At 69.5% G+C, this 115,343-nt stretch carries 96 protein-coding genes and 2 pseudogenes (2 of these 98 only partly in view); 54 read left to right on the forward strand and 44 right to left on the reverse strand.

The genetic code is table 11. The features are described from left to right. A protein-coding gene (locus tag H4W30_RS22385) for a bifunctional sugar phosphate isomerase/epimerase/4-hydroxyphenylpyruvate dioxygenase family protein (RefSeq protein WP_192744646.1) crosses the window boundary here: on the reverse strand, nt 1-581 show its 5' portion. It extends 1,183 nt beyond the left edge of the window; only the first 581 of its 1,764 coding nucleotides appear in the window; it begins with the start codon at nt 579-581; its stop codon lies beyond the left edge, outside the window. Continuing rightward, complete coding sequence (locus H4W30_RS22390; RefSeq protein WP_192744647.1) at nt 571-1,419, reverse strand: shikimate dehydrogenase; 849 nt, start codon at nt 1,417-1,419, stop codon at nt 571-573. Before H4W30_RS22390 ends, H4W30_RS22385 begins: the two co-directional genes overlap by 11 nt. A 111-nt stretch (nt 1,420-1,530) precedes the next feature. Here H4W30_RS22390 and H4W30_RS22395 point away from each other — a divergent pair, with 111 nt between their 5' ends. From H4W30_RS22395 to H4W30_RS22405, 3 genes are all read left to right on the forward strand, one after another. Continuing rightward, nucleotides 1,531-2,172 carry a TetR/AcrR family transcriptional regulator gene (locus H4W30_RS22395; protein WP_126732242.1) on the forward strand — a complete coding sequence of 214 codons (642 nt, stop codon included), beginning with the start codon at nt 1,531-1,533 and terminating at the stop codon, nt 2,170-2,172. A 121-nt stretch (nt 2,173-2,293) separates the two neighbouring features. Continuing rightward, entirely contained in the window at nt 2,294-3,601 is a 1,308-nt protein-coding gene (locus H4W30_RS22400; protein ID WP_192746761.1) for an MFS transporter, read from the forward strand. Nucleotides 3,602-3,664: 63 nt separating this feature from the next. Next, a complete protein-coding gene (locus H4W30_RS22405) occupies nt 3,665-4,606 on the forward strand; it encodes an alpha/beta hydrolase (protein WP_192744648.1) in 942 nt (313 codons plus the stop codon). 96 nt (nt 4,607-4,702) lie between these two features. On the opposite strand, the gene H4W30_RS22410 is transcribed toward H4W30_RS22405, so the two are convergent. Next, nucleotides 4,703-5,821: a PucR family transcriptional regulator gene (locus H4W30_RS22410; protein WP_192744649.1), complete on the reverse strand. Its 1,119-nt coding sequence runs from the start codon at nt 5,819-5,821 to the stop codon at nt 4,703-4,705. 9 nt (nt 5,822-5,830) lie between these two features. Further along, entirely contained in the window at nt 5,831-6,406 is a 576-nt protein-coding gene (locus H4W30_RS22415; RefSeq protein ID WP_192744650.1) for a TetR/AcrR family transcriptional regulator, read from the reverse strand. A gap of 79 nt (nt 6,407-6,485) precedes the next feature. Between H4W30_RS22415 and H4W30_RS22420 the strand changes: the two genes are divergently transcribed. After that, nucleotides 6,486-7,382, forward strand: coding sequence for an SDR family NAD(P)-dependent oxidoreductase (locus H4W30_RS22420; protein ID WP_192744651.1), 897 nt, complete (start codon nt 6,486-6,488; stop codon nt 7,380-7,382). Here H4W30_RS22420 and H4W30_RS22425 read toward each other — a convergent pair. Continuing rightward, complete coding sequence (locus H4W30_RS22425; protein WP_192744652.1) at nt 7,372-8,754, reverse strand: PepSY-associated TM helix domain-containing protein; 1,383 nt, start codon at nt 8,752-8,754, stop codon at nt 7,372-7,374. The two genes, H4W30_RS22420 and H4W30_RS22425, sit on opposite strands and share 11 nt — an antisense overlap. Before the next feature lie 113 nt (nt 8,755-8,867). After that, nucleotides 8,868-9,413, reverse strand: coding sequence for a hypothetical protein (locus H4W30_RS22430; protein WP_318780644.1), 546 nt, complete (start codon nt 9,411-9,413; stop codon nt 8,868-8,870). Between H4W30_RS22430 and H4W30_RS22435 the strand changes: the two genes are divergently transcribed. The 9 genes from H4W30_RS22435 to H4W30_RS22475 all read left to right on the forward strand — a co-directional run bounded on the left by H4W30_RS22435 (nt 9,321) and on the right by H4W30_RS22475 (nt 20,039). Beyond that, entirely contained in the window at nt 9,321-10,667 is a 1,347-nt protein-coding gene (locus H4W30_RS22435; RefSeq protein ID WP_378233396.1) for an MFS transporter, read from the forward strand. The two genes, H4W30_RS22430 and H4W30_RS22435, sit on opposite strands and share 93 nt — an antisense overlap. Nucleotides 10,668-10,699: 32 nt before the next feature. After that, nucleotides 10,700-11,704 (forward strand): LacI family DNA-binding transcriptional regulator, encoded by a 1,005-nt coding sequence (locus H4W30_RS22440; RefSeq protein ID WP_192744654.1) that lies wholly within the window; start codon nt 10,700-10,702, stop codon nt 11,702-11,704. Nucleotides 11,705-11,910: 206 nt separating this feature from the next. Then, complete coding sequence (locus H4W30_RS22445; protein WP_192744655.1) at nt 11,911-13,284, forward strand: ABC transporter substrate-binding protein; 1,374 nt, start codon at nt 11,911-11,913, stop codon at nt 13,282-13,284. Continuing rightward, entirely contained in the window at nt 13,262-14,236 is a 975-nt protein-coding gene (locus H4W30_RS22450; RefSeq protein WP_192744656.1) for a carbohydrate ABC transporter permease, read from the forward strand. The genes H4W30_RS22445 and H4W30_RS22450 overlap by 23 nt, the downstream gene beginning before the upstream one ends. After that, entirely contained in the window at nt 14,233-15,102 is an 870-nt protein-coding gene (locus tag H4W30_RS22455; RefSeq protein WP_126732249.1) for a carbohydrate ABC transporter permease, read from the forward strand. Before H4W30_RS22450 ends, H4W30_RS22455 begins: the two co-directional genes overlap by 4 nt. Nucleotides 15,103-15,153: 51 nt before the next feature. Beyond that, the gene (locus H4W30_RS22460) at nt 15,154-16,752 is read left to right on the forward strand and encodes a glycoside hydrolase family 13 protein (protein ID WP_192744657.1); all 1,599 of its coding nucleotides are present in this window, start codon (nt 15,154-15,156) and stop codon (nt 16,750-16,752) included. A 331-nt stretch (nt 16,753-17,083) separates the two neighbouring features. Beyond that, nucleotides 17,084-18,430, forward strand: a complete 1,347-nt coding sequence (locus H4W30_RS22465) for an alpha-lytic protease prodomain-containing protein (RefSeq protein ID WP_192744658.1) — start codon at nt 17,084-17,086, stop codon at nt 18,428-18,430. After that, nucleotides 18,415-19,041 (forward strand): sigma-70 family RNA polymerase sigma factor, encoded by a 627-nt coding sequence (locus tag H4W30_RS22470; protein ID WP_225949822.1) that lies wholly within the window; start codon nt 18,415-18,417, stop codon nt 19,039-19,041. The genes H4W30_RS22465 and H4W30_RS22470 overlap by 16 nt, the downstream gene beginning before the upstream one ends. Beyond that, nucleotides 19,038-20,039, forward strand: coding sequence for a LysR family transcriptional regulator (locus H4W30_RS22475; RefSeq protein WP_192744659.1), 1,002 nt, complete (start codon nt 19,038-19,040; stop codon nt 20,037-20,039). Before H4W30_RS22470 ends, H4W30_RS22475 begins: the two co-directional genes overlap by 4 nt. A 6-nt stretch (nt 20,040-20,045) precedes the next feature. On the opposite strand, the gene H4W30_RS22480 is transcribed toward H4W30_RS22475, so the two are convergent. After that, nucleotides 20,046-20,282: a hypothetical protein gene (locus tag H4W30_RS22480; RefSeq protein ID WP_192746764.1), complete on the reverse strand. Its 237-nt coding sequence runs from the start codon at nt 20,280-20,282 to the stop codon at nt 20,046-20,048. A 247-nt stretch (nt 20,283-20,529) separates the two neighbouring features. Here H4W30_RS22480 and H4W30_RS22485 point away from each other — a divergent pair, with 247 nt between their 5' ends. Then, nucleotides 20,530-21,075 carry an aldo/keto reductase gene (locus H4W30_RS22485; protein ID WP_318780645.1) on the forward strand — a complete coding sequence of 182 codons (546 nt, stop codon included), beginning with the start codon at nt 20,530-20,532 and terminating at the stop codon, nt 21,073-21,075. Between the two features lie 461 nt (nt 21,076-21,536). On the opposite strand, the gene H4W30_RS22490 is transcribed toward H4W30_RS22485, so the two are convergent. After that, entirely contained in the window at nt 21,537-22,445 is a 909-nt protein-coding gene (locus tag H4W30_RS22490; protein ID WP_225949824.1) for a hypothetical protein, read from the reverse strand. A gap of 523 nt (nt 22,446-22,968) precedes the next feature. Continuing rightward, on the reverse strand, nt 22,969-23,976 hold the full coding sequence (locus tag H4W30_RS22495; protein WP_192744661.1) for a hydroxyacid dehydrogenase: 1,008 nt from the start codon (nt 23,974-23,976) through the stop codon (nt 22,969-22,971). A gap of 182 nt (nt 23,977-24,158) precedes the next feature. Here H4W30_RS22495 and H4W30_RS22500 point away from each other — a divergent pair, with 182 nt between their 5' ends. From H4W30_RS22500 to H4W30_RS22540, 9 genes are all read left to right on the forward strand, one after another. Next, nucleotides 24,159-25,487, forward strand: coding sequence for a sugar ABC transporter substrate-binding protein (locus H4W30_RS22500; RefSeq protein WP_192744662.1), 1,329 nt, complete (start codon nt 24,159-24,161; stop codon nt 25,485-25,487). Then, nucleotides 25,484-26,440 carry a carbohydrate ABC transporter permease gene (locus H4W30_RS22505; RefSeq protein ID WP_192744663.1) on the forward strand — a complete coding sequence of 319 codons (957 nt, stop codon included), beginning with the start codon at nt 25,484-25,486 and terminating at the stop codon, nt 26,438-26,440. Before H4W30_RS22500 ends, H4W30_RS22505 begins: the two co-directional genes overlap by 4 nt. After that, a complete protein-coding gene (locus tag H4W30_RS22510; protein ID WP_192744664.1) occupies nt 26,437-27,303 on the forward strand; it encodes a carbohydrate ABC transporter permease in 867 nt (288 codons plus the stop codon). Before H4W30_RS22505 ends, H4W30_RS22510 begins: the two co-directional genes overlap by 4 nt. Nucleotides 27,304-27,330: 27 nt before the next feature. Further along, complete coding sequence (locus H4W30_RS22515) at nt 27,331-28,632, forward strand: alpha-L-fucosidase (protein WP_192744665.1); 1,302 nt, start codon at nt 27,331-27,333, stop codon at nt 28,630-28,632. Between the two features lie 13 nt (nt 28,633-28,645). Continuing rightward, on the forward strand, nt 28,646-30,088 hold the full coding sequence (locus H4W30_RS22520) for a polysaccharide lyase 6 family protein (RefSeq protein ID WP_192744666.1): 1,443 nt from the start codon (nt 28,646-28,648) through the stop codon (nt 30,086-30,088). 68 nt (nt 30,089-30,156) lie between these two features. Further along, nucleotides 30,157-31,194 carry a LacI family DNA-binding transcriptional regulator gene (locus H4W30_RS22525; protein ID WP_192744667.1) on the forward strand — a complete coding sequence of 346 codons (1,038 nt, stop codon included), beginning with the start codon at nt 30,157-30,159 and terminating at the stop codon, nt 31,192-31,194. Beyond that, nucleotides 31,191-31,952, forward strand: coding sequence for a sugar phosphate isomerase/epimerase family protein (locus H4W30_RS22530; protein WP_192744668.1), 762 nt, complete (start codon nt 31,191-31,193; stop codon nt 31,950-31,952). Before H4W30_RS22525 ends, H4W30_RS22530 begins: the two co-directional genes overlap by 4 nt. Then, nucleotides 31,949-32,581, forward strand: coding sequence for an SGNH/GDSL hydrolase family protein (locus H4W30_RS22535; RefSeq protein ID WP_192744669.1), 633 nt, complete (start codon nt 31,949-31,951; stop codon nt 32,579-32,581). Before H4W30_RS22530 ends, H4W30_RS22535 begins: the two co-directional genes overlap by 4 nt. Before the next feature lie 16 nt (nt 32,582-32,597). Next, entirely contained in the window at nt 32,598-33,899 is a 1,302-nt protein-coding gene (locus H4W30_RS22540) for a serine/threonine-protein kinase (protein ID WP_192744670.1), read from the forward strand. On the opposite strand, the gene H4W30_RS22545 is transcribed toward H4W30_RS22540, so the two are convergent. The 3 genes from H4W30_RS22545 to H4W30_RS22555 all read right to left on the reverse strand — a co-directional run bounded on the left by H4W30_RS22545 (nt 33,896) and on the right by H4W30_RS22555 (nt 36,322). After that, nucleotides 33,896-34,915, reverse strand: coding sequence for a LacI family DNA-binding transcriptional regulator (locus H4W30_RS22545; protein ID WP_192744671.1), 1,020 nt, complete (start codon nt 34,913-34,915; stop codon nt 33,896-33,898). The genes H4W30_RS22540 and H4W30_RS22545 overlap by 4 nt on opposite strands. Then, nucleotides 34,916-35,560, reverse strand: a complete 645-nt coding sequence (locus H4W30_RS22550; RefSeq protein WP_192744672.1) for a flavodoxin family protein — start codon at nt 35,558-35,560, stop codon at nt 34,916-34,918. A 63-nt stretch (nt 35,561-35,623) separates the two neighbouring features. Continuing rightward, nucleotides 35,624-36,322, reverse strand: a complete 699-nt coding sequence (locus tag H4W30_RS22555) for an alpha/beta fold hydrolase (RefSeq protein ID WP_192744673.1) — start codon at nt 36,320-36,322, stop codon at nt 35,624-35,626. A gap of 126 nt (nt 36,323-36,448) precedes the next feature. Here H4W30_RS22555 and H4W30_RS22560 point away from each other — a divergent pair, with 126 nt between their 5' ends. The 3 genes and pseudogenes from H4W30_RS22560 to H4W30_RS22570 all read left to right on the forward strand — a co-directional run bounded on the left by H4W30_RS22560 (nt 36,449) and on the right by H4W30_RS22570 (nt 40,216). Further along, nucleotides 36,449-37,009 carry a TetR/AcrR family transcriptional regulator gene (locus H4W30_RS22560; RefSeq protein ID WP_192744674.1) on the forward strand — a complete coding sequence of 187 codons (561 nt, stop codon included), beginning with the start codon at nt 36,449-36,451 and terminating at the stop codon, nt 37,007-37,009. 80 nt (nt 37,010-37,089) lie between these two features. Further along, on the forward strand, nt 37,090-38,673 hold the full coding sequence (locus tag H4W30_RS22565; RefSeq protein ID WP_192744675.1) for an AMP-binding protein: 1,584 nt from the start codon (nt 37,090-37,092) through the stop codon (nt 38,671-38,673). Between the two features lie 297 nt (nt 38,674-38,970). Next, nucleotides 38,971-40,216: pseudogene (locus tag H4W30_RS22570) on the forward strand (DUF222 domain-containing protein). A 256-nt stretch (nt 40,217-40,472) separates the two neighbouring features. Here the strand turns inward: H4W30_RS22570 and H4W30_RS22575 are convergent. Then, on the reverse strand, nt 40,473-41,747 hold the full coding sequence (locus H4W30_RS22575; RefSeq protein ID WP_225949825.1) for an MFS transporter: 1,275 nt from the start codon (nt 41,745-41,747) through the stop codon (nt 40,473-40,475). Next, nucleotides 41,747-43,129, reverse strand: a complete 1,383-nt coding sequence (locus tag H4W30_RS22580; protein WP_192744677.1) for a M20 family metallopeptidase — start codon at nt 43,127-43,129, stop codon at nt 41,747-41,749. The genes H4W30_RS22575 and H4W30_RS22580 overlap by 1 nt, the downstream gene beginning before the upstream one ends. Before the next feature lie 119 nt (nt 43,130-43,248). Between H4W30_RS22580 and H4W30_RS22585 the strand changes: the two genes are divergently transcribed. Continuing rightward, nucleotides 43,249-44,172: a LysR family transcriptional regulator gene (locus tag H4W30_RS22585; protein WP_192744678.1), complete on the forward strand. Its 924-nt coding sequence runs from the start codon at nt 43,249-43,251 to the stop codon at nt 44,170-44,172. On the opposite strand, the gene H4W30_RS22590 is transcribed toward H4W30_RS22585, so the two are convergent. Then, nucleotides 44,147-45,730, reverse strand: coding sequence for an FAD-binding oxidoreductase (locus tag H4W30_RS22590; protein WP_192744679.1), 1,584 nt, complete (start codon nt 45,728-45,730; stop codon nt 44,147-44,149). The two genes, H4W30_RS22585 and H4W30_RS22590, sit on opposite strands and share 26 nt — an antisense overlap. 84 nt (nt 45,731-45,814) lie before the next feature. Here H4W30_RS22590 and H4W30_RS22595 point away from each other — a divergent pair, with 84 nt between their 5' ends. Both H4W30_RS22595 and H4W30_RS22600 read left to right on the forward strand, forming a co-directional pair. After that, the gene (locus H4W30_RS22595) at nt 45,815-46,324 is read left to right on the forward strand and encodes an HAD domain-containing protein (RefSeq protein ID WP_192744680.1); all 510 of its coding nucleotides are present in this window, start codon (nt 45,815-45,817) and stop codon (nt 46,322-46,324) included. A 277-nt stretch (nt 46,325-46,601) separates the two neighbouring features. Then, on the forward strand, nt 46,602-49,055 hold the full coding sequence (locus H4W30_RS22600) for a LamG-like jellyroll fold domain-containing protein (protein ID WP_192746765.1): 2,454 nt from the start codon (nt 46,602-46,604) through the stop codon (nt 49,053-49,055). Between the two features lie 22 nt (nt 49,056-49,077). Here H4W30_RS22600 and H4W30_RS22605 read toward each other — a convergent pair whose 3' ends face one another. Next, nucleotides 49,078-50,733, reverse strand: a complete 1,656-nt coding sequence (locus H4W30_RS22605) for a DUF885 domain-containing protein (protein WP_192744681.1) — start codon at nt 50,731-50,733, stop codon at nt 49,078-49,080. Between the two features lie 153 nt (nt 50,734-50,886). Here H4W30_RS22605 and H4W30_RS22610 point away from each other — a divergent pair, with 153 nt between their 5' ends. Continuing rightward, nucleotides 50,887-54,231, forward strand: coding sequence for a DUF3376 domain-containing protein (locus tag H4W30_RS22610; RefSeq protein ID WP_192744682.1), 3,345 nt, complete (start codon nt 50,887-50,889; stop codon nt 54,229-54,231). 53 nt (nt 54,232-54,284) lie between these two features. Beyond that, entirely contained in the window at nt 54,285-55,283 is a 999-nt protein-coding gene (locus H4W30_RS22615) for an enoyl-CoA hydratase/isomerase family protein (RefSeq protein WP_192744683.1), read from the forward strand. Here the strand turns inward: H4W30_RS22615 and H4W30_RS22620 are convergent. Beyond that, a complete protein-coding gene (locus H4W30_RS22620; protein ID WP_192744684.1) occupies nt 55,271-55,975 on the reverse strand; it encodes an SWIM zinc finger family protein in 705 nt (234 codons plus the stop codon). The two genes, H4W30_RS22615 and H4W30_RS22620, sit on opposite strands and share 13 nt — an antisense overlap. After that, entirely contained in the window at nt 55,968-58,964 is a 2,997-nt protein-coding gene (locus H4W30_RS22625; RefSeq protein WP_192744685.1) for a DEAD/DEAH box helicase, read from the reverse strand. Before H4W30_RS22625 ends, H4W30_RS22620 begins: the two co-directional genes overlap by 8 nt. Nucleotides 58,965-59,057: 93 nt before the next feature. On the opposite strand from H4W30_RS22625, the gene H4W30_RS22630 reads away from it, so the two are divergent. Further along, the gene (locus tag H4W30_RS22630) at nt 59,058-59,675 is read left to right on the forward strand and encodes a YaaA family protein (RefSeq protein ID WP_192744686.1); all 618 of its coding nucleotides are present in this window, start codon (nt 59,058-59,060) and stop codon (nt 59,673-59,675) included. Further along, nucleotides 59,672-60,337 carry a hypothetical protein gene (locus tag H4W30_RS22635; protein WP_225949826.1) on the forward strand — a complete coding sequence of 222 codons (666 nt, stop codon included), beginning with the start codon at nt 59,672-59,674 and terminating at the stop codon, nt 60,335-60,337. The genes H4W30_RS22630 and H4W30_RS22635 overlap by 4 nt, the downstream gene beginning before the upstream one ends. A 1-nt stretch (nt 60,338) precedes the next feature. On the opposite strand, the gene H4W30_RS22640 is transcribed toward H4W30_RS22635, so the two are convergent. Next, entirely contained in the window at nt 60,339-60,767 is a 429-nt protein-coding gene (locus H4W30_RS22640) for a MarR family winged helix-turn-helix transcriptional regulator (RefSeq protein WP_192744687.1), read from the reverse strand. A gap of 70 nt (nt 60,768-60,837) precedes the next feature. On the opposite strand from H4W30_RS22640, the gene H4W30_RS22645 reads away from it, so the two are divergent. Both H4W30_RS22645 and H4W30_RS22650 read left to right on the forward strand, forming a co-directional pair. After that, nucleotides 60,838-61,446: a TIGR03086 family metal-binding protein gene (locus H4W30_RS22645; protein WP_192744688.1), complete on the forward strand. Its 609-nt coding sequence runs from the start codon at nt 60,838-60,840 to the stop codon at nt 61,444-61,446. A gap of 248 nt (nt 61,447-61,694) precedes the next feature. Next, a complete protein-coding gene (locus H4W30_RS22650) occupies nt 61,695-62,843 on the forward strand; it encodes a hypothetical protein (protein ID WP_192744689.1) in 1,149 nt (382 codons plus the stop codon). Here the strand turns inward: H4W30_RS22650 and H4W30_RS22655 are convergent. Further along, nucleotides 62,794-63,669, reverse strand: coding sequence for an alpha/beta fold hydrolase (locus tag H4W30_RS22655; RefSeq protein ID WP_192744690.1), 876 nt, complete (start codon nt 63,667-63,669; stop codon nt 62,794-62,796). The genes H4W30_RS22650 and H4W30_RS22655 overlap by 50 nt on opposite strands. 89 nt (nt 63,670-63,758) lie before the next feature. Here H4W30_RS22655 and H4W30_RS22660 point away from each other — a divergent pair, with 89 nt between their 5' ends. Continuing rightward, on the forward strand, nt 63,759-64,364 hold the full coding sequence (locus H4W30_RS22660) for a TetR/AcrR family transcriptional regulator (protein WP_192744691.1): 606 nt from the start codon (nt 63,759-63,761) through the stop codon (nt 64,362-64,364). On the opposite strand, the gene H4W30_RS22665 is transcribed toward H4W30_RS22660, so the two are convergent. Beyond that, nucleotides 64,348-65,067 (reverse strand): TetR/AcrR family transcriptional regulator, encoded by a 720-nt coding sequence (locus tag H4W30_RS22665; protein WP_192744692.1) that lies wholly within the window; start codon nt 65,065-65,067, stop codon nt 64,348-64,350. The genes H4W30_RS22660 and H4W30_RS22665 overlap by 17 nt on opposite strands. An 83-nt stretch (nt 65,068-65,150) precedes the next feature. Here H4W30_RS22665 and H4W30_RS22670 point away from each other — a divergent pair, with 83 nt between their 5' ends. Next, nucleotides 65,151-66,608: a carotenoid oxygenase family protein gene (locus tag H4W30_RS22670; protein WP_192744693.1), complete on the forward strand. Its 1,458-nt coding sequence runs from the start codon at nt 65,151-65,153 to the stop codon at nt 66,606-66,608. 42 nt (nt 66,609-66,650) lie between these two features. On the opposite strand, the gene H4W30_RS22675 is transcribed toward H4W30_RS22670, so the two are convergent. The 6 genes from H4W30_RS22675 to H4W30_RS22700 all read right to left on the reverse strand — a co-directional run bounded on the left by H4W30_RS22675 (nt 66,651) and on the right by H4W30_RS22700 (nt 74,498). Beyond that, nucleotides 66,651-69,416: a DUF5682 family protein gene (locus H4W30_RS22675; RefSeq protein WP_192744694.1), complete on the reverse strand. Its 2,766-nt coding sequence runs from the start codon at nt 69,414-69,416 to the stop codon at nt 66,651-66,653. Continuing rightward, nucleotides 69,413-70,525, reverse strand: a complete 1,113-nt coding sequence (locus H4W30_RS22680) for an ATP-binding protein (protein ID WP_192744695.1) — start codon at nt 70,523-70,525, stop codon at nt 69,413-69,415. Before H4W30_RS22680 ends, H4W30_RS22675 begins: the two co-directional genes overlap by 4 nt. 19 nt (nt 70,526-70,544) lie before the next feature. After that, a complete protein-coding gene (locus H4W30_RS22685) occupies nt 70,545-71,915 on the reverse strand; it encodes a VWA domain-containing protein (protein ID WP_192744696.1) in 1,371 nt (456 codons plus the stop codon). After that, entirely contained in the window at nt 71,912-73,291 is a 1,380-nt protein-coding gene (locus tag H4W30_RS22690) for a hypothetical protein (RefSeq protein WP_225949828.1), read from the reverse strand. Before H4W30_RS22690 ends, H4W30_RS22685 begins: the two co-directional genes overlap by 4 nt. Then, complete coding sequence (locus tag H4W30_RS22695) at nt 73,291-73,788, reverse strand: hypothetical protein (protein ID WP_185927379.1); 498 nt, start codon at nt 73,786-73,788, stop codon at nt 73,291-73,293. Before H4W30_RS22695 ends, H4W30_RS22690 begins: the two co-directional genes overlap by 1 nt. Nucleotides 73,789-73,859: 71 nt before the next feature. After that, complete coding sequence (locus H4W30_RS22700) at nt 73,860-74,498, reverse strand: haloacid dehalogenase type II (protein WP_192744698.1); 639 nt, start codon at nt 74,496-74,498, stop codon at nt 73,860-73,862. 64 nt (nt 74,499-74,562) lie between these two features. Between H4W30_RS22700 and H4W30_RS22705 the strand changes: the two genes are divergently transcribed. Both H4W30_RS22705 and H4W30_RS22710 read left to right on the forward strand, forming a co-directional pair. Further along, a complete protein-coding gene (locus H4W30_RS22705) occupies nt 74,563-75,123 on the forward strand; it encodes a CGNR zinc finger domain-containing protein (RefSeq protein WP_192744699.1) in 561 nt (186 codons plus the stop codon). Between the two features lie 194 nt (nt 75,124-75,317). Next, on the forward strand, nt 75,318-76,085 hold the full coding sequence (locus H4W30_RS22710) for a dioxygenase family protein (protein ID WP_192744700.1): 768 nt from the start codon (nt 75,318-75,320) through the stop codon (nt 76,083-76,085). Between the two features lie 210 nt (nt 76,086-76,295). On the opposite strand, the gene H4W30_RS22715 is transcribed toward H4W30_RS22710, so the two are convergent. Beyond that, nucleotides 76,296-77,015 (reverse strand): S1 family peptidase, encoded by a 720-nt coding sequence (locus tag H4W30_RS22715; protein WP_126736969.1) that lies wholly within the window; start codon nt 77,013-77,015, stop codon nt 76,296-76,298. A 280-nt stretch (nt 77,016-77,295) separates the two neighbouring features. Here H4W30_RS22715 and H4W30_RS22720 point away from each other — a divergent pair, with 280 nt between their 5' ends. Beyond that, on the forward strand, nt 77,296-77,991 hold the full coding sequence (locus tag H4W30_RS22720) for a nitroreductase family protein (protein ID WP_192744701.1): 696 nt from the start codon (nt 77,296-77,298) through the stop codon (nt 77,989-77,991). A gap of 172 nt (nt 77,992-78,163) precedes the next feature. Beyond that, entirely contained in the window at nt 78,164-79,552 is a 1,389-nt protein-coding gene (locus H4W30_RS22725; protein WP_192744702.1) for a Gfo/Idh/MocA family protein, read from the forward strand. Here H4W30_RS22725 and H4W30_RS22730 read toward each other — a convergent pair. After that, complete coding sequence (locus H4W30_RS22730) at nt 79,549-80,334, reverse strand: adenylate/guanylate cyclase domain-containing protein (protein WP_192744703.1); 786 nt, start codon at nt 80,332-80,334, stop codon at nt 79,549-79,551. The two genes, H4W30_RS22725 and H4W30_RS22730, sit on opposite strands and share 4 nt — an antisense overlap. Before the next feature lie 227 nt (nt 80,335-80,561). Here H4W30_RS22730 and H4W30_RS22735 point away from each other — a divergent pair, with 227 nt between their 5' ends. Then, nucleotides 80,562-81,158 carry a DUF6801 domain-containing protein gene (locus tag H4W30_RS22735; RefSeq protein WP_192744704.1) on the forward strand — a complete coding sequence of 199 codons (597 nt, stop codon included), beginning with the start codon at nt 80,562-80,564 and terminating at the stop codon, nt 81,156-81,158. Nucleotides 81,159-81,242: 84 nt separating this feature from the next. After that, nucleotides 81,243-82,058 carry an MBL fold metallo-hydrolase gene (locus H4W30_RS22740; RefSeq protein ID WP_225949830.1) on the forward strand — a complete coding sequence of 272 codons (816 nt, stop codon included), beginning with the start codon at nt 81,243-81,245 and terminating at the stop codon, nt 82,056-82,058. Here the strand turns inward: H4W30_RS22740 and H4W30_RS22745 are convergent. From H4W30_RS22745 to H4W30_RS22770, 6 genes are read right to left on the reverse strand one after another with little or no spacing between them, the layout of a single operon-like run. Continuing rightward, on the reverse strand, nt 82,051-83,364 hold the full coding sequence (locus tag H4W30_RS22745; protein ID WP_192744705.1) for an MFS transporter: 1,314 nt from the start codon (nt 83,362-83,364) through the stop codon (nt 82,051-82,053). The genes H4W30_RS22740 and H4W30_RS22745 overlap by 8 nt on opposite strands. 21 nt (nt 83,365-83,385) lie before the next feature. Continuing rightward, entirely contained in the window at nt 83,386-84,231 is an 846-nt protein-coding gene (locus H4W30_RS22750; RefSeq protein WP_192744706.1) for a DUF3592 domain-containing protein, read from the reverse strand. 9 nt (nt 84,232-84,240) lie between these two features. Beyond that, nucleotides 84,241-84,768, reverse strand: a complete 528-nt coding sequence (locus H4W30_RS22755) for a DUF3592 domain-containing protein (protein ID WP_192744707.1) — start codon at nt 84,766-84,768, stop codon at nt 84,241-84,243. 58 nt (nt 84,769-84,826) lie between these two features. Then, nucleotides 84,827-87,844 carry a hypothetical protein gene (locus tag H4W30_RS22760; protein WP_192744708.1) on the reverse strand — a complete coding sequence of 1,006 codons (3,018 nt, stop codon included), beginning with the start codon at nt 87,842-87,844 and terminating at the stop codon, nt 84,827-84,829. 1 nt (nt 87,845) lies between these two features. Further along, entirely contained in the window at nt 87,846-88,901 is a 1,056-nt protein-coding gene (locus tag H4W30_RS22765; protein ID WP_192744709.1) for a hypothetical protein, read from the reverse strand. Further along, nucleotides 88,898-90,211 (reverse strand): hypothetical protein, encoded by a 1,314-nt coding sequence (locus H4W30_RS22770; RefSeq protein ID WP_192744710.1) that lies wholly within the window; start codon nt 90,209-90,211, stop codon nt 88,898-88,900. Before H4W30_RS22770 ends, H4W30_RS22765 begins: the two co-directional genes overlap by 4 nt. 155 nt (nt 90,212-90,366) lie before the next feature. Here H4W30_RS22770 and H4W30_RS22775 point away from each other — a divergent pair, with 155 nt between their 5' ends. Next, nucleotides 90,367-93,351, forward strand: a complete 2,985-nt coding sequence (locus H4W30_RS22775) for a family 16 glycoside hydrolase (RefSeq protein WP_192744711.1) — start codon at nt 90,367-90,369, stop codon at nt 93,349-93,351. A 54-nt stretch (nt 93,352-93,405) separates the two neighbouring features. On the opposite strand, the gene H4W30_RS22780 is transcribed toward H4W30_RS22775, so the two are convergent. Both H4W30_RS22780 and H4W30_RS22785 read right to left on the reverse strand, forming a co-directional pair. Next, the gene (locus H4W30_RS22780) at nt 93,406-94,152 is read right to left on the reverse strand and encodes an EI24 domain-containing protein (RefSeq protein WP_192744712.1); all 747 of its coding nucleotides are present in this window, start codon (nt 94,150-94,152) and stop codon (nt 93,406-93,408) included. A gap of 28 nt (nt 94,153-94,180) precedes the next feature. After that, the gene (locus H4W30_RS22785) at nt 94,181-95,524 is read right to left on the reverse strand and encodes an FAD-binding protein (protein ID WP_192744713.1); all 1,344 of its coding nucleotides are present in this window, start codon (nt 95,522-95,524) and stop codon (nt 94,181-94,183) included. An 82-nt stretch (nt 95,525-95,606) separates the two neighbouring features. Between H4W30_RS22785 and H4W30_RS22790 the strand changes: the two genes are divergently transcribed. Then, complete coding sequence (locus H4W30_RS22790) at nt 95,607-96,779, forward strand: MFS transporter (protein ID WP_318780646.1); 1,173 nt, start codon at nt 95,607-95,609, stop codon at nt 96,777-96,779. Then, the gene (locus H4W30_RS22795) at nt 96,776-97,213 is read left to right on the forward strand and encodes a Dabb family protein (protein WP_192744715.1); all 438 of its coding nucleotides are present in this window, start codon (nt 96,776-96,778) and stop codon (nt 97,211-97,213) included. The genes H4W30_RS22790 and H4W30_RS22795 overlap by 4 nt, the downstream gene beginning before the upstream one ends. Here H4W30_RS22795 and H4W30_RS22800 read toward each other — a convergent pair. Continuing rightward, nucleotides 97,193-98,188, reverse strand: a complete 996-nt coding sequence (locus H4W30_RS22800) for a DUF3592 domain-containing protein (protein ID WP_192744716.1) — start codon at nt 98,186-98,188, stop codon at nt 97,193-97,195. The genes H4W30_RS22795 and H4W30_RS22800 overlap by 21 nt on opposite strands. Before the next feature lie 14 nt (nt 98,189-98,202). Beyond that, on the reverse strand, nt 98,203-99,051 hold the full coding sequence (locus H4W30_RS22805) for a hypothetical protein (protein WP_192744717.1): 849 nt from the start codon (nt 99,049-99,051) through the stop codon (nt 98,203-98,205). Between the two features lie 120 nt (nt 99,052-99,171). On the opposite strand from H4W30_RS22805, the gene H4W30_RS22810 reads away from it, so the two are divergent. From H4W30_RS22810 to H4W30_RS22820, 3 genes are all read left to right on the forward strand, one after another. After that, nucleotides 99,172-99,744: a TetR/AcrR family transcriptional regulator gene (locus tag H4W30_RS22810; protein WP_192744718.1), complete on the forward strand. Its 573-nt coding sequence runs from the start codon at nt 99,172-99,174 to the stop codon at nt 99,742-99,744. A gap of 8 nt (nt 99,745-99,752) precedes the next feature. Next, nucleotides 99,753-100,901: a GDSL-type esterase/lipase family protein gene (locus H4W30_RS22815; RefSeq protein ID WP_192744719.1), complete on the forward strand. Its 1,149-nt coding sequence runs from the start codon at nt 99,753-99,755 to the stop codon at nt 100,899-100,901. Nucleotides 100,902-101,248: 347 nt separating this feature from the next. Continuing rightward, nucleotides 101,249-102,343 (forward strand): S1 family peptidase, encoded by a 1,095-nt coding sequence (locus H4W30_RS22820; RefSeq protein ID WP_192744720.1) that lies wholly within the window; start codon nt 101,249-101,251, stop codon nt 102,341-102,343. 21 nt (nt 102,344-102,364) lie between these two features. On the opposite strand, the gene H4W30_RS22825 is transcribed toward H4W30_RS22820, so the two are convergent. Further along, on the reverse strand, nt 102,365-103,261 hold the full coding sequence (locus H4W30_RS22825) for a LysR family transcriptional regulator (RefSeq protein ID WP_192744721.1): 897 nt from the start codon (nt 103,259-103,261) through the stop codon (nt 102,365-102,367). 80 nt (nt 103,262-103,341) lie between these two features. Between H4W30_RS22825 and H4W30_RS22830 the strand changes: the two genes are divergently transcribed. After that, nucleotides 103,342-103,749 (forward strand): hypothetical protein, encoded by a 408-nt coding sequence (locus H4W30_RS22830; RefSeq protein WP_192744722.1) that lies wholly within the window; start codon nt 103,342-103,344, stop codon nt 103,747-103,749. Next, a pseudogene (locus tag H4W30_RS22835) lies at nt 103,746-105,315 on the forward strand (multicopper oxidase family protein). The gene H4W30_RS22830 and the pseudogene H4W30_RS22835 overlap by 4 nt, the downstream one beginning before the upstream one ends. Before the next feature lie 56 nt (nt 105,316-105,371). Here the strand turns inward: H4W30_RS22835 and H4W30_RS22840 are convergent. Further along, a complete protein-coding gene (locus tag H4W30_RS22840) occupies nt 105,372-105,575 on the reverse strand; it encodes a hypothetical protein (protein WP_192744723.1) in 204 nt (67 codons plus the stop codon). 245 nt (nt 105,576-105,820) lie between these two features. On the opposite strand from H4W30_RS22840, the gene H4W30_RS22845 reads away from it, so the two are divergent. Genes H4W30_RS22845 through H4W30_RS22855 form a run of 3 tightly spaced genes read left to right on the forward strand, consistent with a single transcriptional unit; the run spans nt 105,821 to nt 107,767 of the window. Beyond that, complete coding sequence (locus H4W30_RS22845; RefSeq protein WP_192744724.1) at nt 105,821-106,174, forward strand: RidA family protein; 354 nt, start codon at nt 105,821-105,823, stop codon at nt 106,172-106,174. Further along, nucleotides 106,167-106,811: a helix-turn-helix transcriptional regulator gene (locus H4W30_RS22850; RefSeq protein WP_192744725.1), complete on the forward strand. Its 645-nt coding sequence runs from the start codon at nt 106,167-106,169 to the stop codon at nt 106,809-106,811. The genes H4W30_RS22845 and H4W30_RS22850 overlap by 8 nt, the downstream gene beginning before the upstream one ends. Next, nucleotides 106,808-107,767 carry a pyridoxal-phosphate dependent enzyme gene (locus H4W30_RS22855; protein ID WP_192744726.1) on the forward strand — a complete coding sequence of 320 codons (960 nt, stop codon included), beginning with the start codon at nt 106,808-106,810 and terminating at the stop codon, nt 107,765-107,767. Before H4W30_RS22850 ends, H4W30_RS22855 begins: the two co-directional genes overlap by 4 nt. Before the next feature lie 363 nt (nt 107,768-108,130). Here the strand turns inward: H4W30_RS22855 and H4W30_RS22860 are convergent, their stop codons facing one another. The 3 genes in view from H4W30_RS22860 to H4W30_RS22870 are tightly spaced (at most 13 nt apart) and all read right to left on the reverse strand, a layout consistent with a single transcriptional unit that may run on beyond the window. Next, complete coding sequence (locus tag H4W30_RS22860) at nt 108,131-109,108, reverse strand: alpha/beta hydrolase (protein ID WP_192744727.1); 978 nt, start codon at nt 109,106-109,108, stop codon at nt 108,131-108,133. A gap of 13 nt (nt 109,109-109,121) precedes the next feature. Beyond that, nucleotides 109,122-110,687, reverse strand: a complete 1,566-nt coding sequence (locus H4W30_RS22865; protein ID WP_192744728.1) for an acyl-CoA carboxylase subunit beta — start codon at nt 110,685-110,687, stop codon at nt 109,122-109,124. Further along, nucleotides 110,684-115,343, reverse strand: the 3' portion of a protein-coding gene (locus H4W30_RS22870) for a type I polyketide synthase (RefSeq protein ID WP_192744729.1). The gene runs 1,718 nt beyond the window's last position; 4,660 of the gene's 6,378 nt are visible here — the last part of the coding sequence; its start codon lies beyond the right edge, outside the window — the gene reads right to left on this strand; it ends in the stop codon at nt 110,684-110,686. Before H4W30_RS22870 ends, H4W30_RS22865 begins: the two co-directional genes overlap by 4 nt.

Genomic DNA, 115,343 nt, shown 5'->3' on the forward strand with positions numbered 1-115,343 from the left:
AGTTGCAGGAAGAAGATCTTCTCGCCGGGGATCGTCCGGATCGCGCGGGGATCGCTGCGGCGCGAAAGGATGTGGAAGCTGTCGAGGCAGACTCCCAGCGCCGGATGGCCGGCTCGCCGCACGATGCGCCACGCGTGCTCGTAGGTGTTCACGAACCGGCCCCACGCGAGTGCCTCGTAAGCGACGCGGATTCCGCGCGACGCGGCCAGCGAAGCCAGCTCGTGCAGCTGCTCGGCGGCGAGATCGTCGTCGTCGACGGCGTCGGGCGAGACCGACGAACACACCAGGACGGTGTCCGCCCCGAGTTCGGCCATGAGGTCGAACTTCCGCCGCGCCCGGCGGAGGTTCGCGCGGAGCACGTCCGGTGGCACCGCCTCGAAATCGCGGAACGGCTGGTAGAGATCTATCGTGAGGCCGAGGTCGGCGCACAGCCGCCGGATCTCCGACGGCGTCCGCCGAGACGCGATCAGGTCGTTCTCGAAGATCTCGACGCCGTGGAAGCCGGCCGCGGCGGCCGCGGCGAGCTTGTCCTCGAGCGTGCCGGAAAGGCAGACGGTCGCGATGGCGGTGTCACCGGGCATGGGCGGGTTTCCCTTCCAGCGCTTCGAAATGCCGGAGCATGCGGTCCGCGTCCGGCTCCGCTCCGGTGAACAGGCGGAACGAGTCCGCCGCCTGGAAGACCACCATCCCGCCGCCGTGTAGCGTCCGGCAGCCCCGCTCCCGCGCCTGCTTGAGCAACGCGGTCTCCAACGGGCGGTAGACGATGTCGGCCACCCACATCCCCGGGCGCAGCGACTCGGCGGGAACGGGCGATCCCGGATACGCGGCCATCCCGGTCGGCGTGGCGTGGACGAGGCCGTCGGCCACCCGGACGTCGTCGAGGGAACCCGTCAGGGCCCGGTCGGTGCCGAACCGCCGTCGCAGCGCGGCGACCAGGGTGCCGGCACGCGCGGCGTCGACGTCGTGGACGATCAGCCGCCCGGCTCCCAGGGAGAGCAAAGCATGGGCCACCGCCGCGCCCGCTCCGCCCGCGCCGAGGAGGACGACCGTGTCCATCTCGGCGTCCGGCAGGCCCCGGATGAGGTTGCGGGCGAAACCGGTCGCGTCCGTGTTGTGGCCGGTGGCGAGCCCTTCGCGGAACACCACCGTGTTCACCGCGCCGAGTGCCGCAGCGTCCGGCGCGACCTCGTCGAGGTACGGCAGCACCTGTTGTTTCACCGGATGGGTGATGTTGAGACCGTCGAAGCCCGCGATCCGCGCGGCGGCCAGCACCTCACCGATCGGCAGCCTCAGCACGTCGAGGTCGAGCCGCCGGTAGAGATAGCGCAGCCCGAGCTCGTCGGCCTCCCGTTCGTGCAGGGCCGGGCTCAGCGACGGCCCGATACCGGTACCGACCAGGCCGATGAGGTAGCTGGTCACCAAGATCCTCCGTTAATGTACGAACTAGTGAGTTCACTGTAGCGCGGACCGGCCGGCACGAGAAGGGCTGCGCTAGAGTGGGGCCTCCACCAGCGGTTCGGAGGGAGTCAGGTGGCCGCACCGTCGTCCGAGGTCGAGCGCCAGCGCGACAAGGAACGCACCCGCGCCGAAATCCTCGCGGTGGCCACCAGGGAATTCGCCGACAAGGGTTACGCCGGCGCCAGGGTGGACGAGATCGCCGCCCGCACGAGCACCACCAAGCGGATGATCTATTACTACTTCGGCGGCAAGGAACAGCTCTACGTCGCCGCCCTCGAACGGGCGTACGCGACCATCCGCGCCCTCGAACAGGACCTCGACGTCGACCATCTCGAACCCGAGGACGCGATCCGCCAGCTCGCCGAGCTCACCTTCGACCACCACGAGGCGAACCCGGACTTCATCCGCCTCGTGAGCATCGAGAACATCCACCACGGCGAGCACATCGCCCGCTCGGAAGCCCTGTCCGGCATGGCGAACCCGGCACTGGACGTGCTCACCCGCATCCTCGACCGCGGCCGCGAAGCCGGCCGATTCCGCGACGACGTCGACGCGCTCGACGTGCACATGGTGATCAGCTCGTTCTGCGTGTTCCGCCTCGCGAACCGGCACACCTTCTCCGCGATCTTCGGCCGCGACATGCTCGATCCCGCGCGCCGCGATCACTATCGCCTGATGCTGGGCGATCTGGTGATCGACTACCTGACGGCCTGAAATCCCGGCTCTTGACAACCCGGGCACCGTCTCGCAGGCTGTATTAACTAACTAGATCGTACATTGCTGGATCGCACCTTGGAGCGTCGACGTGGCCTCTCCCTCCCCTGTCACGCAAGGCATGCCCCGTAAGGCGGCGTTGGCCGCCTGGATCGGCAGCGCCTTGGAGTACTACGACTTCTTCATCTACGGAACCGCCGCCGCACTGGTGTTCAACAAGGTCTTCTTCCCCGCGTCCTCCCCCGCCACCGGAACACTGCTGGCGCTGGCGACCTTCGGCGTCGGCTACCTCGCCCGCCCGGTCGGCGCGTTCGTGCTCGGGCACGTCGGCGACCGGCTGGGCCGCAAGAAGGTCCTGGTATTCACGCTGGTGCTGATGGGCGTCACGACGTTCCTGGTCGGCTGCCTGCCGACGTACGCCTCAGTCGGGGTGCTCGCGCCGGTCCTGCTGGTGATACTTCGCCTCCTGCAAGGGCTTTCGGCCGCCGGGGAGCAGGCGGGCGCCAACTCGATGTCGCTGGAGCACGCGCCGTCACACCGGCGCGGCTACTACACGAGCTTCACCCTCAGCGGCACCCAGGCCGGCCAGATCCTCGCCACCGCGGTGTTCCTGCCGATCGCCGCGCTCCCCCAGGAGCAGCTGCTCACCTGGGGCTGGCGGATCCCGTTCTGGTGCAGCGCCGTCGTGGTGGTGGTCGGCTTCGTGATCCGCCGCAAGATCGACGAGACCCCGGTGTTCCAGCAGAACCGGTCCGACGTCGCCAAACTGCCCGTCGCCGTGCTGTTCCGGACGCACTGGAAGGACGTGCTCCGCGTCGTCGTCGCGGCCACCATCGCCTCGGTCAGCACGATCTTCACCGTCTACGCGCTGAGCTACGCGGTCAACACGGTCGGGCTGGAGCGCGGGCCGATCCTGTGGGTGGGTGTTCTGGCCAACGTCGCCGCGCTGCTCGCGATCCCTTTGCTGGCCGGGCTTTCCGACCGGATCGGCCGCAAACCGGTGTTCATCGCGGGCTGTCTCGCTTGCGCGGTGCTGATCTTCCCGTACCTGTGGTCCATTTCGGACGGTTCGTACCCGCTGATCTTCGCCCTCGGCATCCTGCTGTTCGGTGTCGCCTACAGTGCCGTCAACGGGGTGTGGCCGTCGTTCTACGGCGAGATGTTCAGCGCGAAGGTCCGCCTCTCGGGGATGGCGATCGGCACGCAGATCGGCTTCGCCATCGCCGGGTTCGCCCCGAGCGTGGTCGCCGCGATCGGTTCGGGGAAGGACGACTGGCTCGGCGTCGCCGTCTTCACCGCCGCCGTCTGCCTGCTCAGCGCCGCGGCCGCGCTCACCGCGCGCGAAACGCACCGCGTCCCGACCGAGGATCTCGGTGAGACGCACGTTCGGTGGACGAAAGAGCCCGCTTCCGCGACGCGTGGCGGGTGAATCCCCGCGGCCGAGGCGGCCAGAATCGGTCTTCATCCTCCCGCCGAGTCAGGAGTGCGACCGATGACCTATGCGTACGACCCGGAAATCGCCCCGGCCGTCCCGCTGTTGCCCAAGCTGGACCTCGCCGATCTGCCCGCCACCCGGGAACAGCTGAAGGCCGTGTTCGCGGAGCGGCAGGGCGTGGTGGACGAAACGGGCGTCACGATCCGTGAGGAACGCGTGCCCGGCCCCGAAGGCGCCCCGGATGTCCGGGTGCGGATCTACACACCAGACCGGATCAGCGCCCCGGCGGCGATCTTCGACGTCCACGGCGGCGGGTTCGTCATCGGCGACCTGGAGATCGACCACGCGGCCAACGTGCGGTTCGCGAGGGAGATCGGCGTCGTCGTGGTGTCGGTCGACTACCGGCTCGCACCGGAAGCGCCGTACCCGGCGGCTCTCGAAGACTGCTACGCGGCGCTCACCTGGGTCGCGAAGAACGCGGCCGAACTCGGTGTCGACCCCGGCCGGATCGCGATCCACGGGATCAGCGCGGGCGGCGGATTGTGTGCGGCGCTCGCCCTGCTAGCCCGGGACCGGGGCGGGCCGGCGATCGCGTTCCAGTATCTCGGGGTGCCGGAGGTGGACGACCGGCTGGAGACGCCGAGCATGCGGGCGTTCGTCGACACTCCACAGTGGAACAAGCCGAGGGCCGAGATCAGCTGGGACTGCTATCTCGGCAAGGGGGTTCGCGGCACAGCGGACGTCCCCGTCCACGCGGCGCCCGCCAGGGCGGTGGATCTGAGCGGCCTGCCGCCCGCCTACGTTTCCGTGATGGAGTTCGACCCGTTGCGTGACGAAGGCATCGCCTACGCCCAGGCTCTCCTCGCGTCCGGCGTCACCACCGAGCTGCATCTGTTCCCTGGCACGTTCCACGGTTCGTCCACAGTGGAACACGCCGCGGTGAGCAAACGCGAAGTCGCCGAAGCGATCACCGTGCTCGCGCGGGCGCTCGAGGTCTAGGTCGTGTTTCAGCGAGGTCGTGAGTGGCAATGACGGTTAGAACGATCATCGCCACTCACGAGGGCCCGCCTGCGCCGGGATCACGCACGACACGGTCTAGCCGCGCTGCGCCAGGCGGCGGGCGAGCAAGGCGAGACGGGCGCGGAAGCGGTCGCCCGGCTCGTCCAGCCGCCAGCCCAGCGCGTCCTCGACGTGGGCCAGCCGCGCCGCGACCGAACTGTGGTGGCGGTGCAGCGCGACCGCCGCCTGCCGCAGCGATCCCGTACGGCAGAACGCTTCCAGTGCCGCGACGTCGGCGGCCCCGGTCGGCGTCGCGGCGAGGGTGTCCAGCGCCAGGACGTCGTCCTGTCCCCGTAACCGGGCCACCGGCACCTCGGCGAGCAGGGTGAGCGAGCCCAGGTCGCCGTGCACCACGATCGGCTCGACGGCGGGGACGGCGAACCGCTCCGCCAGCTTGGCCTGCAACCACGAGCGGCGCGCCTCCAGCCCAGGCACGGCGTCACCGACACCGACTCGCACTCCGCCGGCCGCGTCGCGTTCCCTCGCCCGGTCGGCGAGCGCGGAGCGCAGCGCACCAACGATCGCATGGTCGTCGCGGGGTTGTAGCAGTACCGCGGCCACTTCCCCCACCGTCGCCACGTGCAACCGGGGCAGCGAACCACCGCGCGCCAGGAGCCCGACGGCGGCCGCACCGGGATCGCGGCCGTCCTCGGTACCGACGGCCAAGACGCGCACCGGTCGCCCGGCGGCCAGGCCGAGCAGCCGGAGCGCCCTGGCCCGGTCCTCCTCCCCCGCCTGCTCACCCAGCAGCAATTCGACGAGCGCGGGATCGGCCAGATGTGGCGCGTTTCCGGCGTGTTCGGCGCGGCCGAGGACGCGGGCAGCCATGGCGAACCGCTCCAGCACGAGATCGTCGAGCGGCCCCGGCGCACCGATGCGCTCCAGCCACACCTTCCCCGGCGGCGCACCGAGGTCGGCCGACGCGGGCTCGGTCACCGCGTCGGCGGCGGGCTCGCCGTCCGGCGCGAACCGCAGTGGCGCCGGAACGCCGTCCCGGCGCAGCCCGGCCACGCAACCCGCGAGCGCCGCGGTGGCGCGCACCAGATCGGAAAGGCGGGCCTGCTTGGCCACGAGCTCGTCGAAGTAGGCGATGACCCGGACCGCGGCCTCCGCGTCGGCGTCCACCTCGGACAGCCGCAAGAGCAGACCTTTCATCCCTCCAGGTTAGAGCCCCGGCCAGCCCCGCCGAAGAACGACGAAAGCCGCGTCCAGCGCCGCGGCCGGATCCGGCTCGACACCGGCCAGGTCCGGGACCTCCAGGACATAACGCGCCAGCAACCGCACGGAGAAGCCGGCCTGGCCCGATTCCTCGGCGATGACCTTCGTGAGCGCGTCCTCGCAGCCGGTCCACAGTGCCCTGGCGTAGGCGCGCAGCGCCGGGGTGGCGACCACCAGGTCCGCGACACGGCGCGCCAGCGGGTCCGGATCCGGATCGAACGGGCCGCGAGTCGCGAGGAAGTCCCGCAACGCCTCGAGGATCGAGGTGCCCTCGGCCCGGCCACGCACCGCGGCGGCCAAGGCCGCTTCGCGTTCGTCACCGTGGCCGAGGATCAGTGCCTCCTTGCCACCCGGGAAGTGCGCGAAGAGCGTCGACACGGCCGTGTCCGCCGCGTCCGCGATCTCGGCGACGGTGACGTTGTCGAAGCCCCGCTCCAGGAACAGCTCTCGCGCCGCACTCGACAGGGCTTGGCGTGTCGCCGCCTTTTTGCGCTCGCGTCTGCCGGGTTCGGTCCGTTCCATGCGACCAGCTTACATCGAAGTCACTACGAATTCGCAACGAGTGTATCTTCGGAATGACTTCGACTTTGAGGAGCATGTCATGAGCAACTGGGACGTCCACCACCTGCCCCGGGCCTCCGGCAAGACCTTCCTGGTCACCGGCGGCAACGCGGGGATCGGCTACTTCGTCGCGGAGCAGCTCGCCGGATCCGGCGCCACCGTGCTCCTCGGCAGCCGGAACGCCGCGAAGGCCGATGCCGCGATGTCCTCGATCCGCTCCCGGGTACCGGACGCGAGCCTCGGGCACCTGCCGCTCGACCTTTCCGATCTCCCGTCCATCAAGTCCTCAGTGGACACTCTGGGGATCGATCGGCTGGACGCCGTCGTCTGCAACGCGGGTGTACTCCTGGAGGGCCGGCCGAGGCAGGAGACCGCCGAGGGCCTCGAACTGACCTTCGCCACCAACCATCTCGGCCACTTCGTGCTGGTGCACCAGCTGATGCCCTTGCTCGAAACAGCGGAGGCCGGCCGCGTCGTCACGACGGGCAGTTTCGTGGGCAAGTCCGCGGAACTCGACCTCGACGACCTCCAGAGCGAGCGCGACTACCAGCCCAAACGCACTTACGCACGCTCGAAGCTGGCCCAGATGCTGTTCGCCTTCGAGCTCGACAGGAGGCTGCGCGCCGCCGGGAGCACGGTACTGAGCCTCGTCGATCATCCCGGTGGCGCGCTCGATTCCCTGACCCCGCCACGGCCGGTGCACGCGGCACCGTCCGGGCGGACGTTCCCGGCCCGGCTTCTCTTGCAAGGCAAGGAAGCCGGGGCTTGGCCCGCCGTTCGCGCGGTCCTCGATCCTTCCGTGCGCGGCGGCGAGATGTTCGGTCCCCGGGTGTTCGGTCTGCGCGGCGAACCCCGCCGGGAGCCGGTCCGCGGCAAGCTCGCCGACACCGCGCTCGCCGCCCGGTTGTGGGCGGCGAGCGCGGAGCTCACACCGTGACGTCGGTCGAGTCCGATGTGGACCTACCGCGGGACCGCAGGCCCAGCAGCAGGTCGATCACCAGGAACGCCAGCAGGCTGATCCCGAGCAGCGGCACGAACCAGCCGATCGCGGCGGCGGCGACGAGCAGCCCGACTACCAGGGCCGGCGGGGCTTTGCGCCACTGACCGCGCGGGATGGGCCGCCCGAAGGTCAGCCCGGTGGCCCGGGTCGGCCTGCGCCGCCACCACATGCGGTAGCCGAGCACGACCAGCGTGACCAGACCGGCGCCGAGCAGGAGCAGCACGATCTGGTTCGGCCAGCCGAACAGCACGCCCATATGCGCGTCGATCCCCCAGCGGGCGAGCTTGGCCATGAGCGGGTAGTCGTCGAACCGGACCTCGCCAAGGATCTGCCCGGTGGTCCCGTCGACCGCGACGGCGTCGACCTGTGTCGGCCAGCCGCGTTCGATTTCCGTGACCTGCCAAGGAGCGCCGGGTTTCGCGGGCAGCCCGATCTCCACCGAGGGCGCGTCGATCCCGGCGGCACGCGCCGAAGCGAGCATCGCGTCCACGCTCTCGGGTTTCGCGGCGGGCACCTCGCCGTGACCCGAGTGCCCGGTGTGTCCGGCGTGCTCGTCGGCGCCGGTCACCTTCAACGCCGGAGTGGCCCAGCCGAGGGATTCACGCAACGCCGAGACGTTCTCACCCGCGTACGCCGACCACGTCAACCCGGTCGCGGAAAGGAACAGCGCGCCGAGCAGCACCCACAGGCCGACGGATCCGTGACGACGCACGGACTTCCCCCGCTCGGACTCGGTCTTCTCGTTCCGCCGGGTGCGGCGGCTCACCCACAGCACCAGACCGCCCAGCGCGACCACCCACAACCAGGACGCGGCCAGTTCGCTGTAGAGCCGTCCCGGTTCGCCGAGCATCAGGTTCCGGTGCAGGTGGTCGAGCGTGGTCCGGAATGGCAAGGCGCCGCTCGAGCCGTACGCGACGAGATCCCCGCGCACCTGCGCGGTGGCGGGGTCGACGAAGATCGCGCGTCGTTCGGACTCGCCGAGGCCCTCCTCTGCGAAGAGCACACGCGTCGTGTCGCCCGGTTCGGGGGCGGGCCGGACGGCGACCAGGTCACCGCCGGGGTTGGCCGCTTGGGCCGCCTTGACCTGGTCGGCGAGGGAGACCTGTTTCAGCCCGACGGGTGCCCGGAGCTGATCGGCGTAGATCCAGGACTCCATCTGCGGCGTCGCCGCGTACAGAACGCCGGTGAGCGCGGCGATGAGGACGAAGGGGCCGACGAGGACGCCGGCGTAGAAGTGGAGACGGAGGAAGAGTCCGCGCCAGCCGGACGCGCGCGGCGGGCTGGTGGTCGATTCGATTCGCGTTGCCATGGGGAACTCCTGAGGCGTCGGTGGGGAGGCGTGCGCCTGCGCCGCGCGCCGGGGTGGTCACGGCACGCGTGCTGAGCCCTGCCGCGACATGGGTCTCGGCAGGGTTTCGGGGATCAGGCGAACGTCACCGGCGGGCCGCGCCGCGAAAGCACGTCTCGCAGGAGCGCCTCGGCCGCGGGGAACTCCACCACGAGCGGGACGTGGATCCGCAGCGGTGCCGTCGCCGGCCGCGGGGTCAGGCGGCGCGGAAGGACCGAAGCGATCAGAGCCGTGAGCGCGAACACGACGTGTTCGGCGCCCGCGAGCACCATCGCCACCACGAGGGTCGCGGCGGCGTGCCCGGCGGCCATGGACAGGCCGTTGCCCGGGGTCTCGGCGTGATGGGCGTGCGACTGCCAGGTCAGGAAGGTCAAGCAGGCGTGCATCGCGAGCTGCCCGCCCGCCACCAGGCCGAGGATGGCGAGCGGACCGCGACGGCGTCCGGCGAACGCGTACGCCACCCAGCTCAGCAGGGCGACGAGCAGTACGACCACGCCGAGGTCGGGGACGCGTCCGCTGGTCCCGGCGTGGGCACCGGTCGCCAAAGTGCCGGTCAGGACCCCCACGGCCCCGCCGCGGAGGCGCCTGACCGGGCCCCGGGACGAGGTCGGCGTGCGCACGGGAGGCAGAGTAGAGCGCGACGGGGCCCGTTGTCTCTCCTTGCTATCGTCACCCCGGTGTTCCGCAGCCCGTCCTTCCTCCGGCTCTGGACCGGGAACACCGCCTCCGGGCTGGCGACCTGGGCGCTGCCGTTCATCCTCGGGCTCGCGGTGCTGGAACGGTCGCTTTCGGCCGTGGACCTCGGCATCGTGCTCGCCGCCCGGACCGTGGGGTTCCTCGTGGCCGTCCCGGTGGCGGGTGTGCTGGCCGACCGGTATTCGCGGCGCGGGGTCGTGCTCTGGGCCGGTCTCGTCGCGGGTGCCGCGACTCCCCTGATCGCGGCCGGGATGGGCCGATCGGTCCTGGTGACGGCCGCCGCGGCCGCCGTCGTCGGCGTCGGGCAGGGTGCGTGCCGCCCTGCGTTCCAGGCTCTGACCGCGGAAGTGATCACCGAGGACCGGCGTCAGCGAGCCAACGCCGCGATGACGCTCGCCGTCCGGGTCACGACGCTCGTCGCGCCCGGGCTCACCGCCTTGCTCTCGCAGTTCGCTCCGACGCCGGCCCTGGTGATCGGGACCGGCGTGCTGTGGCTGGGGGCGGCGCTGATCCCGCCGCGAGGCACCTTCTCACCCGCCCCCGCCACGACCAGGGTCCGTTTCTTCGGCGAGTTCGCCGACGGTCTCCGGGAAGCCCGCCGTCACCCGTGGTTCCTGGCCGGGCTCGGCGCGCTGACCGCCGTGATCGCGACCGGCTATTCCGCCACCGGCGTCGTACTGCCGCTGGTCAGCCGCGACCGCTACGACACCGAAGCCGTCCTTGCCGCCGGGCTCACCGCGTACACGCTCGGCGCGCTCGCGGGCGCGGTCGTCATCGCACGCTGGCAGCCGGAACGGCAAGGTTGGGCGGCGCTGATCGGGCTCGGCTGCTACGGCTTCGCGCCGCTGAGCCTGCTGTTCCCGGTGCACCCGGCTTTCGTCGTCGCCGCCTACGCGGTCGCGGGACTGGGCATCGAACTGTTCAACGTCCCGTGGTTCACCGCGACCCAGCGGGAGGTCGAGCCGGGGAAGCTCGCACGGGTGTCCTCTTTGGACTTCCTGTTCTCCTACGGCCTGGCGCCCGCCGGGCTCGCGCTCATCGCTCCCGCGATCGACCGGTTCGGGGCGACGCCGGTGCTGGCGGCGTGCGCGGTCGTCTGCTTCGCCGCCCCCGCCGCGGCCGCCCTCGTTCCGTCTTCGCGGGATTTCCGGAGCGCCGCACCGATCAAGAGTGTCTAGTTCTTGCGCTCGCTTGCGGTAATGTTTCACCCATGACGCGTCGTCTTGCCGAAGTCGCCCGCAAGGTCGGGGTCAGTGAAGCCACGGTCAGCCGGGTGCTCAACGGCCGGTCCGGGGTCTCCGCCGGCACCCGGGCCGCCGTCCTCACCGCGCTGGACGTGATGGGCTACGAACGGCCGACCCAGCTGCGCGGGGATCGCGCCCGCCTGGTCGGACTGGTTCTCCCCGAACTCCAGAACCCCATCTTCCCCGCGCTGGCCGAGATCATGGGCAATGCACTGGCCCAACAGGGATTCACCCCGGTGCTGTGCACCCGCACGGCGGGCGGCGTCTCCGAGGCGGAGTACGTCGAGCTGCTGCTGCAACAGCAGGTCTCCGGTGTCGTGTTCGCCGGCGGGCTCTACGCGCAGGCCGACGCGGTGCACTCCCACTACCACCATCTCGCCGAGCGCCGCCTGCCGACGGTGCTGATCAACGCCGCCGTCGACCACCTCGGGCTGCCGCAGATCTCGTGCGACGACGCGGTCGCCGTCGAGCAGGTCGTCGGGCATCTGAGCTCGCTCGGCCACGAGAAGATCGGCCTCGTCCTCGGCCCGAACGACCACGTGCCGTCGCAGCGCAAGCTCGAGGCGTTCCGCGCCTACGCGACGAAACTCGGGCTCCCGGTCCTGGACGAACTCGTCGAACACGGCATGTTCTCCATCGAAGGCGGCCACGCGGCCGCGGCCAGGCTGTACCCGCGCGGCGCGACGGCCGTCCTGTGCGCGAGCGACCTTCTCGCCCTGGGCGCGATCCGCGCGGCCCGGCGGCAGGGGCTATCGGTACCCGAAGACATCTCGGTGGTCGGCTACGACGATTCGGCCCTGATGAACTGCACCGACCCGCCGCTCACCACGACCCGCCAGCCGATCGAGGCGATGGGCCGCGCCGTGGTCGAACTGCTGGTCAAGCGCATAAACGGCGGCGAGGTCGCGGCCGAGGAACTGCTGTTCGCCCCCGAACTCGTCGTCCGGGGCTCCACCGCCCGCCGCACTTAGCCCGCTAACCGCGGGATCCCCCAGCGCGTGAAGGCCCCCTTCCCTCGGCTGAGCCGAGGGAAGGGGGCCTTCACGCGCTTGGGCACCCCAGGGGCACTGTCGCAAAGTTGCAAGTTCTCATCCAGTTATTGCGTTGATCCGGGGCTTCACTTTAGAGTGACCGCAATCACGTGACAGCCGTCGCGATCCCGAGATGAGGCTTGAAGATGAGCAGCACTTGGTCCCCCACCGTGCGCCGCCGGATGTTCTGTCTGCTCCTCGCGGGCGGACTCACCCTGGGGGTGGCCGCCTGCGGTTCCGGTTCCGGTGAAAGCACCGGGGGCAAGGTCAAGATCACCGTGACCGGCCAGCCCCCCACCAGCCAGCCGTTCGAGCGCGGCGTGTTCGACGCCGACGTCAAGGAGTTCGAGGAGACCCACCCGGACATCGACATCGAGCCCCACGAGGGGTTCATGGATCCGAAGACGTTCTCCGCCAAGCTCGCCGGCGGGCAGCTCGAAGACGTCTACTACGTCTACTTCACCGACCCGGCGCAGACCATCGCGCGCCGCCAGGCCGCCGACATCACCGAAGCGGCCAAGGGCCTGAAGAACTTCGGCGACATCAAACCGGAATTACTGGACAACTTCCGGGACGCCGACGGCAAGCTCTACGGCCTGCCGACGATGAACTACAGCATGGGCCTGGTGTACAGCCGCCCGCTGTTCCAGAAGGCCGGGCTCGATCCGAACAAACCGCCGCAGACCTGGGACGAGGTCCGTGCGGCCGCGAAGAAGATCGCCGCGCTGGGCAACGGCACCGTCGGGTACGCCGACTACAGCAAGAACAACCAGGGCGGCTGGCATCTGACCGCCTGGCTCTACTCGATGGGCAGCGAGGTCGCCCGCAAGGACGGCGACAAATGGGTCGCCGCGTTCGACAACGACAAGGCCAAGGCCGCCCTGAACCAGCTGCGTGCCATGCGGTGGGAAGACGACACGATGGGCAGCAAGCAGCTGCTCGAAGCCCAGGACGTCCAGCGCATGATGGGCGCGGGCCAGCTCGGCATGTACATGGCCGCCCCGGACAACGTCCCGGTGCTGGTCAAGCAGTTCAACGGCAAGTACGAGGACTACGGCGTCGCCGGGATGCCGGGCGGGCAGGGCACGCTGCTCGGCGGCGAGGGCTACATGATCAACCCCAAGGCTTCACCGGAGAAGATCAAGGCCGGTCTGGAATGGGTCCGCTGGAAGTACCTCAACCCGGAGCGCTTCGAGAAGCACGTCCAGCAGTACGTCGACGGCAAGCAGCCGGTGGGGCTGCCCGCCGAGCCGACCCCGGACGTCTGGCAGGGCGCCGTCCGTGACCAGCAGCTCGCGATCAAGGCCAAGCACGCCAACGTTCCCGCCGAGAACTACCAGTCCTATGTGGACTCCAGCTCGCGGATCAAGGGCAGTATCGAACCGCCGAACGCGCAGCAGGTCTACGCCATCCTCGACAGTGTGATGCAGGCGGTGCTCACCGATCGGAACGCGAATATCGATCAGCAGCTGTCGTCGGCCGTGTCGAAGGTCAACAGTGTCCTCGCCCAGGTCAAGTAGCGTCCTCGACTGGCCCGCGACAGCGTCGTCGCGGGCCGGTCGCCCGGTCGCTTCGGCCGCCGAACGCCGCCGGAACCGGTTGCGCCGCAAGCTCAAGGAGAATCTCACCGCGTACGGCCTGTTGTGCGCCGCGCTCGTGGTGTTCGCGCTGTTCTCCTGGTACCCGATCGTGCGCGGGGTGCTGCTGAGCTTCCAGCAGGTCGACTTCGTCAACCCGCCGACGTGGGTCGGCTTCGACAATTTCACCCGGCTGTTCGAAGACCCGCTGTTCGGCGTCGCCTGGCGCAACACGCTGTTGTTCACCGTGCTCGCACTGGTCTTCGGGTTCGTGGTGCCGTTCGTGACCGCCGTGCTGCTCAACGAACTGCGGCACGCCAAGGCGTTCTTCCGGCTCGCGGTCTACCTGCCGGTGATGCTGCCGCCGGTGGTCACCGCCCTGATGTGGAAGTGGTTCTACGACCCGGGCGCCGGCCTGTTCAACTCAGCGCTCGGCGTCGTGGGCCTGCCCGGCGGCCAGTGGCTCGACTCGAGCGACACGTCGATGCTGTCGCTGGTGTTCGTGTCGACGTGGGCGAACATGGGCAGCACCACACTGATCTACCTCGCCGCGCTCGGCACCATCCCCGGTGAGCTCTACGAAGCCGCGGAGCTGGACGGCGCCGGACTGTGGAAACGCCTGATCCATGTCACGCTGCCGCAGACCCGGTTCGTGTTGCTGGTGCTGCTGTTGCTGCAGGTCGTCGCGACCATGCAGGTGTTCACCGAACCGTACGTGATGACCGGCGGCGGACCGGACGACTCGACCGTCACCGTCCTCCTGCTGCTGTACCGCTATGCCTTCGTCTACAACGACTTCGGCTCGGCCAGCGCGTTGAGCCTGCTGTTGTTCGTCGCGCTCGGGGTGTTCTCCGCGTTGTACGTGCGCCTGACCCGGAAGGCGGATCAGTCATGAGGACGCTCGTCTCCCCCAGCACACTCCGCAGCCCCGGGGGCAAGATCGGGTACGCCGTGATCTTCGGCTGCACCCTGCTCCTGTTCGTCATCGCGTTCCTGTTCCCGCTGTATTGGGCGGTGACTGGCGCGATGAAGTCGCCGCAGGAACTGGCGCAGACGCCGGCCACCTTCATCCCGAACGAATGGCATCCGGGGACCTTCGCCGACGCTTGGGACCAGCTGAGTCTCGGCAAGTACTTCCTCAACACCGTCGTCGTCGCGGGCGGCGCCTGGCTGGCCCAGCTGGCCATCGACGTCCCCGCGGCGTTCGCGTTGTCCAAACTGCGGCCGAAGTTCGGCAACGTCGTACTCGGGCTGATGCTCGTGACGTTGATGCTCCCGGCGGCGGCGCTGCTGGTCCCCACCTACGTGACGATCACCGATCTGCCACTGCTGAACGTCAACCTGATCAACTCTCCGGCGGCGGTCTGGCTGCCCGCCGCCGCGAACGCGTTCAACATCTACCTGCTGAAACGGTTCTTCGATCAGATCCCGGACGAGCTGATCGAGGCCGCGCGGCTCGACGGCGCGGGACCGGTGCGCACACTGTGGCGCATCATCCTGCCGATCTCCCGGCCGATCCTCGCCGTGGTCTCGATCCTCGCGGTGGTGGCCGCGTGGAAGGACTTCATCTGGCCGCTGCTGGTGTTCCCGGACACCGAAAAGCAGACGCTGTCGGTGATGCTGCAGCGGGTGGCCATCGACATGCCGCTGAACGTGCTCGTCGCCGGCATGGTGCTGGCCAGCCTGCCGATGGTGGCGCTGTTCCTGGCGTTCCAGCGGCACATCCTCGCCGGGCTCACCGCCGGCAGCCTCAAAGGCTGAATTCTTCGCCGCATTTCGGGGTATCCACGAACAACTGAGGAGGGCACTTCCGTGACCGCATTGGGGCAGTCCGCCGGATGGTGGCGGAGCGCGGCGATCTATCAGGTCTACATCCGCAGTTTCGCGGACGGGAACGGCGACGGCATCGGCGATCTCGCCGGGGTCCGCGCGCGGCTGGACTACCTGGCGGAACTGGGGATCGACGCGATCTGGTTCACGCCGTGGTATCCGTCGCCGATGGACGACGGCGGCTACGACGTCGCCGACTTCCGGGAGATCGACCCGCTCTTCGGCACGCTCGCCGAAGCGGAGGACCTGATCGCCGCGGCCCACGCCAAGGGGATCCGCGTGATCATCGACATCGTGCCGAACCACTGCTCCGACGAGCACCGCTGGTTCAAGGAGGCATTGGCCGCGGAGCCGGGATCTCCGGAGCGGCAGCGGTTCTGGTTCCGGCCGGGCCGCGGGCCGGACGGCTCCGAGCCGCCGAACAACTGGAAGTCGCGCTTCGGCGGATCCGCGTGGACGCGGGTCCCGGACGGCGAGTGGTACCTGCATCTGTACAGCTCGCGCCAGCCGGACTTCAACTGGGACAACCAGGACATCCGCGCCGATTTCGAGGACGTGCTGCGGTTCTGGTTCGACCGCGGGGTCGACGGTTTCCGCATCGACGTCGCGGACGGGCTGGTGAAGGACCCGCGCCTGCCCGACGTCGATCCCGGCGACGAGACGCCGTTCTCCGACCAGGAAGGGCTGCACGAGATCTACCGGTCGTGGCGGAAGATCGCCGACAGCTACCCGGGCGACCGGGTGATGGTCGGTGAGATGTGGCTGCCGGACATGTCGCGGGCCGCGCGGTACCTGCGCCGCGACGAACTGCACGCGGCGTTCAACTTCGATTTCCTGGTGTGCCCGTGGGATTCCGAGCGGTTCCGGGACGTCATCGAGCGGACGCTGGCCGCGCACGACGAGGTCGGCGCGCCCGCGGCCTGGGTGCTGTCGAACCACGACGTCACCCGGCACGTGACCCGGTACGGCCGCGAAGGCGACACCGGCTTCGCTTTCGCCGACCGGCTGCACGGCACCCCGGTGGACCGCGAACTCGGGACCCGGCGAGCGCGGGCGGCGGCGTTGCTGACCATGGCGCTCCCCGGTGGCCTGTACGTCTACCAAGGGGAAGAGCTCGGACTGTGGGAGATCGAGGACATCCCGGACGGGCTGCGCCAGGATCCGGTGTGGACCCGGACGAACGGCGCCGATCCCGGCCGGGACGGCTGCCGGGTCCCGCTCCCCTGGTCCGGTGACGCACCGCCGTTCGGTTTCGGCACCGGCGGGACGTGGCTGCCCCAGCCCGAAGAATGGCGCTCCAGCACGGCGGAGGCGCAGGCGGCCGATCCCGCGTCGATGCTCCGGCTCTACCGCGCCGGCCTGCGCCTGCGGAGCGAACTTCCCGCGCTCGGCCCCGGCGGTCTGGAATGGCTGACACAGGGCGACGGCGTGCTGGCGTTCACCCGGGAGCCGGATTTCACCTTCGTGCTGAACTTCTCGGACAAGCCGGTGGCGTTGCCGCCGCACCGCGAAGTACTCATGGCCAGCGGTCCCGTCGAGGGTGAACTCCCGACGGACACGGCGGTGTGGCTGCGCACCTGATCAGGTGCCCGTCGTGCCGTGGATACCCCCGGCACGACGGGCACTCCCCACACTGTGAGAAGTTCCGGCGTTCCCTTTGCCATACCCTTCAAAAGTACGGTATTGACGACATGGGACACCGGATCGCGAGCCGGTGCCACCTTTCTCCCGGCTGCTGCTGAACCGTTGCACCGCAACGAAAACGCCTGCCGGAACCGCACGGACCACCGCCATATCACCCCACGTTCCAGCCGGGCGATATGACCCAAATGGTATGTACCAGTTGCGTGATCCGCCTCGTACGGTCGGGGACGAATCCCCCTCCCCCGCCCGTTTCGAGGAAAGCGTCGAAATGAACAGAAAGATCTTAGCCGCCACAGCCGCGGCGATAACCGGGGCCGGCCTGGTCACCGCCATCGCCCTCACCCCCAACGCGAGCGCCGGTCAGCAGGCCACCGCCGGTGACCAGGCCCAGTCCGAAATGCTGGCCGCGATGGCCCGCGACCTGAAGCTCACCCCGGAGCAGGCCAAGCTCCGGATGGCGAGCGAACAGCGCGCCGCCGTCGCCGACAACACGCTGAAGAAGCAGCTCGGCACGTCGTACGCCGGGTCGTGGCTCGACGGCAGCGGGACCACGCTGACCGTGGCGGTCACCGACGCCGCCGTGGGCGACCTGGTGCGTGCCGCGGGCGCCACCCCGAAGACCGTCGCCCGCAGCGCCGCCGATCTCGACGCGGCGAAGCTGCGGCTCGACGCCAAGTCCGCCAAGGCGCCGAAGACCGTGCCGGGCTGGTTCACCGACGTCACCACCAACTCGATCGTCGTACTCGCCAACGCCGGTGGCGAAGGCGCCGCGAAGGCGTGGGCGGCCGAGTCCGGCGTGCCGTCCGACCTGGTCCGCGTCGAGGCCAGCACCGAACAGCCGCGTCCGCTGATCGACATCATCGGCGGCAACGCCTACACCTTCGGCTCGGGCCGCTGCTCCATCGGTTTCGCCGTCGACGGCGGCTTCGTGACCGCCGGCCACTGCGGCAGGACCGGCACCCGCACCTCGAACCCCAGCGGGTCCGTCGCCGGTTCCAGCTTCCCCGGCAACGACTACGCCTGGGTCCGCGCCGACGCGGGCAACACTCCGCGCCCGCTGGTGAACCGCTACCCCGGCACCGTGCCGGTCGCCGGTTCGACCGAGGCCCCGGTCAACTCGTCGGTCTGCCGCTCCGGCTCCACCACCGGCTGGCGTTGCGGCACGATCCTGCAGAAGAACACCTCGGTCACCTACCCCGAGGGCACCATCACCGGCCTGACCCGGACCAACGCCTGCGCCGAGCCCGGCGACTCCGGCGGTTCGTGGCTCACCGGCGACCAGGCGCAGGGCGTCACCTCCGGTGGCTCCGGCAACTGCACCTCTGGCGGCACCATCTACTTCCAGCCTGTCTCGGAGATCCTGAGCGTCTACAACCTGCGTCTGACGGTCAGCGGCAACCCGCCGTCCAGCACCACCACGACGCCGACCACGCCCACCACCCCGACCAGCCCGACGACGTCGAACCCGCCGGGCGGCACCTGGGCGCCGTACACGTACTACGGCTCCGGCGCGACCGCCAGCTACGGCGGCAGCAACTACCGGGTCATCCAGCCGCACACCTCCATGCCCGGCTGGGAACCGCCGAACGTGCCCGCGCTTTGGGAACTCGCCTGACCTGGACCGCCCCCGGCGACCTCACCTCGCCGGGGGCGGCTCCTCCCCCTGACGACGGCGCCCTGACGGCGGATCTCGAATCCCTCGTCCCGCGCGCCCGCCGCGGCGACCCCGCGGCGACGACCGAGTTGATGAACATCGTCCAGCCGGTGGTCGCGGACTACTGCCGGAGCCGGATGGACGCAACGGACGCGGACGACGTCGCGCAGGAGACCTGCCTCGCCGTGCTCACCGCACTGCCCGCCGCGCACACCACCGGCGGTTCCTTCATCACCGCTGTCCTGCGGATCGCCGCCCGGAAGGTCGCCGCTGCCTTCCGAAGGCGAGCCAGGGACCGATCGGAGCCCACGCCCGATCCGCCCGATCACGCGACGCCCGAGCCCAACGAACCCGAGTGGCAGGCTCTCGCGGCCGACGGTCACGACCGGTTGACGCGGCTGATGAGCAGCCTGCCCGATATCCAGCAGGAGATCCTGCGGCTGCGGATCACCGTCGGCATGACGGCGCCCGAGGCGGGCGCGGTCCTGCGGGTGAGCCCCGGCCTGGTCCGGGTCGCCCAGCATCGGGCGCTGCACAAACTCCGTACGCTCATCAGCGAGGACGACCTGTGATCAGCCCCCTGATCGGTCCCGGGGACGGCCACACCTGGCCGGCGGAAGTCGACGTCCGGCACCTGCGCCTGCTCGACGCGATCGCGTCGGCGGGCAGCATCGCGAACGCCGCGACCGCGCTCGGGCTCTCCCAGCCCGCGTTGAGCGCACAGCTCCACCGGGTCGAGCGGGCACTGGAACGGACGGTGTTCGTACGCGACCGGCACGGCGTGCGGCCCACCGAGCTGGGCGAGGTGCTGCTCGACCACGCGCGCCGCGTACTGGTCGCGGCGGACGACCTCGAACGCGCGATCCGCCGGTTTCGCGGCGCACCTTCCGAGGGACTGCTCCGGATCGGCGCGCTTCCGACCATCTTCGCCGAAACGCTGAGCGGCGTGGTCGCCGCCGCGGCCCCCGGCCGTCCGGTCGAACAAGTGGCGGTGACGAGCCGGGCGGCGTTGTTCTCGGCGCTGCTTGACGGCACGGTGGAATTGGCGCTGTACGTGGACCATCCGGGGCAGGAGATCGTCCCGCCCGAGGGCATCCACCTGCTTCCCGTCGGCACGGAGCCGGTCTTCGTCGTCGTGTCCCCGGACCATCTCGCCGCCGGACTCGGCGAGGTGTCCCTCGCCGAGCTCGACGGCTCGATCTGGCTGGTTCCGGCGGGCGAGGACGACGAGTTCCACGTTCACCTGACCGACCAGTGCGACCGCGCCGGCCTCGGCGCGATCACCGTACGGAAGCTGGACCCGATGGCGTTGCGCCAGACCGTCCGGCACGAACCCCGCGCGGTGGCACCCGCCCGCTCCCTCGATTCCGGTTCCACGATCCCGGGCACGCTGGTGGCACTGCGGGGTGTGCCGCTTCGGACGCGTCATCTCCTGTTGTGGCGCGACGGTTCGCCCGTCGACGTACCGACTGTCCGAAGTGGACTGACGGACTCGATCACCGAGTCGGCCGTGATCCGGCATCGGCTTCCCGTGTGGGCGGCGGCCAACCCCGGCTGGCTCGGCACGTGACCGGATTCAGCGCTGGATGCAGTCGAGGCCCAGCCCGAAGGCCGTGAGCACGTACTGACAGATGTGCGTCGCGTGCTCTTCGTCGGTCTCGAGGCATCCCACCGGTACACCCAGCAGATCGACCGCGCAGGACGCGTAGAACTGGTTCGGGCTGCCGGGCACCGGGTCCGCCATGGCGGGCGAGGCCGTGACGGCGCCCATGAACGTGACCGCGGCCGCCAATGCGGCGATTCTGGTCTTCATCATCGTGCTCTCCTATTCCGTCGATGCCCCCGGGTTCCCCGGATCCGGGCGGTTCACGGAGTGATCACCGGAAAGTGTCACGGTGACGTACATCCGTCCTAGCTGCTCACCGCCGCCCGCGGTGCCCCACGCCCGCTCCCGCGGTGCCGCTGTCGCTGGTCGTGGACGAGCCGCTGCCCGACCAGCTCGCGATGGGTCTGGTCGTGCTGCGGTACCGGGCGAAAACCTCTGGATCGGCCACATCCACGTGACCGTCGACGACGTTCGACGACCTGGTGCGCGCGGGAATGAGTACGCCGCACGGGCGCAGAGCTTCACCGAGGCGAACGCGCTCACGCCAGCCGCCAATCTCCAGCTGCCCTATTCGCTCGTGGAACGGACGATCGAGGCCGAACACGTGCCGATGGGACGGCATCTCGGGCTCGGCATCACCGCGTGGAGCCAGCTGGCAGGCGGGTTCCTCACCGGCAAGTACCGCCAGACCGGCGAGACGCCGTCCGGTGTGGGCAGGCTGACGTGGACCTACCGCGACTGGGCGCTGCTGAAGCCACTGGAGAAGGTCGCGACCGAACTCGGCGTCACGATGGCGCAGGTCGCGATCAACTGGGTCACGACCCAGCCGGGCGTCGCGGCGAGCAGCGCGGACCGGCAGGGCAAAAGCATGGCCGCGCTGGACTTCGAACTGCCGCCGGACCTGCGGGCGCTCCTCGACGAGGCCAGCGCCGTGCCGCCGGAGTCGGTGTACCGGATGTTCACGCCGGAATACCAGAACTGGGTGATCTCGCCGGGGTGAAGGTCGGGACAAGCCGGCGGGGTATGGGCCTGTGGTGCGGAACTGGTGACCTTTTGCTGGCGGTCGCCCTCTGTCGCCGTTTTGTGGCGACAGGCTTCGGGCCACCTCGCCGTCTCGCGGCAATGGCCGTGGGGGTTGCCGCGGAGGGCCTCATGCGGCCGCTCGGCGTCGCCGTTTCGCGGCAACTGGGCACCGGTGACCATGGCGCGTGGCCAACCGATCCGCCGCCATCCGCGGGCCGTCGCCGTTTCGCGGCAACGAGGTGGGGTCACTCAGATCGTCGCCGTTTCGCGGCAGCAGACTGGTCGCCTAGAGCATCGCTATCCGTCGCCGATTCACGGCAACAGACCGTGGCGTTACCGAAACCGTTCCTGGCACCCGAATCGTCGCCGGATAGTCGGCGCGCCCCACCGGCTTGTCGCCGAATACCGGTAAAGACCACCGGCACGCGGTATAGGTCGTTATACGGCCAGCTCCGCGAGACCGGCCCACGGGGCGGCGCTCACTCGGTCGTAGATCGCCCGCAACCACGGCTGCCGAACGGCCGGGAGCCGCGCCAAGGTATGCAGGAAGACGTCCGGCGCGGGGCGGAAAAGGTCGCGCGGGCGCTTCGGCAACGGATCGTCGCGCAGGACACCCGTCGGCATCACGCCGGAGACCGGGGCCGTCACCGGGTCGTGGCCGAAAGCCAGCCACGTCCACACCTCGGCGGCGACCGGCACCACGTCGGCCGCGCCGGAGTGCGGCCACGACCGGCCGGTCACCGGATCCCGCGGCACAAGCGCGATGTCGTCGGTTTCCGGCAATCCGGGGCCCGCGAGCGCCAAGTTCCGGTGCGGTGGTCCGGGCGGAAGCAAGGCGAGCGCGGGGCGGAACACCTCGGCGACAAGGCCGTCCTCGAGGGCGATCACCCTCCCGCCGGAAACCGCGAGCAGATGTGCCAGCGCCTCGGCGATCGCCGCCTCCCAATACAGACTCCACGCTCCCTCGGGCCCGACCGGCGGCACACCTTCGACAGGCTCGTCGAACGTCCCGGGAGTTTCCTCGCGCCGCACGGCATCCGGGAGGAGCCGCACTGCCTGCCAGAGCGAGCAGTCGTCGATCCGGGTCCCCACCTCCAGGCCACACCGGGCGCAGGCGAGATTGGAGCCGTCGCGACCGTCCACTCCGTAGCAGTCGCCGTCGCATCGCTCCGGGATCAGCACGGTTCCCCGGGTGTCACCCGGCGCGACCACGATCATTCCGGCGGGCCCGTACGAAAGCGAGGCGAGAGGAGCGAACAGTCCACGGGCTTCGCCCTCTGCCTCGTCCCACGGCCGCCAAGGCGGACCGAACGGCTCGGGATCGACGGCATGAGTTCCCGCCCGCATGAGCGACGGAAGCAGGACGTGTTCAGCACGGCTATGAGCATGCACAGGGAGAGCGACGCGGGAAACCGGCACGGTCAGGTCAGCGGCACACCCCGCACAGGTAAACACGGCCACCGGTCCTCCCCCAAGCCAGGGCACTCAGATTACGCCGGCCCGAGGAACTTCCCGCCCCCGCCGCGAACTCCTCCGGCCACACGATGCCCCCGCGTCCTCGATGGCCACCAAACGGCAGTCTGGGATCAGTCCGCACATCCGCTCCAGCGACTTTCGGGTGACATCGCTGGACGGCCCGCCGCCGACCAACAGGGGCGTCGCGGTGATCGTTACGAGCCGGCCCACCATCCGGGTCGGGCGTGCGCAGTTCGGCCATGATCGGCCGATCAGCCGCCGGCAAGCGCTGGGCGAGCAGCACGGTGACCCGGCCGCCCAGCGAATGGCCGACCAGATCCACCCGCTCCCCCCAGCAGATCACCCACGCCCCAATCACCCAAGGCGTGCAGCACCGCGGGCTCACTTGTGAGCATCAAGCCCTCAAGTGAGCCCGATCCGGCGCGACAGCGTGCTCCAGCGGCTGCCCGAGCACGAACCGCCGTAGCTCCGCCGCCACCAGCTCACCCATCCGAGCGCGTTCGGCGCCCAGCGCGCCCGCCAGGTGCGGGGTGAGCACCACGTTCGGCAACGTGTACAGCGGTGAGTCCGGCTCGGGCGGTTCGGGCCAGGTGACGTCGAGGATCGCCGTGAGATCAGGGCGCTCGCGCAGCACCGGGACGACCGACGGCTCGTCGACGACGGCACCGCGAGCGGTGTTGATCAAGGTCGCGCCGATGCCCATCCTGGCCACCAGCTTCCCGTCGACCAGCCCCTCGGTCTCCGGGAGCAGCGGCGCGTGCAGGCTGACCACGGGACACGTGGCGAACAGTTCGTCCAGCTCAACCAGCCGCACGCCGAGTCCGTCAGCCGTCGCCGGGTCGACGACGGGGTCACTCGCGAGCACCTCGACGTCGAAACCGAGCAAATGCGACGCGACGAGAGCACCGATCTCGCCGAGGCCGAGCAGCCCGACCCGGGACCGGTAGGCGCCGGCGACCCTCGGGTCCGGCGGATAGGCCCGCCGCTCCCGGATCTCCCGGGAAATCCGGTGCACCTGCTTCAGTCCTAAGAGGACCTGGGCGAGGGTGAACTCGGCGACGGGGACGGCGTTCGCGGCCGCGGCGGACACGATCGGCAGCTCGCGCGCCCAGAACTCGGGCGTGGTCAGCGGCCGCACCGAGCCGGCGGCGACGAGCACGGCCCGAAGGTCCCGCGCGTGTCCCAAGAGGACGGAGTCCAGCACCGGGGCACCCCAGCCGGACAGCAGGATCTCGACGCCTTCCAGTGCCGCCGGGTCCGCTGCCAGCCGCTCACGGGTGAGCGGCTCACGCAGGTCCACCAGCGTTTCGATCTCCTTGAGCACCGCCTCGGGATAAACGTCGTCGCGGCGGCGTTCCTCCATCACGAGAAGTGCCGTCGGCCGGTGTCGCAGCTCGGTCATTCCTACCTCCGGCGGCGACCATACATCGGATGCTTGACCCGGTCCACGCACGGCGAGTCCCGCACATGGGCAAACTGGCCCGATTGAAATTCGTAATCATCGGACCATTGACCGGACCCCGGGAAAGCGCTTACCGTCCCCTCCGAGGTAGACAGCGTGGTCCACAGTGAACAGGAGAAGCGATGCGGAAATCGCGGTGGATCGGCGTGGGACTCACTGTCTCAGCGCTGGTCCTTTCGGGCTGCTCGGCAGGCCCCGCCGGAACGAACGTCGCGCAGGACACCAAGGCGCCCTTGGAACTGTGGACCCGGACGACCCCCGGCGGCCCCGGCGAGCAGGCCACCAAGCGGCTCGCCGAAGCCTTCGAGAAGGCCACGGGGTTCAAGGTGCAGGTCACCGCGATCTTCGACGACTTCGAGACGAAGCTGGCCCAGCGCGCCGCCCAGCGCGACCTGCCCGACATCGTGATGAACGACGTCACGCAGCTGGGCACGCTGAAGAGCCAGGGGCTCGTCCGCGAGGTCGAGCCGGGCAAGATCAAGCACACCTCCGAGCTCACCGAGCAGGCGCTCAAGTCGAACCAGACCGCGGACGGCAAGCTGTACGGCCTGCCCTACAGCGCGCAGGCCTCGGCGCTGCTCATCCGCAAGGACTGGCGGGAGAAGCTCGGCAAGGGCGTCCCGCAGAGCTGGGCCGAGCTGGCCGACCTCGCCAAGGCCTTCACCACCGGCGACCCCGACGGCAACGGCAAGGCCGACACCGCAGGCCTGAACGCGACGCTGTCGACCAAGCGGGGCTACGCCTCCTGGTACTTCTCGAACTTCCTCTGGGCCGCGGGCGGCGACTTCATCTCCGAGACCGGTGGCGGCAAGTACAAGCCGGCGATGAGCACCCCCGAATCCGTGGCCGCGGTGCAGTGGTTCCGCGACCTCGGCTGCAAGGACAACGTCATCCAGCCCGGTTCGGTCACCATGCCCACCCCTGCGACCAACGAGACCTTCGAAGCGGGTAAGGCCGGGATGTACGTCGTCGGCCCGTACCTGCTGCCGCGGTTCGACAAGTCGCTCGGCAAGGACAAGTACGAGGTCGTCCCGATGCCGAAGGGCGCGAAGAACGCCGACGTCCTCGCCGAGGGCCTGTCGATCTACATGATGGCCGGTTCGCCGAATCAGGCCGGGCAGGACGCCTTCGGTGACTTCGCGATCTCGGTCGACGGCCAGAAGATCGGCATGGAGGGCGAATCGGCCTTCATCGTCCAGCTTCCGGTGAACAAGAACGTCGACATCACCCAGGTCCGTTCCGACCCGCGCTGGAAGACCTACGCCGAGATCTACACCAAGTCCGGCCACTACGCGCCGTCCATCCCGAACTGGACGCCCGTCCGGCAGGACACCGCCGACACGATCAGCGCGCTCGTCGCCGACTGCAAGCTCGACCTCAAGGCGGAACTGTCCAAACTCGACACCAAGCTCACCGCGACGTTGCAGCAACAGGGGATCAGCGCCTCATGACCGTAGATCACGCCAAGCCGGCGGCCGTCGGCGCGGAGCGGCCCGCCGTCAAGCGGCCGCCCGCGCCGAAGGCCCGCAGGCGCAGCGACCGCGACGGGAAGTGGTGGACGCCGTGGCTGTTCCTCGCCCCCGCCCTGATCCTGTTCGTGTACTTCAAGTTCATCCCGATGTTCACCGCGGTGACGATGTCCTTCCAGGACGTCCAGCCGTACCTGGGCAACCAGTGGGTCGGCGGGCAGAACTACAGCACCGTCCTCGGTGACGAGGCGTTCCACTCCGCGATCTGGCACACCGTCGTGATCGCGGTGGGGCAGACCGCGGGGTCGATGATCATCGGCCTCGCGCTCGCCCTGCTGATGGAGGGCCAGAGCAAACGGCTGAAGTTCCTGCGGTCGGCGGCGTTCCTGCCGGTGGTCGTGCCGATCGCGGTGGTCGCCGAACTCTGGCGGATCATGTACCACCCGACCGAGGACGGGATGCTGAACTCCATCCTCGGCCTGGTCGGGCTGGGCCCGTCGGGCTTCATCAACGATCCCGACAGCTCGATGATCTCGGTCATCGTCACCGGGATCTGGCGCGGTGCCCCGTACGACATGATGATCTTCCTCGCCGGTCTGGCGGGTATCGACCGCGGGCTCTACGAAGCGGCCACTGTGGACGGTGCGTCCCGCTGGCGCAAGATCCTCCACGTGACGCTGCCTGGCCTGCGGTCGGTGTTCTCGATCCTGTTCGTCCTCGCGGCGATCCGCGGCCTGCGGGTGTTCACCGAGGTGTTCCTGCTGACCAACGGCGGGCCGAACGGCTCGACGGAAGTGGCGATGACCTTGATCTACAAACTCGGCCTGGAACAGAACCGGCTGGGCGTGGGCGCGGCGGGCGCGGTCCTGCTGTTCCTCGCGACGCTCGTGCTGACCCTGTTCGTCCAGGTGCTCCGACGGAGGCGAGACGCATGACCGCGGCCAACGATTCCGCACTCGGCCTCGACGCCGTCAAGTCACCGGCGGGGCGGATCCTGAAATTCGTCCTGTACACCCTGCTGCTCCTGGTGTTCGCCGGGCCTCTGCTGGCGCTGCTGGTCAGCGCGTTCAACGACGTCTCCGATCCGACGGCGCTGAGCGTCGTGCCGTCCAGCCCCACCCTGGACAACTTCGGCATCGCCTTCGACCTGGGCGTGGGGATGTACCTCCTCAACTCGTTCCTGGTGGTCGGCTTCGGCCTGCTGCTGCAGGTCGTCGTCTCGGTGCTGGCCGGATACGCGCTGGCGCGCAAGAAGTTCCGGTTCATGACCTTCGTGCTGGTCGCGATCCTGGCGACGCTGATGCTCCCGGAGGAGATCCTCGCGATCCCGCTGTCGCTGATCCTGTCGGATCTGCCGGTGGTACATCTGAACCTGATCGGCAGCCTCGCCGGGATGATCGTGCCGCTGGGCGCATGGGCCTTCTCGATCCTGGTGATGACCGAGTTCATGAAGGACGTCCCCCGCGAACTCGAAGAGGCCGCGCGGATCGACGGGGCGGGCGACCTGCGGATCTTCGCGCAGATCATCCTCCCGATGTGCAAGCCGGCGCTCGGCGTGATCGGCGTCTTCGGCTTCACGATGATCTGGGACCAGTACCTGCTGCCGTTGCTGGTGTCGACCGACGCTTCGACCTACACCCTGCCGCTGGCCCTGCGGACCCTGCGCATCGACACGAACGTCACGCCCGGCGTGATCATGGCCGCGTCGCTGCTGGCGCTGCTCCCGTCGGTCGCCGCGTTCCTGTTCTTCCAGCGTTCGTTCGTCCGCGGCCTCGCCTCGGGCGCACTCAAGGGCTGACCCACCATCACAAGGAGCGATCCTGCAGTGAGTTCCACCGCCTGGTTCACCCACGACCGGTTCGGGATGTTCGTCCACTGGGGACTGTATTCCCTGGCCGCCCGGCACGAATGGGTGCAGAACCGCGAAAAGCTGACCGACGAGCAGTACCGGGTCTACTTCGACCACTTCGAGCCGGACAAGTACGACCCGCGTTCCTGGGCGCGCGCCGCGAAGACCGCGGGCATGACCTACGTCGTGCTGACCACCAAGCACCACGACGGTTTCTGCCTGTGGGACAGCGACCTCACCGATTTCAAGGTGACGAACACGCCGTACGGCAAGGATCTGCTCGGGCCGTTCGTCGACGCCTGCCGCGAAGAGGGCTTGAAGGTCGGCTTCTACCACTCACTGATCGACTGGCATCACCCCGCGTTCCCCGTCGACGGCACCCATCCCCGCCGTGACGACGCCGAGTACATCGCGGCCCACCAGTACGCCGACATCGCCGAGTACCAGCTCTATCTCCACGGTCAGGTGCGCGAACTGCTCACCCGCTTCGGCACGATCGACTACCTCTTCTTCGACTTCTCCTACAAGGGCCGCAAAGAATGGTGGGGCGGCAAGGGGCCGGACGACTGGGACTCCCCCGGCCTGCTCGCGCTGGTCCGCGAACTCCAGCCCGGCATCCTGGTCAACGACCGCACCGGGATCCCCGGCGACTTCATCACCCCGGAGCAGTACCAGCCGTCCGGCCCGATGACCCGCGACGGCGTCCCGGTGGTGTGGGAGGCGTGCCAGACGCTGAACGGCAGCTGGGGTTACGACCGCGACAACCTCGACTACAAGAGCCCCGAACTGCTGATCCGGATGCTGGTCGACGGCGTGTCCAAGGACGGCAACCTGCTGCTCAACGTCGGCCCGAACGGCCGGGGCGAGATCGACCCGCGGGCGCTCGAGGTGCTCGCCGAGATCGGCCGCTGGATGGACCGGCACGAACGCTCCATCCGTGGTTGCGGCCCCGCCGAGTTCACCGCGCCCGCCGACGGCCGCTACACCCAGCGCGGTGACCGGCTGTACTTGCATCTCTTCAGCTGGCCGATGAACCACGTCCACCTGCCCGGGCTCGCCGGGCGGGTGCGCTATGCCCAGTTGCTCGACGACGCGTCGGAAATCCGGCAGGTGCACACGGATCCCGGGCAGACCGCGCAGAACACCCAGATGGGCGGGCAGCCGGAAGGCACGCTCACCCTCAAGCTCCCCATCCGGAAACCGGGCACCCCGGTCCCGGTGATCGAACTGTTCCTCAGCACCGAAAGCCCCGCCGCCGCCACCCTCCCCACCGATTGAGCACGGAGGCATCATGGATCGCAGAAGGTTCCTCAGCGGCGCCACCCTCGGCGCCGCGCTGGTCACCGTCCCCTGGGTCACCGCGGGCACGGCGTCGGCCAAACCGAAGAGGCTGTGCGCCCTGAACGTCAGTTCGCTGACCGAACTGCAGAACGCGATCAACCAGGCCGGTCCCGGTGCCGTCATCACCGTGAACAACGGCACCTACACCGTGCCGACGGGCAAGCCGATCAGCATCAAGGGCAGGCGCGGCACGAAGGACCAGCCGATCACCATCGTCGCGCAGTCCCGTGGCGGCGTGACGCTGAACGGCGAGCAGAGCTTCGTCTTCGACGACTCCACCGGCGTCACGATCAGCGGGTTCAAGTTCCGCCAGAGCACCACGCTGGAGATCCCGGCGAACTGCTCGCGGATCCGGCTGACCCGCAACGATCTCCAGTTCGCCGACCTCCCCGACCTGCACTGGGTGATGGTGCGCGCCGACAACAGCAAGATCGACCGCAACCACTTCCACCACAAGACGACGCTCGGCGTCATGCTCTGCATCGAGGGTGCGGACGAGGACAAGATGGCGGCGGGCGTCGAGGTCTTCCGGAACTACTTCTCCGACCACACCTTCCCCGGCGACAACGGTGGCGAGCCGATCCGGCTCGGCGTCAGCCCGCGCGCGCTGACCACCGCCGGCGCCAAGATCGAGTTCAACCTCTTCGAACGCGCGAACGGTGACCCGGAGGCGATCTCGGTCAAGTCGTCGGGCAACTTCATCCGCAACAACACCATCCGGAACAGCCTCGGCGGCATCGTGCTGCGCCACGGGAACAAGTCCGTCGTCGAATCCAACTTCATCCTCGGCGGCAAGGAGGGCATCCGGATCTACGGCAACGACCACAAGATCGTCAACAACTACGTCGCCGGGGTGTCCGGCACCGCGCTGGTCGTCGGCAGCGGCTCCGTGCGGGACCACTTCCCCGGCGAATCGAAGGAATCGCGGCGCGGCAACGACGCGGCGGACCGCGTGCTCATCGCGCACAACACGCTGCTGAACAACGGCGGCACGCTCGCCGGCGAGGCCAAGCGGACGATCGAACCGCGCGACTGCACGATCTCGGACAACCTGTTCGTCGGCGGCAACGGCGACCTGGTCGCGATGAGCACCACGGGCAACTTCACCTGGTCCGGCAACATCCTGTGGGGTTCGGGCGGGAACGGCAACATCCCGGCGGGCACCTTCCGCCGGGTCGACCCGAAGCTCGTGCAGGGCTCCGATGGAGTGTCGCGGCTCGCTTCGGGCAGCCCGGCGATCGACGCGGCGACGCTGTCGACCGCGCCGGTCACGCTGGACATCGACGGCCAGGCTCGCGGCAGCCTGCGTGACGTCGGTGCCGACGAGTATTCGACGGCCGCCATCGCCAACCGGCCGCTCACCACCGCGGACGTCGGCCCCGGCGCTCCGTAGTGAAAGCCGGGCTCACGCCGGCGGCAGCCCCCGCCGGCGTGAGCCCACCGCACCACCGAGGAGGAACCATGGCGCAGCGCGCCGCGGGTTCGGCCACCCTGGCCGACGTCGCCCGCGAGGCCGGAGTGTCGCTCGCGACGGCGTCGAGGGCGCTCAACGGCGGGACCAGACAGGTCAGCGTGACGCTGCGCGAATCGGTGCTGCGGGCCGCGGAACGGCTCCAGTACACGGCGAACGTGCCCGCGCAGGCGATGGCCCGCGGCCGCGGCAACGTGGTCGGGCTGCTGGTGCACGACATCGTCGACCCGTACTTCTCCTCGATCGCGTCGGGCGTGATGCGCGTGGCGGCGCGGCACGGGCTCACGGTGACCATCGCGAGCACCGAGAACCATCCGGAGAAGGAACTCGAGTACGTGACGACGTTGCGCGGGCAACGGGCGCGAGCGGTCATCCTCGCCGGGTCGCGGAACGAAGACAATGCCCTGCAACGGAACCTGACCAAGGAACTCAAGGCCTTCGAGGCCGCACACGGTCAGGTCGTGGTGATCGGGCAGCGGAAACTCCCCTTCGACACCGTCATGCTGGAGAACCGGGCCGGAGCGGCGGATCTGGCGCAGAACCTCGCCGCGCTCGGGCATCGCGACTTCCTCGTCCTCGCCGGGCCGCCTGGCCTGCTGACGTCGAGGGATCGCGTCCTCGGCTTCCGTGACGGACTCGCCCGGCACGGGCTCCCGCTGCCCGAGAACCACGTGCTGCGCGCGGAATTCACCCGCGACGGCGGCTACGCGGCGATGGTGCGGGCGATCGAGAGCGGCTTCCGCGGCTGTGTTTTCGCGGTCAACGACGTGATGGCCGTCGGCGCGATGGCCGCCTGCCGCGACCACGGGCTGCAGGTCCCCGCGCAGATCGCGATCGCCGGGTTCGACGACATCATTACGTTGCGGGACATCAGGCCTTCGCTGTCGACTGTGCGCGTGCCGATCGAGCGCATGGGCGAACAGGCCCTCGACTTCATCCTCGACGCCCGCGCGGCCGCTCCCCGGGTCAAGCCGATCACCGGAGAGGTCGTGCTGCGCGAAAGTACCCGACCGTTGGAGGGAAAATGATCCGCCCGGGACTGTGTTCGGTGACGCTGCGGCGGCTGGACGCCGACGAAGTCGCCCGCCGCGCCGAGAAGGCGGGCCTGCAGGTGATCGAGTGGGGCGCCGACGTCCATGTGCGCCCTGGTGACGACTGGGCCGCCGAGCGCGCGTTCGAGGCCATGGCACGGCACGGGCTGACGTGCGACTCCTACGGTTCCTATTTCCGCGCCACCCCGGTCGAGGCCGGGAAGTTCGGCGAGATCGCCGCCACCGCGGTCCGGCTCGGTGCTTCGCGGATCCGGGTGTGGGCGGGCAAAGCGGGCTCCGCGGACGTCGACCCCGACGAACGTGAGCAGGTCGTCGCCGGTCTCCGCGAGGCCGCCGACGTCGCGAACGAACACGGTCTGGAGGTCGCGCTGGAGTTCCACGGCGGGACGCTGACCGATACCGCGGAATCGACCGTCCAGCTGCTCGAAGAGGTCGGCCGCGACAATCTCGGCACCTACTGGCAGCCGCCGCAGGACCTGCCGGACGAGCAGGCGCTGGCAGGCCTGGAACTGGTGCTCGACCAGGTGCGCGCGGTGCACGTCTTCTCGTGGTGGCCCAGCAACGAACGGCATCCGCTGACCTTCCGGGCGGAACTGTGGACGCGGGTGTTCGCCCTGCTCACCAAAGCCGGGCGGCCGCTCGACGCGTTGCTGGAGTTCGTCCCGGACAACGATCCGGACCTCCTCCCCGGCGAGGCCGACTCGCTGCGGAAGCTGATCGAGGCGGGCGCGTGAGGTTCACCGAAGCAGACAGGCTGCTCTTCGCCGGCGACTCCATCACCGACTCCAGCCGTGACCGCGCCGACCCCGCGTCGCTGGGCAAGGGTTACGTCCGGCAGATCGCGGATCTCCTCGGCGACGGGCCGGAAGTGGTGAACCGGGGGATCAACGGCAACCGGATCTACGACCTCGAAGCCCGGTGGGCCACCGACGTCCTCGCGGCGCGGCCCACCGTGCTGACGGTGAAGATCGGCATCAACGACACCTGGCGGACCTTCGATCGCGGTCTGTCCAGCCCGATCGGGAAGTTCCGTGCCGCGTACTCCCGGCTGCTGGCCGGTGCGCGGGAGCACCTCCCGGCCGAGTTGTACGTGATCACGCCGTTCCTGCTGCCGGTGGAGCCGGACCAGCAGGAGTGGCTCGGCGATCTGGCGCCCCGCGTCGAAGCGGCGATCGACGTGGCGACCGAGTTCGGCGCGCGACTGGTGCGCGCGGACCTGTTCATGCCACGCGCGGCGGCCGGGCACGGGGCGGCGACGCTGGCCCCGGACGGCGTCCATCCCAGCCCGCTGGGTCATCGGCTGCTGGCCGAAGCCTGGCTCGCGGCCGCCGGAGCGCCGGTCGAGGAGGCCACGCTCCCTTAGCGGATACAGTTGTCCCGTGAACCGGAACGCCATCATCGCCGGTCGTTACCGGCTGGAGCACAAGGTCGGCCGGGGCGCGATGGGCGTGGTGTGGCAGGCGCGGGACGAGCGGCTCGACCGCACGGTCGCGGTCAAGCAGTTGCTGCCGGACAGCTCCCCGGGCGATGCGCCGTTCCGGTCGATCGTGCGCGCGATGCGCGAGGCCCGGGTCGCCGCGCGGCTCAAGCATCCGCACGCCGTCACCGTCTACGACGTCGTGGAACAGGACGGAACCCCGTACCTGATCATGGAGTTCCTGTCGTCGCGGCCGCTGACGGAGCTCCTCGCCGACGACGGCCCGCTCCCGGCTGGCCGCGTCGCGGAACTCGGCGCGCAGATCGCCTCCGCGCTGGCCGCCGCCCACGAGGACGGCATCCTGCACCGGGACGTCACGCCCAACAACATCCTGATCACCGAAGACGGTCGAGCGAAGATCGCCGACTTCGGCCTGTCCCACGTCACGGGCGAAGGGACGATGACCGGCGACGGTCTCGTCGTGGGTACCCCGGCGTACCTCTCCCCCGAGGTCGCCGACGGTGAGGAACCCGGCTACCCGTCGGACGTGTTCTCGCTCGGCTCCACGCTCTACACCGTGCTGGAAGGCGCGCCGCCGTTCGGCACCGACGGCAACCAGATCGCGCTCCTCAAACGGGTCGCCCGCGGCGAGATCACCCCGCCGAGGTCCACCGGCCCGCTCACCGACGTCCTGCTGCGGCTGCTCCGGCGCGATCCGCTGGAACGGCCGGACATGGCCGAGGCGGAGCGGATGCTGGCCGCCGTCGCCGACGGCCGCCCGGCGATCCTGTCCGGCACCAAACGGCTTCCCGCACCCGCCCGCCGTTCGCGGTTGCCGTTCGCCATCGCGGGCGGGGTGGTCGTGGCAGGCGGTGTGCTGGCGGGGATCCTGCTGTTCGACGGCGATCCGCCCGACGCCGCCGCTCCGGTGCCCGCGCCGTTGCCTTCGGCCACGAAACCGGTGTGCGAAGCGCGGTACGAGGTCGCCAACCGCTGGCCCGGCGGCTCCGAGATCCGCGTGTCCGTCCGGAACGCCCAGGACACCCGGCTCACCGGCTGGGAGGTCAGCTGGACGCTGCCGCCCGGCACCCGCATCGCCAATCTGTGGAACGGTTCCCTGGCACAGGAGGGCGACCGCGTGCGAGTGTCCGAATTGGACTGGAACGCGGTGCTGCCCGCCGGCGGGACGACCACCTTCGGGTTCATCGCGACCACCGAGGACGACGGCGGGGCCGTGCCGGTCGCGGTGTGCCGGAGTTCCTAGCGAGCGGTCGATTCCCGCGCGTTCAGCCGCACCGGAACTTCGATCCGGCGCGGCTCGCCGCCGGACGCCTTCCCCTCGACGAGGTCCATCAACGCCGTGGCCGCGCGGCCGCCGACCTCTCGCGGATGCACGAACATCCCGGTCACCCTCGGCGAAACGAGCTGGAGCGAACCGCTGTCCACCGCACTGCAGATCCCGAGCTCGCCGGGTACCGCGAGCCGCCGGCGGCGGGCCTCGTGGAGGACACCGAGGGCGAGGTTCTCCGATGTCGTGAACACGGCGTCCGGGCACACGCGCCGGTCGAGCAGCCTGCCCAGCGCTTCTGCCGTGCCTTCGGTGGTCGGCGGCTCGTCGATCTCGACCACCACCGGCTCCAGCCCCCGCGCTTCCATCCAGCCGGTGTACCCCGCGACCAGATCGGCCGCGTAGGAGCGGGCGGTGTCGGTGGTGATCATCGACGGCCGCTCGTAACCGTTGCCCGCCAAGTGATCCAGCATCTGCCCGGCGGCCGCGACCAGGTCGTTGTCGACGACGACCGGCACCGGGCACGGCGCCGCCATCGGACGTCCGACGGTCACCAGCGGCCGGTCCTGGCACCAGCCGGTCGCGAAGAAGGGCTCGTCCCCACGGGGATCCACCAGGATCGCGCCGTCCACGGCGAAAGCGTTCAACCGGTCGAGGTCGGCGTCCATCGGGGTCAGAAGCAGGGCGTACGAACGCTTCGAGGCGGCTTCGGCCGCGCCGTTGAGGACTTCGAGGAAGTAGTCCGAATTGGGCACGAGCGCGCAGGCGCTACTCGCGTCGACCGAGTTCGCGAGCTGGATCGCCAGCGTGCGGCTGCGCCGGGTGACCAGTTGCTGCGCGTGCACGCTGGCCTGATAGCCGAGTTCGGCCGCCGCCATCGCGACGCGCTGCCGGGTCTCCTCCGAGATCCGGCCTTGGCCGCTGAGCACGTGGGAAACGGTGGTGATCGAAACCCCGGCCGCGGCGGCGACGTCACGGATGGTCGGCGACACTCAGGCCTCCACGGGCGGTCCCCAAACGCGGTTCGGCCGGTCGGTGTCCAGCCGATAGTCGGTGACGTGGGCGTCGCCCAGCCTACGGCCGAGGTCCGCCGCGGCCTCCAGCGGCCGCGCGGGATCGCGTTCCACCTCGCCCCGGCTGTTGCCGACGCCGACCACGATCCCGGCGAGATCCTGACGCAGGTATCGCGTGAGTTCCTGAAACTGGGCTTCCAGACCGAGTGTCGCGCCGCGATAGCTCTCCTCGCACGAGATCAGCACCGCGGCGCGTTTGTGCATCAACCCCGGCACGACCTCCGCGGTATGCGGGGAACTGCCGGAGGTGTAACAGAACAGCCGGTCGAAGAAGGACTTCAGCCGTCCGGTCATGCCGTACCAGTGCAGTGGTGTCGCGTAGACGACCGCGTCCGCCGGGAGCACGTGCTCGAACAGCAGGCGCTCGTAACCGTCCCCGATGCCGCAGGACCGGTCGCTCAGCCGGCAGTCACGACAGTCCCCCAGGGGCGACTCGACGAAATCGGAGAGACGGACGAAGCCGACCGTGTGGCCCGCTTCCTCCGCTCCCTTGGCCAACGCCTGCGCGAGCGCCCAGGAGTTGCCTTCACGGCGCGGGCTCGAATCGAGCACCAAGATCTTCACGTGGTTCTCCCCGGAGAGACTGCCAAAACGTTTTAGCAGTCTCTCCGGGGACGGTTTCACCTGTCAAGCGACCTTGGCCGCCGCGGCGAGAAGGACCTCCGCGACGACGTCCGGCCGCGAGACCGAGACAGCGTGCGAAGCGTCGACCCTGGTGATCTCCGAACCGGCGCGCTCGGCCATGAACGCCTGCGCCGCGGCGGGGATCGCGTGGTCCTGCTCGGCGATCAGCGCCCACGAGGGCAGGGTCTTCCACGCCGGCTCACCGTCGAACGGCGTGCCGAGCGCGCGCTCGGTGACCGGACGCTGAGTGACCGCCATGACGTCCGCCGTCTCCACCGGGACGTCGGCCGCGAACACGTCCGAGAAGTTCTCGGGCTTGATCGACAGCTCGCCTTGCGCAGCCAGCACGTTCGTGGTGTCCGGGCCGAGCTTGCCGCCTTCGAACCGACCGGACAGCTCGAACACGCTCTCCCCCGCTTCCGGCTGGAAGGCGGCGATGTAGACGAGCGCCTTGACATTCGGCGCGGAGGCGGCCGCGCGGCTGATCACCACGCCACCGTAGGAGTGCCCGGCCAGCACGACCGGGCCGTCCACGCCGTTGACGACGTCGGCGACGTAGTCCGCGTCGGACTCGATGCCACGCAACGGGTTCGCGGCGGCCACCACGCGATAGCCCTGCTCACGCAGCTTCGGAACTACGCCGTTCCAGCTGGACGAGTCGGCGAAAGCGCCGTGGACCAGGACGATGGTGGGCTTGCTCATGATGGCTCCTTCAGAGTCAGGGAGAACGATCGGTCTTTCTGCCTAAACAATGCTCGTCCGCCCGGCCTTCCGCAACGTGACGAAGGCGACCTGGTGGAATGACCGTTCTTTCTCTAAGGTTGAGAGATGCCGACTGTCGACCGGGACGTCCACCCGAAGATCCGGCTGCTCGAGACAGCGTCACGGCTCTTCTACGCCGAGGGCATCCATGCCGTCGGCGTGGAGCGCCTGGTCTCCGAAGCGGCCGTGACCAGGGCGACGTTCTACCGCCACTACCCCACCAAGGACGACCTGGTCGCCGCCTACTTGAGCACCACGAGCGAACAGATCCGCGCGGGTGTCGGCGCGGCGACGCAAGGAAAACCCCCACGCGAAGCCCTGCTCGCCGCACTGGGCATCGTCGGCGACCGAACGCTCGACGACGACTTCCGCGGCTGCCAGTTCCTCAACGCCGCGGCCGAATACCCCGAGCCCACGCACCACGTGCGCCAGGTCATCGACGACCACCGGGACTGGTTCTTCGGTGTACTCCGCGACTTGGCGCGCGACGCCGGTCACCCCGATCCCGAGCACGCCGCCCGCACCCTCGTCCTCCTCCGCGACGGCGCGCTGCACGGCGGCAATCTCGACGACGCCGTGACCGTGCGCGCCACCTTGCACCGTGCCGTGGCCGAACTGGTTCCCTGAACTTCATCGCGTCTTCTCGACGGTCGTAACAAGTGCTACCTTCGCGGAAGGGGGCACGGCCGGACCGAGGAGCGGCGACGATGAGGCTTTCTCCCAGCGCACACGTCGACCCGTTCTGCCGTGACCGGCTGCCGCCCGCCGATCAGTGGCCGGAGTTCGTGTTCGATCTGCCGGAACTCCGCTACCCGGACCGGCTGAATGCCGCGACCGCGCTGCTCGACGACACCGCCGCACGGCTCGGCCACGACAGACCGTGCCTGCTCTCCCCCACCGAAACGTGGACCTACGGCGAAGTCCTGGCCCGTGCGAACCGCGTCGCCCACGTCCTGGTCACCGATTTCGGCGTGGTTCCCGGCGACCGCGTGCTCTTGCGGGGCACCAACACGCCCTGGCTCGCGACGGCGTGGCTGGCCGTGCTCAAGACGGGCGCGGTGGCCGTCACGACCATGCCGATGCTGCGGCGTGCCGAACTCGACAAGATCGCCGGCCGCGCGAAACCCGCGGTCGCGATCTGCGACGAACGCCTGCTGGACGAACTCCCGCCCGATCTTCCCGTGGTGTCCTACGGACCCGAACTCGCCGCCCGCGCGGAACGGTATCCGGTGACGTTCACCGACGTCCCGACCGCGGCCGACGACGTCGCCCTGCTGGCCTTCACCTCCGGCACGACGGGATCCCCGAAGGCGACGATGCACTTCCATCGCGACCTGCTCGCGATCGCCGACACGTTCTCCCGGCACGTCGTCCGGCCGACCTCCGACGACCTCTTCTGCGGTACGCCGCCGCTGGCCTTCACCTTCGGACTCGGCGGCCTGCTGGTCTTCCCCCTGCGCGCGGGCGCGGCGACGCTACTCGTCGAACGGGCCACTCCGGCGGAACTCGCCACCATCGTCGCCCGAAACGACGTCACCGTTCTCTTCACCGCACCGACCGCGTACCGGGCGATCCTGAACGCCGGCGACGGACGGCTGCTCGCCGGAGTACGCCGGGCCGTGTCGGCGGGCGAGTCTCTTCCCGCCCCGGTTGCCGAGCAGTACCGGGAGATCGTCGGAAGGCCGCTCATTGACGGGCTCGGTAGCACCGAAATGCTGCACGTGTTCATCTCCGCCGCCGACGGCGACGCGCGTCCCGGCGCCACCGGCAAGGTCGTGCCCGGCTATCAGGCGGCCGTTCTCGATGTCGACGGTTCGCCCGTTCCCGACGGCACTCCCGGTTTCCTGGCGGTGCGCGGGCCGACCGGCTGCCGCTACCTCGAAGACCCGCGCCAGCAGGATTACGTCCGCGGTGGCTGGAATTTCACCGGCGACACCTACGTCCGCGACGCCGACGGCTACTTCCGGTTCGTCGCGCGCAGCGACGACATGATCATCTCGTCGGGGTACAACATCGCCGCCCCCGAGGTCGAGGAGGTCCTGCTCACCCATCCGGATGTCGACGAATGCGCCGTGATCGGCACGCCGGATCCCGATCGCGGCTCGGTCGTGACGGCGTTCGTCGTCCCCCGGCCCGGTATCGAGCCGGGCGCGGATCTGGTGCGGGCGCTGCAGGACCACGCCAAGGCGACCGCGGCGCCGTACAAGTATCCGCGGCGCGTGCGGTTCATCGAGGCGTTGCCGCGTAATGCGAGCGGGAAGCTGCAGCGGTATCTGCTCCGGGAGTTGTGAGATCCGTCCACATCGGACATACGGAGTTCGGGGCGCGCGCGTCTTGCTCGAGATTCCCGCCGGGGCACGTCGACAAGGTCCCCCCTGTAAGGACCGAGGAACGTCCGCTCGCCCCGCCTTCGCCGACGTTGCGAAAGCCACTTTCGCAACGTTGAAGGTTGCGAAAGTGGCTTTCGCAACCTGCTTCGTTTGCCTTACCTGTGAATAGCCGCCAAAGCACTTTCCCCGGTAGATGAAAGCAATTTCAGAGTAGCTTTCACATTCGCACACCTGTTCGATTTGCGGTATTCTTGCGGGGTGTCCAGTCAACGAATCCTCGAACCGCTGCAGGAGTTGTGGCGTGCCGGTGCGCGGGAGCTCGCGCACGGTGTGGTCGAGCGGTTGTCGGTGGCACGGCAGGCTTTGGCGGAGGTCGGGCAGTTCCTGGTCGAGATCGAATCGCGCGGTCCGATGGAGTTGTTCGGGCATGGTTCGACGGCGGGCTGGTTCGCCGAAACCGCCCGCATCACCCCGAAAGAAGCCAGCGACACCGTGACGCGAGCGCTGGCGGTGAACGAGAGCCGTAACCTCGACGGCTCCCCCGCTCCGGCGTTCGCGCCGATCGCCGGAGCCGCGGCCGCGGAAGGCGACCTCGGGCACCAGCAACTCGACCCCATCCTCACCGTGCTGAAGAAAATCCCCGCCGACGTCTCCGCCGAGGACCGGACCGGCGCGGAACGGATCCTGGTGAACCTGGCCCGCCACGCCGGGCCCCAGGAGATCACCAAACGTCGGCGCCGATCTCCTGGCGCACCTGGATCCCGATGGGAACGAGCCGAAGGACGAGGACCTCAAGCCACCGTCCCGTGAGGTGTACCTCCGCAAACGCGACGACGGTTGGTGGCGGCTCAACGGCCTGCTGGACCCCGAATTCGGCGCCCGGGTCAACGCGTTGTTCGACACCTGGGGACAACGAAGACCCATCGATGAGGACGGCAACCGCGACCCGCGCACCCCCGGCGAACGTCACGGCGACGCCTTGTTCGACGCCATCCACTACGCCATGACCAACGACAAGGCGCCCACCCTGTCCGGGGATCGCACCACCGTCGTCGTCACCATCCCTCTGGCAACCCTGACCTCCGGGCTCGGGTCCGCCTGCGTGGACGGAGTCACCCAGATCACCGCCCGGCACGCCCGGATGCTGGCCTGCGACGCGAGAATTATCCCCGCGATCCTCGGCTCCGAGAGCGAACCGCTCGACATCGGCCGAGCCGCCCGCAGCGTCACCCCCGTCCAACGACGAGCGCTGAATCTCCGCGACCACGGCTGCGCCTTCCCCGGCTGCCATCGGCGACCGAAGCATTGCGAGGCCCACCATATTTTGCCGTGGGGCCAACTCGGCGACACCGACCTCGACAACCTCTGCCTACTCTGCCGCTACCACCACATGGTCATCCACGGCCAATCCGGCTGGAAAGTCCAAATCACCAACGGACGGCCCGAATTCATCCCACCCCAGTACCTCGACCCGCTACAAACCCCACGCCGCAACCACCGCTGAACCCGAAGAGCCCGCCGCACCACCGGCGACGGGCCCTTCGGCATGCCCTCGTGTCAAGGACCGACGGCACTGCTGTCACCTCATGGCGGGCCGCCCGGACTGACCTCCGAGGCCAGGTCGCGAAAGCCACTTTCGGGACATCTAACGTCGCTAAAGTGGCTTTCGCGACACGCTCGCTACCCGACGGAGCACACCACCCTCGCCGAACCCCGAACAAGGTCCCGCCATCCGTCCACTCTGGACACAAACGTCGACTTCAGCGAATTCCGCGCCGCCGATTCGCCGCGACCAGCGCGACGATGCTCAACGAGGCGGTGGCCAAAAGGTAGTAACCGGGCGAAACCGGGGATCCGGTGGCACCGATCATCGCGGTCGCGATGGTCGGCGTGAATCCACCGAAGATCCCGACGGTGGCGTTGTAGGCGAACGAAAGCCCTGTCGCCCTGGTGTGCGCCGGGAACACGTCCGCCATCACCGACGGAAGCGCGCCGAAGTAGGTCGCCTTCAGCAACCCCAGGATCGTCATCGTGATCGTGAGGGTCAGGAACGACGGCGAGGTGGTGACCCACAGGTAAAGCGGCACCACGCCGGCCCCGATCACCGCCGCAGCGCCGATCATGATCTTGATGCGGCCGTGCCGGTCGGTGAGCAGTCCGACGATCGGCGTCACGACGGTCAGGATCGCGGCGGTGATCATCAGGGCGACGAACGACAGCGAGTCGTCCAGGCCGAGGTTCTTGATCGCGAACGTCGGCAGCGACTGAAGGATGAAGTTCAGCGAGGTCGAGACGACCAGCGCACCCCCGGCGATCAGCAGGCCGCCCCACTGGAAGCGGAACAGCGACCGGACCGGCGTGGACTTCGGGTGTTCCTCCTTCGTGGTCCCGGGTTCGTCGACGTGGCGCCGGATGTAGTAGCCGACCGGGCCGACGAGCAGCCCGAAGACGAACGGGATCCGCCAGCCCCAGGACGTCATCGCGTCGGCACTGAGCGCAGCGGTCAGCCCGGCGGCGAACCCGGCGGACATCAGGGTCGCGAAACCCTGGCTGGCGAACTGGAAGCTGCCGAGGAAGCCTTTGCGGCGATCGTCCTGCTCGATCAGGAACGACGTGGCCGCCCCGAATTCGCCGCCCGCGGCGAAGCCCTGGATCAGCCGCGCCACGATCACGCCGACCGGGGCGAGGAAACCGATCGTCGCGTAGCCCGGCATCACCGCGAGCAGGAACGTCCCGGCGACCATCAGCCAGATGGTCAGCACCAGCGCCTTCTTGCGGCCGAACCGGTCGGCGTAGGCGCCGAGTACGAGACCGCCGAGCGGACGCACGAGGAAGGTGATGCCGAAGACCGCGTACGCCTGCACGAGCTGGACGGCGGCGTTCCCGCCAGGGAAGAAGGTCTTGCCGATGTAGGCCGCCATGAGCGCGTACACGCCGAGGTCGAACCATTCGAGCGCGTTGCCGATGGTCGCGGCGGCGATCGCCCGCCGCGTGGACGACGGCGTGCGCGGCCTCGCCACCGTCCGCTCGCTCATCATTCCTCCCCGCCGCGCCGTCCGAGCGCGTGGAACAGTGCCGCGGCCAGGACGATCCCCTGACGGGCGATGGGCGCGAGCAGGTGTTCGTCGGGCGCGTGCTGCAGGCATCCGGGATAGGAGTGCGGCAGCCACAGCGTCGGAAGGCCGAGGAGGTCGGTGAACACGTGGTTCGGCAGTCCCCCGCCGAAGCTCGGCAGGACCGCGACTCGCCGGTCGGAAACCTCGTCGAGGACGCTCTTCGCCCAGCCCACCCACGGGTCGTCGACCGGAGTGCGGCTGGCGCGGAAACTGCCGTCGGCGGTGACGTCGACCATGGGAAACCCTTGTGCGGCAAGGTGTTTCGTGATCGCCTCGCCTACCCCGTCGACGTCGGTGCCCGCGACGTAGCGCAGTTGCAGCATCGCCCTCGCGCGGCCGGGGATGGCGTTGACCGGCCGGTCGATGTCCGCGGCACCGAGCGAGAGGACTTCGAGGGTGTTCCAGCCGTACAGCCGCTCCGCCGCGGTCAGCCCGGTGTCACCCCAGCCCGCGTCCAGCGCCGGGTCGCCCGGTTTGTCGCCGATCTCGAGTCCGGCGAGCGCCGCGCGGACGCTGTCCGGGAGCTCGGGCGGCAGGAGTTCCGGCACCTGGACGCGGCCGTGCCCGTCGACGAGACAGGCGATCGCCCCGGCGAGGGTCGTGGCGGGGTTGCGCAGCACGCCGCCCCAGTTCCCCGAGTGGTAGGCGTCAGGACGGAGATCGACGTCGAGGGCGATCCGGACACTGCCCCGCGCGCCGAGGAACAGCGTCGGCGTCGCCGCGTCCAGGCGTGGGCCGTCGGACGCGATGAGGACGTCGGCACTCAGCTCCTCCCGGTGCGCCGAAACGAACTCGTCCAGGCCCGGCGAGCCGATTTCCTCACCGGTCTCGAACAGGAACTTGAGGTTGAACCCGAGCGAACCCGTCTCGGCGAGGAGCAGCCTGAGCGCGGTCAGGTTGATCAGGTGCTGCCCCTTGTTGTCCGCCGAACCGCGACCGTACCAGCGCTCGCCGTCGGCGGTCAGCGTCCACGGGTCCCGGCCGTCGCTCCACCGGCCCTCGTGCCCGTCGACGACGTCGGCGTGGCCGTAGCACAGAAGTGTCGGCAGCTCGGGCGCCTCGATCCGGGTGCCGATCAGGAACGGGCCGCCGGCGGGGTCCGGATTGGGATGGATCGCCACGGAGCAGCCGAGCGCGGTGAGCGCCGGGGCCAGCACCTCGTCGAGGTATGCCTTGATGGCAACGCGGTCGCTTGGATGATCACTCACGGTCGGATACCGGACGAGCTCGGCGAGTTCGGCGAAGAACGCTCCGGAATCGACGTGCTCGTGGGCTTTCGCGACCAGTTCTGCAGGGATCACCGCGTTGTCTCCCGATTCGCTCGACGGGTGTCCAATGGAGCGTAAGTCGGTTTGCGCACCCTGACCATTGCCGTTTACCGTGCTCCGCGTTCTCATTGCGGCAAACCTGCGGAGATCTGATGCGACTACTGCCGATCGCGTTGACGTACTTCCTCGAAGTCGCGCGCACCGGCTCGGTGTCCGAGGCGGCGACGGAACTGACGGTGGCGCCCTCGGCGATCAGCCGCCAGATCGCCAAACTCGAAGCGGGTCTCGGGGTGCCGTTGTTCGTCCGGCATCCCCGCGGCATGGTGCCGACCGAGGCCGGGACCCGGCTACTGGACCACGTCCGGCGCAGCGAGGCCGAATCCGCCGTCCTCGTCGACGAACTCCGCACCGGCCGCGGCCTGCACGCCCGGTCCCTGACGGTCGCCTGTTCCGAGGGGTTCGCCCGCCGCGTGGTCCCGCAGGCGATCGCGGCCTTCCGGCGCGAGCACGACGTCACGTTCCACATCGACGTCGTCACCAGGAACGAGGCGACCCGGCGGGTGCTCGAAGGCGCGGCCGACGTCGCCGTCACCTTCGCGACGGGGCCCCAGCACGGGGTGCGGGTCGAGAGCGCGGTCGTCGTCCCGGTGTACGCGATCGTCCCGCTCGATCATCCGCTGACCAGCCGTGACTCCGTCGGGCTCGCCGAACTGTGCCGGTATCCGCTCGCGCTCCCGGCGCCGGGCCAGAGCCTGCGCGACTTGTTCGACATCGCCGCCCGGATCGAGAATCTCGCCGCCCATCCGGTGCTGGAGTGCAACGAACTCAGCCCGAAGTACGAGTTCGTCCGCTGCGGCGGCGGGATCGCGCTCGTCGGCGGCCTGGGTGACATCGAGCAGGACGCGGCCACCGAGGGCGTCGCCTACGTGCTGCTCGACAACGCCGTGTTCCGCAAACGCGAAGCCCAGGTGCAGACCATGGCGGGCCGGACCTTGTCGTTGGCGGCCATGCGGTTCACCGCGTTGCTGACGTCGTTCGTCCGCCCGCCGGTCAGCCGATCAGAACCCCGGGATTGAGGATCCCGGCCGGGTCGAGCGCGGATTTGGCGGCGGCGAGCGCCGCGGCGAACGGTGCGGGACGCTGCCGGTCGTACCAGGGCCGGTGATCGCGGCCGACGGCGTGGTGATGGGTGATCGTGCCGCCGTGGCCCTCGACCGCCTCGGAGACCGCGGTCTTGATCTCGTCCCACTGGGCGACCGTGCTCCCCCAGCGCCCGGCGGCGTAGATCCCGTAGTAGGGCGCCGGTCCGTCGGGGTACACGTGGCTGAACCGGCACGTGACGACACCGGCGCCGCCGCACACCTCGTCGATCGCGGCGCGTGCCGCCGAGATGATCGCGTCGTGGAACTCCGGGAAGCCGTCCCAGGTGCAGGCGGTCTCGAAGGTCTCCACGATCAGCGACCGGCGGGCGAGCGCGTCACGTTGATAGGGCATCCGCAGGAAGGACGACCGCCACGTCGAAGCGCTGTCCTTCCCCGTGGATTCCTTGCCGCGCCTGGCTTTCACGACACCACCGTGACCGGCGGCCAGTTCCAGCGCACGGTCGAGCCAGGTGTCGACCGGGTGGTCGGCGGATTCGAACGCGACCAGCAGAAGACCTCCGCCCACACTCGCGCCCGCGTTGATGAACGCCTCCGCCGGGTCGAGCAGCCGGCAGTTCGACGGATGAAGCCCGGACTGCGCGATCGCCCGGGTGGCGGCGACCGCGTCTTCCTGCCGTTCGAAGGCGACGGACGCGGTCACCTGCCATACCGGCCGGTCCTGCAGGCGCATCCAGGCTTCGGTGATCACGCCGAGCGTGCCTTCGGAACCGAGGAACATCCGGTCCGGCGAAGGTCCGGCGCCCGAGCCCGGCAGGCGTCGCGATTCACTGATCCCGGCGGGCGTGACGACGCGCAGCGATTCGGTGAGATCGTCGATATGCGTCGCGAGCGTGGCGAAATGCCCACCCGCGCGGGTGGCGAGCCAGCCGCCGAGTGTCGAATGGGCGAATGACTGCGGGAAATGCCGCAAGGTGAGCCCCAACGGGCGAAGGCGGTCTTCCAGCGCCGGCCCGAAGATCCCGGCCTGGATCCGCGCCGCGCGGCTGACCGTGTCCACTTCGAGCACGTCGCCGAGGCCGGCCAGATCCATCGAGACCGCCGGGCCGTCGAACCGCGGCTCGACCCCGCCGACCACGGAACTGCCGCCACCGTAAGGAATCAGCGGCGTACCGGAAGCGGTGCACCAGTCGAGAAGGTCGACGACGTCCTGCTCCGTACGCGGGCGGGCGACCAGATCCGGGACGTGGTCGACCTGCCCGAGCAGATTGCGGACGACGTCGCGGAACGCCTTGCCTCGGGCGTGGGACAGCCGGTCGGCCGGTACGTCGCTGCACAACGCGGCGAGCGTCGCGGGCGGGCGGATCCGCGATGCCGGGACGCCGAGGTCCGCCGGGTCGGGCGGGGCGTGGTCGGTGAAGTCGTGACCGGGCAGCACACCGGAGGTGCGGGCCACCAGCGCGTCGGACTCCTCGCGGGACAGTTCGCCGTCGAGGGTGCCCCAGCCCCACCAAGACCGCTCTTCGGTCGGCATCGTCGCCTCCGGTTGATCTGACTCCCCAGTAAGTTACTTATCGGTCAGTTATCGTGTCAACGAATACCGTTAACGTGTGCCGACGTGGCACCAGGCCCCCTGATCTACCTCGATGTCGATGGCCCGCTGATCCCGTTCGGACTGGAACCTTCCCGCTACCCGTTGTTCGACCCCTCGCCACGAGACGACGAAAATCCGCTTCTCGGCAGGCTCGATCCCTCGCATGGAGCGCGCCTGAAGGCGCTCCCCGGAGAACTCGTCTGGGCCACGACGTGGCTGCACGACGCCAACGACTCCCTCGCCCCCAGGCTCGGCCTGCCCCGCCTCCCAGTCGTGGACTGGCCGGAACCCGCCGAAAGTGACGAGGTCGACGCCCGCATCGGCCTGCACTGGAAGATCCGGCCCCTGCTGGAGCACGCCCGGGGCCGTCCGTTCGCCTGGGTCGACGACGAGATCTCCGAGATCGACCGCGAATGGGTGTCCGCCCACCACGCCGGACCCGCCCTGCTGCACCGCGTCGATCCCCGGCACGGCCTGACCGGCGACGACTACCTCGAACTCGGCGAGTGGCTGCGGGAATCCCGCCACTCCTGACACACAGGACAGCTCTCCCGCCCAGGACCGATTCGAGGCCTTCGACGCTTTACAACGTTGTATCAACGATGTAAAAACATCCTGACGGCCAGCCGTGGCCCGGCTCACACCGGTTCCCCCGGCCACGGGGTCGTGGTTTCACGCCTGCACAAGTCCAGTGGGAGGCGCACCTCCGCCGAGGCGGCCGCCCCCGGAGAAGGGTGTCGAGCAGATGTTGCCAACGTTGTCACAACGTCCCCGGAGGCCGAGACGCTTCCGGAAGCCCCTGACCGCCGCGGTGGTCGCCATAACCGCCCTGGCGTTGACGTCGGGGGCCGCGACGGCCGCGGAGAGCGGCTGGAAGATGGGCAAGCCACGCCTGACCACCCCGTGGACGAACCAGGTGTCGCCCACCAACGCGTTGCCCGAGTACCCACGGCCGCAGTTGGTGCGCGAGAACTGGCAGAACCTCAACGGGGTCTGGGAGTTCGCCGGCGCCGCGCCCGGCGAGGTCCCGCCCTTCGGGGAGAAGCTCGCCGAGAAGATCCTGGTCCCCTACCCCACCGAGTCGGCGCTTTCCGGGATCCAGCGGCACGAGGACTTCATGTGGTACCGGCGCACGTTCACCGTGCCCCGGCACTGGAACGTCGGCAGGGACAACACGCTCCGGATCAACTTCGGCGCCGTCGACTACAAGGCGAAGGTCTACGTCAACGGCAAGGAGGTCGCCGCGCACCAAGGCGGCTACGGCGCGTTCTCCGCGGACGTGACCTCGGCGCTGAAACCCCATGGCGAACAAGAGATCATCGTCGGCGTCGAGGATCGCGCCGACGCGACCTGGCAGCCCGTCGGCAAGCAACGGCTGGTTCCCGACCGGGGGATCTTCTACGAGGGTGCCTCGGGCATCTGGCAGACGGTCTGGATGGAGCCGGTCGCGGCGAAGCACATCGGCACGCTCGGCATGGTGCCCGATCTCAAATCCTCGACGCTCAAGCTCACCGTCGACACCGGTGGGAACTCCGGGCTCACCGTCGAGGCCGTGGTCCGCGATGGCAGGAAGGTGGTGAGCCGCACCAAGGCGTCCGCTGGCGGGACGATTTCCCTGCCCGTGCCCCAGGCGAAGCTCTGGTCACCGGATTCGCCGTTCCTCTACGACCTCGACGTCGAACTGAAGGACGGCCGCCGCACCGTGGACAAGGTGTCGTCCTACTTCGGCATGCGCGAATTCGGCACCGCCAAGGGCGCCGACGGCAAGCTCCGCTTCACCCTCAACGGAAAGATCCTCTTCCTCCAGTCCACTTTGGACCAGGGCTACTGGCCGGACGGCATCTACACCGCGCCGACCGATCAGGCGCTCCGCTTCGACCTCGAACAGCACAAGGTCCTCGGCTTCAACACCGTCCGCAAGCACATCAAGACCGAACCCGACCGCTGGTACCACCACGCCGACAAACTCGGTCTGCTCGTCTGGCAGGACATGCCGTCGATGCGCACCGGCGGACGGCCGCCCGCCGACGCCCAGCGGCAGTTCCAGGTCGAGCTCAAGGAATTGGTGGAGCAGAAGAAGAACTGGACCTCGATCGTCGGCTACGTGCCGTTCAACGAGGGTTGGGGCGAGTGGTCGCGCGAGATCACCGGCAAGATCGCGGACGACGTCAAGGCCCAGGATCCGACGCGGCTGGTCAACGCGCACAGCGGCGTCAACTGCTGTGACTCCCTCGGCGACTCCGGCAAGGGCGACGTCATCGACTGGCACGCCTACCCCGGCCCCGCCAAGCCGATGCCCGACGCCAAGCGGATCTCGATCGACGGCGAACACGGCGGCTACGGCCTCGAAGTCGAGAACCACATGTGGTTCGGCGAAGGCCACGCCTACGAGATGGTCAAGGACCAGGCGACCTTGAACAGCCGCTACGTCCAGAACCAGCGCGACGTGCTCGCGTCGGCGCAGAGCTGCGGTATCAGCGGCTCGATCTACACGCAGATCACCGACGTCGAGCACGAGGTCAACGGCTTCTTCACCTACGACAGGCAGGTGAAGAAGATGGACTTCGCGCAGGTGCGCGCGGTCAACCAGGCGATCATCCGCAACGCCGACGGCAGCGGCTCCGGCGCTCCGGACCCGGGCCCCGGCACTCCGGGGATCGACGGCGTGCACGCCTACAAGTTCGACGAGGGCACCGGATCCAGCGCCAAGGACTCGGTCGGCACCGCGCACGCCACGCTGACCAACGCGCAGTGGGCAGGCGGTGTCCAGGGTGGCGCGCTGGCCTTCGCGGGCAACGGGCAGGCCGACACCGGGACGAATCTCGTCAACACGGCCGGCAGCTACTCGGTTTCGGCGTGGGCCAAGCTGGATGAGGCCGGCGGCGCGTTCCAGACCGTCGTCAGCCAGGACACCGGCCGCGACAGCGCGTTCTTCCTGCAGTACTCCGGACAGGACCAGCGGTGGGCGATGAGCTTCATCGGTCTCCGTGCCCTGTCCCCGGAGAAGCCGGAGGTCGGTCGCTGGTACCACCTGACCGGCGTCCGCGACGCCAAGGCGGGCACGTTGTCGCTCTACGTCGACGGCAAGAAGGTCGCCGCGCAGAACGCCTGCTCCGCCGCACCGAGCACCGGGCACACGGTGATCGGCCGCGGCCAGTACGGCGGTCAGCAGGTCGACTTCCTGCGCGGCGCGGTGGACGACGTCCGGCTCTACGACCGGCCGCTGACCGACGCCGAAGTCGCGACGCTCGCGAAGCGCGACTAAGGCAGGACACGCGGCGTCGGGGTCACTCCCGGCGCCGCGTGCGGTCCACCCACTCCCGCACGATGCCGTCGAGCACGGGCAGCGGCACCTGACCGTTCCTCAGCACGACGTCGTGGAAATCCCGGATGTCGAAGGCCTCGCCCAGCTGCTCCTCGGCGAAGGCGCGTAATCGCTGGATTTCCAGCCTGCCCGTCATGTACGACAGGGCCTGACCGGGCCATTCGATGTACCGGTCGGTCTCGGATTGCACCTCCACGTCGCTGAGCACACAGTGTTCGGCGAGGTAGTCCACGCACTGCTGCCGGGTCCAGCCCAGCGCGTGCAGTCCGGTGTCCACCACGAGCCGCGCCGCGCGCAGGGAGTCCTCGGCGACCATGCCCAGCCGCATGACGTCGTCGGAGTACAGACCCATTTCGTCGGCGAGCCGCTCGGTGTAGAGCGCCCAGCCTTCGTCGAAGGCCGAGAGCGGGACGAGTCTGCGCAGCCGGGGCACGTCCTCCAGCTCATAGGACACACAAGCCTGGAAATGGTGCCCTGGAACGGCTTCGTGGAAAGCGACCGGCTCGGCGATGAACCGGAACCGTTCGGTCACCCGGTAGGTGTTGGTGTAGTAGACGCCGGGCCGGGTGCCGTCGGCCGACGGCGGCATGTAGTACGCCTGCGCGGCGGAGGGCCCGTCGGCTTCCGGCACGGCCCGCACCACGCATTCGGCCGACGGCATCCGGCGGAACCAGCCGGGCGCGGCGGCGGTGGCCCGCGCGACCGCTTCCGTCGCGGTCGCGATCATCTCGTCCGCGTCCCGCCAGCACAGCGACGGATCGGTGCGCATCCGCCGCCGGATCGCGATGGGGTCGTACTCGCCGAACACGGCCGCACCGAGCCGCCGGTACTCGTCGTCCAGCGCCCGGCCGAGCGCGAGACCGGTCTCGTGCAGTTCCTCCGGCGAGATCCCGGTCGTGGTGTGCGTCTTGACCAGGCCCGCGTAGCTCTCCTTGCCGCCGTCCAGCCAGCAGAGACCCGGCCGTTCGTCGGGACGGCCGTGTCCGGCGATCTCGCGGGCGAGCACCTCGCGATAGGCGATGAGTGCCAGCCGCACCTCCTCGGTGAACAACCGCTGTCGTCGCTGCGCGCGGTCGCCGGTCAGCGGCGGGACGAGCAGCGGGTTGGGCTCGGCGGCCAGGAACCGGTCGACATGGTCGATCGCGCCGCGCACCGCCCGTTCCACCGGGGTCCGGCCCGCCGCGACCCCGGCGCGGTGGCGGTCGGCCAGCGCCGCGAAGAACTCCGGGAACGCCGCCAGCCTGGCCAGGTAATCCTCTTCCGCCTGCTCCCCCGACGGCGCGAGCTGCGGAAGCCAGGACAGCACCCCGGTCCCTTCAGCGGCCATCTGGTCGGCGACGACGAACTCGGTCAGCCGCGAGTCCAGCCTGGTCAGCAACGATTCGGCGTGGTGGGCGATCACCGCGAGAGTGATCCGGTCCGGATCCGTGGACCGGGCGGCCTGCCCGGCGATGCGGACGGCCCGCTCCCTCAGCCGGTCGTCACCCGCCTCCGAGACGTCCCGCAGCTCGTGATCGTGTCCCGGGACGTTGTCGAAGGTCGCCATCAAGGGCATTTCGGCCGCGAGGACGTCGAGGAGTTCGTCGGCAAGCTCCGCCGCTGTGGGCTGTTCGCTCATATCCGAGGACTACCAGAATCAGCGCGGCGTCCGCCCGCAGATGTTCGCACTCGCAAAAACGAATCGGCGTCGAGAACGTCACGACAGCTCATCGGTCACGTATCCGGGTAACCCCTTCTCCGGATACGCCGACCTCTTCGCAGGGAGGCACCGATGACCACCACGAATTCTTCCGCACGTCCGCGCGATCTCCGCCTGGCTCTCTGTATGCGTGGCGGTGTCAGCCTCGCCGTATGGATGGGCGGCGCCTGCCGGGAAATAACGGCGCTCCGCTCCGCCGACGGTTCCCAGGCGGCGCCGGACGCGGTGACCGCACGGGATATCACCCAGCGCGCCATTTACCGGAAAATCCTCGCGGTCGCCGATTACGAGCATGTCGATGTCGACGTCATCGCCGGCACCAGCGCGGGCGGGCTCAACGGTGCCCTGCTCGCTAGTCATCTCGTCTACGGAATGCGTTTCGACGACGGGATTCGCGACATCTGGCTCAAACTGGGCGATCTCGAGTTGCTCACCCGGCATCCCGGGCACGGGATACCGCCGTCCCTGCTCGACGGTGACGGCGGTTTCTACGCGAGGCTCTCGGAACAACTGAAACAATTGCTCGACACCTCGACGTGCCGCCGCTTACGCACCGACGACTCACCCCGTCTCGTCCGCCTGATCCTCACGGCCACGAGATTGTTCCCCCGCAACGAATACCTGCGTCCTTCCGTCGGGCAGGCCCTGCTCGCGAGCTGGTCACAGGCGCACCTCGCCTTCCGCCACTACCGGACCGAATGCGGCGTCGCGCACCCGATCTTCAGCGATTTCCCCGCCGGTTCGACGGCTCATCTCGACCGGCTCGCCTATGCCGCGCGAACGACGTCGTCGTTCCCCGGAGCATTCGAACCGGCGAGGCTGACGGTGACCGGTCCCGAGATCGTCGACGGCAAGCCGTGGCTCGACGCCGTCGGCACCTGCAGCGAGACCGGCGTTCCGGACGCGGGCGGTACACAGGCGCAGCTGATGGACGGCGGAGTCCTCGACAACATCCCGCTCTCCTGGGCCATCCGCGCCGTGGCCGGCGCGCCCGCGCAAGCGCCGGTCGACCGCTGGCTGCTCTATCTGCAGCCGGTTCCCCCGACCCCGGCCAAACTTCCCGCCAACAGCAAGGAACAGGGTTCGCTCGCCCGGCTGGCGCGAGTGGTGAAAGCCTTGATCCGCACCAAGATGAACAGCGAGACCCTGCTGGACGACGCGGCCGAACTGAGCGACGCCTGGACGTCCGCGCAACGGCTGCACGGCACCGCCGGAGGCCTTCCCTGCGACCCGGGCCTGGCGAACCTTCCCGGCAAGAGGGCACGACGGAAACTGATGCCCCGCTATGCCGAGGCCGTGGCGTCCGTGGAGGCCGACCGGCTGGCGAGACTGGTCGACGATCCGATCTCCCTGACCGGCCCCGATCCCCTGCCGATCCCCGACAGCCGCACGTTCACCTCCGGGCGGGCCGCGGCTCCGATCCTCGAACTCCTGCGGGGTCCCGCCGTCGCCGACCTCGTCCGCGTGCCCGGCACGGACAGGCTCACCGTCTCGTGGTTCCGCTCCCTGCTGGCGCCCGCCCGCGCCGTCGCGCTGGTGCTGGACTGGGTCCAGGCCATCGAAGCCGGGCAAAGCCTGGACGATGGCCAGAAGGACGCGCTCAGTTCGATCCGCGACAAACTCTATGAGACCCGCTTCGCCTGCGAAGTCCTCCTCGCCTGCCGGGATCGGCTGCTCTTGCGAGGCGGCTCGCCGGACTTCGAGGTCCTGCCCTGGGTCATGGCCGCCTGCCGCCGGCTCTCCTGCTTCATCGACGCCGCGGGCGGGCTTCTCCCCGGCGAAAGCTGGTGCTGCGTCATCGCCGATGTCGCCGAGCACGCCGTCCAAGCGGATCTGCTGCCCGTCGAGCCGGATTTCCCGAAGCCGTTCCTCACCCCGATCTGGAACCGGGTGGGAGGACTGGCCGGCGACCTGGTCGCCGAACTGGGCGAACGCGCGAAGGTTCCCGGGTTCGCGGCGCTCTACGAGGCGGCGTGCATCGACCTGGCGCGGACCCTCGACGTCTTCGCCGTGGCCGAGATCCTGATCGGCCCGCTCCGCCCCGATCCGCTCTCCGAGCCGAGCCGGATCCGGGTGCACGCCATGTCGGCGATCGCCAAGAGCCCACTGGAGCCGATCCTGCTGGCCGAGGAGCCCGTCGACGACGTCCAGCGGGTCGAGCGCAAACTCAGCGGCAACCAGTTGATGAACTTCGCGAGCTTCCTGTCCTCGCGCTGGCGGCTCAACGACTGGACCTGGGGCCGTCTCGACGCGGCGTGCTCGCTGGTCGACGTCGTCGCCCGGAGCGAGCGCCTGCAGGCGAAAGGGGAAACCGAACTCGTCGAGTGGCTCCGCCAGCTCTACGCCGAGCACTACGTCCATGTCTTCGGCAAGACCTCGGACGACCTCGAAGCGCGTCCCGAACTGGCGGGTCTCATCGGGCCATGGGAAGCACTCGGCGTGACCCCGGCGAACGTCCGGCACAAACTCCCGATCCTGCTCACCACCTGGCTGCACTGGAACATCCTGCAACAGGAGATCCCGCTGCTCACCGGGCTGGCCGAACTGCGGAACAACGGCGACGTCCCGCCGACCGCCGAGCAGCTCAAGGAAGCGACCGGGACGTCGGTCGCCCGGCTCTCGGACAAGGCCCAGGTGCTGGGGAAGGTCGGCGCGGAGACGATGCGCGTGCTCTTCAAACGCCCCCATCTCCGGCGGGCGGGGCTCCGGCTCGGCCTGGTCACGTGGCGCGCGATCCAGCCGGCGGGCAGGAGCAAGGGCGCCAAACTCGGGCGGACGCTGTTCGCGCTGGCCAAGCCCATGGTCGTGCCGCCGCTGCTGATCGGCTTCCTCGCTCCATTGCTGAGCGTCGCCGCGGGGTTGCTGGCGTGGGGCGCGGTGTCCGTCGCCACGGACGAATGGTTCAGCCTGCCCGGCCACCTCTTCCTGACGATCGGTATCGGCTTCGCGGGTGGGTACTTCTGCTGGCACTACCTGACCGACAAAGGCGGCGCGACCCCGTTCCGCCGAGTGGCCACGTTCGCGCTGGGCTTGCTCCTGTACCTGCTCGGCCTCGGCCTGCTCCTGCGGGACGCCGATCTGCCCTGGGAGTTCGGGCCGTGGGCCCGTGCCGTCTGGGTCGGCGTGCTGAGTGCTTCGAGCGTCCTGGTCTCGTTGTGGGGTGTCACCGCCATCAGCATCCGGAGCGGACGCGGACGGCGGCTCACCTTCGTCGGGCTCACCGCGCTCCTCCCGGCGCTCCTCGCCGCGACGCTGACCGCGTTGGCGTCCGTGCTGTTCTGGCCCGGAGATCCGCTGACCGGCTGGGCGGCCGCTGGCATTCTCTACCTCACGATCGCGTGGGAGACGATCATGCTGACCAGGTACTTCCCCGATCCGCCGTCCGCGCAGTCGTCCGAGGCCCGGCGCGAACGCTGAGGCGTACGCCACAAGCTCCACATGGTCGGACGTCCTACTTTTAGGGTGGCTTCGTGAACGACGTCCAATTCCTCGTCGAGAGCGGAATCGGCCGGATCACGCTGAACCGGCCGCGTGCGCTGAACTCGCTGAACCACGGCATGGTCCTCGCCATGCTCGACCACCTCGAAGCGTGGCGCACCGACCCGGGTGTCCGCGCAGTGCTGATCGACGGCGCCGGGGATCGCGGGCTCTGCGCGGGCGGCGACATCCGCGCCATCTACGAGGACGCCCGCGGTGGCGGCGCCGCGTCCCTGCGGTTCTGGGCCGACGAATATCGCCTCAACACCGTGATCTCGCGCTATCCGAAGCCCTACCTCGCGCTGATGGACGGGCTGGTCATGGGCGGCGGGGTCGGCGTCTCCGCGCACGGCAGCCACCGGATCGTCACCGAACGCTCCCGGGTCGGCATGCCCGAGACCGGGATCGGCTTCGTCCCGGACGTCGGCGGCACGTACCTGTTGTCCCGCACGCCCGGTGAACTCGGGACGCATATGGCGCTCACCGCCGGGGCGATCTCGGGGCCCGACGCGATCCACTGTGGACTCGCCGACCATTTCGTGCCCAGCGAACGGACCCCGGACCTGCTCGACGCGCTGGCGGCCCGCACGCCGGACGACGCGCTGGAGCTGATCGCCGAACCCGCGCCGCCGAGCACGCTGGCCGTGGACGCCGGCTGGATCGATCGGTGCTACGCGGCGGACACCGTCGAGGAGATCCTGGCCAGGCTTCACGCCGAGGGCGACGCCGCTGCCACCGCGGCCAAGGAGATCGAGGCGAAGTCGCCGACCGCGCTGAAGGTGACCTTGCGGGCGCTGCGGTCCGCCGCCGCGATGCCCGATCTGGAAACCGCGTTGGCGCAGGAGCTCCGGATCTCGACCCACGCGCTCTCGACCGCCGAGTTCGCGGAGGGAATCCGAGCGCAGATCATCGACAAGGACCGCTCCCCGAAGTGGTCCCCCGCCACCCTGTCCGAAGTGGACGACGAGCTCGTCGGCGCCTACTTCGCCTGACCGGTGATCGCCCGGTAGAGCGGCCGCAGCAGGGCGGTGACCGAGGTCCCGTCCACTGTGGCCTTGAGCGGCGGGACCTCGTCGAGCAGTCCCAACGGGTCCCCGGCCCGCGGCCGTCGAGTGTTCGTGACGTCGCCGGCCGGGCCCCAGCCGAAGAAGTCGTCCATCACCTCGTCGAGCGCTGGGGTCTCGGCCTCCGCCGGCGGCGCGGTCACCCGGGCGCCCGCCTGCCGTCCGATCTCTTCGAGCAAGGCCGTGCGGTCGCGTCCGCGGAGCGCGAAGATCGCGAACGGGTCCGCCTCCTCTTCGAGCGCGATCAGCCCGGCGACGAGGTGATCGCAGGGAACGCGGGTGCCGGGGCAGGTGCAGTCCAGCGACAGCTCCCACGCCGCCTCGGGGAACAGGGGCACCTGCTCGGCGGCGAAGAAGCGATCGATGTCGTCCGGGACCCGGCCGTCGAGCAAGGCCGTCCTCGTGGCCTCGTCCGCGACGATGGCGGCGACGACCGCCGTCCACACCTGCTTGCCGAACGTCGGCAGCCCGATGCGGACCTCGTAGAACCGTTGCCGGGTCACCCGGACGACGGCGACCGCGGCACCGGGACCGATCGTGAGCGTGTCGACCCGGCAGGGCGGTACCAGTCCTTTGTGGACATCCAGTTCGCCGAGTGCCCGGCGGAATCCGTCAGTCACCGGCCGCCTCCCGTCCGAGCGCGAAGACTTCCCGCAGCGAATCGGTGGACAGCTCCGTGAGCCAGTCTTCCCCGTCGGTGACGACGAGGCCTGCCAGGGCCTCCTTCTTCGTGATGACGGCGTCGATCCGCTCCTCGATGGTGCCGGGGCAGACGAACTTCCGCACCTGGACGCTGTGCCGCTGCCCGATCCGGAAGGCGCGGTCGGTGGCCTGCTCCTCGACCGCCGGATTCCACCACCGGTCGAGATGCAGGACGTGGGTGGCCGCGGTGAGCGTCAGCCCCGCTCCCCCGGTCTTCAGTGACGCGAGCAGGATCGACGGGCCGTCGCCTGACTGGAAGTGCTCGACGATGGAGTCGCGGCGTCGCTGCGAAAGGCCGCCGTGCAGGAAGGCGATCTTCGCGTTCAGCCGATGCGAAAGATGCGGTACGAGCAGGTGCCCGAATTCGGCGAACTGGGTGAAGCACAACGCGCGATCACCGGCGTCCAGGATCTCCGCCAGCAGCTCTTCGAGCCGGTCGACCTTGCCGGAACGGTGCCCGATCGGCGAGCCGTCGTGCAGCAGATGCGCGGGATGGTTGCAGATCTGCTTGAGCTTGGTGATCGCCGCGAGGATGTTGCCGCGCCGTTTGACCCCGGCGCTGTCGGCGATCTTGGTCATCATCTCGTCCACGGTGGCGCGGTACAGCGTCACCTGTTCACGGGTGAGGCGGTACTCCTGGAGGATCTCGATCTTCTCGGGAAGATCGGCGAGCACGGTGGGATCGGTTTTGAGGCGTCGCAACAGGAAAGGCCGGGTCAGCCGCCGCAGCTCGGTGGCCGCGGGGAGATCGCCCCGGCGCTCGATGGGCACCTCGAACCGCTCGCGGAACTCCTGCCTGCCCCCGAGCAGGCCGGGATTGAGCAGATCCGAAAGCGCCCACAGGTCGGCGAGCCGGTTCTCCACCGGGGTCCCGGTCAGCGCTATCCGGTGCCCGGCGGGAATCCGGCGCAGGGCCTGAGCGGGTCCGGTGTTCTGGTTCTTGACCGCCTGCGCCTCGTCGAGCACGAGCCGGTGCCACCGGATGGCCGCGAGTTCGTCGGCGTCGCGGGCGGCGGTCGAGTAGGTGGTGACGACCAGATCCGCACCCTCGGTCCGCACGCGGCCCCGATCGGCGCCGTGATGGAGGTGGACACGCAGTTCTGGCGCGAACTTCGCCGCTTCCCGTTGCCACGTCCCGAGCAGCGACATCGGGCAGACCAGCAGGGTCGGCCGCCGGTCGGCCTGAGCCCGCTCGATCGCTTCGAGCGCGAGCAGCTGGACGGTCTTGCCGAGCCCCATGTCGTCGGCGAGGCAGGCCCCGAGCCCGATCGACGTCATGAACGAAAGCCAAGCGACACCGCGGTTCTGGTACGGCCGCAGGGTCGCCAGGAACGTCGGCGGCGGTTCGACCGGCTCGATCGTGCGCTGGACCCGGCCGGCGAGGAAGTCGTCGATCCAGCCGTCGGTGGTGACCTCGGTGACCGGCAGCGGCGTTTCGAAGCCGCCGCGGAGCAACGCCAGCAGGTCCGCCGGGGTGGGCAGTGGCGGCTTCTCGCGGTCCGGGTCACGGCGGAGGTATTCGAGACCCGCGCGCAGCAGTTCGGGGTCCACGCTCACCCAGCGGCCGCGCAACCGGACCAGTGACGACTTCGCGGCCGCAAGCCCGGCGAGTTCTTCGTCGGTCAGCGCGTCCTCCCCGACCGCGAGCGCCCAGCGGTAGGAGGCGAGCTGGTGACGGCCGAGGCGGTGCACGGCGGCCTGGTCGACCGGCGCGCCGCGGACCGAGAGCTTGAGCGCGAGCTTGCGCCTGCCGCCCCAGCTCGCCGGAAGCTGGACGTCGAATCCGGCCGCCACCAGCCGGTCCGCGCCGCCGTCGAGGAACTCCACGGTTTCGGCGACGGTGAGGTCGTAGATGCCCGGCTTCTCCACCTCGACCGCGGGGCCGAGCAGCGGCAGCACGCCGGCGGCGCGCTCCAGCTCCGCGCTGAACAGGCCCTCGGGATCGGTGAACTTGGCGCCGGCCTTGCCGGACCAGACGTCTTCCGCCGGGAGCAGGAGGCTCGGATCGGCGGTGGAGCGCAGGAGGAACCGCAGCTGCCACTTCGTCCCGTCGCCGGTCTGGTCGTCGGGGTCGTCGGCCGGGCCGTGCAGCGTGGGAACCTCGTCGAGCCGGAAGCAGACGGTGCCCTCGGTCAGATCGGTGTCGCCGACGGCGTCCCAGTCGGCGATGCCCTCGGCGACGATCCCCATGCGGCCCGGAGCCTGGCCGATCCGGTCGTCCGCGCTCTTCAGCGCGTGGAGCCACGATCCGAACGGGCCCTCGCGGCCATCGCTTTCCGTGACGTGCCCGGCGGCGGCGAGGCGATCGCGGACCGCGGCGTCGACCAGGGTGTGGAGCGCGTCGGTGACGAGCGCCGCCGGATCCGGCCCGGGCTGTTCGGCCCGGCCGACCGGCGGCGTGGCCGCGATCAGCGCCCGGACCGCGACCGCGTCGCCGCCCCTGGCCACAGGCCGCCAGCGCGCCCGCGCCACGATCTCGTCGCGGACGAGCGTGGGCAGCACCCGGCCGCGGCGCACCAGATCGTCCGCCAGCCGGACGACTGCGCGCAGATGGCGCACCGAGGTGCCGTAGCCGACCGTCTCGGCCAGGTCCTCCAGCTCCGACGGGTCGACCAGGAGCGCGGGCACCGACCAGGGTTCCAGCGTCAGCTCCTGGTGCGGACGACCGCGGACGCCCGATTCGGGCGAGGCGACCGGGCCGCCGCGCCGCGACGGAAGCAGCAGGACGGCCGACGCCGATTTGCCGGGGTGCAAGGCGGTCAGATCCGCGACCGACGCGGCGAACGGATGCGGCCGGGCCGCGCTCGACGGCCGCATCGACGTCGTCGCCGGGCGGTCGCCGTGCTCGCCCCAGAGCACGATCCCGCGGCCACGGGACCACAGGCCGTGCACGACGAGTGGCGACATGGTCCTCCTTCCGCGGTCTGGTCCCTCCAGCATGCCCGGGACCGATCAGCGTCCGGTCAGCGAGGGGTTGGGCCGACACTTTAGAGTTCTCCGGTGACCGTTCTGAACGCGATCGATCCGCGTGAAGCACTGACGATCCTCGGCTGTTCGAAGGGTAAGAACCGAGGTGGGGAGGCTGCGGGAACCGGGACCGCCTGGCCAGAACCGCTGCTCCGCGCCCGGGCCGATGTCCTGATGAAGTCGAAGGTCGACAGCGGTGGCTTGCGGCCCGCATGGCTCCGGTACAGCGGGAACTTCTATCGGAATGTCGGCAGCGCACTGGGCGAGGCGGTCGAAAACGGGCGAACGCTGATCCTCAGCGGCGGCTACGGGCTCCTGCGTGCCGACGAGCCGATCTCTTACTACGACCGGAAGCTGAAGCTCACCGACTGGCCGTCCGGCGTGCTCGAAGACGCAGTCATCGAGGAGGCTCGCCGGATCGGTGCGACGAAGGTGGTCACGTTCGTGTCCGCCAGCGCCGACTACGCGAAGCTGATCCGGCGAATCCCTTGGGCCGCCTCGGAAATCGATGCCGTGCTCGTGACGATCGACTTCCACGGCGGCGGCGCGCAGGTCGAGGTGCCGCGGCGGCTGGCTCAGGCCTTCGGCGCGTGGTGGCGGCGTTCGCCGTCGGACTACCCGCCGGGCATGGTCACCGAGGAGCTGACATGAGGGACACGGATCTCGCCGAGTTCTACACCCTGCTCCGCCGGCTGGGATCTCCTCGGCTGCTGAGCGAGGCGACCGGCCGGGACGGCTGGCCGAGTCATGGCGTCTACTTCTTCTTCGAGGACGGCGAGCTGCGCACCGACGGGTCTCCGCGGGTGGTGCGTGTGGGCACGCACGGCCTGGGCAGCGGTAGCCGGACGAAGCTGTGGCAACGTCTGGCCCAGCATCGCGGCACGCTCAAAGGCAGCGGGAACCATCGCGCGTCGATCTTCCGCCGTCACGTCGGAACGGCGTTGATCAAGCGCGACCAGGGATCCGACGATCTGCTCACCGCGTGGACCGGCAAGCGCCGTCTGCCCGAGTGGGCCGCGGCCGAAACCGAGATCGAGCGGCAGGTGAGCGAGTACGTCGGTCGGATGCGGTTCGTCTGCCTGGCTGTGCCCACCGAAGCTGACGGCAGCAGCCTGCGCGGCGACATCGAACGGAACAGCATCGCTTTGCTCTCGAACCGGCGTGACTCAACCGATCGCCCCAGCACAGGATGGCTCGGCCAGTACGCGACAAGCGAGAAAGTCCGCGAGTCTCGGTTGTGGAACGTCAACCACATTGACGAGGACCACAAACCGGAGTTTTTGGCGTCGTTCCGGACGTTGACAAGCCGCTGACTCAAGGCCATTCGGCTTCGGACAGCACACGCGCGGCGCGAAGGAAGGCTTCGCGATCGGCGGCGGGAAGCTGTCCGAGCAGCCGCTCCTCCTGCTCCTGGATCTTCGCCTGGGCCGACCCTCGCGCAGCACGGCCGGCTTCGGTGATCCCCAGCAGCCGGACCCGGCGGTCGTTCGGGTCCGGCTCGCGGGTGATCAGCCCGTCCTCTTGGAGTTTGTCGAGGGTGCCGATGATCCGGGTCTTGTCCGCCCCGATCGCCTTCGCGAGGGCGGCCTGCGTGCGGACGGGTCCGTCGTCGAGCGCGCTCAGCACCACGTAACCCCACATGGTCAACCCGTGCTCGGCCAGCACCGGCGTCTCGGCGTTCATCAGCCGTCGCATCAGCCCGCCGAGCATCGCCGCGAGATCCGGCCTCCCCTGCTCCGCCATGCGCAGACCATACCGACCTCGTTCACGAAACCGGTTGACGAACTCATACGCACATGTAGATGATATGCGCATGCCTATCAATGAACTTCGTATCCTCGACGCCTTGGTGACCCGCAGCAGCCTCGACCTCGTCAGCAAGATCACCCCCGCGGATCTGGCCAAGCCGACCCCGTGCAGCGCCTGGACCTTGCACGGACTGCTGGCCCATATGGCCACCCAGCACCACGGTTTCGCCGCGGCGGCCGAGGGCGAGAGCAGCCTCGACCATTGGCGACTGCTCCCGCTGGGCGACGACCCCGTCGCCACCTACCGCACCTCGGTGAACCGGGTCCTGAACGCCTTCGTCCCCCACGACCTCGCCGACCGGAGGTTCGCACTTCCCGAGTTCTCCACCGAAGTCACCTTCACCGCGGAGCAGGCGCTGGGCTTCCATTTCGTCGACTACCTGGTGCACTCCTGGGACGTGGCCAAAACCCTCGGCCTGCCGCTCAGGTTCCAGCAGGAGGTACTCGACGCCGGACTGCGGTTCGCCAAGGCGATCCCGGACGGGAAGAACCGGATGGCTCCCGGCGCCGCTTTCGGCCCGGCCGTCGACGCGCCAGGACAGTCCGATTTGGACACGATCGTCGCGCTGCTCGGCCGTTCGCCGTCATGGCCCGATCAGGTGGCCGCGGCCTGAACACATCCCGGGTGCGACGGCCGAACACCGGTCGTCGCACCTCAGGCCCCAATACCCATCGGCACCGGAAAAGCCTTCGCCCGGCCGGACACCGCCGGTGACGGGCCTCCGCGCCCGCCCCGCCGATCCACTCACAGGAGCCTCATTTCTCGCCAAGGGTGAGTGGTTCTTGCTCTTTCAGTGCGACAGGGACCGGCATCAGTGTGATGACCGGTGACACGTTGGCCGAGGTACCTCACCGTGAAAGGATGGATCATTCGCTGGACGCGCTCCGCGGGCGCCTGTTGATCCAATGCAGGTCGACCAAGGTGGATTCGATTCTCGATATCGCCGACAAGGCCCACGCGGGCATCGTCCTCACCGGCACCTCTCCCGAGTCCACCGTCCTGCGCCTCCGTGATCAAGGATTCCGCGGCCCGATTCTGTGCGACGCGGATCGATACTCCGGCAAACGAAGGGTCACAGCACGGCGTGGAACCCATCCTGCCTGGATCCGCCGCCAGCGAGACCTCGGATTGATACCGCTCACCGACTCCGGATACCTCGCACCACGTGATTGGCCTGGATTGAGAACGATCCTCAAGGCTGCAGCAAGGGAATCCGCGCCGGTCGTCGCCGTGCTTCCCCTCGCCACGAAATGGTTCTCCAGTCCACCGGTCCGCGTTGCGATCACAAGGGAGATCAACAAATACGGAGTGCCGGTCGCGTTCGTCTTCGAACACGACAAAGATCCCTTCGGAGTCCAGTACCTCCTAACCGGGTTTCTCCAAATATTGGCCACTGCGAGTGTTCCCGTTTTCCTGTTGCGATGCGACGTTTCCGCCATCGGCGCACTCTGCCATGGCGCACACACCGCTGCCGTGGGCACGAATAGTTCACTTCGCCATCTCTACCCGGCAACGGCCCGCCGCTCCTCACGACCGCCCGGCGTGTCGGCCTTCGTGACTCGACTACTCAGCTACCACCGGCTCGAGACCTGTGAACGTATCTTCGCCGGGACACCGGACATCCACCATTTCTGGTCCTGCGAGTGCACCGTCTGCGAAGGCGCCACCCCGGCCCGACTCGACGCGGCCGGACAACCATGGCTCGCGGCATCCCGACATTCGCTCTCTTGCCTGCTCAGGCTCTACGCGGAGATCTTCCGCGGCCTGCGAACGCCTGACCAACTCGTCAGTTCCTGGCATGAGACGATCAGTCACGCCCTATACGTCCACGATCAGGTCGCCGAGACCGCCGAGCACTGGCGGAAACCGGCCAACCTCCGCGCCTGGTACGCGATCACCGAGGATCCCTTGCCGCATCGCGGCGAAATCCCCCGCCAGCCGGCAGATCACCAGCCGAGAGTCACGATGCCGCGTCGGCGTGACGCGCGGCTTCGAGAACCCGGGCGGTGACCAGCTCCGGTTTCTCCAGGGAAAGCCCATGAGTCGTCTTGGGCACGACCTCGACCTCGATATGCGGGTTCAGTGAGCCGAGCCGGGCCGCCACCTCGCGGGCACGGTGGATGACGCTGCGTTCGGCGACGATGATCCGGGTGGGTACGTCGATCCTGGACAACTCGTCGTCGCCGAACAGGTGCATCTCAGGTAGATGCTGCTTGTACTTGAGCGCGGCGAACAGCAGGGGCCGGAAGGTGTGCCGCACGTCCGGATCGCCGGACGCCACCAGCCGCAGGACCCACTTGGGCAGGAACCAGAGGAAGATCTCCCGGAAGCTCCACCAGATGAAGCTCCGGTCGATCACGCCGAACCCGGCGGCTTCGATGGCGACTACACCGGCGATCCGGTCGGTCGTCCGGGTGGCGAGATTCAAGGCGAGCCAGCCGCCTCGCGAAACGCCGGCGAGGTGGACCTTCTCGTGGCCGGTTCCCGCGAGCACCCCGTCGACGACCTCGGTGAGCCAGTCCGCGCAGTCCTCTGTGGACTCGATGGGCGCGGTCTGGATCGACCGCCCCGGCTCGCCGATGCTGTCCACCGCGTGGATCCGGTGCCGGGCGGCGAGTTCGGCGATATGCGGGTACCAGGACAGCGACGTGCCCATTCCCCCGGAAAGCAGCACGATCGGCGGACCGTCTTCCGGTCCGCAACTCCGGACCCTGGTCGGGCCGAATCTCGTCTCGATGTCCCGCTCCTCGGCGGGAACCGGCCACTTCCGCAAGATCGCGTCATAAGTCGCGAAGAAGCGCTCTTCGGCCTTCTTGTCGACGAATTCCCCCAGCATCGGACCTCCTCGAAGTTTTATGGTGCACTTGCACCATAACAGCGGGTGCTCGTTCGGGCCACCCCTTGCCGACATGGCAGAGTGATCGCGTGCCGAAACGTGTCGACCACCAAGAGCGCAGGCGCGAAATCGCGGAGGCCCTGTTCCGGATCGCCGCCGCCCAAGGCCTGCAGGCGGTCACCCTGCGTGCGGTGGCCGCGGAGGCGGGCATCTCGATGAACCTGGTCCAGTACTACTTCCCGACCAAGGAGGAAATGCTGCGGTTCGCCTGGCAGCGGGTCGTCGAACTGACCGCCGAGATCGCCGGGAAGAGCATCGGCGAGGCGATGGCGACCGGGGACGAACGCACCATCGTGCGCGCCTACCTGACCGCCGTCCTGCCGGACGGCGAGCGCCGCCGCATGCTGGCCGCGGTCCAGATCGCGTACTTCGCCGTCGACGTCACGCGCGGGAGCCAGGACCCCGACCAGGAACCACTCCTGCCCCACCTGGTTCACGCGATCGCCGGCCTGCTCCAGGCCGCCCAGGAGAAAGGCGACGTCCCAGCCCGCCTCGACGCCGGGCTCGAGGCGGACGCGCTCGCGACGATGTCCGCCGGCCTCGTCACGGGGATCATGGTCGACGCCTACACGGCCGAGCGTGCGGCGGAGATCGTCGATTACCGCCTCGACGGGTTGTTCACCGGCGTTCGATGAGCGCCTCGATACCGTCCAGAATGCGGCCGAGGCCGAATTCGACGTCGGCTTCCTCCATGCCCTCTTCGCCGTACGCCTCGCCGGAAACCACGGCGGCGACGCGCCCGTAGCCTCGCTCTTCGAGGCGCGGGCCGAGGAACGCGCTCAGCGCCCGGACCTGATCAGGCGGGCTCGCGTTCACGTCCCGGAGCAAGGAAGCGGTACTGCGAACCCATCCGTCGACCAGGACGGCGCAGCCGGTCACGTCCTGGACGCTCAGGCCCGAGTCCGCCATCCCCGCGAGGAAGTTCTCCAGCCACCCCAGCAGATTCGGCGTGCTCGGCACGCTTCGGACCGGCAGGTCGATCAGCCACGGATGGCGGCGGCAACGTTCCAGAAGCGTGCGCGCCCAGGCGGTGACCGCGGCGCGCCAATCGCCGGACACCGGTTCCGGCGGCGGGCCCCACGCCGCCTCGGCCACCAGGACGAGTAGTTCCTCTTTGGAGTTCAGGTACCGGTAAAGCGCGTTCGCGGTGATGCCGAGACGTTTGGCGATCGACGGCATGGACAGCGCCGCGTAGCCCTCCGCGTCCGCCTGCGCGATGGCCGCGTCGACGATCTGTTCGAGGCTGTATCCCGGTTTCGGCCCGCGCCGGGGCGCCGGGGTGTGCCCCCACGCCAGTGCGGTGCCCGGCGGCAGCAACTCGATCTCGACGTCGTCCATGGCCGCATTGTTGCACCCAAAACAGGTAAAGGCATACACTGTTCATGTCATACACAGTTACTTCACTATCTGGGGGATCGACCATGACCGAACCGACCAGGCGGAACGTGCTCCGCGGGGCGGCCGCGCTGGCCATCGGCGGAGCCGCCGCGACCGTCGCGAACAGCCATTCCGCCTTCGCCGCGCCGAATCCGCGCTACCCGTTCGTCGAAGGCGCCTTCGCCCCGGTGAAAGAGGAGGTGACCGCGTTCGGTCTGCCCGTCACCGGCCGGATTCCCGAGGACTTGTGCGGGCGCTACCTGCGCACCGGCCCGAACGTGCTCGGGCTCGAAGACCCGCGCGCCCATCACTGGATGCTGGGTGAGGGGATGGTGCACGGCGTCCGGCTGCGCGACGGGAAGGCCGAGTGGTACCGCAACCGCTGGGTGCGTTCGTCCGGAGTCGCGGCGAAACTGGGCGAACGGTACCCGTGGCCGGTGCCCGCCGAGGACTTCGCACCGAACACGCACGTGATCAGCCACCACGGCCGCATCCTCACCCTTCAGGAGTCCGGCGCACCGCCGTACGAGCTCGACGGCGAACTGAACACGTTGGGGCCGTTCGACTTCGGCGGTTCGCTGCAGGGTTCCTACACCGCGCACACCAAGTTCGACGCCCGCGCCGACGAGCTACACGCGGTGACCTATCACCCGACGTGGGATCACGTACGGCATCTGAAGGTCGACCGGACCGGCCGCGTCGTGCGCACCACCCGGATCCCGGTCAGCGACAGCCCGATGATGCACGACTTCGGGCTCACCGAGAACTACGTGGTCGTCTTCGACGTGCCGGTCACCTTCGATCCGCAGCCGGGAAAGGTGGTGCCGTACAAGTGGAACCCGGACCATCCGGCCAGGGTCGGGGTGATGAACCGCGACGGCGGCCCGGTCCGCTGGTTCGGGGTCGACCCGGTCTTCTACTCGCATACGCTCAACGCCTACGAGCAGGGCTCGACAGTGGTGGTCGACCTGACCACGATGCCCGCGCCGTTCGAGGTGGCGGGCAGGCAGGGCTTCGGCGGCCCGTCGGCGTCGGGCCCGCCGGTGCTGGAGCGCTGGACGATCGATCTCGCGCGGGGACGGGTCCGGCGCCGCGTGCTCGACGACCGGCCGCAGGAATTCCCGCGGGTCAACGAAAGCCTGGTGTCGCGACGGCACAGGTACGGATACTCGGCCTCCCCCGGCGAACTGTTCGACGTCTACCTGGACAAGCCCTCCGGTTCCTTCGGCAACGCGCTGATCAAGCACGACCTGCGGAACGGACGTTCGGAGGTGCACCGCTTCGGCCGGGGCGCGGACACGAGCGAGGCGGTGTTCGTGCCGTCGTCCCGCAGCAAGTCCGAAGACGACGGCTACGCCCTCGCCTACGTGAACAATCCCGACCGCAACGCCTCGGACCTGGTGATCCTCGCGGCGCAGGACTTCACCGCGAAGCCGCTGGCCCGTATCCATCTGCCGAAGCCGGTGCCGCTGGGCTTCCATGGCAGCTGGGTCGCCGACTGACGGAGCGGGCGGTCGCCGGACGTCCGGCGACCGCCCTCGGGTTCACACTCCGGTGAGCACCTCCTCCAACGCGGCGGCGGACTCCGGGTGCCGTTGGAGCAGCGCCAAACCGGCGGGCGCTGTGCTCTCCCATGGTTCCTCGCAGCCCAGCAGACCCGCCACGGCGTCGCAGGAAGCCGGATGCGCTGCGAGCAAAGCGAGGCCGCCGCCCCCGGTCTTCCTCGTCACCGCACGGGGTTCCGGCTGGTCCTTCCACGGCGGGACCCATTCGTCGAGCGCCGCGAGCCTTCCGGGGAAGATCCGTCCCGCCTCACGCACGAGCAGCGGCACCAGCTCCGCGCCGCGGGTGCGCAGCGTGGTGATCAACGTCGGCAACCACGGCAGCAGCAGCCTGTCCGGTAGCTCGGTGAAAGCGTTCGACACCGCCTCGACGACGAAGTCGGCCAACCCCGGCGCCGGTTCCAGCGCGTGGACGAAACCGCTCAGGTAGCGCGGATAGGCGGGCAGCACCATCGGGTTCGCCAGCAGTCCGGCGCACCGCTCACGCAGTTCCGCACGCGTGAGGCGCCCGAGCTGGACCTGCGCCGCCCACAACAGCGCCACCTTCGACGGCTCCTCGGGATGCGATCCGGCGATCGCCAGCTCCAGCTGCGTACGGTCGCACCCCAGCGACAGGGCGAGCGACTCCATGCTGAACAGGAAGCCCAGCATCGCGGCGACCTGCTCGACGCCGGCCTCCTCGTCGGCGAAGGCGGCCGGGAGCAGCGTGCAGTAGTGCGCGTACCCCGTCCTCACGAAGTCCTCGATCCACCGCGGCAGCACCGGCTCGCTGGTCCGGTAGTGCGCCAGCAGCCTCCGCACCCGTCGCAGCACTTCCGGGGCGCCGTCGACGGTGCGTTCGGTGGCCAGGACCTCCAGGGCACGTGTGCCCAGCTCCCCCGCCAGCCGGGCGCTGCGAAGGTAGAGCGTGGCGTCCTCGACGGCGCCGAGCACCTTCGCGGCGGTGGCCTGCGGGTGGTAGGCCGCTCGCCGAAGCCGTTGCTCCAGCACCTGTTCGACGCTGACGCCCTCGTAGCCCAGCTCGATGAGGGCCCGCTGGTGAGTGCCCAGCGCCAGATCCCACGACTCCTGGATCGGCCGTTCGCCGAGCCGCCGCTCCCCCATGATCGGCCGCGCCGCGCCGCGCGGCATCAGATAGCGCAGCATCCACAGGAGATCGGAGCAGGGCTCCAGTTCCGGCCTCGACGCGATGTCGAGCAGCGCACGCTGCACACCTCGTTGCTGCAGCTTGAGGTTCAGCGGCTCCAGCCTGTCGTGCACGTCGCGCGCCAGCGGCGGCAACGCGTCGTAGCCGACCTGGCCGATCCGGTCCCCGCCCATCATGATCTCGACGAGACGGCGCACGTCGCGCCTGCCGGGCACGACGTCCTTCTCGATACAGGTGACCGCCGCGTCCTGGAAGTCGTACGGCGTCGGCTTGGCCCGATCGCGCAGACCCGCCAGCAGGATCGAGGTCTCGAACACCGCGATGGCGTCGGCCGTCGAGGCCAGATACCCGTTGCGGCGCGCCGCCCGGACGATCTCGACCGACCAGCCCAGCAGTTCCGCCTCGTCCAGCCGGTCGAGCACCGGAGGTCGTCGCAGGAAGCCGGAAAGCTGGTCCGATGGATCCACTGCCACCGGATCCGGCGCCGGCGCGGGCAGCGCCGCGGCCTTCTTCCGCTTCGGCCCGCCTACCTGTCCTTCCAGCTGGAACTGCTTCACCTTGGTGCGCTTCAGGTTCTTCGCCCACTCGGTCGCGGCGATCGACACCGATCCCCCGGCGAGCCCGAACTGTGCCTCGATCGAGGCGTGGCTCGACGGGATGAGCCCGTACTGCCACGTACTCTCGCTGCGCGGGCTGATCACGAAGCCATCCGTGCCGTCGACACCGAACTCCGCGACCCGGCTGGCCGCGTGGAACGCGCCGCAGATGTAGAGGCAATCGGCGGGATCAGCGCCCGAGGCGGCGAGGTGCTCGCGCATGCGGGTCCACATGTAGCGCTCGCGGTCTTCGTCGACCCGGACGCGCCGGGTGTCGCCCGGCGCGAGACGGCGGAACAGGCTGCCGATCAGGAACATGACCTGGCGGTAGGTGTCGTGGTCGCTGTCGCCGAGCGGCAGCTCGACGTACTGGTGCCACCACTCCGACCAGTGCCGCACCCGCCCGTGCCGCAGCAGGTGTTCCTCGAGTTCGGCGAACCGGGGCCGGAGATCACCGATCTCGACGCCGACCGCGTCACCGTGCAGCGCGGCCTCTTCCTCGGCGGGCGGCGCGTCCGGATCGGAGGGCGGCTCACGCTCGTCCCACTGGAACACGTGGTCCGCCGACCGGTCGACGAGGACGAGCTCGACGCCCGGGGTGTCGAGGGCGTACGCGATCGCCTGGTACTCCGCCGAAGCCTCGGTGATCGGCGCGACCACGGACAGCGGCGCCCACTCCGCGGGGAAGCCCTTCACGTCCGTCGCGAAGGCCTGGACCGCCACCGGGAGACGGCAGTTGCGCAGTTCGGTCAGCAACGGCGCCATGTCTTCGCACAGTTCCAGGTAGACGACCTTCGGTTGCTTCTCCCGCAGGCGCCGTGCCATCGCCACGGCCGACGCCGGGGAATGGTGACAGACCGGGAAGATCTCCAACGGCTCGCGCACCGCGCGATCGACGTCGTCGACCAGTCCGAGGAGGATGCCCTCCAGCGCGCCGGGCCCGTCGGCGAAGGCGGCCGCGGCCTCCTGCAACTGGCCGCGCAACGCCTCGAAGGCGCCGCTCACGAGAGGGAGGCGATCGCGTCGCGGCCGCCGTCGAGGAACTCGGGCCAGTCACCGCCCTCGTCCTTGCTGCGCGGCTCGACGACACCGTGCAGGTACTTGTTGAGGATCGCCAGATCCTCCGGCTCGCGGCGGGCGAGCGAACCGACCAATGAGGACGCCAGCGTCCGAGCGGTCAGCTCGCGCTCGCCGAAGAAGTTGCTGTGCAGCACCGCGTCTTCGAGTACGCCGATCTGCTCGGCGGTGGACAACGCGGACTCCAGCTTCTCGTCGTCGCTGCCCGCCGACGCCGCCGCGGCACGCAGGTCGCCGAAGCTGCGGAGCAGCACGTCGAGCAGCGTGGGCGGCACGTCCAGCTCGATCTGGTGGCGGCGCAGGAGCTCCTCGGTGCGGAAACGGACGATCTCCGCTTCGCTCTTCTTGTTGGTCACCACCGGGATGCGGACGAAGTTGAAGCGGCGCTTGAGCGCGGACGACAGATCGTTGACGCCGCGGTCGCGGCTGTTGGCGGTGGCGATCACGGAGAACCCGGGCTTGGCGAAGACGATGCCGTCGCTGTCCAGCTCCGGTACCGAGATGTACTTCTCCGACAGGATCGAGATCAACGCGTCCTGCACGTCGCTGGTGGACCGGGTCAGCTCCTCGAAACGGCCGATCGAGCCCGCCTCCATCGCGGTCATGATCGGCGACGGGATCATCGACTCGCGGGACTGGCCCTTGGCGATGACCATCGAGACGTTCCACGAGTACTTGATGTGGTCCTCGGTGGTGCCGGCGGTGCCCTGCACGACGAGCGTGGAGTTGCGGGAGATGGCCGCGGCCAGCAGCTCGGCGAGCCAGCTCTTGCCGGTGCCGGGGTCGCCGATCAGCAAGAGCCCGCGGTCCGAGGCGAGCGTGACGATGGCCCGCTCGACGATGTTCCGGTCGCCGAACCACTTCTGCGAGATCTCGCGGTCGAGGCCGTCGGCACGCTCGGAACCGAGGATGAACAGGCGCAGCATCTTCGGGGACAGGCGCCAGGCGAACGGCTTGGGGTTGTCGTCGACCGACTCCAGCCAGTCCAGCTCTTCGGCGTACTTGATCTCGGCGGGGGCGCGCAACAGGTCGGACATGTCTTGCCTTTCGGGAGGTTCAGGAGGTGAGGAAAGTCTTGAGTTCGTGCACGAGCTTGGTGATGTGGCCGGAGATCACCGGCGTGCCGAGATCCTTGAAGCGTTCGCGGAACCACGGGTTCACGCTGCCCCGGCCGGCGCTGGTGACCGAGCCGACCGGGATGAACTTCGCCCCGGACCGGTGGATCGCGGCCATGCTTTCGAAGAGCTGCTCGACGCGGGTCTCGTAGAAGTCGGAGATCCAGACCACCACGGTGTTCGCGGGTTCGGCGATCTTCGGCTGGGTCAGCGCCATCGCGACCATGCCGTCGTTGCCGCCGCCCAGGTTGGTGCGCAGCAGCGTTTCGAAGGGATCGTGCACCCACGGTGTGAGGTCGAGCGCCTGCGTGTCGTAGGCGATCAGGTGGACGTCCACTTTGGGCAGTCCGGCGAAGATCGAGGCCAGCACCGCACAGTTGACCATCGAGTCCACCATGGAGCCCGACTGGTCGACGACCGCGATGAGCCGTTGCGGCGTGGTCTTCTTAGCGGTCTGCTTGTAGTAGAGGCGATCGACGTAGAGCCGTTCCTCGTCGGGGCTCCAGTTGGTGAGGTTCTTCCAGATGGTGCGATCGAGGTCGAGGTTGCGGAACACGCGCTTCGGCGGGACCGAACGGTCCACCTTGCCGGTCGAGGCCTTCTCGACCTGGGTCCGCAGGACCTCCGCGATCTCGTCGACGTAGCGGCGGATGAGCGACTTGGCGTTGGCCAGCGCCACTCCGGACAGGTTGTCCTTGTCCCGCAACAGCTGTTCGATGAGCGACATGCTCGGGCTCAGCTTCGCCGCGAGCGCCGGGTCGGCGAGGACCTCGCGCAGATGCATCCGTTTGACGAGGTCGGCCTCGATTCCGCCGAGCTCCGGGCCGATCGCCGGGAGCAGGGTGCTCAAGTCGGGCGCGCCGCCACCACCCGTGCCGCCGAGGCCGGTCGGGGCGCCGCCGGGACGACCTCCGCGCAGCTCGCCCGGGCGGCAGCCCAACGCGCGCTCGAGCCAGCCCGCGTCGGCCTGCCAGCAGGAGAGCTGGCTGGCGGTCACCGTATGCGGCGGCTGAGCGAAGACGTTCAGCAGCACCTTCGACACGAGCGCCGCGCGCCGCACTTCCGCGGCCTTGTCCCGGCCGTCCTCGGCTTCGGGGACCATCAGCCCGTCGAACTCGGCCGCCAGCTCCGGATGACGCTGGACGACCGAGTCGACCGCGACGTTCGGATCCAGCACCGCCGACGGCAGGCCGATGTCCTCGACCACGGCGACACTCGCCGATTCGAGCGTGGCCTGCTCCTCGGCGTCGAAGAGCCGGGCGAGCAGCCGCCAGTACAGGACCTGGCGGCGGTTGTCCTCGGGTTCGGTCATTTCCGCAACAGCCTTCCGGCGCGCTCGCGCAGCACGGCCGCGGCGTCGGTGGCGGCCTTCTCGGCCTTCACTCCAGCCTTGTCCGTGGTGCCGCCCGCCCAGGCTCCGGCGTGCACGGCGGTGGTCTTCTTGCGCACGGTGGTCTCGACGGCGAGCGGCTGGAGGCGGAATCCGCCGTCCCACCGGATCAGGCCGATGCACGCGCTGGAGCCGGCAACCGCCTTCGGGGTCAGCGGGCCGGCGGCCGGGATGCGATCGGTCTCGACGGTGAGCCGACTCCCGGCGAAGGTGAACGTGAGCGCGTCTTCGTCGCCCTCGAAGCCGTAGCCCTCGAGGAAGACGGGAACGGCGAGCCGGACCGGATGCCGATCCAGTGGCGCGACGGCCGGCATGACGGCCTTCGGCAGAGCGACACGCGCCGTGGAGAACGCGTCCGCGGGCTCTCCCGGACGAGCGTGTTCGTCTCGCCAGAGCAGGTCGCCCTCCGCGGTGACCGGCATGCCGGCGAGGTCCATCGAGCGGCCCTCACCGATCGCCGTGAGCAGCGAAAGGTGCGGGCGCAGCAACTGCCAGATCCCGGCGCCGATGATCGTGTCCGGCTTCGGCACGGTCACGTTCGCACGCACGAGCCGCGGGGTGGCGCCGTCCTCGGGCTCGAATACGGCGTGGACCTGGGCCTGCGCGGCCGTCGAGTGTTCCAGGAGGTCGACGCCGAGGGGCAGCAGGCGGCCGGTGACCGTGCCGATCGCCGGCGTGGCCGCCGCCCCGGGCAGCGTCAGCAGCATCCCGCGCGACCACAGGTCGCCCCAGCGCCGGGCGGGGATCCGCTCCAGGGCCGCGCCGGGACAGGACGCCGCGAGTTCGGCGGCGAAACCGTCGAGCAGGACAGCCAACCTGCGCAGGCTCGGTTCCGCGAGCAACGCGGAGATCACCTGCGCCGAAGCCGAGATCAAGTCGTGGTCGATACCCTGCCAGCCCGCGCGGGCCAGATCGGCCAGCCAGGACCGTGCGGCGACCAGAAGATTGGGCGATTCCGCCTCGGGGGCCTGCCCGGCGGACTCTTCGCCCAGTGGACGGCCGGTCGCTTCGACAAGCCGCGCGAGGACCGCGTCATGTACCGAGCCGAACACCGCGATCCTCGCCGCCGCAAGGGAAACGAAGTGCTCCTCCCCCGCGGCACCGGCCGCGGTCTTCTCCGCTGCCTCCGCGACCCGCGCCGCCAGCGGCGACCCGGCGACGGCATCGGCCAGCTCGGTCAGGCCGGCGATCCTCTGTGGACGGAGCAGGCCGGTGACGAGCACGTCGTCGAAGGCGTCGACGACCGCCAGCGCCTCGTCGAGACCGGTGATGGGATCGGTGAGCAGATCGACGCGCATCAGACCACCGCCCTGGTCGGCGGGAACCACTGCAGCTCCGGGACCGGCGCCGTCGACGGCTCGAATTCGAGATAGGCCAAGTGCCGCAAGAACTGGCTGAACACGGAAGCGGCGGCGGTGCTGTCGCCTTGAGACGGACGCGTCGCGCTCATGGTCTGGGAAATGGCCTGCGCGGTCGGCTCCGCCACCTCGACGCGCAAGTACCGCGCTACCCGCTCGGCACCGTACTGAAGGGTGGATTCGTTGATCAGGGCGAGAATATGGTTGCAGAACATGCCCCGCGCCCCGCCACAAGGCCGGTTGTTGTTGGTACTGCAGGAGAATTCGTACGTGCTCGCCGCGACCGACGAGACGTACACCCGGCCGATGTCCGACCCGCTGGACACCACGCCCTGCACCCGCCCGTCGGCCAATTCGACGAACGGGACCTTCGCGAGCTTGCGCGGGCGAGCGGGTGGCAACACCCTGGCCGTGCTTGCTCTTTCCCAGTCTGACAACGCATCTTCTCCTTGCGGGGTGCCTCGGTGGGGACTGGGAAGAACCTAGCGGAAGGCACCGACAGTTTCGCTCACATCCGGAGTTTCGCGAGCTGGACGGCCAGATCGGCGAGGCCGTCCGCCTGGAAGTCGAACCGATCCGTCTGGGACGGCGGGTCTCCGACGGGCCTGGAGACGTACGCGGTCCGAAAGCCGGCGCTCTGCGCTCCCCTCAGGTCCCACGCGTGGGCGGCGATCATCAACAGCCGCTCGGGCTTCGTGCCTGAGGCCTTGACTGCCAGCTCGTAGACGGCCGGGTCGGGCTTGTAGGTCCGCGCTTCCTCGGCGGAGAGCGCCTGATGCCACCGGAGACCTGCGTGGGCGTTGATCCGAAGAAGGCTCGACCGGCTCGCGTTGGACAGCCCGATGATCGGGTACCGCTCGGCCAGCCTCGCCACTCCTTCGGCGACGTCGGGCCAGGGTTCGAGCTTCGGCGCCACGTCCGTGTTAGTGGTGAGCTGAGCCGCTTCGCGGTCGAGGACGTCACTCGGGGCGTACGGGCGCTCTCCCGCGACGATGCGCCGCTGCTCGGTCTCGACGTGGCCCAGCCACTGGCCGGCCAGCTCATCCGCATCGGCGTCCGGCGCGGCCTGCCGGATCGCGTCGCGAATCCCCGCCGGTTCGTCGACGAGCGTGCCGAGTATGTCGAACACCAAGGCGTCGATCTCCACGGACAACCTCCCGGTAAGGGTTAAAGTGATGGTTAACCGCGAACGTACGAGAGGTCGGTAAGGGATGCAAGTAGCTTTGGACGATTACGTCTGGGCGGCGGGTGTCGCTACCGACCTGGTCAACACCGCCCCGGAGGTCTGGCACGGCGAAGACAAGCTGCCCGACCTGGCGTCTCTCGCCGCCTTCGCCGAGCTTCGCTCACTGCCCGAGCCCACTCGGGCCGGGGATCTGCGCGCCGTTCATCGGCTGCGCGTGACGGTGCGCGATCTGGTCGACCACCCGGACCAGGCGCGCCTCATCACCGGCGCCACCGCGCTCACCTCGTCGATCGGTGACGTCACCCTTCTGACCGGCAGTGCGCGATGGGCCGTCTCGGTGCGGCCCGGTGCGAAAGTCGCGGATTCCCTGGCCCTGGTTTGCGGCGTCGGAATACTCGGTGTCGTCCAGTCTCTCGGCGTGGAGCGCTTCCGCGCCTGCGGCGCACCTACCTGCCGAGGCGCGTTCATCGACACGACGCGCCCCGGACGGCGTCGCTATTGCATGCCGGGGTTGTGCGGAAACCGCGTCAATGTGGCGAACCACCGGGCACGCAAGCTTTCCCAAGAAGGTTTCGAGAAGTCGTAGGCGAAATGCCGTAGCAGCGGTTCGCGAATTCGGCCCATCAAAGAATGGTGCCCGCTTCGAAGTATGATGCACGCGAGTGAACTTTCTCGACAACTTCCGGCTCATGACGGAAAATCGTATGCGCGCGACACCCTGCAGCCAACTCTTGCCGCGTGTAGTTCCCTTACTCCCATCATTCGGCGAAAAGGAACCCCATGCATGACGATGATGAGCCGGTAGGCCGGGTACTCGGCAGGCGACAGGCGTTGATTCTCCTCGGCGCCGCCGGCGCGACACTCGCCGTCGCCGGATCCGCCACCGCGAGTGCCACCACCGCCGGCCCGGGCGCACCCGATATCTGCACGCTGGACTGCGTGGTCAAGCCGGAACAAATGGAGGGCCCGTACTTCGTCGACGAACGGCTCAACCGCTCCGACATCCGCAGTGAGCCGTCCACTGGGCAATTGGTTCCCGGCACCGCGCTGGCGATCAATTTCACCGTTCAGCAGATCCGTCAGCAGCAGTGCACGCCGCTACCGGGAGCCATGGTCGACCTCTGGCAGTGCGACGCGTTCGGGCTGTATTCCGACATTCCGTCCCAGGGAAGTCGCGGCCGACGCTTCCTGCGCGGTTATCAGAACACCGACCAAGCGGGAGCCGCCCGGTTCACCACCATTCTTCCCGGCTGGTACACGGGACGCACACTGCATATCCACGTCAAAATCCGTACCGTCGGCACGAACGGCAGGCCGTACGAGTTCACCTCGCAGCTCTACTTCACGCCCGAATTCGGCGCGGCCTATCTGCGGACCGAACCGTACCGGCGGAAAGGCCCGGCCGACACGACCAACAGCCGGGACGCCATCTACCGCAACGGCGGGGCACAGATGCTGCTGCGTCCCCAGCAGACCGGAAGCGGCTACACGGCCGACTTCGCGATCGGTCTCGACCTGTCGAACACCCAGGTCGGCCGTCCCGACTAGCGCCACGCTCCGGCAAAGGGTCCTCCCCGGCAACCGCCAGGGAGGACCTTTTGGCGAGGGGCAGGACAAATCCGGCGTGTCGCGAAAGCCACTTTCGGGACGTCTGGTGTCCCGAAAGTGGCTTTCGCGGCACATTCTGCCGGGGCCTGAGCCGCTGGGGGCCTTCACGGACCGATGAAGGCGCAGTGAACCCCTACGGCACGTTCTGGCTCAGACGCCGGCGATCTGCTGGATCCAGGGCCGGTACCGCGTGATGTTCGTGTACGCGGTCGTCGTCTGCCGGTCGCTCGTCGACGCGACGCCGACCTGACGGCCGGAGGCGAACATCGGGCCGCCCGAGTCCCCGCCGGCGGTGATGCCGTCGCCGCGGCGCGCGCACACCGCGATGCCGCCGTTGTAGTCACGGCAGGAGACCGACGTGACCGACACGTTGGCGACCTTCAGGTAGCGGGACTGGCAGTTGATCTCCGAGCCGCACTGGCTGGTCGCGCCCCAGCCGTAGACCTGGACGGTCTGCCCGACGGAGACGTTGGCGGTGGTGCCCAGCGGCGAGTACGTGGCGTTCACCGGGGCGGTGAGCCGCACGATCGCGAGGTCGGCGCTCGGGTGCCGGGTGACGGTGGAGCCGGTGGCCATGGTGCCGCCGCTCTGCTGGTCGAGGCTGCCGATCCGGAAGGTGAACGTGCCGCTGCTGGCCACACAGTGCTTCGCGGTCAGGATGTACTGCGGCGCGATGATCGTCGAGGTACAGGTCTGCCTGCCGTTGGCGAAGAGCCTGGCCGCCCACGGGCCGCTCGTCGCGTTCTGACCGCCGATGATCATCGGCTGGACGTCGGAGGACGGTTCCGCGGCGGACGCCACGGGGGCGGTGACGCCGAGCAGCGCCGCGAAGGCGGTGCCGGCGATCAGGGCGAAGGAGCGCAGTCGCATGGTTCCGACTCATTTCTGCGGCCCGGGTTCGGCCGCGCGACGGGGACGGGTGTGCTGATTCTGGGTCGCCGCAAGAGGAACCTGACACCGACGAAAGTCGTGCAGTGGATACCTATCTCCACGCCGCGACGACCACTAAGTGGCGCTCTGGGTACCGGAAACGCCCGCCGGTTACGACGACCGGCGTCCGTCCACTTGAGACAGACGGCGGCATAACCCCAGGGACATAACCCGCCTCCGGGGCTTTCGGAAAGACGGTTCCAGCGCCAGAATCGCCATCATGACCACAGCACAGTGGACCCCGACCTACGGCGACCCGTTCGAGCCGGTGCCCTACCGCCCGGCGCGCGTGTCCGCGGAAGAATCGCTGACCACCGCCGCCGAGTTGCGCCGCCGCATGGACACCCGCCGCACCGTGCGGATGTTCTCGACGGACCCCGTGCCCGAGCAGGCGGTGGTGGACGCCATCGCGGTGGCGGCCACGGCGCCCAGCGGCGCGCATCAGCAACCGTGGACGTTCGTGCTCATCAGTGACGCCGAGACCAAACAGCGGATCCGGGAGGCCGCCGAGGAGGAAGAACGCGTTTCGTATGAGGGAAGGCTCGGGGAGGAGTGGTTGTCCGCCTTGCGCCCGCTCGGAACCGACGCCGTCAAGACCCATCTCACCGACGCCCCATACCTCATCGTGGTCTTCCAGCAGCGCTACTTCCTCGACGAGGACGGCACCAAGCACAAGCACTACTACGTCGACGAGTCGGTGGGCATCGCGGTCGGCATGCTGCTCACGGCGCTGCACCTGTCCGGGCTGGCCGCGTTGACGCATACGCCGTCGCCGATGCGGTTCCTCGGCGAACTGCTCGGGCGGCCACAGAACGAGAAGGCGTTCGCCGTCATCCCGGTCGGCTATCCGGCGGACGACTGCGTGGTGCCGAACCTGGTGCGCAAGTCGATCGATCAGGTGCTGATCCGCCGGTGACCGTCCGCGCGGCCCGGGTGTGTGCGCACCCGGGCTGCGCGAAACACCCACGAACAAGCATCCCAACTGCTCATTAGTGCAGTTTTCTGCACGCTTTGGCGCATCTCTTGACATATCCGGCGGCGATTGGACAAGGTCTGGGCATCGAAGGCGACACGAAGGAGTGTTCTTCATGGCCGACCTGCCCTCAGTCTCCCGGCGGACACTGTTCGGTGGCGCGCTCGCCGCCGGGGCGCTCGCCGCGATCCCGACGAGCGCGACCGCGGCGGAAGAGGCGGTAAACGCGCCCCGCCGCCCTGGCCAGCGCAGCATGATCGGGGTCCCGTTCGAGCGACACCAGACCGTCCGGATCGCGCTCATCGGTCTCGGCAATCGCGGGAAGTCCATGATCGGCGGCTGGAGCGCCGTCCCGGGCGCCGTGGTCACCGCGGTCTGCGACATCCGCGCCGATCGCGCGAAGGCCGCCGCGGACAAACTCGCCGCCGCCGGTCGTCCACGTCCGGCCGAGTACGGCGGATCCGCCGACGCCTACCAGAAGATGCTCGCCCGCGACGACATCGACCTCGTCTACATCGCCACCCCGTGGGAGTTCCATTACGCACAGGGCAAGGCCGCGCTCCTGGCAGGCAAGCACGTCGGCGTCGAACTGCCCATCGCCACCGAGCTCGACCAGCTGTGGGATCTCGTCAACACCAGCGAGCAGACCCGCAAACACCTGTTCCTCGCCGAGAACTGCAGCTACGGCCGCAACGAGCTGGCGATCCTCAAGATGGCGCACGCGGGTGTCTTCGGCGAGGTCACCAACGGGCACGGCGGTTATCTGCACGACCTGCGTGAACTGCTGTTCTCCGACACGTATTACACCGACGCGTGGCGCCGGAAATGGCACACCCGCAGCACCGCGAGTTTCTACCCGATGCACGGTCTCGCGCCGATCGCCGCCTGCATGGACGTCAACCGCGGCGACCGGTTCGCCACGCTGCGCGCCACGGCGACCGAGCCGAAGGGGCTCGCCGACTACCGGAAACGCCACATGCCGCCGGGTCATCCGTCGTGGAAGGAGACCTACGTCAACGGCGACCTGGTGACCTGCCTGATCGAGACCGAGCAGGGGCGGATCATCCGCGCCGAGCACGACGTCAGCTCGCCGCGTCCGTACAGCCGCATCAACAGCCTCGCCGGCAGCCGCGGCATCGTGGAGGACTACCCCGCCCGCATCTACGTCGAGCCCGACCACAGCGGCCACGCGTGGAAGGACTTCGGCCCGTATCGCGAACGCCACGACCACTGGCTGTGGAAGAAGCTGAAGGACGACCCGAACCTCGGCGGGCACGGCGGCATGGACTACGTGTTGCAGTGGCGGATCGTGCAGCAGATGCGCGCGGGGCTGGTGCCGGACATCGACGTCTACGACTCGGCGGCCTGGTGCTCCCCCGTGCCGTTGAGCGTCGTCTCCCTCGCTCGCGGCGGGAAACCGGTCGCGGTGCCCGACTTCACGCGCGGCGGCTGGACGAAACCCCGGCCGGGGCTGGACTCACAGCCTTCGGAGATGCCCGGCTAGGACGTCGAATACCGGGGCACGACCCGGTAGACACGGAGGTCCTTCGGGGTCCCCTTGGCGCGGAAACTCCGGCGCGGTCGCACGATGACCGCGCCGGGGTCCAGCTCGTCGACCACGCTTCCGCTGGCCAGCACCTCGTCGCCGTCGGCGGCGGCCATGACGCGGGCGGCGATGTTCACGTCGACGCCGAGGTAGTCGTCGCCGACCCGCCGCGGATTCCCTCGATGGAGCCCCGCGCGCAGATGCGGGAGATAGCCCTCGGCCTTGATCACACTGACGGCGGAGCATGTCTCGTAGGCGGCGTTCACCGCCTCGCCCGGGTCGGCGAACACGGCCATCACGCCGTCGCCGAGCCCCTTCACGATGCTGCCGCCGTGCCCGGTGACGACCGATTCGGTCACTTCGCCGACCGAACGCAGCAGCTCCAGCACGCGCTCGTCCCCCGCCTGCAACGCCCACGTCGAGAAACCGACCAGATCGGTGAACAGCACCGTGATCCCGTCCGCGGACACCGGCGCCGCGCCGGACCGGCGGACAGCCTGCCAGGCCTGCACGGCGGCCAGCCCCAGCTCGCGGGTGGCACTGGGCCGGTCCGCGCCCGCCTCGGCCAGCAGCCGGGCCAGCCGATCGGACGAGCGGCCCGTCGACGGCACCAGCGGGTCACCCGGGACCAGCCTGCGGAGGAACCGCGCGCCGCGCACCAGTTCGCCGCGCTGATCCGTCGCGCGCAGGAACCTGCGGGTCCGGCGGTGCCACGGCTCGGGTCGTTCGGTCACGATCAAGACAGTAGCCCGCGCACCCCCGGGCCGCCGCACCTGTCACCGAGGTGACAAGAATGCCGCCAGAATTTCCCTTTCCACCTCCGCGTGACAATTCCCGAAGTCGCCATTCAACATACGCGTGACAAGATCGAAGCGTAAAGAAAACGCGAGAGATCTTTTCCTTTCCTCGTTGGTGACTTTCCACCTACATTCGGTTTCGAGCCCATTCAACGACGAAAGGACCAGAAATGACGAAAACCCTGGTACGGAAGGGTGTTCGGCGGTTCTGCGCGGCCGGGATCGCGGCCGCGGTCGCCGGGACGGTCATGCTCGCCGCGGCGGGAACCGCTGCCGCCGTCGAAAAGAATCTCACGTACAAGGGCGGCTTCCCCATCATCGGCGACCAGAAGGTGGCGGTGGTCGTGAAGGCGGAAATCCCGGCGGCCGCGAAAGCCGGGGAGCCGGTTTCGGTGCCGTTCACCCTCGACGTCGACGCCGGTCAGGCCGCGGGCGACGGGCTCCGGCTCGTCGGTGCCAAGAAGCTGTCCGGCACGATCAGCTCGAAGGTGAACATCGCGCTCGGTGAGCAGAAGATCTCGATCCCGATCGAGCTGCCGATCCCGGACACCGAGGTCCCCGCCGAAGGACCGCTGAAGTTCACCGCGGAGGGCAAGGTCGACTTCACCGTCCCCGCGGGCACCCCCGCCGGTGAGGCGACCAGCAGCGTGGACGCCGCGGCGACCTCGCATATCGTCACCGACAGCTCGCTCGGCGAGTTCGACGTCCAGCTCGCGCTCGACCCGCCCGACCAGGACGCCGTCCTCGGCAAGACGACCATCAGCTGATCCCCCGTCTTTCCCCCGGCTCGCCGAGCCGGGGGAAAGACGCGTCTTGACCTCCAGCGCACTGGAGGTCGCAAGCTGTCGATCATGTGGATTTGCGACAGGTGCGGTATCGAACATCCAGCCACCCCCGAGCCACCCCGGTGCGTTCTCGACCGCGGCGAGGTCGGCATCGAGGAAGCAGGCGACCTCGGCGCGCACACCGGACGCTGGTGGACGCACGAGGAACTGATCTCCGCGCCGCACAAGACCTTGTACCGCGATCACGGACGCGGCCTGCACAGCATCAAACGGGAACCGAACTTCGCGATCGGGCACTGGTCGTTCATCGCGGTGACCCCGGCGGGCACCCTGCTGTGGGATCCGCCGTCCTGGTTGGACACCGAGGTGCTCGACGTCGTGCGCGGGCTCGGCGACGTCGCCGTGATCGCCACCAGCCACCCGCACATGTTCGGCGCGCAGCTCGGCTGGAGCCGCGCGCTGGGCGGGGTCCCGGTGCTGGTCAACGAACGCAACCGCGAATGGCTGCCCGCCCCCGATCCGGCGTTCGAGTTCTGGGACGAGCACGTGGAACCCTTGCCCGGCCTCGAACTGATCCGGCTCGGCGGGCATATGCGCGGCAGCGCCGTGGCCAGGACGCCGGACGGCAGCATCCTGGCCGGGGACACGATCTCGGGCGGGCTCGCGCCGGACTGGGTGTCGTTCCAGCGCAACTTCCCCAAGCACATCCCGCTTTCGGGGGCCGTCGTGCGACGGATCGTCGACCGGCTCGACGAATTCGCCTACGACCGCCTCTACACCCTCGGCGGCGACACCATCGACCAGGACGCCCGCGCGGTGGTGCGCCGAAGCGCCGAAACCCATATCCGGTGGGTGAACGGCGACTTCGACCACCTCACTTGATCGCGCGTTTGTCCTTCCCGCGGAAGGTCAGCGCGATGACCCCCGCCATCGCCATGAAGAAGGCGACGGCCCACATCCCGGCACGGAAGCTCCCGGTCAGCCCCTGCAACCAGCCGGTGAGGTAGGGGCCGACGAAGCCCGACAGGTTGCCGAACGAGTTGATCAGGCCGATCCCGGCGGCGGCGCCGACTCCGGTCAGGAAGGCGTTGGGCAGCTGCCAGAACACCGGGATCGCGGTGAACACGCCGACCGCGCAGAGCGTCACCGCGACCATCACCCACAGCGGCGAGCCGAGGTAGAGCGCGCCCGCGATCGCGACCGCGCCGACGAACGCGGCGATGGCGACATGCCCGGCCCGTTCGCCGGTGCGGTCGGAATGGCGCGCCCACAACACCATGGCGACGGCGGCCACGGCGTACGGGATCGCCGTGATGAGCCCGATCTCCACGATGGTGTAGCTGGTCTGGAACTGTTCCTGGAAGCCCTTGATCACCTGCGGGAGGAAGAACGCGAGCACGTACAGGCCGAAGATGATCCCGAAGTAGACGGCGCTCAGCGCGAGCACGCGCGGGTCGGTCAGCGCCGATCGGGTGCTCACCTCCTTGCCGACCTCACGGACGTCTTCCGCGTCGATGGCCGACTGCAACGCCGTGCGTTCCTGCGGGGTCAGCCACTTCGCGTCCTTCGGCTTGCTCGGCAGCAGGAAGAACACCGCCACGCCGAGCAGGATCGAAGGCACCCCTTCGGCGAAGAACATGAAGCGCCAGCCGGCGTCGAAACCGAGGACGCCGTCGCCGTGCTTGATCAGCAGGGAGGAGACCGGGCTGCCGATGACCGACGAGAGCGGCACCGCGAGGAAGAACAGCGCGACGATCTTGGCTCGCTGCTTACGCGGGAACCAGTAGGTCAGGTACAGGATGATGCCGGGGAAGAACCCGGCCTCGGCGATCCCGAGCAGCACCCGGACGATGTAGAAGCTGACCTCGCCCTGGATGAACGCGGTGGCCGAGGCGACGATGCCCCAGGTGACCATGATCCGCGCGATCCAGATCCGGGCGCCGACCTTGTGCAGGATCACGTTGCTGGGCACCTCGAAGAAGAAGTACCCGACGAAGAACAGGCCCGCGCCGAGCCCGTAGGCGGCCGCGCTGATGCCGAGATCGGCGTTCATGGTGAGCGCCGCGAACCCGACGTTGACCCGGTCGAGATAGTTGAGCAGATAGAGCAGCCCGAGTAACGGGACCAGCCGGATCATCGCCTTGCGCACCGCCGGGGCGGTGGACACCTCTGCCGTCTGTTCGTCCATCCGCGGGAGTGTAGAGGGCGATCAGAACAGCGGAGGCAGGAACGCACCGAAGTTTCCGCCGGCGGCCCGATCCGCCGGATCCGGATCCACCTGGACCGTGTCGGGGTTACGCGGGTCGTAGGTGACCTTCACCGTCGAACCGCGGGCGGGGGCCTGCAGCGGCGGGGTGATCATCGTGGCCACGACGGTCCGCTCGCCGCCGTCCGCAGGGAAGCGGACCTGCACGGTGAACCGCGGATTCCCCATCACCCAGACGTTCGTGAACTCGACGCCGAGCACCTCTCCGATCACCTGTCGACCGGTCTGAGCGAGTGCCTGCGCGCGGTCGTCCGCCTCCGCCTTGGTGACGAACGCGCGCCCCAGCACCATGATCATGACCAGCGCGGTCGCCCCGGCCACCGCCGGGACGAGATACGGCTCGTAGTAGACGATCCAGTCCACATCGGTCCAGGGTTCGGACGGCAGCCGCTTCCCCACCGCCTCGGGCGGCGTCCAGGACGGGATCGCGACGCCGCTGCCCAGTGCGATGCCGAGGGCCGCGGCGAGACTGCTCGCCCGGAAGCCGACGCCCATCCCTCTCAGGGACATCCCGCCGCCCCACAGCATCGCGAAGCCGAGCGACGAAGCCACCGTGATCGAGACGCTGAAGAACAGGACGAGTGAAACCGCCGGGCCGCCGTCGGGCCCCCACGCGTCGACGCGGTTCAGCGACATCAACCGGAAGCCGTCCAGCAGCCCGAGTGCGCCCGACCAGCCGACCGCCGCCCAGGCGAGCGTCGTCGGCACGCCGAGCAGCCAGAGCCGGAGGCCGGGACGGCGGTTCTGGCGGGGGTCTCCCGGCAGGCCGAACTCGAAGGTCCCGAACATCGCCGCCGCCTAACCGATCGGGCCGAACACGGCGACCTTGCCCGGGTCGGCCGGGTCGACGCGGGCTTCGTGGCGGGTGCCGGGCGCGTACTGCTGGATCGTCGCGAGCGGCGCGATCAGCTGTGTCACCGTCCGGTACGTGGTGCCGTCGGCGCGGGTGACCTCGAGGGTCGCGGTGTACTGCGCCTGCCCGGCGATCTTCCGGCCGGTCGGCTCCAGCTCGCGGATCACCAGGGTGGCGGGCTCGCAGGTGTCGTACAGCCGCCGCAGTTCGGTGCCGTAGGCCTGGAGTTCCTGCTGCTGACGCAGTTGCTCGTCCATCGGCAGGGCCAGGAACGCCGCCATGTCCGGGTCGGCGTTCAGGTTCCGGAAGGCCTGCGCGGCCAGCTGCGGAGTCGGCAGCTGCGGGGTGATGTCGTGGCCCTGCGCGGCGGCCGCCTGCCGGAATTGTTCCGCGTGGCGCTGGAAGTCCTGCGCGCCCCGCGCCATCCCCTGCTGCGTCGCCTCGTTGATCTTGTCGCGGATCTTCTTGAACATCGGGTGCCGCCTTTCGCCGTGTCGTTCGTGCTGGACACAGCTTCGGCGGACCGGTCCGCTACCGAACCCAGGTTTTCCCGTCGTCGGTCGCGTCGAGGCAGGTCAGCGGCGCCCAGAAGACCGGTGAGACTGCGGGTTCTGGCTTCTCGCGCCAGCGGGCGAGCCGGGACCGCTGCCAGGCGCACAGTTCGGTGACCGGGTCTTCTCCGGTGAGCGCGGTGTCGACGGCGATGACGAGTTCGGACATCGGGTCCGAACCGGGCACGGCGGCCGAAGTCGGGAGCGCCCAGACTGTGGCGGCGACCAGTCCCGCGCCGGCCGCGACGGCGGCGAGCAGCACGCCGAACGGCTCGGCCAGGCCGAAATCGCTCGCGCTGGCACAGCCGATCAGCGCCACCCGCGCGGGCATGGTGTCCATTTCGGACAGTGCGAGATCGGCGGCGGTGAACGGCCGGTGCGCGCCGATCGGCGCGGCCGTGCCGGGAAGATCGGCGGAACAGGACAGATGGAGCGCGGTCTGCGCGCCGTACTCGTCGCGGACGCGGCTGACGTGCCCGACGAAGACCAGCCGTGAACAGGGACTCTTCAGGAGTTCCGCGAGCAAACGGCGGTCGGTGTCGGTGCGGCGGACCAGATCGAGCCCTTGTCCGGCGGCGGGCAGGACCGGGCCTTCGGCGAGCCGCTCGTCGAGATGGCGGATCAGCGGCGAGGCCGGATCCTGCTTGCCGAGCACGGAACCCAGCTCTCCGAAGGCACTCTGGCCCGGGATCCGCGGGTCGAGCAGGTAGATCGGCGGGCCGTCGGCGGCGGGCGGACGGCGCGGGATCGCGGCCGGGGCGAGCAGCGAGACGTCGGCGACGTCGAGAACGCGCTCGTCACCGTCGAAACAGAGGCCGATCTCGTCGATCTCCAGCACGTGGCCTGCCCGCCGGTCGGGCAGGGCCAGCAGTCCCCACGGGACACCGGCCAGGCTCGGAGACGGCTGGATCCGCAGGAGCGGGCGGGTTTCGGCGCGCCGCAGCCGCTCGACCAGGTCCGCGGGCAGAAGGTTGAGGGCGAGGACACGCGCCAGGCGTTGCTCCCCGGCGAAGCTGCCGAAGGCGTCTTCGCCCAGTGAGCGGTGGACGGCGTCGGCCACGCTCTCGCCTTCGCGCGGGGTGGGAGACGCGGCGTCCAGACACTGCCGGGCGGTCGCCACGAGGGCGAAGTCGATCGGGTGGGTGTGGACGGTGTCGAGGTCCTCGGTGGTCCGCCAGGTGAGGAAGGTGTGGCCGGCGTCGGCGTAGCGCAGGAGGAAGGTCTTGCGCCCGGGCTTCGCGGACGGCCAGGTCTCGACGGTTTCGGCGACCGCGCGCGGCAGCCGATACCGCTCGGCGGCGAGCCGGAGCCACGGGTCCAGCTCCATGGGCGACGAAGGTGACCAGCGCAGCGCGGGTGGCGGGGCGAGCCGCAGCGGAAGCGACGACGTCACGGAACCCAGTGCCGCCAACGGAAGTCCTTCGGCGACCGGACCCACTTCGAGAGCCGGCAGTCCGCCGGTGAGGTCGAGCGAACGACCCTCCACGCCCGTGTACGCCCCGACGGCGCAGGTGCGCTCGATCAGCTCGGCCGCCAGCCTCGGTTCCTGGAGCTGGGCCAGCACCGCCATCAGCATTTCGGTCGCGGGCCCGGCGACGTCACGGGCCCAGGCTGTGCGTGCCTGCGGTGAAGTGAACTCGAACCGATACTCCGCCGCCGCGAGCGCCAGCGGGAGTAGGAGATCCAGCACGGCCGGGAGGTCTTCGCCGTGCGCGAAACCGATCGTGGCCGCGACGAAATCCGTGTGCAGGCGGTCCGACCAGTCCCCCGCCGTCCGCGCCGACTCCTGCGCGCGGGCCACGCGCTCCCCCGCCGTCGCCCAGTCGCCTTCGGCCATCGCGCACCGGGCCAGCGCCACGTCGAGACGCCGCAGGCCCGGAACGTCGGCGTTGGCCGTCCAGATCTTTCCCGCGTGCTCGAACTGATCCCTGGCCTGCGCGACGTCACCCGCCATCAGCAGCAGGGTGCCCAGCGCGTGGCTCGCCTCCGCGACATCGCCGTTCAGTCCCGCGTCCGCGAGTTCGTCGCGGGCGGCGACGATCGTGGCGACCGCTCCGGGGAGGTCGCCGGCGAAGGCTCGGTCGGCGGCGAGTTCGATACTCGCCCTGGCGGCCAAGGGACGGCCTTCGTGCTGCGCGCTCAGCCGCAGCAGATCCGCGCGCGCGTCGGCGTCTTCACCACCCGCCTGCCGGACGCGGGCCCGCTCGGCTCGCGCCATCGCCTGCAGCGCCGCCACTTGCCCGCGGACCTCGTCGATGTCCGCGATGGCGTCCAGCGCCGTCAGGATCTCCTCGATCGCGGCCCGCGCGCCTGCCATGTCCCCGGCGGCGATCTGGACGCGCACGTCGAAGATCCGCAGTTCCAGCTCGTCCGCGCCGTACACGTCGAGCAGTTCGGGCGGGTACTGGTCCGGCCCCTCGTCCTTGCGCAGCGCCGCCCGGTGGCGTTGCCCGGCGATCAGCTCACGAGCCTTGGCGACGTCACCTTCCTCCGTGCACAAGGAGATGAGCACGCGCTCGGCGACCTCCCGGGAGCCTTCGATCATCCGGAGTTCGACGTACTGTCCATAGTGGACGATGGCGGTGGTGCTCACCTTGAAGGCCTGGAGTACCGCTTCGGCGCACTGACGAGCGTTGCGAAGGTCGCCGGCGGAGTAGCAGACGGTGGCCAGATCGCTGACCGCGGCGAGGTCCCAGTCCGTCCTGTCGAGCCGCTGCGCGATCTCCCGCAGCTTGCCGTACGCCCGGTGCGCGCCGAAGACGTCCCGGGTGACGGCGAGCCGTTTGGCCTCGTCCTGGAGATCGACCGCCTCGACGAGCAGCTTCCGGTACTCGTCTTCGGATAGCGAGCACGCTGGCAGCTCGCCGTACGGTGCCGGGTCGAGCCCGAAATGCCGCGCGACACAACGACAGTTGTAACCATGCGAGGTCGCCGGCCCCAGTTCGGGCGGGAGCGGCCGGTCCGGCCGGTTCCGGGGCGGTGGCATGCCGACGAGCACGTCAGAACTCCTCGTCGGCGGAAGCGGCCGCCGCCCGTTCGGCGAGTGTCCTGGCCGCCGCCGGGCGGGCCCGCACGAGCGCGACCACTTCGGCCCGGTCTTCCGCCGTGGTCCCGGCGACGCCCTCGTCCGCGACGCCGACGACGACCGCGATCTGTCCACTATGGACACCGCCGGCCAGCCGTGTCGCGGTTTCGTCCAGCTCCGCCGTGCCGGAGAACCGCCCCGCGCCCAGCTCCAGCGGCACCTCGGCGAACGGCTTGCCCGCGTGACTCGCGAACGCGGTGATGGCCGCGTCGGCGAACGCGCCCGCGACGACGACTTCGAGCCTGGCCGTGGCCGCGGCGGCGACGATCCGCCAGGTCACCGTGTCCTCGCCGGCGTCCAGGATCCCGGGTGGCACCCGCGCCCAGTCGACGCTCGCGCGTCCGCTCGCCAGCACCCCTTCGCCCGGTGCGAGCGGATCGAGGCCCGCGGCCAGCGCGTACGCGCGTTGGCCAGGTGTCGCCATTTCCAGCCTTGCCGACATTTCCGCCGCGGCCTCGGCGCGCACGACGTCGTCCACGCCGTCGAACCAGGCTGCGAGACGGGCGCACAGTCCCCGGACTTCCTCCGCGACGGGCGGGGCCGCTGCCAGGAGGGCGTCGTCCGCGATCGCCGCGTCGAACAGCTCGGCCGGGGACGCTTCGAACCCGTCGAGAAGACCTTCGGCCAGGTCCTCGACGTCGGCCGTCGCGACCGTCGTTTCGAGGTCCAGCAACGCCGGGTCCAGCGAAGGGATCCCGAGCGACGGGCCGGCGGGCCACCAGCGACGGAGCCACAGCAGCAAGGCGAGCCTGCCGAGTTCCGGCCGGGCGGCGACTTCCGCTTGGCCTCGGCCGAGTGCGACGAGAGTGGCTTCTGCGCCGACGAGCCGCGTCAGCCATGGTTCGGCGGCCCCGGCGTCGGTGAGTTCGACGTGCATCGTGGCGGTCCGGCCGACGAGAAGATCCGCCAGGGCGAAGCGGATGAGCGCGCCATCGGCCGCGATGACGGGTGTGTGCACCGGATGCGTCACGACACGGCCTCCAGCTCCGGCAGCCGGGCCATGAGCGCGCGCCGCACCTTCGTCCGCAGATCCAGCGAGGTGGAACGGACCACGCCAGTGACGAGGTCGCGGACGTCGGTGGCATCGGCGGGCAGGTCGCCGCGGACGTCGAAGCCGTGCAGCCGGACCCACAGCCTGCCGAGGAAGTGTTTGGCGAACTCGCGAAGATCGCGCAGAAGTTCGGCGTCGGGCCGCGGAGTGAGCGGCGTGGCACCGGCCAGGGCCCGGCGAGCGTGCAGGACGTACCCCTCCCGGGCGACTTGCGCGTTGAGCTGCCGCGCGAATTCGGGAACCCCGGCGGGAGCCGCGCCATCGAGCGGCCGCAACGCGGGCGACAGGACGACACCGAGCGCGAAACACGCGGCCAGCGCGGGCAAACCGAGCCCGAACCCGGCGGCGACCCTCGTGAGTTCGTCGTCGACGAGGTCTTCGACGGAAGCCCGTTCGTCCGGCGGAAGACGGCGCAGGGTCGCGCGTATCCGACGTTCGACACTGCGCTCCAGGAGTTCGGTGCCGGTTTCGCCGCTGCGGTTCAGCGGCGGGATGATGGTGCGATCCCCGCGCTGCAGGCCGAGATCCGGTGTGCGCAGCCCTGAAATCCCTTGGACGACTTCGCTCAAGGCGCGGGCTCCGCCCGGCTGCCGCAGGCTGAGTCCGAGAGCGTGCCCGGCGGCCGACTCGGCAAGGGCCCGCCAGGTGGAGTCGGAAAGGCCGTCGACGAACGCCCGAAGCGTGGCGATGTCCGGCGGTACGGCGGTTTCGGCGCGCCAGCGGCGCCGCAGTTCGGCGGTCAGCCCGGCCGAGTGCCGAGGATCCGAGAGATAGGCGGTGAGCTGATCGACGCCCACGGCGCCGCCCTCACCGTGCAGGTCCCGCAACGCCGCCGCGGCCGTCTCCGCCGCGTCCGGCCCCGGCGACCCGAACCCCGTCGCCAATTCGTACGCAAGCGGGAAACACACGTCCTGGACGTTGCCCGCGGTGATGCGCAGGGCGCGGCGCTGCCGTTTGAGGTGGGTGAACCACGCGGCCGTGGCGCGCAGCCTGTCCGCGTCGGCCAGCAGCGTTTCCGTCAGCTCGGCCGCCGCGACCGGGTCCAGCACCGGACGGCCGAGCCGGGGGCGCGCCGCGGTGCGGATCACCAGCGGGTCGATGATCTTCTTGATCGTCCGGGTCAGCGGACCGCCGTCGGCCGACGACAGGACCTCCACACCGGGAATGCTCGCCCATGCCTGAGCGAGAACGGCCGAACGCAGCCGGGACTCGTCCGATCCCCTGGTCACTCGCCCTCCCCACGCTCCGGCCGCAACTCTATCCGAGCCGACCGTTCGGCCTAACTTTCGTCCGTTCTGTACATACTTTCGTTGACTTCATTCGAAAGTCCTCTTAGGTTCAGCGTCGTCACAGAGGTGCTCCGCCGCCGACCCGAGGAGCAACGATGCTTCCGTCCGTCCGCAAGCGCTTCAGCCGGTCCATCGTCGCCTCGCTGGCGCTGGTCACGGCAGTGTCCGGGCTGGTGACAGCTCCGGCAGAAGCGGCCATCCCGCCCCAGCAACCCGGTGTCACGCTCCGCACGTACGACCTGCAACGCGAGCTCACGAAGCTCTGCGCGATCAAATCCGGCCAGACTCCCAACGTCGACAAGCTGATGCCGACGATCAACTGGACCGCCACCGCCGACTTCGGGCTCAACGAGCAGTTCGTGTCGGAGGTCATCGCCAATATCAACATCGCCACCGCCGGGCAGTACGAATTCCGGCTCACCAGCGACGACGGCTCCCGGCTCCGGATCGACGGCCAGACGGTGATCAACCACGACGGCCTGCACGGCGCGACCCCCGCGACCGGTTCGGTCCAGCTGGGCACCGGGTATCACGCGCTGCGGATCGACCATTTCGACAACCTCCACGACCAGCAGGTCACCCTCGAATGGCGGCCACCGGGCGCGGCGGATTTCGCGCTGGTGCCGAATTCGGTGCTCAGCACCGACGCCGACGTCGTCCGGGTGACCTCGCCGGGGCGCAAGGAATGCGAGGGGGCCACGGATTCGCCCGGTGACGGTCTGCCGCTGAACGGCGTCCACCCCGGTTTCACGCTGACGAATCTGCGTCCCGAGGGATTCCAGCCGCAGGTCACCGGCATGGACTGGCTGCCGGACGGACGGCTCGCCATCGCGACCTGGGGCGGCTCCGACAAGGTCCTCGGCGAGGTCCACCTGCTGAGCAACGTCAGCGGGAACACCGACCCCAGCAAGGTCCGTACCCAGCGCGTCGCCAGCGGGCTGAAGGAACCGATGGGCGTCAAGTACGTCGACGGCAAGCTGTACGTGTCCGAGAAGACGCGGTTGGTCGAACTGAACGACACCAACGGCGACGGCGTGACCGACGATTACCGCACCGTGGCCACCTGGCCGTTCGGCGGCAACTTCCACGAGTTCGCTTTCGGCCTGCTGTACAAGGACGGCTTCTTCTACGCCAACCTTTCCGTGTCCATCAACTACGGCGGCGCCACGACCGATCCACAGCCCGCGCCGAACCGCGGCACGACGATCAAGGTCGAAAAGGCCACCGGAAAGGTTTCCTACATCGCCGGCGGGCTGCGTACGCCGCACGGCATCGGCTGGGGACCGGAAGGCGACGTCTTCGTCACGGACAACCAGGGCGGCTGGCTACCGGCGAACAAGCTGGTGCGGGTCAAGCAAGACCGGTTCTTCAACCATTACACCAATCCCCCGGGACCGTTCGACTCGAAGCCGGTCACCGCGCCGGTGTTGTGGTTGCCGCACAACGAGATCGCGAACTCGCCGAGCAACATGGTCATGTTGTCGCAGGGTCCGTTCGCCGGGCAGATGGTGTACGGCGACGTGACCTACGGCGGGCTCCAGCGAGCGTTCCTGGAGAAGGTCAACGGCGAGTACCAGGGCGCCGTCTTCCGTCTCACGCAAGGACTCGAGTCCGGTGTCAGCCGGATCAGCCTCGGCCCCGACGGCGCGATCTACACCGGCGGGATCGACGGCGGCGGCAACTGGGGCCAGCCCGGCAAACTCGCCTACGGCCTCCAGAAGGTGACCCCCAACGGCACGAACGCCTTCGACATCCGCGCCATGCGGGCCGTCGCGGGCGGGTTCGAACTGGAGTACACCCAGCCGCTGTCGGCCGAGACCGCGCAGAACCTCGCGGCGAAGTACCAGGCCCAGCAATGGCGCTACCAGCCGACCTCCGCGTACGGCGGACCGAAGATCGACGAGCAGACCCTGTCCGTCACGTCCGCGAGCCTTTCGGCCGACCGCAAGAAGGTCACGCTGCAGATGTCGGGATTGAAGGCAGGGCACGTGGTCCACGTGCGGTCGCCGCGTCCGTTCGCGGCGGAGTCCGGTGCGGCGCTGTGGAGCACCGAAGCCTGGTACACGTTGAACTCGCTGGTCGGTGGGCCTGCGGCGAGCACGACCTACGAGGCCGAGCGGGCAGCGCTGAGCGGTGGCGCAGGGACTAACACGAACCACGCCGGCTACACGGGCACCGGGTTCGTCGACGGCTACTGGAACCAGGGCGCCGCGACGACGTTCACCGTGAACGCACCGAAGTCGGGCGCCTACAACGCGGCCCTGCGGTACTCGAACGGCCCGGATCCAGCGCCGGGGACCAAATCGGTGACCGTCTACGTCAACGGGACGAAGGTGAAACAGGTCCGGCTCGCCAGCACGGGCAACTGGGATACCTGGAACACGCAACCCGAGACGCTGAACCTGAAAGCCGGGCCGAACACGATCTCCTACCGCTACGACACGGGCGACGCGGGCAACGTCAATCTCGACAGTCTCACCCTGACCGAGTCGCGGCGGATCCAGTTGTTCAAGGGCACCGACCTGAACGCTTGGGAGAAACGCGCGGGCGGCGCGGCGACCTGGCCGGTGACCGGCGGTGCGATGGAGTCGTACGGCGGGGACATCCGCACGAAACAGCAGTTCGGTGATTTCCGGCTGCACGTCGAGTGGAACGAACCGAACTATCCGCCCGAGGTCACCGGACAGGCCAGGGGCAACAGCGGCGTCTACCTCCAGGAACGCTACGAGCTACAGGTGCTCGAATCCTTCGGGGACACCACACTCGCCAACAACGAAGCGGGCGCGATCTACTCGAAGAAGGCGCCTGACCGGAACATGGCGACGGCTCCCGGGACCTGGCAGACCTACGACGTCACGTTCCGGGCCGCACGGTTCGACGGTGCCGGGAACAAGACCGACAACGCCAGGGTGACCGTGGTCTGGAACGGCGTCGTCGTCCACAACGACGTGGCGATCGACGGCGGGACGGGCGACAGCATCCCGGAGAGCGCGGCACCAGGCGCCATCCGGCTGCAGGACCACGGGGATCCCGGCGAGAACCCGCGGTTCCGCAACATCTGGATCGAGCCCATCGGCTAGGACCGCTCGTGAGTGGTAAGGACGGTTAGAACCGTCCTTACCACTCACGAGGAATCAGGCCGCCTCCGCCGCGAGGACCTCACGGGCGACGAGCACGCCACCGACGAAGCCCACCGGCATCACGATCAGCGCGGCGAACGGGATCAGGCACAGCAGCGACACGGGAAGCCCCAGCCCGAGGGCGAGCGCGCGGTGACGGCGCAGCAGCGGCCGCCGCTGCTTCAAGCCCATCCCCCGCCGGTAGAACGGCACGGCGATCAGCTCCAGCGCGAGGAACCACGCCGTCACCAAGGCCAGCAGGACCGGCACGACCGTTTGCCCCACCACGGGGATGAAGCCCGCGATCAGCAGCGGGATCGTGAACAGCAGCGAGCGGAGCACGAGCGCGAGGCCGTCCTTCAGGCCCATGACCAGCAAGCGCCCCCACGAGAGGTCCACCGCGCCCGGCACGCCACCGAGATCGTCCTCGACCTTCTCCGCGATGTGCTCGTAGAACGGACCGCCGACGGCGAGGGTGATCGCCGTGAACCCGATCATGGCGACGGCCAGCACCGCTCCGAACACCGCGACGCCGACCGCCACCCGGATCGTCGTCTGCCAGCCCGGCGACCAGTCGTCGGCGAACGGGGTGATCAGGAGCGAGAGATCATCGATCCAGAACGCCAGCGCGACGATCCCGCCGATGAGCAGCAGCGTGGTCAGCAACGCGGGCAGCGCGCCGATCAGCAGCAGTCTCGGCGACCGCAGAAGTATGCCCAGGCCTTGCCCGAACATCCGGAAACCCCTGAAGAAATCCCGCATCGGACATTTCTACCAGTGGCCGCGGACCTCAGGGCACCCGCAGGCACTGGCCGGGGTTGAGCAGGTTCCCCGGCGCGTACCGGGCCTTGGCGTCGGCGAGTTTCGGCCAGGCCTCGCCGAAATGCGCGCGCCAGTCCTCTGTGGACATCGGCAGCGCGTTCGACGGGTAGACCTTCCCGCCGAGGTCGCGTGCCTTCCGGTAGAGGTCCACATTGAGCTCCAGCAGGCGTGCGTTGTGCAGCGGATCGTGGGGCGAGCCGACACGCAGCGGCGAGAACAGCCAGGAGAGCTCCCCTGGCGGCACGGTGAACAGCGGAGTCTTCAATCGGTCGTTCCGCACCGAATAGAGCAGGACCAGCCCCGTGGCACCGAGTTCGCGTTCGCCGGTGGCGGCGAGGGTTTCGGCGACGAACCGCTCGACCGTGTCGTCGGTGAGGAACACGTTCAGCCACGGATGCGGATGGAACCAGCTTCCTTCAGCGCGCAAGGCCGCCTCCCCATCGGCCATCCGGTTCAGGAAGTCGAAATACACCGTGTCCTCGGCTTCGGACTCGACGAAAGCGAGCGAGTCCAGCAACGCCGCCTCGTCCGGCCCGGCGGGCGGCGAGTAGTAGGCGACCGCCTCCAGCATGTACCGCCACCCGTCGCCGACGGGGATCAGCTGGCCCTCCACGTAGTCGAAACGGCCGTCACGGACGACGGCGCGCTGGTCCGCCAGGAACGCCGGGAGCGAGTCGTAGTAGAGCTTCCACCGGCGGGCCCGCGCCGGGGCCGGGGTCAGCCGCAGGGTCGCGCGGGTGATCACCCCGCATTGCCCCAGGCCGCCGAGGACCGCGTCGAACAGGTCATCGTCGCTCTCGCGGGAGCAGATGATCACCTCTCCGGCACCGGTGACGACCTCCAGCGCCACCACGCCGTCGGTCTGCGTGCCGTGGTGGTGGGTGGCGCCACCGATCCCGCCGACCACCAGCGTGCCGGCGACCGTCAGCTCGAGATAGTCGGTGAGCACCGGAGGTGCCAGCCCGTACGGCAAGGTCGTCTCGAGCACTTCCCGCCAGCGGGCGCCCGCGTCCACCGACACCAGCTCACCGGTGACCACGCGGCGCGGCGGCAGCGAGGTCATGTCCAGCAGGATCCCGCCCTCCACCTGTCCCTGCCCGTACGGCGAATGACCCGCCCCGCGGGCGGCGATCGGCAGTCCTCGCGCGGCGGCGAACCTGAGCACGACGGCCACGTCGGTCGCCGAGGCCGGCCGCACGACCAGCCCCGGCCTGGTGTGGATCAGGTTCCCCCAGTCCTTTCCCGCGACGGACAAGGCGGCTTCTCCGGTGAGGATCTCTCCGGCGATGGCGGGCAGGATCTCGTCGGTCATGCCTCGCACGCTACCGAGGCTGGGCGGAGATAGGCGATTGTCACCGACGCGAATCCCGACGTCCCGCTGCGAGGTTGGTGGCGTGACGAACACGTTGGCGCCGACGCGGCGAGCCCGAGCGACCGTGCTGGCCGCGGCGCCGCTCACCATCATGGCCGCGGCGATCATCGCGCCCAGCCTGCCCGCGATGCGGGAGGTCTTCTCCGGTACACCCGGCTCCGATCTTCTCGTGCGGCTGACGCTGACCGTGACCTCACTCGCGATCGCGATCAGCGCGCCGCTGTCCGGCATCGTCGCCGACCGCGCCGGACGCCGCCCTCTGCTCTTGACGGGCCTCGGCCTCTACGCGATTTCGGGTACGGCCGGCTTCTTCGTCGACGACCTCCTTCTGCTCCTGATCACCCGGGTGGGGCTCGGCTTCGCCGTCGGCGGGATCATGACGGCGGTCAGCACCCTGATCACCGACTGGTTCTCCGGCGAGCGCCGCGCCTCGTTCCTCGGGTTGCAGCAGGCTTTCGCGAGTCTCGGCGGGGTCGTCTTCCTCCCCTTGGCGGGAGTGCTGGCCACCGTGAGCTGGCAGGCGCCGTTCTGGATCTATTCGATCTCGGTGATCGTGGCGATCTTCGCGATCACGTCCCTGCGCGAGCCGGTCCGGAGCGCTCCAGCGGTCGGTGAGAGCGAGCGGACCCGGCTGCCCGCTCGCGTCGTCGGCGTCTACGTGCTCGCGTTGGTGGTGACGCTCGCCTTCTACATGGCGCCGACGCAGTTGCCCTTCCTGCTGGAGGGGTTCGGCAGCGGTCCCGCCGTCGTCGGGGCCGTGGTCGCCGGGAGCACGCTGACCAGCGTCGCCGGTGCCCTGGTGTTCCCCCGCCTGCGTGAGCGCTTCAGTCCCACGGCGATCACCACGGCGAGCGTCGCGCTCATGGGCGCGGGCTGGCTGGTGATCGGCACGGCGGGCACCGTCGCCCAGGTCGTGGCCGGGTTGCTCGTCGGAGGGTTCGGTGTCGGCTTCGTCGTCCCGAACCTCAACCTGCGCCTGGCCGACCTCGCCTATCCCGCGCATCGCGGCCGCGTGCTCAGCGGCCTGGTCGCCGGGATCTTCCTCGGGCAGTTCCTGTCCCCTCTCGTCGTCCAGCCACTCGTCCAGGGCATCGGCATCGCCGGCGCGTTCACCTGGACCGGTGTCGCCCTGGGCGCCGGAGCGGCACTCGCCGCTCTCCTCCCGAACCGGAACAACGGAAAGGAAACACGATGATCTACCACGGAAACCGTTTCACCCTGCGCCCCGACGCTTCCCCGGAGCAGGTCGAAGAAGCCTTGGAAAGCCTCCGCAACCAGGGCCGGGTCATCCCCTCGGTGAAGTCCTTCGTCGTCGGCCGCGATTTCGGTGGCGACTACGAATGGGGCGCCGTCTTCGCGATCGAAGACCTCGACGGGTACTGGGAGTACCTCATGCACCCGGCGCACCGGAACACCGACCGGGTCGGGCTGCCGCTGGTCGACCGGTTCGCGTCCTTCGACGTCACCGACGACCCGGATCCCGAGATGGGCGCGAAGATCGCCGAACTGCACCAGCGTCGCTACGACAACGACGCCGAGCTCACCTCGCTGATCTCCGATCTCGGCGAGTACTCGGGCAGCGCCGCGCCGGGAAAGCACGGATCGGCTTCAGCCACCGTCCGCGAGTGAGCCACTGCCGTCGGGGCCGGTCACGATCACCCGGGTGCTCACCGCGGTGCCGAACGGGACGATCGTGACCTGCCACGTCCGCGGTTCCCCGACGTCGATGGTCTCTTTCGCCCGGCGCACCAGGGCGGGGACGCGGTCGGCCTTCAGCGCGCGGAGGTCGAACCGCGGCACCTGGGCGCCCGTCGGTGCGAAGACCACGGTCAGCCGCCGGTCCTCGACGACCGCGGTGATCACCTGCGAAACGTCCGCGGCCTGCGCCAGTGAGTCGATCACCCGGCTCAATTCCCCTTCGCCCAGCAGGGATCGGCTGACGTCGACGGTCGCGGATCCCGAGGAGGACGTGGTCACGCTGGACTGGCTTTCTTCCGCCCGGGCGGGCTCTTCCGGCGCGAACAGCTCCACACGGAACAGGAACAGCACCAGCGCCGCGCCGAGCAGGAACCCGAGGACGGCGAGCGCGGCGAACCCGCAGCCCTCCGGCGGTTCCTGCACCAGGCTCGACTCCGGGGCGGATTCGATCGTGGCTTCGGCCGCGCGGCGTTCCCACGACGGAGACGGCCGTTCCACGACCTCCGCCTTCCACGGCCGGTCCGGCGGGTACCGGACGACGAGGACGTCGCCCGGCCGGTAGTTCGGGATGTCGACCAGGTTGATGTGGTGGGCGACCTTCAGCCGGAAGGTGGCCATGCCTTCGGGGGCGACGGTGAAGACGAAGTCGACCGGGATGTCCCCGGTCTCGGTTCCCCCGGCACGGAGGCTTTCGATCTTGGCGAGCGCGACCACCGGAACGATCTTCGCCTCGCGAGCACGTCGTGGCGCCCCGGCGAGGTGGAGCAGGACCCCGTAGACGACGGGAAGCCCGACGCCCGCGACGGTCAGCGGAACGTACTCGATGACGATGCCGACGATGAACGCGCACAAGGTCGTCCCGCTGATGATCCCGGTCAGGAATCCGCGGACATGGGTGAGCGGCATGGACACTCCTGAGTTCAGTTCGCGGGCAGCCAGTCGCTGAGGGCGGGGTGGCGGCGCAGCGCCACGAAGATCTTCTTGTCGTCGCCGGGTGCGGCGGGGTCGAACAGCACTTCCGCGCCGGAGATCGCGGTATCGCCGGTGCGGCGGGTCACCCAGTGCCGGACGCCCGAGAGGTCGACGAACGACACCGTCACGTCCGCGCCGACGACACGGGTGCCCGACTCGTCTCCTCCCCTGCGCACCTTCACTTCGACGATCTCGGCGGGCACCCGGCGGCCGTACCTCAACAGCCTCTCCCTGGTACGCGCCAGCTCGGCTTGGTGCCGCGAAAGCCGGATGGCGTACCACAGGACCAGTGACGTCAGGACGAGCAGGACGGCGGGCGCCCAGCTGTCGGCGTAGTACAGGAACCACGCCCAGATCCCCCACTTTTCGTCTTCGTGGAACACGGGGTCGACCGCCGTGCCGACGGCGAGCGGCGGAAGCCACCCTCGTGACGATTCCCAGAGGCCGAGCGTGCCGGCCGCGAAAGCCAGCACGGCCGGGAAGGCAGGCCCCGACCGCCGCCCGTGGTAGCGCCGCATCGCGGCGCTCGCGAGGTTGCCCGCCGCGAGACAACCGAGCAGGCCGAAAGTCCCCCAGATGGGGCCATACGGCGGCTCGCCGTCACCGCGGTCGTCGAAAACACTGTCGATCGCCATCGTCCGGAACTGCTCGAAGAGCGCGCCAAATCCGTTCCCGGCCAGGAAGCCGCAGGCCAGGGTGATCACCGAGGCCAGGATCGCGCCCACGAGCAGGCGGCGATCTCCCCGCCACCGTTCGAGCCGGTCATGCCGGGCCTTGGCCGGGTCCACCGTGTTCATCACGTCCACCTCCGTTCGTCCCGGGCCCAGCCTCCGTCGACCCCGGCGCTACCGAACCCAGGTTTCGACTTCCTAAGCGCGTTAGGCAATTCCCAAATGAACTATGGTACGGTGGTGACCATGGTGCGAGCGGGACTGACGACGGAACGGGTAATCCGGGCGGGCGCGGAGCTGGCCGACGAGATCGGCTTCGAGCACGTGACCCCGACCGAGCTCGCGAAACGGTGCGGTGTCAAGACCGCGAGCCTGTATTCGCACGTGAAGAACGCCCACGAACTGAAGACCGAGATCGCCTTGCTGGCCTTGGCCGAACTCGCCGACCTCGCCGCCACCGCGGTGGCGGGCCTGGCGGGCAAGGACGCGCTGATCGCCTTGGCGAACGTCCACCGCGACTACGCCCTCGAACATCCGGGCCGGTTCACCGCCGCGAGGTTCCGGCTCGCGCCGGACAAGGCGGCCACCAGCGCCGGCGTCCGCCACGCCGAAATGACGCGGGCGATCCTGCGCGGCTACGACCTCGCCGAACCGCATCAGACGCACGCGGTCCGCCTGCTGGGCAGCGTGTTCAGCGGCTTCGTCGGCCTGGAAGCGGCCGGCGGCTTCAGCCACAGCACCCCCGGCTCACAGGAGAGCTGGACCGAGATCCTCGACGCGCTCGACGTCCTCCTGCGCGCCTGGCCCCGAACGAAATGAACGGAAGAATGCTCACCACCCCGATCACCGCCGAACTCGTCCGCGGCGCGCTCGACCTCGAATCCACCGGACGCGGCCTGGTCCCCCACCGGCTGCCCGCTTGGGCAAGGCGGCAGATCCCCGACGGCCAGCTGACCATGGCGGAGTCGCAGCCGTCCGGCGTGCGGCTGGTCTTCCGCACCACGGCATCCCTCGTCGAACTCGACGTGCTGGCCACCAAACGCGTCTTCGCCGGCACCCCACCCCGGCCCGACGGCGTCTACGAACTGCTCGTCGACGGCAGGCTCTCGGGGCAGGCGAGCGTGACCGACGGCGACACGATCAGCGTCGACCTGGCCACCGGTGCCGCCCGGCACGAGGCCGGCCCCGTGCGCACCCTGCGGTTCGACGGCCTGCCCGGCCACGAGAAGACCGTCGAAATCTGGCTGCCGCACAACGAAACCACCCGGCTGGTCGCCCTGCGCACCGACGCGTCCGTCCACAGTGCACAGTCGCACGGCCGGAAGACCTGGCTGCACCACGGCAGCTCCATCAGTCACGGTTCCAACGCGGTGACCCCGACCGGGACCTGGCCCGCCACGGCCGCGGCCCTCGCCGGGCTGGATCTGGTCAACCTGGGTTTCAGCGGCAGCGCGCTGCTCGATCCGTTCACCGCCCGCGCGATGCGGGACACGCCCGCCGACGTCGTCAGCGTCAAGATCGGTATCAACGTCGTCAACGCCGACCTGATGCGGCTGCGCGCGTTCGGCCCGGCAGTGCACGGTTTCCTCGACACCATCAGGGAAGGCCATCCCGCCACGCCGTTGCTGGTCGTCTCGCCGATCCACTGCCCCATCCACGAACACACGCCGGGGCCGGGCGAATTCGACCCGGACGCCCTGCGCGAGGGGAAGGTGCGGTTCAGGGCCACCGGTGATCCCGCGGAGACCGCGTCGGGAAAGCTGACGCTCACCGTGATCCGCGACGAACTCGCCCGCATCGTCAAGGAACGGAGCGCGGCCGACCCGAACCTGCGCTACCTGGACGGACTCGAACTGTACGGCGAGGCGGACCACGCCGAGCTGCCACTGCCCGACGCCCTCCACCCGGACGCGCCCACGCACCGGCTCATTGGGGAACGCTTCGCCCGGCTGGCCTTCGACACCGCACTCACGTGATCAAAGGCGTCATTCGCGTGATCGAAGGCGTAACTCGCGTGATCAGAGGCCGCACACCCGAGTTCCGCGTCCGATCACGTGAGTTACGCCTTCGATCACGCGAGTTACGCGTCTGAGCACGCGAGTCGCGCGTTTGCTGTGCGCGTATCCGTCGGTAGCCCGAACGGCGGGTACCTATTTTTCTTCCTGTCCAACGAAAGTCGGTATCCGCCACCGGGGCGGCGGATCACCATGATCGGCACCGGATCACCGGCGCCGGGTCGCCTTGGCCGTGCCCGGCTACCCCACCGTGTCCAGTGCGGCCACCCCTCGCGCTGGATGTCCCCTCGCGAAAGTGAGACACCGGTATGCGCACAAACCCCTTAGCCCGTACCGCCACGACACTGGTGGCCGCGGCCGCGGTCGTCGGCTTCCTCGCCCCGTCCACGGCCACCGCCACCACCATCGCGGGCTACTCCCCCACGGTGCAGCACGAGGCGGTGACGTCCCTCGCCGCCGAAGCCGGGATCAGCCAGGCCGCCGCCGTCGAGTTCCTCCGGACGCAGACGGCGAGCGTCGAGAAGCTGCAGCAGGTCACCGCTTCGCTCGGCTCCCGTGCCGCGGACGGGTACCTCGACGACGCCGCCAAGCCGGTCGTGAACGTCCTCGACCAGGCCGCCGCGGACCAGGTCACCGCGACCGGGGCGCAGGCACGGATCGTCAAGCACTCCAGTGCCGCGCTGGCGGGGGCACAGAACGCCCTGCAGGCGCTGCCGTCGGTCGCGCACACGTCGATCGGCCTCGATCCGAAGGCCAACCAGGTGGTCTTGACCATCTCCGACGCGGCGAAGGGCACCGATGCCCTCGTGAAGGCCGCCGAAGCCCTCGGCGACCGCGTGCGCGTGGAGCGGACCACCGGCGAGATGCACACCGCGATCTACAACGGTGAGGCCATCACCGGCGGCGGCACCCGGTGCTCGGTCGGGTTCAACACCAACCGCGGCGGCCAGAACTACATCCTCGACGCCGGTCACTGCACCCGCGCGGTCTCGCAGTGGAACGTCGGGCCGTCGCAGGGCGCCAGCTTCCCGACCAACGACTACGGCCTGATCCGCAACACCACCGGCAGCGCACCGGGCGCGGTCACCCTGTGGAACGGCTCCACCCAGCGGATCGCCTCCGCCGGTACCGCCACCGTCGGGCAGCGGATCAGCAAGAGCGGCAGCACCACCCGCCTCACCTCGGGTTCGGTGCAGCGGCTGAACGTCACGGTGAACTACGCCGAAGGCTCGGTGTACCAGCTGATCCAGACCAACGCGCTGGCCAACCCCGGCGACTCGGGCGGCTGCCTGTTCTCCGGCAGCGTCGGCCTCGGCATCACCTCCGGCAAGGGCAGTGGTACCTCGTACTACCAGCCGATCGGCGAGGCACTGAGCGCCTACAGCGTCACGCTCAACCCGTAAGCACGTCCCGCCGGGCCCCGGTCACCTCGACCGGGGCTCGGCCCGCGCGTGGAAATGGCCGACCAGGTGGTCGCGAAACCGTTGGGCGGCAACGGAAAGGTACGTGTCTTCGCGCCAAGCGACGCTGAGCACGCGGCGGCAGTCGGGATCATCGACGTCGAGCCAGACCACCTTCGTACCACTGACGGCACGCAATCCCAGCGAAGGCACCAGCGCGATGCCGAGCCCCGCGTCGATGAGCTGGAAGAGCACCGCGGCTTCGTCGCCCTCGCAGACGACGTGCAGTTCCAGGCCGGCCTTCGCGAACAGCCGATCGACGAGCGCGCGCTGCCAGTAACCAGGTCGCGTGGTGAGGAACGGCTCTCCCTCGAGATCCGCCAGGCCGACACGGCCGCGCTCGGCGAGCCGATGCCCGGCGGGAACGCAGAGCATCACCGCCTCGTCGAGAAGCACCCGGCTGCGAATGTCGTTCCCTGTCAAGGGTTGTGACGTGACGCAGAGGTCGACGTCGCCGGCTCTCAGCTTCTCCGCCATCCCCTGCGCCGATGCCTGAGAAAGGCGCAAGTCCACCAATGGATGGCCGGGGACGAAGGTGCGAAGCGGTGCGGTGAGGGCGAGGAGGCTTTCGGCCGCGACGGTGACGGTGCCGCGCTCCAGCCCGGCGGCGTCGTCGAGTTCCTGACGGGCGTCGTCGAGTTCGGCCAGCGCCCGGTCGACGCGGCCGAGGAACGCGACCCCGAACCGGTTGAGCCGGATCCGGCGGCCGTGCCGGTCGAACAGCGGGACGCCGAGCTCGTTCTCCAGTCTGGCCAAGGTCCGGCTGAGCGAGGGTTGCGCGACACGCAGCTTTTCGGCGGCCCGGCCGACGTGTTCGAGCCGGGCGACCGTCTGGAAGTACCGGAGCGCCAGAAGATCCACTACTGATACCTCGCCTGTTATGAACAGATAACCGATCTTGTCTTGGACAGCATAAGGCGTCGGCTCCTACGTTCGATCACGTGAGTGAAACCCTGACCAGCCCGAGCCGGAAGGCGAACGGGACACTGGTGGTGAACCGGGTGCTGGTGAGCGCCCACGCCGTCGCGATCATCGGCCAGCCGGTGTTCGCCGGCGGCTATCTCGGCGGCGATTACGACATGCTCTGGCTGCACCGCTGGGGCGCCGACGCCGTGTCGTACCTGGCGTACGCGCAGATCCTGGCGGCGCTGGTCCTGTGGCTGGTCCGCGGACCGCGCTGGCTGTTCTGGATCAGCCTGCTGCTCGCGCTGGGCGAGACCGGGCAGTACCTCGCCGGGATGGCGGGCGCGCTCGACCTGCACATCCCGCTCGGCGTCGCGCTGGTCACCGCGACGGTACTGACGACGATCGCCGTCTGGCGGCCGCAGACCTGGCGGGCGGACCGATGAGCGGGCGGCTGCCCCGCCGGACCTTCCTCGGGCTCGCCGGAGGGGCCGGTGTCCTCGTCGCCGCCGGGATCACGGCGCCCCGGCTGCTCGCGCAGGGCGCTCCGGGGACCGGCGAGTTGCTGCGCAGCGCACTGCCGTTGCCGGAGCCCTTCCGGGTACCGCTGCCGATCCCGCCCGTATTGAGTCCACAGAGGACCGCCGACACCGATCACTACACCATCACCCAGCGGGCGGCGACGGCCGAGATCCTGCCCGGCGTCCGGACACCGATCTGGGGCTACGACGGCATCTTCCCCGGCCCGACGATCGAGTCTCGGCGGGACCGGACGGTGGTGGCGCACCACCGCAACGAACTCCCCGTGCCGACCGTGGTCCATCTGCACGGCGGGCACACCCCCGCCGACTCCGACGGCTATCCGACCGACCTCGTGCTGCCGCGGTCCGGCTGGACCACCGCGCACACCGGGCACGGCATGGCCGACTCGCGGGCGCGGATCTCGAACGGGGAACGCGACTACGTCTTCCCCCTGCGGCAACGGGCCGCGACCCTCTGGTACCACGACCACCGCATGGATTTCACCGGTCCGGCCGTGTACCGGGGCCTGGCCGGGTTCCACCTGATCCGCGACGACGAGGAGGACTCGCTCGGGCTCCCGTCCGGGGAGCGCGAACTGCCGCTGATGATCGCCGACCGGTCCTTCGACGAGCACGGCGCCTTCGCCTATCCCTCGCTCGACCGGTCGCTGCGGACCACACCGGGCGTCGAAAGTGCTTACGTGGAAGGCGTTTTCGGTGACGTCATCCTGGTCAACGGCGCGCCGTGGCCGGTGCACGAGGTGGCGGCCGTCAAGTACCGCCTCCGTGTGCTCAACGGCTCCAACGCCAGGCGCTACGACCTCGCGCTGGACCCGCCGCCGCCCGGCGGGGGCGGATTCGTGCAGATCGGCGCCGACCAGGGCCTGCTGGCCGCGCCGCGCGAACACGACCATCTCCCCATCGCGCCGGCGGGAACGGTACGACGTCGTCGTCGACTTCGGCCGGTATCCGGTCGGCACCGAGGTCACTCTCGTGAACCGGCTCGGGACCGGGTCGACCGCTCAGGTCATGCGGTTCGTCGTCGCGCGCAGCGCGGCGGACGACAGCCGGGTTCCGGCGAAACTCAGCGAAATCGCGCCGCTCACTCGCGAACAGGCCACGACCACGCGGGAGTTCTCGTTCCGGGCGGGTACCGTCCACGGCCGCGCGGGCTGGGTGATCGGCGGGGAGCCGTTCTCGCCGGACGTGATGTCGGCGAGCCCGCGCCTCGGCGACACGGAGATCTGGCGGTTCGTCGCCGACATCCACCATCCCGTGCACCTGCACCTGGTGGGCTTCCGGATCCTCTCGCGCGGCGGGCGTCCACCCGGGCCGTTCGACGGGGGCATCAAGGACACCGTGGACCTGGCCCCCGGCGAGTCGGTCGAGGTCATCGCGCGGTTCGACGGCTATCGCGGCCGCTACGTCTTCCATTGCCACAACGCCGAGCACGAGGACATGGCGATGATGGCGAACTTCGAGGTCGTCTGACCGAGGCCGGGAAAGGGTCGTCCGGAACGACCCTTTCCCGATCCGTCCGGACCGGCTCAGCCCACGCCGAGCAGGGCCGCGAGCGCCTCGACCAACGACGCGGACAGGCCGGCGATGGTGCTGTCGAGGTACTCGGCGATCGGCGTGAGTTCCGCCGCCGACGCCGACCCGCCGAAGACGGCGAGCATCGGCACTGCCAGCAGGCCGGCCGCCAGGCCCCGCTTCGTCCAGCGGCGGGTGGTGCTCTGGGTGTCGCGCATGGTGTACATCCTCTCGGCTGTGGATGTGCGGACAGGGACCGCACGCCGAGGAGGCTGCCTTGATCACCGAAGGCCGGACAAGGCGGTTCACCGCCATTTGACGATCATGAAACAGCGGTCGCTCGTCCGAGTGAAGCCCGTTAACCCGGCCGACTACCCGCGAGTAACACCACGTTCACCAGGTGAGTGACAGGTCACCGCTAATTTTGTTGGACTTTCCGTCCAGCACTTATACAGTCAGTCTCGTGACCAACGAGCATCCGTACCCGCCCGCCTTCCGCAGCGGCGACCTGGTTTCCGTGTCCGGGCGGCTCGGCGTGACCGAGACCGGCGCGCTGGTGCCCGGCGGCTTCGACGCCGAATGCCCGCAGGCCTTCACCAATCTCGACGCCGCGCTGCGTTCGGTGGGTGCGACGCGGGCCGACGTGGTGAAGGTCGTCGTCTACCTGACCGACATCGCCGACCGCGACGGTCTCAACCGGGTCTACGAAGAGTTCTTCGCCGAGCCCCGGCCCGCACGAACCTGTGTCGGGGTCGCGTCGCTGCCCTACGGCGGCGTGGTCGAGGTCGAGGCCCTCGCCCGGGTACGCAATGTCTGAGCAGGACGCGATCCTCGACGCGCTCGCCCCGGTCGCCGACGGCATCGCGGCGACGCTCGGCTCGTTCTGCGAGGTCGTGGTGCACGACTTCCGCCGCCCGGAGAAGTCGGTGGTCGCGATCGCCGGCTCGGTCACCGACCGCACCGTTGGCGGGTCGATGAGCGAGATCGGCATGGGCCTGCTCGCCCGCGGCGACGACGCCGAAGACCAGCTGAACTACGTGACCAGGACGGCGTCGGGGAAACTCGTGAAGTCGTCGACCATGCTGCTGCGCGACAGCGGCGGCTCGGTGTTCGGCGCCTTGTGCGTGAACCTCGATGTCACCGCCCTGGGGCAGCTGCGGACCCTGGTCGGTGAGCTCGCCGACGTCGGCACCGCCGCCGAAACGCCGACCACCACCTTCGGCGACGACGTCGACGCGGTGGTGGACGCGATCGTCGACGAGCATCAGCTCCGGCTGAACAAACCCTGGACCGCGCTCAGCCGTGACGAGCGGCTCGACCTGTTCCGCAGCCTGCACGCGCGCGGTGTCTTCGCCGTGCGGCGGGCCGTGCCCCAGGTCGCGGCCCGGATCGGGATCTCCCGCGCCTCCGCTTACAACTATCTCGCCGAAATCCGTGATCAAGGAGCATCATGACCGCCCCCGTGACCATCGACGACATCCGCGACGCGGCCGCCCGCCTGGCCGGGGTCGCCCACCGGACGCCGGTCGTGCGTTCCCGTACCCTCGACGAGCTCGTCGGCGCCGAGGTCTTCATCAAATGTGAAAACCTCCAGCGCGTCGGGGCTTTCAAGTTCCGTGGCGCGTACAACGCCGCGTCGCGACTTTCGCCGGAACAGCTGGCCAAGGGCATCGCCGCGTACTCGTCGGGGAACCACGCCCAGGCCGTCGCGCTCGCCGCGAAGGAACTCGGGAGCAGCGCGGTCATCCTGATCCCCGAGGACACCCCGCAGTCCAAAAAGGACGCCACCGCGGGTTACGGCGCCGAGATCGTCACCTACGACCGCTACACCGGCGACCGCGTCGCGATCGGCGAGGCGCTGGCGGCCGATCGCGGTCTCGCGCTGATCCCGCCGTACGAGCACCCGCACGTGATCGCCGGACAGGGCACCGCGGCGCTGGAACTGCTGGAGGACACCGAGTCGCTGGACACCCTCGTCGTCCCGGTCGGCGGCGGTGGCCTGATCGCGGGCAGCTCGACCGCCGCGAAGGCCGTACGGCCCGGCATCCGCGTGATCGGCGTCGAACCCGCCGAAGGCGACGACACCAAACGCTCGCTGGACGCCGGGGAACGCGTGTCGATCCCGGTGCCGCGGACCATCGCCGACGGCCAGGCCGCCTCGATCCCCGGCGAACTGACCTTCTCGATCAACCGGCGGCTCGTCGACGACATCGCGCTCGTCACCGACGACCAGGTCCGCGACGCCATGCGGTTCGCGTTCGAGCGGCTGAAGCTCGTCATCGAGCCGAGCGGGGCGACCGGGCTCGCGGCACTGCTCAGCGGCCGGGTGCCCGCTTCGGGACGGGTCGGGGTGATCATCAGCGGCGGGAACGTGAGCCCGGAACGCTTCGCCGAACTGATCGCCGGCTGACCTCTCCGCATTTAGTCCTCTCGATGCGGTGGCGTCGCGAAAGCCACTTTCGGGACGTCTGGTGTCCCGAAAGTGGCTTTCGCGACACACCCGGCAAGCGCTGGCATCTCGTTTCACCACCGCGCCCACCGGCCGACGTTGCGAAAGCCACTTTCGCAACGTTGAAGGTTGCGAAAGTGGCTTTCGCAACGCTTGCGAGAGTCTGGCGCGTGACTCGCGTGATCAGAGGCGTAACTCGCGTGTTTAGAGGCGTAACTCGCGTGATTGAAGGCGTAACTCGATGTGCGGCCTTCAATCACGCGAGTTACGCCTTCGATCACGCGAGTTACGCCTTCAATCACGCGAGTTCGGCGTTTGGTCACCTCACAGGCCGAGCCCGCCCGCCAGTACCGGCCAGGAGTTCCGCAGCGCCCGTTGCCAGTACGGCCAGCTGTGCGTCCCGTCGCCGTAGTAGTCGACGGTCGCCGGAATCCCCTTGGCCTTCAACCGATCCGTGAAGCTCACCGAGGAAGCCAGCGCCTGGGGTTCGAAGATGTCGGACTGCCCCGGCGGGTCCAGCGGGCCGGTCTTCCCGTTCCCGCAGGAGATGTACAGCGCCGTGCCGCGCAGGCCGTCGACGTTGTCGTACGGGTTGTTCGCCGTCCAGAGCGGCCGCATTCCCCAGCTGTCGCCCCAGAGTTCGAGGTAGTTGAAGATCCCCGCCCTGGCCAGGATCCCCTGGATGAACAGCGGAGCGCCCTGGTTGAGGGTGTTCGGCACCCCGCTGTAGGACGCCGCCGCGGCGAACATCCCCTTGTGCTTGTACGAATACGCGAGCGCGCCGTAGCCGCCGATCGACAGGCCGGCGACCGCCCGGCGCGTACCCGCCCGGTACCCGCGTTCGACGATCTGCCGCACCTCCAGGGTGTGGAAGGTGTCCCAGTCGGGAGTGCTCCTGAGCCCGAAGTTCCACCACTTCGTGTACATCCCGGCGGGCCCGCCGGTCGGCATGACGACGAGGGCGTCCTTGTCCGCGGTGAACGCCTTCACGTCGGTGAACTGGTCCCACGACCGGTAGTCGACCGGTTCGCAGCAGCCGTGCAGCAGGAACAACGTCGGCCAGGTCCGCGTGGGCTGCGCGGCCCAGCCCGCCGGGACCAGCAGTCGGACCATGCCGGTGGTGCCGAGCGCGGGCGAACTGATCTTGAGGTCGACAGTGCGCGCGTCCAGCCAGGTCTCCTCTACGACCTTCGCGCCGTTGTCGGCGGTGACCGGCGCGGGCGCCGCGCTCGCGGGGACCGGGCTTCCGAGCAGGGTCACCATGGCCAGCGCCAGCAGACCCCACCGCCGGGTTCGCTTCATCGTTTCTCCTCGCTCACAACGGGATGTTTCCGTGTTTCTTGGCCGGGAGGGTCTGCCGCTTGGTCCGCAACGCGTGCAACGCCCGTGCCACCTGCAGACGGGTTTGCGACGGCGCGATGACCTGGTCGACGTAGCCGCGTTCGGCCGCCAAGTAGGGATTCGAATGCCGTTCGCGGTACGCGTCGGTGAGCCGTCGTTGTTCGGCCGAACGCTGTTCCGGGGGCAGCGCGGCCAGTTCGTGCCGGTGCAGCACCCGCACCGCGCCCTCGGCGCCCATCACCGCGATCTCCGCGGTGGGCCAGGCCAGGTTGACGTCCGCGCCGAGATGTTTCGACCCCATCACCGCGTAACCGCCGCCGTAGGCCTTGCGGATCACCACGGTCACCTTCGGCACCGTCGCTTCGGCGTAGGCGTAGATCAATTTGGCACCCCGCCGGATGATCCCGTGCCGTTCCTGCGCCTCGCCGGGCAGATACCCGGGGACGTCGGCGAGGGTGAGGATCGGGATGTCGAAGGCGTCGCAGAACCGCACGAACCGCGCGGCCTTCTCCGAGGCGTCGATGTCGATCACGCCCGCCTGATGACGAGGCTGGTTCGCCACGACACCGACCGTGCGGCCCCGGATCCGGCCGAACGCGCAGATCATGTTCGGCGCGAAGCCGCCGTGCACCTCCATGAAGTCGCCGTCGTCGACGAGACGGACGATCACCTCGGCCATGTCGTACGCCTGGTTCAGCGCGTCGGGCACCAGCCGGTCGAGTTCGAGGTCGGCGGCGGTGGGTTCGGGCGCGCTCTCGTCGGCGTATTCCGGGACGGCGTCGAGGTTGTTGGACGGCAGATAGCCGAGCAGGGTCCGCACCCAGTCGATGGCGTCGTGTTCGTCGGTGGCCCGATGGTGGGCGTTCCCGGACACCTCGCTGTTCACCGAGGCGCCGCCGAGCCGCTGGGCGGTGACGCGTTCGCCGCTGACGGCGTGCACGACGTCCGGCCCGGTGACGAACATATGCGCGGTCTCGTCCACCATCACGGTGAAGTCGGTGATCGCCGGCGAGTAGACCGCCCCGCCCGCGCAGGGACCCATGATCAGCGAGATCTGCGGGATGACACCGGACGCCAGCGTGTTGCGCCTGCCGAGTTCGGCGTAGTAGGCGAGCGAGACGACGCCTTCCTGGATGCGCGCGCCGCCGGAGTCGTTGATCCCGACCACGGGACAGCCGAGCGTCATCGCCAGGTCCATCACTTTCAGGACCTTCTCGCCGAAGACCTCGCCCATGCTGCCGCCGAACACGGTGAAGTCCTGGGAGAACACGCAGACCTGCCTGCCGTCGACGGTGCCGTGCCCGGTCACCACGCCATCGCCGTAGGGCCGGCTGGCGTCCATCCCGAATTCGGTGCACCGGTGCCGGGCGAACTGGTCGAGTTCGACGAAGGAACCCGGGTCCAGCAACTCCTCGACGCGTTCGCGCGCGGTCAGCTTTCCCTTGGCGTGCTGCCGGTCGACGGCCCGCTTCTCCGCGGTCCGCAGATCCTCCCGGCGGGCGGCGAGGTCGGCGATCCGGAACGCCGTCGTGTCGGTCATGGCCGCGCCGCCTTGGGTGCCCCGAGCCGGGCCGCGAGGGCCGCGGCGACCCTCTCGACATGCGGCGGGTCGATCATCGACAGGTGATCGCCCGGCACCCGGACGACCTCCAGATCCGGGCAGAAGGCGTCCCAGCCGAGAGCGTCGTCGGTGCGCAGGTAACGCGGGTCGAGGGAGGTGGTCAGCGGATGCGGCTCCTTCGCGCGCAACAGCAATACCGGCCCGGCATAGGATTCCGGCTCGTACCGTTCGGCGACCCGGGCGTCCACATAGGACTCGTACTGATGCCGTAGCACGCCGTGCCCCAGCTCGGGAACCCGCGCGGCCAGGTGGGCGATCACCAGCCGGATCTGTTCCTCGTCGCCGAGCCGGGCGAGCTCTTCACGCGGGATGTCCAGCGAGACGCCGTAGGTTCGCTCGATGTGCTCCGCGAACCGCTCGAACCGGTCCAGCAGGATCTCCTGAGCCGGTTTCCCCGGCGCGGGCAGCGGCAGGATGCTGTCGATCAGGAACACGAGAGCGACCCGCTCCCCGTCCGCGGTCAGCCGCCGCGCGGTCTCGTAGGCGAGGCAGCCCCCGAAGGACCACCCGCCCAGCCGGTACGGGCCCCGCGGCTGGATTTCCCGGATCAGCTCGAGATAGCACTCGGCCTTGGCCTCGACGGTGTCCTCTTCGTCGATCCGTTCGAGCCCGTAGACGGCTCTGCCCTCGGGCAGCAGGCGGACGAGTCCCTCGTAGACGCTCGTCGGACCACCCGCCGGGTGGAACAGGAACACCGGGTCCGTGCCGCCTTCGCGCAACTGCCGGACTGGGCAGCCTCCGCGTCCTTCGATGTCGTCGCGCAGGAGGTCGGCCATCGCGGCGATCGTCGGTGTGGCGAAGAGCCGTTCGGGAACGGCTCCGAGCTGCCCGGTGAACACGGCCCGCAGCCGCTCGGCCGCTTCGGCGTCGCCACCGGCGGCGAAGAAGTCTTCGTGGACGCCGGGTTCCGCGCCGCCGAGTTCCGACTGCCAGTGCCGGGCGATCCAGCGTTCGGCCGGATCGCGTGGTCCGACGGCCGTCACCGGTGCGGGGGGCCGGGCTTCTCCCGCACCGAACCCCGCCTTATCGGCGAGATGGTCCGCGATTTCGGCCAGGCCCGCGCCCCGCAACAGCAGCGGGATCGGCAGTTCCAGGCCGAAGTCCCGGTCCACGACTCCCTTGGCACGCAGGGCGGCGAGCGAATCGAGGCCGAGCCGGGTGAGCGGTGTCCGCCGGTCGATCTCGTCCGCGTCGAGGCCGAGCATCCCGGCGACGAGCCCGGCGAGGTAGTCGGCCAGCATCTCGCGGGCGGCCTCCGGGAGGACCGCCCGCAGCGCGTCCAGTCCGTCCCAAGTGGACGGTCCGGCGGCCGGCTCCTCCCCCGGTACCAGGATCTCGAAGAACGGCCGTCCGGCCAGCCGGGGAAAGAGGGCGAGGACGGTCCCGGCGTCGACCCTGGCGATCCCGGTCGACACGCGGTCACGGCGAAGCACGGCGTCCATCGCCGCCAACGCCTCCTCCGTGCCGAGTGGTTCGAGGACGGGGTTACGGCTGCCGACGGCCACACCCGCTTCGCCCCAGGCTCCCCAGCCGATGGTCGCAGCCGGCAATCCCGCGGCGCGGCGCCACGCGACGAGGGCGTCCACCCACGCGTTCGCGGTGGCGTAGGCGGCTTGTCCCGGTGAGCCGAACAACGCCGCCGCCGAGGAATACGTCAGCCACCAGTCGAGTTCGTGTCCGGCCGTCGCCTCGTGCATTCGCCACGCCCCAAGCGCTTTCGCGCGCCAGACGGCTTCGACGGCGTCGTGGTCGAGGGTGACGGCGGCGCCGTCGGACAGCACACCGGCCGCGTGCAGCACGCCACGCAACGGCATGCCGCCGTCGGTCGCGGCCGCGACCAGCGCTTCGGCCGTTCCGGGCTCGGCGATGTCCCCCGTCACCACGCGGACGTCGGCGCCCTGCTCACGCAGATCCGCCAGAAGCGGCTCGACGGCGGGGCTCGCACCGCGCCGTCCGGACAGGACGAGCCTGGTCGCGCCGCGCGCCGCCAGCCAGTCCGCCGCGACCAGGCCGAGGCCGCCGAGACCACCGGTGATCACGTAAGCGCCGTCGCGCACCACGGTTTCGTGGCGAGGTTCGCCGAGCTTCGGCCGGGCCAGCACCCTCGTGTACCGGACGCCCTCGCGCCAGGCGATCTCGTCGTCCGGCGCGTCCGCACGGATCTCCGCCACCAGCCTGGCGGGGTTCGGTTCCGTGTCGAAGTCCACCTGGCTCGCGCGCAGTTCGGGGTGTTCGAAGGCGAGGACGCGGACCAGTCCACGCAGCCAGGCCTGGCCGGGATCGACGGCCGACGCACCCGCGCTGACGAGCCACAACCGCGGCGCGGTCTCGACCAGTTCGGCGAGGGGAAGCTCGGCGAGCCTCCGTGCCGCGCTCATCGGATCCGGCCCCGAAGTACCGAACCATACGAGGACTCCCGCCACCTCACGAGAACTCAGAGCTTCCGCGAGCGCCTTCCTGTCCCCAAGCCGAACCGTCACCAGCTCGTCCCCTGCTTCGGTGAGCTGGTCACGCAACGCCGTCAGCCACGGTGCGTCTTCGTGCAGCACCACCCAGCAGCGTGAGCCCGGTACCGCGGCGGGCAGCGCTGCCTCCCGCCAGACCGTTTCGAACAGCAGGTCCGCCAGGGGCACCGGCAGCGCCGAACGCTGGAACCGGCGGCAGTAGACCTCACGGAACTCGACCAGGACGACGCCGTCCGCGTCGACCAGCTGGACACCGCCGACCAGGCCGTCGCCCGCCGGATCAACCGAATCGAGGACAGCGTCGACCCGGACACCGCGGCGCGGATCACCGGCGAGGACGACCTCGCCCAAGGTCAGCGGCAGGAACACGCCGTCGGCTTCGCGGAGCGCGTCCCCGGCCACGGCGGCGAGCGCGTGCAGGCAAGCGTCGGCGATCACCGGGTGCAGGACATAGGCCGGCTCGTCGGCGGGCAGGGTGATCGACGCCGAGGCCCGGCCCGGCGCGGCCAAGACGTCGCGCAGCCCACGGAATGCGGGACCGTAGCTCTGCCCCGCGCCGGCCAGCACCTGGTAGAGGTCGACCGACCGGGCGTCGTCACCGACCGGGCCGAATGGCACCACCGCGGTGTTCCCCTCACGGACGCGGGCGGTGGCGTGCCGCACCCAGCCGCCGTCCGCGGACCGCGCGTACACGTCCACGCTTCCAGCGCTCAGGCTGGTCGTCACCTCGGTGTGCGCGGCGAGCGGGAGGACACGGTGCAGTTCGAGACCGCCGATGCGCAGCAGCCCGGGACGCAGCACCGTCTTCGCCGCCGAAAGCGCGAGTTCCAGGAATCCGGCGGCGGGGAACAACGGGACACCCATCGCCGCGTGATCGGCCAGCCACGGCAGTACCTCGATCCCGACGTCCGCGCGCCACAGGTGTCCACCGCCGGTCGGCTGTTCGATGTGGACACCCAGCAACGGATGTTCACCGGCCGTCCGGGTCGCCGGACGCCGCGGCCAGAACCGCCGATGCCGCCAGCGCGGGCCGGGCAGGTCGACCGGAAGCGGACGGGGACCGCCGTCGTCGAGCACGACGGGCAGCCCGAGGGTGTGGAGCCGGGCGAGCGTGGTCAGGAACGCCACTGCCTCGTCGCTCTTACGGCTCGCCGTCGGAAGCGCGAGCGCGCCGGTGCTCTGCTCGATCGCGGCCAGTGCCACCGGATGCGGCGAGATCTCGACGAACACGCCGTACCCGTCGGCGGTCGCCGCCGCCAGTGCCTGGCTGAAACGCACAGGACGGCGCAGATTCGCCGCCCAGTACTCGACGTCGAACACCACCGACCTTTGTGGATCGTCGAGAACGCTGCTGTAGCAGGGAATCTCCACCGGCCGCGGGGAAAGGCCGCCGAGATCGGCGCGGAACCGGCCGAGAACGGCGTCGACGGCTTCCGAATGGCCCGCACCCCCGACCGGCAGCCGCTTCGCCAGCCTGCCGAGGCCCTCGACGTGCGACACGAGCGCCTCGACCTGGCCGGCGCCGCCGCTGACGGTGCACTGGACCGGCGAGGCGTAGACCGCGACGGTGATCCCGGGGAAGTCCGCTTCCAGGTCGGCGAGCTCGGCCGGGGACAGCTCGACCACGGCCATCGCGCCGTCGCCGGAAGCGTCGACCTCGGCCAGCAGCCGGGCGCGGGTGGCCATCACGCGCAGGCCGTCGGCGACGTCCAGCGCCCCCGCGACGACGGCGGCCGCGACCTCGCCCATCGAATGCCCGAGCACCGCGGCCGGGACGACGCCGTGCGCGCGCCAGAGCCCGGCGAGAGCCAGCTGCATGCCGAACAACGCGAGCTGTGTCGCCGCGAGATCCGGCAGATCGCGCGTGCCGGAGAACACCTCGCTCAGCGTGAAGCCCGCTTCGGCGCGGAACACCGGATCGAGCGCTTCGACCTCGGCCCGGAACGCGGGCTCGGTGCGGAGCAGGACGCGACCCATCCCGGGCCACTGGGAGCCGTAGCCGGAGAACACGAACACGACGTCGGAGACGGATTTGGCTTCGCCGAGGACGGCGGCGCCACCAGCACGTCCGGCGGCCAGTTCCCGCAACGCGGCGGCCCCCTGGTCGCGT

The organism is Amycolatopsis roodepoortensis, assembly GCF_014873915.1.
GTDB classification, from domain to species: domain Bacteria; phylum Actinomycetota; class Actinomycetes; order Mycobacteriales; family Pseudonocardiaceae; genus Amycolatopsis; species Amycolatopsis roodepoortensis.

Bases quoted from the DNA above. Each gene is read 5' to 3' on its own strand.
- H4W30_RS22400 (WP_192746761.1), top strand. From the start codon at position 2,294: ATGCCCCGTAAGGCGGCGTTGGCCGCCTGGATCGGCAGCGCCTTGGAG.
- H4W30_RS22405 (WP_192744648.1), top strand. From the start codon at position 3,665: ATGACCTATGCGTACGACCCGGAAATCGCCCCGGCCGTCCCGCTGTTG.
- H4W30_RS22410 (WP_192744649.1), bottom strand. From the start codon at position 5,821: ATGAAAGGTCTGCTCTTGCGGCTGTCCGAGGTGGACGCCGACGCGGAG.
- H4W30_RS22415 (WP_192744650.1), bottom strand. From the start codon at position 6,406: ATGGAACGGACCGAACCCGGCAGACGCGAGCGCAAAAAGGCGGCGACA.
- H4W30_RS22420 (WP_192744651.1), top strand. From the start codon at position 6,486: ATGAGCAACTGGGACGTCCACCACCTGCCCCGGGCCTCCGGCAAGACC.
- H4W30_RS22425 (WP_192744652.1), bottom strand. From the start codon at position 8,754: ATGGCAACGCGAATCGAATCGACCACCAGCCCGCCGCGCGCGTCCGGC.
- H4W30_RS22440 (WP_192744654.1), top strand. From the start codon at position 10,700: ATGACGCGTCGTCTTGCCGAAGTCGCCCGCAAGGTCGGGGTCAGTGAA.
- H4W30_RS22445 (WP_192744655.1), top strand. From the start codon at position 11,911: ATGAGCAGCACTTGGTCCCCCACCGTGCGCCGCCGGATGTTCTGTCTG.
- H4W30_RS22455 (WP_126732249.1), top strand. From the start codon at position 14,233: ATGAGGACGCTCGTCTCCCCCAGCACACTCCGCAGCCCCGGGGGCAAG.
- H4W30_RS22465 (WP_192744658.1), top strand. From the start codon at position 17,084: ATGAACAGAAAGATCTTAGCCGCCACAGCCGCGGCGATAACCGGGGCC.
- H4W30_RS22480 (WP_192746764.1), bottom strand. From the start codon at position 20,282: ATGAAGACCAGAATCGCCGCATTGGCGGCCGCGGTCACGTTCATGGGC.
- H4W30_RS22490 (WP_225949824.1), bottom strand. From the start codon at position 22,445: ATGCGGGCGGGAACTCATGCCGTCGATCCCGAGCCGTTCGGTCCGCCT.
- H4W30_RS22495 (WP_192744661.1), bottom strand. From the start codon at position 23,976: ATGACCGAGCTGCGACACCGGCCGACGGCACTTCTCGTGATGGAGGAA.
- H4W30_RS22500 (WP_192744662.1), top strand. From the start codon at position 24,159: ATGCGGAAATCGCGGTGGATCGGCGTGGGACTCACTGTCTCAGCGCTG.
- H4W30_RS22505 (WP_192744663.1), top strand. From the start codon at position 25,484: ATGACCGTAGATCACGCCAAGCCGGCGGCCGTCGGCGCGGAGCGGCCC.
- H4W30_RS22510 (WP_192744664.1), top strand. From the start codon at position 26,437: ATGACCGCGGCCAACGATTCCGCACTCGGCCTCGACGCCGTCAAGTCA.
- H4W30_RS22520 (WP_192744666.1), top strand. From the start codon at position 28,646: ATGGATCGCAGAAGGTTCCTCAGCGGCGCCACCCTCGGCGCCGCGCTG.
- H4W30_RS22525 (WP_192744667.1), top strand. From the start codon at position 30,157: ATGGCGCAGCGCGCCGCGGGTTCGGCCACCCTGGCCGACGTCGCCCGC.
- H4W30_RS22530 (WP_192744668.1), top strand. From the start codon at position 31,191: ATGATCCGCCCGGGACTGTGTTCGGTGACGCTGCGGCGGCTGGACGCC.
- H4W30_RS22555 (WP_192744673.1), bottom strand. From the start codon at position 36,322: ATGAGCAAGCCCACCATCGTCCTGGTCCACGGCGCTTTCGCCGACTCG.
- H4W30_RS22560 (WP_192744674.1), top strand. From the start codon at position 36,449: ATGCCGACTGTCGACCGGGACGTCCACCCGAAGATCCGGCTGCTCGAG.
- H4W30_RS22565 (WP_192744675.1), top strand. From the start codon at position 37,090: ATGAGGCTTTCTCCCAGCGCACACGTCGACCCGTTCTGCCGTGACCGG.
- H4W30_RS22575 (WP_225949825.1), bottom strand. From the start codon at position 41,747: ATGAGCGAGCGGACGGTGGCGAGGCCGCGCACGCCGTCGTCCACGCGG.
- H4W30_RS22585 (WP_192744678.1), top strand. From the start codon at position 43,249: ATGCGACTACTGCCGATCGCGTTGACGTACTTCCTCGAAGTCGCGCGC.
- H4W30_RS22590 (WP_192744679.1), bottom strand. From the start codon at position 45,730: ATGCCGACCGAAGAGCGGTCTTGGTGGGGCTGGGGCACCCTCGACGGC.
- H4W30_RS22605 (WP_192744681.1), bottom strand. From the start codon at position 50,733: ATGAGCGAACAGCCCACAGCGGCGGAGCTTGCCGACGAACTCCTCGAC.
- H4W30_RS22610 (WP_192744682.1), top strand. From the start codon at position 50,887: ATGACCACCACGAATTCTTCCGCACGTCCGCGCGATCTCCGCCTGGCT.
- H4W30_RS22625 (WP_192744685.1), bottom strand. From the start codon at position 58,964: ATGTCGCCACTCGTCGTGCACGGCCTGTGGTCCCGTGGCCGCGGGATC.
- H4W30_RS22635 (WP_225949826.1), top strand. From the start codon at position 59,672: ATGAGGGACACGGATCTCGCCGAGTTCTACACCCTGCTCCGCCGGCTG.
- H4W30_RS22640 (WP_192744687.1), bottom strand. From the start codon at position 60,767: ATGGCGGAGCAGGGGAGGCCGGATCTCGCGGCGATGCTCGGCGGGCTG.
- H4W30_RS22645 (WP_192744688.1), top strand. From the start codon at position 60,838: ATGCCTATCAATGAACTTCGTATCCTCGACGCCTTGGTGACCCGCAGC.
- H4W30_RS22650 (WP_192744689.1), top strand. From the start codon at position 61,695: ATGGATCATTCGCTGGACGCGCTCCGCGGGCGCCTGTTGATCCAATGC.
- H4W30_RS22655 (WP_192744690.1), bottom strand. From the start codon at position 63,669: ATGCTGGGGGAATTCGTCGACAAGAAGGCCGAAGAGCGCTTCTTCGCG.
- H4W30_RS22665 (WP_192744692.1), bottom strand. From the start codon at position 65,067: ATGGACGACGTCGAGATCGAGTTGCTGCCGCCGGGCACCGCACTGGCG.
- H4W30_RS22670 (WP_192744693.1), top strand. From the start codon at position 65,151: ATGACCGAACCGACCAGGCGGAACGTGCTCCGCGGGGCGGCCGCGCTG.
- H4W30_RS22680 (WP_192744695.1), bottom strand. From the start codon at position 70,525: ATGTCCGACCTGTTGCGCGCCCCCGCCGAGATCAAGTACGCCGAAGAG.
- H4W30_RS22685 (WP_192744696.1), bottom strand. From the start codon at position 71,915: ATGACCGAACCCGAGGACAACCGCCGCCAGGTCCTGTACTGGCGGCTG.
- H4W30_RS22690 (WP_225949828.1), bottom strand. From the start codon at position 73,291: ATGCGCGTCGATCTGCTCACCGATCCCATCACCGGTCTCGACGAGGCG.
- H4W30_RS22705 (WP_192744699.1), top strand. From the start codon at position 74,563: ATGCAAGTAGCTTTGGACGATTACGTCTGGGCGGCGGGTGTCGCTACC.
- H4W30_RS22710 (WP_192744700.1), top strand. From the start codon at position 75,318: ATGCATGACGATGATGAGCCGGTAGGCCGGGTACTCGGCAGGCGACAG.
- H4W30_RS22715 (WP_126736969.1), bottom strand. From the start codon at position 77,015: ATGCGACTGCGCTCCTTCGCCCTGATCGCCGGCACCGCCTTCGCGGCG.
- H4W30_RS22720 (WP_192744701.1), top strand. From the start codon at position 77,296: ATGACCACAGCACAGTGGACCCCGACCTACGGCGACCCGTTCGAGCCG.
- H4W30_RS22725 (WP_192744702.1), top strand. From the start codon at position 78,164: ATGGCCGACCTGCCCTCAGTCTCCCGGCGGACACTGTTCGGTGGCGCG.
- H4W30_RS22735 (WP_192744704.1), top strand. From the start codon at position 80,562: ATGACGAAAACCCTGGTACGGAAGGGTGTTCGGCGGTTCTGCGCGGCC.
- H4W30_RS22740 (WP_225949830.1), top strand. From the start codon at position 81,243: ATGTGGATTTGCGACAGGTGCGGTATCGAACATCCAGCCACCCCCGAG.
- H4W30_RS22745 (WP_192744705.1), bottom strand. From the start codon at position 83,364: ATGGACGAACAGACGGCAGAGGTGTCCACCGCCCCGGCGGTGCGCAAG.
- H4W30_RS22750 (WP_192744706.1), bottom strand. From the start codon at position 84,231: ATGTTCGGGACCTTCGAGTTCGGCCTGCCGGGAGACCCCCGCCAGAAC.
- H4W30_RS22755 (WP_192744707.1), bottom strand. From the start codon at position 84,768: ATGTTCAAGAAGATCCGCGACAAGATCAACGAGGCGACGCAGCAGGGG.
- H4W30_RS22775 (WP_192744711.1), top strand. From the start codon at position 90,367: ATGCTTCCGTCCGTCCGCAAGCGCTTCAGCCGGTCCATCGTCGCCTCG.
- H4W30_RS22780 (WP_192744712.1), bottom strand. From the start codon at position 94,152: ATGCGGGATTTCTTCAGGGGTTTCCGGATGTTCGGGCAAGGCCTGGGC.
- H4W30_RS22785 (WP_192744713.1), bottom strand. From the start codon at position 95,524: ATGACCGACGAGATCCTGCCCGCCATCGCCGGAGAGATCCTCACCGGA.
- H4W30_RS22795 (WP_192744715.1), top strand. From the start codon at position 96,776: ATGATCTACCACGGAAACCGTTTCACCCTGCGCCCCGACGCTTCCCCG.
- H4W30_RS22800 (WP_192744716.1), bottom strand. From the start codon at position 98,188: ATGCCGCTCACCCATGTCCGCGGATTCCTGACCGGGATCATCAGCGGG.
- H4W30_RS22805 (WP_192744717.1), bottom strand. From the start codon at position 99,051: ATGAACACGGTGGACCCGGCCAAGGCCCGGCATGACCGGCTCGAACGG.
- H4W30_RS22810 (WP_192744718.1), top strand. From the start codon at position 99,172: ATGGTGCGAGCGGGACTGACGACGGAACGGGTAATCCGGGCGGGCGCG.
- H4W30_RS22815 (WP_192744719.1), top strand. From the start codon at position 99,753: ATGCTCACCACCCCGATCACCGCCGAACTCGTCCGCGGCGCGCTCGAC.
- H4W30_RS22820 (WP_192744720.1), top strand. From the start codon at position 101,249: ATGCGCACAAACCCCTTAGCCCGTACCGCCACGACACTGGTGGCCGCG.
- H4W30_RS22840 (WP_192744723.1), bottom strand. From the start codon at position 105,575: ATGCGCGACACCCAGAGCACCACCCGCCGCTGGACGAAGCGGGGCCTG.
- H4W30_RS22850 (WP_192744725.1), top strand. From the start codon at position 106,167: ATGTCTGAGCAGGACGCGATCCTCGACGCGCTCGCCCCGGTCGCCGAC.
- H4W30_RS22855 (WP_192744726.1), top strand. From the start codon at position 106,808: ATGACCGCCCCCGTGACCATCGACGACATCCGCGACGCGGCCGCCCGC.
- H4W30_RS22860 (WP_192744727.1), bottom strand. From the start codon at position 109,108: ATGAAGCGAACCCGGCGGTGGGGTCTGCTGGCGCTGGCCATGGTGACC.
- H4W30_RS22865 (WP_192744728.1), bottom strand. From the start codon at position 110,687: ATGACCGACACGACGGCGTTCCGGATCGCCGACCTCGCCGCCCGCCGG.